This is a genomic window from Archangium minus, from assembly GCF_044360475.1.
GTDB lineage: Bacteria > Myxococcota > Myxococcia > Myxococcales > Myxococcaceae > Archangium > Archangium minus.
This window is the reverse complement of the sequence record NZ_CP043494.1, coordinates 6,085,594-6,200,936: the sequence shown is the minus strand read 5'-3', so window position 1 is coordinate 6,200,936 and position 115,343 is coordinate 6,085,594. Positions and strand designations below refer to the sequence as shown.

The following is a 115,343-nucleotide window of genomic DNA, read 5'->3' as shown; positions in this document are numbered from 1 at the left end:
CTGCCCCTCGGTATAGGCCTGCTCATCCAGCAGCACGCCCGTCTCGCTCCACATGCGGAAGGTGCCGTGCCGCTGGCCCTCACGGTACTCCCCTCTCGCCAGCAGTCGGCCCTCTGGCCCTCGCGCCCACTCCGCTCCGTGCCGCGCCCCCGAGGGCCGCACGCACGCGCTCACCCACTCGCCCCAGGAGCCCTGGGTGTGGCGAGCCGACGTCCCTGACTCGCAAGCCAGTTCCTCGTTCCGGAAGAACCACACGCCCAGCACCGCAACGGCCGTGGCCGCCAGCAACCCCACCCAGACAGGCTTCGGAGCGCGGGAGCCCCCCCCTCGCGCCGCCGAGCCCCACCCGCGCGCCCTTCCTCCCGGCACCCCCACGGAGTTCGTCAGCACCCAGAGCGCTCGCCCCATGCCGGACAGCACCGCCACGAAGGCCGCCGTCGACAAGAGCCGCACCGCCAGCGCCGCCATGCGCGAGAGCTCCCCGGGATGGAGGACTGCGACGCTCTCGAGCGCCACCGATCCGGCCAGCAGCCCCACGGCCGCGATGGCCCTCTTGTGCAGCCCCAAGCGGAGCCCCGCCTTCCGGGACTCGGCGGCCATGCCCAGCTCTCTCAACACGTACGGCCCGCCCACCAGGTTGAGCCCTGGCACGAGCACGAGCGCCACCGACTCCAGCTCGCCCATGTCGAGCGGCGAGCCGGCACGTCGGGCCAGCCGATGTCCCAGGCCCATGGCCAGTCCGAGCAGTCCCCAGGACAGCAGCGCCAGTACCCACGCGGACAGCGGGAAGAAGTCGGACGACGCTCCGGTGAGCACCGGCAGCAGCACCGTCATCTCCAACAGCGACGGGAAGCTCCTCGGCAGGGCCCCCTGGAGGAGCAGCACCACGCCTGCTACCGCCAGCGCCCCGAGTGCAATCGGCCCCCAAGCCCGCGCCGCCGGCGTGTTCAGATTCACGTCCGGCGTCTCAGGCGGAAGCTCCCGAGCCACCGAGGGCACCGCGCCTGATGGCCGAGCCACCGAGGGCACTGCACCGGACGGGCGCTCCCTCGCCACCACGGGCTCCTTCGGAGGCGGCGCGGCTGGCGCGGCCTGCGCGGGAGGCAGCTCTGCCCAGTCCAGCGACGCGTCCTCCTCGGACAGCGGCAGGACCTCCCCTACCTCGGGCAGATCAATCGAGAACGGATCCACCTCGGGCGGAGCCGCGGGCGCGGGCGCAGGAGCGGGCGTCGCGGCCGGACGCCGGGCGGCGAGGGAGGGCGCGGCATCCCAGTCCAGATCCAGGCCGGATCCTTCGTCCGGGCTCGTGGTGGACACGGGAGAACCGCAGTGAGCACAAAGGCCCCCCACACTCCGGGTGAGGGGCCGGTGACAGACAGCGCAGGAAGACGGAGGCGTGGCGCTCATGGCATTGTACGCGGCGGGTGGCCGCGCTGGCCGGCAAGCCTGCCGTGCCTGACCTTCCTTTTCCAGTCACCCCGGCTTCATGAGCCTCACACCCCCCGCGTTCGTCCTCCGCGCCACTCGGTTGCTCCTGCTGCTGCTGGCTCCCGCCGCGTTCGCCGCGCCCTTCGAGGTGGAGACCTTCCGGCCCTCGCCGCAGCATCCGCTGCTCCTGCTCGCCCCTCGCGAGGCGAACCGCTCCACGCTCACCATTGTCTTCGACGCGGGCGCCATCGAGGAGAACTTCGAGAACGGGCTGACGCGCATGTCGCAGCACGCCCTGCTGCACGCCAACGCTCGCGCTACCTACGAAAAGCTGGCGCTCGCCTTCTACAAGTCCGCCGCCACGCTCGAGCTGCGCACCGGCCTGCACGAGAGCCGCTTCACCCTCACCGCGCCCCCGTCCCAATTCGATGCGCTCGCTCGCACGCTGCTCACCTCCGTTCTCTCGCCCAAGCTCGACCTCAAGCGCTTCAAGGCCACGGTGGAGCGGACCCAGAGGGATCCGCAGCCTGTCGACCAGGACAACTGGGTGGAGATGCTGCTGGCGCGTGCGCTCCTGGAGGACCAGCGCTACCGGGATGAGAACCTCGGCTCGGTGGAGAAGCTCGAGGAGCTGGAGCCCCAGAAGTTGCGCCAGTACGTGACCACGTGGTTGGCGCCGAGCAACGCCACCATCATCGCCACCGGGCACTTCGATGCCAAGGCGCTGCGCACGCTGGTGGCGGGCTTCAAGGGCGGAACCCCCCACAAGCTGGAGCAAGCCAAGCTCAGCCTCCCCTTCAAGCGTGACGTGCCCTCCGATCGTGAGGTGCAGGTGTTCGCCTATCCGGTGCGCATCGAGACGGCGCGCCACGCGGCTGCGGCACGCGTCCTCGCCTCGCTGATGGAGGAGCGCCTCTACAACCGTTTCCGCAATGCGGGCGTGGGCTACGGCTTCGCCTCTGAGATCGTGTTGACGCCCGCCATTGATGTGTTCGCGCTCATCCTCCCGGCCTCGGAGCGCTCGGGCCTGGACCTGGCTCGCTTCCTGCGCGAGGAGGTGCAGGCGGTGCGCGAGGGCAAGCTCGAGCCCGGCTCCTTCGAGCGCCACCGACAGGGCATGCTCCGACGGCTGCAGCTGGCCGATACGGACCCGGCGCTGGTGGCCGAGCAGCTCCGGCTCACGCGTCACCGCCCGGCCTGGTACGGGGCGGATCTGCCGGCCGCCCTGGAGGCGCTCACCCCGGAGTCGCTCGGTGAGCTGGCCTCGAGCTGGCTGCGCAACGAGTCCTCCATCCAAATCCACTTCACCATTCCCCGCCCGCCCCCTCGCGAAACCATCGAGCTGGATCCCGTGCCGGAGAACCGATGAGTCCCCTTGCCTGCTTGCCTCATGCTCGCCGGGCCGTGCTGGCCCTGGTGCTCATCTCCACCGCTGCCCTGGCGGAAGACTCGCGGAGCGTGCCACCGCCCACCGTGGAGGCCCTGCCCGATGGCAGCGAGTTGATCCTCGCCCCGCGTGCCGGCGCCCCCTCCGCCTCGCTGCACTACGTGGTGCGCACGGGCGCTCAGAAGGACCCGACCCTCAAAGAGGGGCTGGCGCACCTGCTCGAGCACCTCATCTTCTCTGGTAGCCATGACGTCCGGGGCTCGGACTTCCGCGCCGCGGTGAAGGCCGCGGGCGGCGAGTTCAACGGCTACACCACGCCCTTCTCCACCTCGTATGTCCTGCGCGCCCCGACGGCGGCCTTCCTGCCCCTGGCTGAGCAACTGCTGCGCATCGTCTCCAGCCCCACGCTCGATCCGAGGACGATGCAGCGCGAGGTGGAGATCATCCGCACCGAAGGCACCTACTTCAGCAAGCCGCCGGGCTTCCGCGAGCACCTGGAGGATGCGCTCTTCGAGGGCCCGGGCACGCGCTCCATCCTCGGCGACAAGGGGACGCTCAGCTCCATCACCCATGAGGACGTGGTGCGCTTCTATACCCAGCACTACGTACCGGCGAACACCAGCATCGTCCTCACCGGAGGCGTGAAGCGCGAGGAGGTGCTCAAGATGCTGGATGAGGCGGTGCGGCTGCCGCCGTCGCTTCCCGGCGAGTACGAGCCCACCAAGCTGGTGGAGCCACTGCTGCCCATCGAGCAGGCCACGCGCGCGCCCGAGAGCCTCATCGCCTACGGCTATCTGGTGGCGCCCGAGGACCGGCGAGCGTGTCCGCGGGTGGCGGCCGTGCTGGAGATGCGGCTGGTGCGCGAGCTGCACATCGACGAGCCCATCACCACCGGCCTGGAGGTGCAGTGCCTGTCGCTGCGTGGCAACACCTTCCTGATGGTGCTGGCCCACAGCGGCTCGATGGACGCGAGCAACCTGCCGGACCGGCTGCAGGAGGCCTTCGAGCTGCTGTCCCGCAAGCCCATGAAGCCCGCGGAGGAGAAGCTGGTGAACCAGCACTTCCAGCTCAGACTCGCGCAGCAGGCGGATGATGATGAGTGGCGCGCGTCGGAGCTGGCCCGGCTGGTGTCCCAGCCCCGGAAGGAGTCGCTGACACCGGTGGAGCTGATGTCACCGGCTGCCCCCCTGCCCCGCAAGGATGTTCAGGATTTTGCACGCCGCACCTTCGTCCCCGAGGGCCAGGTGGTGGTGAACTTCTCTCCCTTCGCCGGGTAGGACCGGGGTCCGCGATGCTCAGCGCGGGGCCCTGTGGCCCCCGCGCTCCGGGACGACCCACAGGTAGAGGGTGCTTCCGTTCGTCTCGAGCTGCTTCACCGGCTTCCAATCCCCCATGTCGAAGTCGTGCGAGACGATGCGCGTGCCCGGCTTCAGCTCGGCGAGCAGCTTGGGCTTGAGGCGCTCGTTGACGGAGGGCAGCAGGTAGAGCGTCACCACCGAGGCCTCGCCGATGTCGGCATCGAACAAGTCTCCCTGGCGGAACTCCACGCGATCCTCCACACCCGCGCGGCGCGCGTTCTCGTTCGCCTCGGCGATGCGCTCGGGATCGATGTCCACCCCCACCCCGCGGGCCCCGTACTTCCGCACGGCGGTGATGACGATGCGCCCATCTCCGCTGCCGAGATCGTAGACGACATCCCCCGGCCGAACCCTGGCCAACTCCAGCATGCGCTCCACGTCGTCTTGATGCGTGGGGACGAAGGGCACCTCAGGGGCCTGGGCCTCCTCCTCGTGTTGTCCTGGCAGCTGACGGGCCGAGGTGTCCTGGGCGGATGCCGCGAACCCTACGACGAGTGACAACACGACCATGAGCCGCTTCATGTGACCTCCTTGGGTTGTTGCATGCGGGGAGCGTGAGGTGCGTGGCGCTGCTGGCGGGGGGACGTGCGGACGCGGCGCACGTGCTCCACCGTGAGCAGCACGGCACCGGAGCCCAGGACAACCAGGCTCGCCAGCGCGCCCAGCCCCGCGTACGCCAGGCTGGAGTAGAGGACGTACCCACACGTTCCAATGAAGAGCAGCGGCGTCAGCGGGTACAGCGGCACCCGGAACGGACGAGGTGCATGGGGCTCGCGCACGCGCAGCACCAGCAGCGACACGCCCGTCAGCAGGAAGAAGAGCCAGAAGACGGGCGCGGTGTACTCCACCATGGTCTGGAAGCCCTGGCGCGTCAGCGTGCCCAGTCCCACCAAGACCAGGGAGATGGCCCCCTGCACGAGGAGCGCGCGCGTGGGCGTGTTGGCGCGTGCGTGCCAGTGGCCCAGCCCCTTGAAGATCACGCTGTCGCAACCGAAGGCGTAATGGGTGCGCGCACCGGTGAGCACCGTGGCGTTCGCGGAGGTGAGCGCGGACACGGCGACGACGATGCAGATGAGCTGTGCGCCCCAGTTGCCCAGAGCCCGCTTCATCAGATCCGCGGCCACCGCCTCCGAGCTCCCCACCCCCGCGAGGCCCAGGCCCCGCAGGTAGGCCCAGTTGACCAGCAGGTACAGCGCCGTCACCACGCCGATGCTCACCAGCAGGGCCCGTCCGAGGTTGCGCCGTGAGCCCTTCACCTCCGCGGAGAGGCAGGCCACCTCGTTCCACCCGCCATAGGTGAGCAGGACGAAGATCATGGCCATGCCCCAGGCCGAGCCCATGGAGGACGAGGAGGCCGCAGGCGGGGGCTGGGCGGGGGTGGGGGCGAGCAGCAGCCCCGCCACGATGAGGACTCCCACGCCGAGCACCTCCAGCACGGTGAGCAGGTTCTGGGTGCGTGTGCCCTGCCGGAGCCCGGCCACGTTCATGGCCGTCAGCCCCACCACCACCGCCGTCGCATACACCGAGGACGAATACGATCCGAGCGGCACGAGCTGGGAGGCGTAGTCACCGAACACGAAGGCCAGCAACGCAATGGAGCCGGTGGGGATGACCGTCAACCGGGCCCACGCGAAGAGGAACGCCGGCCCCTGGCCGAGCGCACGGTGCAGGAAGTGGTAGTCACCACCGGGATGCGGCCAGGCACTCGCCAGCTCCGCGTAACACAGCGCGCCCACCAGCGAGGCCACACCTCCGAGCAGCCACGCGAGCAGCACGGCGCCCTCACTGCCCAGCTGGGCCGCCACCAGTGAAGGCGCCTTGAAGATGCCGGCTCCCAGGACAACGCCCACCGTCAGCGCTACCGCGTCCATGATGCGCAAAGAGGGCAAGGGGCGCGCGAGGTCCACTGGCGTTGAAGCCACCTGCCCTCGCTGCCTGCCCACTCCTCTCGCCCGCTTCCGCATGTGTCTTGCTCCGCGCATCGGAACTGTCCGATGCACGCCACAAACTGCACCCACGAGAGAGCCGAGGCGACTCCTCGGCTCGGGGCCCCCCGTTCTTCATTCATGCACCGGGGGGCTCCTTCGTACCGCTGCGGGGAGTACACCACGAGCGAGGGAGCAGGCTTTACCTCCCTCGCTCGTGGTAGGGATTGTTTTACGGGAGGATCTCGTACTGCACAGGGATGACGCCAAGGTCAGGGTTGGCGATCTGAATGAACGCCCCGTAGGTGAGATCCAGGCAGGTCGCGCCGCCAAAGCCTCCGCGGTCATTGATGGTCACCGTGACGGACCGGCCCTGGTAGGTCACCTTGACCCGAGTGCCAAATGGCAGGGAGTTGTGCGCGGCCTTGAGCGCCCAACGGCTGAAGGGCTCGCCGCTGGCGGTGGGCCACCCCTCGGGGATCTCCCCCTCCGCGCCGTACCAGGTCGCGTTGCAGGTGGCCAGGGTGCCCATCTGGGAAGCCTGAGCGGAGGGGGCCACCAGGGTTCCCGTCAGACCCACAAGGCCCATGAGGGTAAAGACAATCGCGGCACGACGAATGATCTTCTTGCTCATTCTCTTGCTCCAATTGGGATGAGAGGGATTAGGGGGTGCTGCGCCCCTTATGAGCAGTCCGCGTATTTTTTCGGGTTTAATCGCGCGACGACACGGTCCCGACACAGTCCCAGCCGGGAGCTTCTTCGAGGAGACGGGGTGTTACCCTGTTCGCGACTTGATAATGCCTGTCGTATGGTGGATTCCCCCAACGACAGTCTTCTCAGGCGACAAGGGATTGGTTCCCGCGCTCCGAGACACGCGACTCAGCGTCCCGCTTCGCCGAGCAGCTTGTAGTAGACAACCGTGCCCTGCAGGGTGCCATCGGCGACCCGGGCGTACTGGGGAATGACCCCCGTCCGAAGCCAGCCCAGGGACTGGTAGAGCCGCTCGGAGGGAGCGCCTTCCAGGGTGTCCAACACCAGGGTGGTCCTCCCCCGCTCCCGGGCCCGCTCCTCCAGGGCCTGCATGAGCGCGGCCCCAATCCCCCGGCGGCGGAAGGCCGAATGGACCAGCACCTTGGACACTTCCGCCCGGTGGCGGGCGTTGGCCTTGCTCGCCTCCACCAACTGGGCCGTGCCGGCCACCCGGCCGTCCACCCAGGCCAGAGCCAGGCTGTGCCCGGGCGAGGCCAGCTCGGCCACCACGCCTTCCCAGTAGGCTCGAGCCTCGGCCACATCCAGCGGCGGGAGGAAGCCTACGGAGGCTCCGCCGTCCACGGAGTCCCTGAGCAGTTCCACCAGATCATCCAGGTAGGACGCTGCTTCGGTGGCCTCCAGGAAGCGGATCTCCACGTCAGGCCTCCTTCTTGCCACGACGCACGACGCGCTGAACCATGGTCACCACGCCGAGCACCACCGCGCCGGCCACGATGCCAATCAGCGCGTCGGCCAACGACGGAATGATTGCCGCCAGCGGACCGGTGTGGTGGGCGAACTCCTCGATCGCGTGGTGCAGCGGGGGGATACCGTGCGTGAGGATGCCTCCGCCCACCAGGAACATGGCCGCGGTGCCGGCGACCGACAGGCCCTTCATGAGCCAGGGCGCCGCCTTCAGGATGACCGCCCCCAGGCTCTGCTGGAATCCACTGGAGCTCCGGCTGAGGGCGAGCCCCAGGTCGTCGATCTTCACGATGCCCGCCACCAGGCCGTAGACGCCCACGGTCATCAGCACGGCCACGCCGATCAGCACCGACACCTGGGTCATGAAGGGCGCGCTGGCCACGACACCCAGGGAGATCGCGATGATCTCCGCCGAGAGGATGAAGTCGGTGCGCACCGCGCCCTTGATCTTCTCCTTCTCGAGCGCCACCAGGTCGACGTTCGGGTCGGCCAGGGCCTGGGTGAGCTCGGCGTGGTGGGCCTCGTCCTCGGCCTCGCTGTGCAGGAACTTGTGCGCCAGCTTCTCGACGCCCTCGAAGCACAGGAAGAGGCCACCCACCATCAGCAGCGGCGTCACCGCCCAGGGCGCCAGGGCGCTGATCGCCAGCGCCAGGGGCACCAGGATGGCCTTGTTCACCGCCGAGCCCTTGGCCACCGCCCACACCACGGGCAGCTCGCGGTCGGCGTTGACGCCAGTGACCTGCTGGGCATTGAGCGCCAGGTCATCTCCCAGCACGCCAGCGGTCTTCTTGGCGGCCAGCTTGGTCATCACCGCCACATCGTCAAGGATGGTGGCGATGTCGTCGATCAGGGCAAGCAGGCTGGATCCGGCCAAGAGAGGGCTCCTTATCTTACGAGTGGGTGGCGGCGGCAAACGACGCCGGCGCGCATCCTACCCTGGAATTCACACCCGTCACCCTCCGCGGCGCGTTTCCTTGAGGGGGAGCTCAAGGGTAGCGATGGCTCCCAGACCCGGCCCGTCGCTCTCCAGCGTCAGCCGACCCCCCAGCAGCCGGGCCGCCAGCGCACTGGTGTGCAGGCCGATGCCGTAGCCATCCTTGCGCGTGCTGAAGCCTTGTGTGAAGAGCCGCTCGCGGACCTCCGGTGTCAGGCCCTCGCCGTTGTCCTCCACCTGGATTCGAGCCCACCCGTCCTCCGCGGTCAGCCGCACCCGCAGGCGCCGCTCCGCCTCGGGCACGGGCGTCAGGGCCCCCCGAGCGTTGCTGAGCAGGCTCGTGAGGATCTGCAACACGCGGTGCCTGTCCACCCGCACCAGCGGTAGCTCGGAGAGCTCCTTCGTCACCGACATGGGGAAGTGCCGTGACGCCATCTGGTGCAGGTGCAGGGCTTCCTCCACCAGCCCGCCCAGGTCGTACTCGTCCGTCAGCAGCGTGGACGTTGCGTAGGTCCGCTGCGTCTGGACGATGGTCCCCACCCGGCTCACATGTCCTTCCAAGGCCTCCAGGCCCTTCTTCAGCACCGCCTGCTCGCGCAGCAGCTCGCTCGCGAGGCTGGACAGGTAGCCCGCCAAGAGGCTGCCGCGCGAATCCTGGGTGAGGAAGTCCGCCAGGTCATCCTGGTGCTCCTCCAGCAGCTCCGCGACCTGTTGCACCCGGCCGACACGCGAGGCCTCCACCGCCTTGCGGAGCAGGTCAGTGTCCACCACCACGCTGGTGAGGGCATTGCCCGCCTCGTGGAGGATGTTGGAGGCGATCTCCGCCATGCCTGCCACGCGCGCCGTCTCCACCAGGTGCGCCTGGGCCTGCTTCAGCTCGCGCGTGCGCTCCTCCACCCGCCGCTCCAGCTCATCATTGGACTGGCGCATGGCCGCCTCGGCCCGCCGCACCTCCGCGTACAGGCGCGCGTTCTCAATGGAGATGGCCGCCTGGGAGACGATGTGTCTGAGCAGCGCGACGCGCCTCTGGGAGAAGGCCTCCGAGGCCAGATCGTTCTCCAGGTACAACAGCCCGCCGAGCTCCTCCTGGCGCCCGAGCGGCAGGCACAGCACGCAGCGAGCCGGACTGTCGGAGAAGTACGCATCGCTGGAGAAGGCGTGGGGCTGGGCGGTGTCGTTGATGAGGACGTGCTCGCCCGAGCGCCGCACGTAGGTCAGCAGCGTCCACGGCAAGGGCCGCTCGGCCTCCGCTGAGATCGAGGACAGGCCCGAGAAGGTGTCCACGAGGGCCGCCACCTCCAGAGTGTCATTGCGCAGCAACAGCAGCGCGCCGCGCTGGGCGCCAACGTTCTCCAGCGCCACCCGCATGAGGGTATTCACCAGGCGATCCAGGACGATCTCACTGGAGATGGCCTGCTGGGCCTTGACGATCGTGATCGCATCCAGGTGACTGGAGTCCGTGTCGTAGCTGGTGCTGGACTCCGGGCCTTTCACGAGCGGAGAGGCCAGGACCGGCCACAGCTCGTCCATCTGCCGCACCTTGCCCTCGGCCCCCCACTGCCACCAGGCCTCCCGCGCATCCCGAGCGAAGGCCTGGGCTGTGGTGGGCATCCCCCGCGCTTTCCAGAAGCGCGCGGCCAACTCACAGGCCAGGGCCACGTTCAGCAGAGAGCCCTGAGCGCGCGCGGATTGGATGGCCTCCTCGTAGGCCCGGAGGGCATTGTCGGGTTGGTCCTTCAGGCGCGCCCTCTCCGCGGCCACCAGTCGCTCGGCGGCGCGGAAGTTCTCCGGGCAGTGCTCTGCCCACTCCGCCAACTGCAGGCGATGTTGCTCGATGGCCTCCAGGTACTCGCTCCGCAGCGGCGGCGGGGCATCCCGGCAGCACGCCGCCAACGTCAGCGCCCGATACAGGTGGTAGAGGTAAAGGAAGGTCTGGCCGTGCGAGGACCAGAGCAGCTCCTTGGCGGAAGCAGCCGCCTGGCGCGCCTCGTCATAGGCGCCACACATGAAGCGGGACTGCAGCTTCATGATGGCATAGCTGCAGCGCATCGAGCTCAGGCCCCGCGAGGCCAACTGGCTCTCGAACGCCGCCTCGTCGAAGCCATCACCGTTCAGGGTACCGAACGACACGGTGCGCCCGCGGAGTTGTTGCACGTAACGCTGGCAGACGAGCATCGTCTGGGCGGAATCCCAGAAGCCCGCCTTGGAGGAGAAGTCATGGCCAGCGACAGCATCCTGGTGGATGTCGCCCAGCTCGCGTCCTAGGGCGAGATGGCTTGCGACGAGGTTGTTGTAGCAATAGCTGGCGTTCTGGAAATCACCTGCCAGGACGGTCCGGTGCAAGGCATCGCGGAAGCGCTCCTGAGCCTGGGGAAACGGGTGCACCCACTGCTCGAGCAAGCCCCGAAGCAGGAACACCTCGCCCCGCTGGTTGGAGAGCCCCTGGCGCTCGGCGAGCTCGCTGGCGAGCTTGCTGAAGATATGCCCCTCCCGGTACCGCCGGAAGGCCGTGCTGCTCACGAAGCCGTACCAGGCATACGCGTGCGCAGAGGCCTCCGAGCTGCCATGACGGATGGAGAGGGCCACCATCCGGCAGATGTGGAGGACGAACAGGGAGTTGTTGCCAGCGTAGAAGGCCGGAAGAGACAGGGCCGCGAGGACGCTCATGACCGCCTTCAGGTCAGGGTCCGACAGGGACGGCAGCTCGATGAGGCTCTCGATGGGGCGCTCTCCCAGCAGGCGCCACACCTCTTCGTTGGCGGCCATCACCTCCTCCCACGCGGGGTTGGGTGACAGGGGTACGCCAAACGCCTCCAGGCATTCCAACAGGCAGCTGACAGCACCCGGGGCATCGCTGGAGGCGATGAGGATCTCGCGCTTGAGGGAGTAGGCCGCGGCCTGGTCCGCGCGCGTGCGCGCCCGAGGCAGCAGCTCGTCCACGAGCCGGCGTGCCTCGGCGGCGTTGCCGCTGATGAGCTCACAGCCCGCCTGGTCCAGGCGCAGCTTGAAGGCCAGCGCGCCCTCCCCTTCCCAGGGGTTGGCGGGAAGCAGGGAGAAGGCCGTGGAGAAACAGGCCACGGCCGAGCGATAGGCATTGGAGGCCTTGGCTCTCCAACCCGCCTCGGCATTCAGGTGCGCCAGGCGGGAGCGCTCTGCCTGCTCCGTCATCAACTCCACACCCGCGTTGAGGTGCCCCACCACATCGAAGAGGCGCTCGCGCAGCTCCTCCGGCGAGAGGCGCTCCAGCAGCAGGCGGCCCATGCGCAGGTGGACGGCGTTGCGCTCCTTCTCGGGGATGAGGGTGTAGACCGCCTGTTGAATCCGATCGTGCAGGAAGCGGTACCCCCAGGTGTCCACCCGCATCAGCAGATCTTCCTGGAGCGCGGGCTCCAGGCTCTGCTCCACCTGGGCTGCGTCCTGATGGGACAGGAGGGCCAGGTCCTGCGCGGGGCAGGTATTGCCCACGCACGCCGCCAGACAGAGCAGTTGCCGCGTCTGCTCCGGCAACTGCCGCAGGCGGCCCACCATGAAGTCGATGACGTTGTCCGAGTACCCCTTGGCGCGTACCCCCTCGGCGTCCCAGCGCCAGCCCCCCTCCGGGGCCCGCCCCACCAACCCGTCCTGGTGGAGCGTCTGCAACAACTGGAGGAGGAAGAAGGGGTTGCCGCCCGTCTTCTCCTGGACGAGGGCCGTCAGGGGCACCACCAGCTCCTCACTGGCCCCGGGCAGTGCATCCGCCACCAGCCGCCGCGTCTGCTCCAACGCCAGGGGACCCAGGTGGAGCTCTCCCAACGTCGCCCCAGCCTTGCGCGCCTCCGCCAGGGTCCACTCCAACGGGTGGGAGGGGCTCACCTCCTTGTCCCGGTAGGCGCCGATCAACAGCAGGGGCGGCGTATCCGGGTGCGTGGTGAGGTAGCGGAGCAGCTCGAGGCTGGCGAAGTCCGCCCACTGCAGATCATCCAAGAAGAGGACGAGGGGGCGCTCCGGGGTCGCGAAGACACCGAGGAAGCGCTGGAAGACGCGGTTGAAACGGTTGCGCGCCTCGCTGGGGGGGAGCTCGGAGAGCGCAGGCTGCGCGCCGGCGACCCGCTCGAGCTGAGGCACCAGCGTCACCAGCACCTGGCCATTGCCCTCCCACGCCTCCAGCAACCGCCGGCGCCAGGACGCCATCTCCTCGTCGCTGCCGGCCAGAAGCTGCTGCACCAGCTCCCGGATGGCCTGCGCCAGGGTGGCGTAGGGAACGTCACGCTGGAATTGATCGAACTTGCCGCTGAGGAAGAAGCCGCGCCGCCGAAGCACCGGACGGTGCAGCTCGCGGACGACGGCGGACTTGCCGATGCCGGGGTAGCCGCGGACGAGCATCCACTCGGCCCGCTTCGTCTGAGCCACCCGCTCGAAGGACTTCAGCAGCGTGTCCACTTCCGCCTCGCGGCCATACAGCCGCTGAGGGAGCAGGAAGCGGGCGGGAAGATCCTTGCTGCCCAAGGGGAAAGGCTCCGGCGTCCCGCTCCGCAGCGCCTCCTGGCACCGCTCCAGGTCCGCCCGCAGCCCCTCGGCGCTCTGGTAGCGCTCCTCCGCCACCTTGGCCAACAGCTTCATCACCACCGCGGAAAGCACGGGGGGAATGGACGACGTCACCCGGTGCGGAGGAATGGGCGCCTGGGCCAGATGGGCGTGGAACCACTCCAGGACGTCCTGCCCCCGGAAGGGCAGCTTCCCCGTCAGGAGCTCGTAGAACGACACCCCCAGCGAGTAGAAGTCCGTGCGGTAGTCCACCGCGCGATTCATCCGCCCCGACTGCTCCGGAGACATGTAGGCCGGAGTGCCTTCGACGAACTGGTGCTGGAGGACGGCCTCCACGTGCTCCACCCGCTGCAGGGTGGCGATGCCGAAGTCGATGAGCCAGGCGCCCCCCGCCGGCGACACGAGGATGTTGGAGGGTTTGATGTCCTTGTGAATGACGCCGCGCCGGTGGACCTCCGCCAGGGTGGCCGCCAGGGAGAGGGCCAGCTCGAAGAAACGGGGAGGCTCGAGTGTGCGCCCCACTTGCTCCGAAAGGGCCACACCCCCCACGTCCTCCAGCAGGAGGACGGGCCGCTCCTGGAGCACCTCATGCCCGTGGGCGACAAGCACCCCAGGGGCGCCACGCAGGCGCTGCAGGATGTTGTACTCGCGCTGGTAGCGGGCGCGCTCGCGCGGACCGGGATGTTGGGAGCGAGGCGTCTTCACAATGACCGGGAGCCCGTCGGCCTCACGCACCGCACGGTAGAGGACGTTCGTTCCCGTCTCTTGGAAGGGCGCCTGGAGCGTGTATCCGGGGATGAGGAGGGAAATCACGCGATTGGGGGAGTCGCTGACGCTCATTGGTGGGGCACCGGCCCTTTCCCGAAGCGAAGGGCGGGGATGGGTACCATATCGCACCGAAGAGGGGGCTCCCTACACGGTCAGTCACACTTGAAAGCCCGATATGCAGTCTCCGGGCCTACGTTCACCGGAGCATGAACCCGAGCTCCTTTTTGGGCGTCCGCCTCCCCTCCGTGTGCCGGGCTACGGTGCTCACGGTGCTCGCCCTAGGCACTCCGAGTGCATTGGCCATACAGGCGCCCACCCCGCCCCCGGCCAGCGAGCCCTCCGCTCCAGCGCCCGAGGATGAGGATGTGCAGGAGACTGCCGCACCCGAGCCCACCCTCACCAACGAGGCCTTCACCGCGGCCCTGAAGTCCCCGCCGGAGGACGTGGTGAAGCGCTGCGGTGCCCCCATCGCGGGCATGGACGAGGTGCTAACACCGGGTGGGATATTGCTGCTCGGGGAGCTGCACGGCACGCGAGAGATTCCAGCCTTCGTGGGGACGCTGAGCTGCCACGTGGCGAGCGCCGGTGTGCCGGTGGTGGTGGGGCTGGAGCTGCCACGAGAGGAACAGCGGGCCCTGCGCCGCTACCTGAAGAGCCGGGGGGACAAGCAGGCGCGCGCGTCGCTCACCGAGGGTGGCTTCTGGCGCCGGCCCTATCAGGACGGGCGCAGCAGCGAGGCCCTCGTCGCGCTGGTGGAGAGGCTGCGCGTGCTGCGCGCGCAGGGACTGAGCATGTCCGTGTTCACCTTCGATGCACCGGGCCAGGGCAGCCAGCGCGCGGCCGCCATGGCGCACCGCGTGCTCGAGGTGCGCAAGACAGCACCCAGGAGCACCTTCCTGCTGCTGGGCGGCAACGTCAACACGCGCACCGCGCGTGGCACTGAGTGGGACGAAACGTTCACCCCCATGGGCTGGCACCTCGTCCGAGCGAAACAACCGGTGCGCGCGCTGGACGTGCGCTACAGCCGGGGCACCGCGTGGACGTGCAACCTCGTCACCGGTGAGAACCAGAAGCTCGACTGTGGTGCCACTCCCGCCACCCCGCCCGCGGCCCGCAGCAGGGACAAGAGCATCTTCCGGGGACCCCGCGCCTTCGTGGAGCTCACCCCCGAGTACACCCACGAAGGCTACGACGGTGTCTTCTACGTGGGCCCCCTCACCGCCTCGCCGCCCGCGGTGGCCATCACCGGTCAGCCCCACTGAGCCGGGGCCTCGCCCCATCGGCCGCGCGGCGTTCAGTGCTTCTGCTGCGCCACCTGCTCCTCGATTCGCCGGGCCTCCGCCGCGTCCAGCCGCTGGAGCAGCTTCCACTCCAGATCCACGGCCCGAGCGAAGCCACGGTCCTTGCTCTTGTTGCCCTGGTTGATGCCCATCGCGGACCCGTCCTTCATCTTGTGCGAGTGGTGGATGGGATCCTCGCCCAACGGGCTGACCTCGTCCGCGGCCAGGAACATCAGGACGGAGCCATCCGTCATGTCCGTGGGCGTGAGCTGCAATTTGCTCCCCGTCATCCGGGACTCGCGGTAGATGCGAATCTCGCTGTTGGCCCGGTTGAGCGGCAGGCCTCGCACGAAGATGCGATCGACGCTGCTGATCACCCGGCTCTCGTTGAACGAGGTCACCCAGTCGGAGATCATCACGTACTGGCGGGGGCTCTCCATGGGCGGGTAGCCCTGCTCGGAGACGAACTTCCGCACCTCGGGCCAGAGCTCATCCAACGGGCGCGGATAGGTGTACTCGTACATCTGCTCGTAATGAGCCTGGTGCTGGAGGGCCGCACAACCCGACAGCACCCCCTGCACGCCCAACGACGCAATCACGGCGAAGACTCGCAGGTTCACGAACGCAGTCCCTTCGTCGGAGATGACGAAGCGGGAAACGCTCGTCCGCCCGCAGCCATATCGGCCCCCCCCAGACGGCGCGAGTCACGCCGCGCGACTACTCGACCCAGTGGACCTTGCCCAGACCGGCGGGGAGCAGGTCGCACACGTAGAAGATGTCATCGTACGGGTAGTTGTCATAGACGCCCCGGGCAGGGATGCAGCGCGCCGACTCGGGATATGGAGCGTTGAAGTCCGCGGCGAGCTGCTGGCAGGACGCGTTGTCGTCAGGACCCCCGCACTCCTCGGTGCAGCTATCGGCGCTGATCCAATACGGGTTGTAGAGAGGGTACGAGTCCGCCACCGTCCAGCACAGCCCGGTCGAGCACTGCGCGTCGGAGGAACAGCCAGAACCCACGGCATTCAGGGCCTGCGTCTGCTCCGAGAGAACCTGGGACGGCTCGGCAACCGTGCCGCCACAGGCCACAGGGCCGAGCAAGGTGAGCGAGAAGAGGGCGACAGACGCCGCGAGGATGTTCCGCATGGATGAGCACCTTTCCAGGTGAGGGGGGGCGCCGAGGCAAGCATTTCTCGCGGGCCACGCCAAGCCTCTTTGTTGTGACTTCAAACAATCCCCGGTACCGCTCCCAACGCATTGAACGTAGCCCCGGCCTCCCCACCGGACGATGCGCGCTCGGCTCCGCGTGTCCAGGGTGCGTCCGGCCCCATCGCCAGAAGCATGAGGCGCACGGGGAAGACGAGACGTTGAACCGGCATACGCGGAGGTGGGGCAATGAGGCGACTGGTCATGTCGTGGATGGCGGCGCTGGCGCTGTGGCTGTCGGGATGTGCCAACTGCGAGCAACTCCAGGAGGGCGCCACGGAGCTGGTCTCCCGTTACGCCCGGTGCCGCGCTGGCGACACCTGCCAGGAGGTCGATCTGCTCGCCCTGGCTGGCGGGCAGAACTGCCTGGGAGCCTTCCAATGCTTCGGTGCGGTCAACTCGAGGGCGAACCTCGCCGAGTTCCAGCGGCGAGCGCGAATCCTGGCCCAACAGGCGTCCTATGCGTGCCAGCCAGGAGAGTGCGTCACCGCCGCCTGCCTGGACCCAAGTGAGCTCGAGCCCGTGTGTGACACGGAGCTCGGCCAGTGCGTCCTGGTGCCGCGCCAGCCGTGAGCTGAGTCGACCTTCATCGAGCGTCACGGCTTGCGCGTGGCGCGCAGGATCTTGACCGGCGGCGTGAGCTTCTGCCCGTCCGCGGGCGCCTGCTGGATGGCGCGCACCACGTCCATGCCCTTCACCACCCGGCCGAAGGCCCCAAAGCCATGCCCGTCCGGGTTGCGCTTGCCTCCGTGATCCAGCTCGGGCTGGTCACCCACGCAGATGAAGAAGTCCGACACCGCGCTGTCCGGCGTGTCGCGCGCCATCGAGATGGAGCCATCCTTGTGCTTGAGCCCCGTCTCGTTCGTGCGCTCGAGCGGAATTGGCGGGAGCTGCTCGGACTCGCGAGCGGGGTTGATGCCTCCCTGGATGACCTCGATCTTCACCTGATTGTTCGGCTGGTTGTCAGGCTTCACCGTGCGGTGGAACACCCCGCCCTCGAAGAAGCCACCGTCCACGTAGTGGAGGAAGTTCCGCACTGTCTTGGGCGCGTGGGTCTCGTCGAGCTCCAGCTCGATCTCTCCCTTCTCCGTCTGAAGCACGACCCGCACCGTCTTGACCGGCTCCGGTTTCGCCGCCTTCTTCGGCGCGGCGGCAAAGGCGGTGGGGGCGAGGGCGAGCAGCACGGCGAGGCAGGCGGATGAGAGCAGGTTCATGGACGGCATTTCGCAACAGTCCATCCCGCTTGCCAACACGAACCCGTCCCACGGGGCGAATGGGCTCAGGGAAGCTGCTGCTCCAGCGTGCCCCAACGCAGCTGCACCCACCACCGGAGGTACTCCACTTCCTCGTCGAAGGTGGTGAAGTCCGTGCGGGTCTTCCACCGGAAGAAGCTCAGGTAGTCCTCCCTCCACCGGACCTCGTCACGACGGGCCGCGGCAGCCACCTCCCGCGCGTACTCGTCGATGAGCCCGAGCACCACCTCCGCTCGCAGCTCTCCCTGGAGCAGCACCCGGTAGCGCTCGCGCAGGGACGCCGCGATGGAGGGGTCCTCCAGCATCCGGGCGAAGAGGTGATTCCGGGTCGTGAAGTGGGGGTGCTCCCGTGGATCATTGCGCCGCGTGTCCCAGTTCTGGCCGAAGCTGGTATCGAGATCCCACGGGATGTAGCGCCACCGGCCTCCGGGACCCGGAGCCCGGTAGTGGTAGGCGTTCTTCGACACCGAGTCGTTGGCAACGATGAGCGTAGAGAAGATCCACCAGTCCTCGTATTCGTGCGTCATCCACGCGTGGCGCTCCACCTGGAAGCGCTCCGGGCTCGAATCGATCACAAAGGCCGTGAACGCGCGGATGCTGTCGTAGGCTTCGGAGCCAGACTCGGGGCGTCCCGCCCTCTTCTCGAAGCCCTGCTTCAAATCGCGCTTGGGCCGGCCCTCGACGTCCAGGTGGGAGAAGTTGGCGTCATCACCCGAGGCCTTGAACAGCTCCCCTTCCCCATCCAGCCCCTGCGCCGCCATCAGGTGTTTGTCGAGGTGATCGGCCACCGTGTACAGGCCCACGTAGCTCCCGTTCACGTAGACGACGGCGCTGTACGTCTTCACGGGGATGTGGCCCGGCGACATCCGGTTCCACAGCGTGAAGGCGAGCCGATGCCGCATGTACGAGTTGTCGTTGAACGGACTGATGAGTACCACCTTGCGCCGGCCGGTGAAGCCGCCGCCGAGCAGGGGCTCGTCGAAGGGCGCGTCCTTCGGGAAGTCGAGGGTGTAGCTGCGCTTGGGAAAGAAGTGCGAGGTGTTCCCGCGGAGCCTCACCCACAGCCGCTGGCACCGCCCGCGATAGACGAGCCGCGCCACGAAGTAGCCCTCTTCATCCGGAAGGGATTCCGAGATGAACAGGTTGAACACCGGCAACCCATCCTCCTCGACATGGGTCGCTGGACCGGACTCCGCCTGCGCGAACTCCTGACACTCGGCGGGCAGCGGCCCGATCCATTCGGTCGAGGAGGAACAGGACAGCAGCAGCCCTCCCGCCGCCAGACATAACAAGCCCCGCGCGACCCGTGACATGCAGCCTCCATCAGGAGCGCACGCTAGTGGGTGGTGCCACACGCCACAGGCTGCCCTCCAGGGCATTGTCGCGGCACGAACGGGCTAATCGTCGTACAGAGTCCACTGAGGCAACAGCGAGAAGGAGAGCTCGCCCTCGGAGGGGACCTCCAGCTCTTCCCGGTGGACCGCTGTGACGTCCTCGTCCCTCCGCATGGCGAAGAGCGTGTAGTGCCCCGCGGGCACCCGGGAAAACCGCCGGACCCCCTCCCGAACCGGCCTGCCCATGAAGCCACTTTCCAGCTTGGAGTACAGACCGTTCTTCGGACCCATGGACGGCAGGCTCCCCGGGAGGAGATGGACCTCGATGTTCCGATCCGGCACGAAGACATCCACCGCCGCGCCCGGAACCTGCTCGGTGAAGTCCAGCGTCACCCTGTCGCCCGAGGAGAGCTCCACCCGCCGCAGCGGGAACAGTGGCGCCGGGCCCTCGTCGGGCTGCGCCACCACCTGGACCACATAGCGGCCCGCCGGGATGGACCGCAGGGAATAACGTCCATTCCAGAAGCCCGTGGTGGTCATGAGCGTGCCCTGTTCCGAGCGAAGCTTGACCAGGCCCGACGCAACCGGGACACCCGCCGAGGAGATCCGCCCGTCCAGATCGGCTCCGGGCTCGGGCGGGGGCTTCTCGGGCCTCGGCTGCTCCGCCTTCAGGACCACCTCGCCCAGCTCTGCGACCTCTTCCTCCGGCAGATTGAAACGTTCCTGGGAGAACCCTGGAGCGAAGATGTGAACCAGGCTCCCCCTGGAGCGCGGCACGGAGAACCTCCCGTCAGGGTGATTCACGCGTGTCTGATCGACCCAGAACGACGTGAGCGGACTGCCATCCTCGCGCACCACACGTCCGCGGACTTCACACCGCACGTTCCGCATCACGATCCGGACGTCACGGCTCCCGGGAGAAACACGCCCCACCATGGAACCACCTTCATCCCAGTCGAGCCCACTCGAGGCCTCTTGATCGAGCGTATACCCGGGCAAGAACGCATACACCCCCCAGGCTCCCTCCGTCAGGTGCGCCAGCGTGAACCTTCCGTCGGGCCCGGACTGAACCCGCGTGGAGAGATTCGGCTGCCCGGACTTGCCACGCTGGGACCCGGAGATGAACACGCCCTCAATGGGATGGCCTTGCTGATCCACGACCTGGCCCGAGAAGCTCCAGCCCTCCTCGAGCTGGATGCGCACCTTCCGAGCCTCCACGCCATGCACCACCTCCTCCTGCTCCGCGTAGAGGATCCATCCCGAAGGAGGCCTGGCCCGCAGGGTGTAGCGCCCGGGTAGCAGACCTCGAAACACGGCCCTGCCCTCCGCGTCGGTGGTGAGCGCCCGCGAGAAGCTGCCCTTGCTGGCATGGGCCTGAAGCTCCGCACGGCGGACCGGGCGTCCCGCCTCATCCACCAGCTCGATCTCGAGGGAGGCGCCGCCACGCATCACCACACGCGCGTCACGGGAAGGGGCGGAGAGCTGCAGTTCCTCCGTGAGGAAGTCCGGATGGTGGGCCAGGACGCGCCAGGGACCGTGCACGGGAGCCTCCAGTGCGAAGGTGCCATCCGCCCCCGAGAGTGCGACGGCGACAGACGGCCCTGGCGGCCCGGACTCGGCGGGCACGAGCCGCAAGGAGACCCCCTCCACGGGTGCGCCCCTCTCGTCCACGGTGCGGCCCTCCACGAGCCACGCCTCCTTCAACACGACCTGTATCTCCTCCGAGGCCTCGAGCAGACGCTCCGGGAGCTCCTTGCGGACGTGGCGCATCGCCTGCACGCTCATCCCATACGTTCCCGGAACGAGCGGCTCGATCAAAAACCTGCCCCGCGAGTCCGTCCGAACCGTCCATCTGTTCTCCGTCCCAATTCCGGACAGGGTCACCTCCGCTCCCTCGATGGACCGGCCGGAGGTGTGGGTGACGCGTCCGCTCAGTTGGAGATTGGCGCCGAGGACGAGCTCCACCTCGGACCCATTCACATCCACCCGCTGTTGGGCATGGAGCCCTTTTCCGCTGGCCAACAGCACCTGCCCTGGACACAGCCCCTCCAGAACGAAATGCCCGCGCTCATCCGTGAGCGTGGGCGCGATGCGCACGTCATCCTTGACGTGGACGGTGCTCCCCGGAACCGGACCCCGCTCATCCACGACACGGCCCGAGATCCGCAGCGGGGTGAACAGGGTCACATCGAGCGGCCTGGCTCCCCAGGTGGGCGTGCTCGAGCTCGAACGCCTCGGCAAGAAGCCCTCCATCGAGACGAGGACCTCGTGCTCACCCCAGGGGAGTGGACCGACCAGGAACCGGCCTTGCGCATCCGTGGTCGTCTCGACGAAGCGTCCCTCGTTCCGCAGGAGCGTTGTGACGAGCGCTCCCGCGAGCGCCCTCTGCTGCTCGTCGTGCACCTCGCCGGAGATCCATACCCCGAGGGAGACCCGCACCTCGACGTCCTCGCTCCCCGCCGCCACCTCCCACTGAACGCCCAGGTCGTCTCCGCGCTCGGCCCAGAGCATGAAGGAGCCCTCTTCCAGGCCCTCGATACGGAAGTTCCCGTGGGCGTCCGTGGTGGCATGCGCGGATGGCAGTGCCTCCCGCACTCGCTGCTCCGCCGCCAGCTCCAGGAACGTCTTCGCGTACAGACCACCGCCACAGAGAATCCACGAGTCGTCGGATCGGGAAGGAATCCTGGAGAGCCACTCCGCGGACGCGGGCTCGAAGGCCACGACGAGCGCTCCGGGCACCGGCCCCTCTGGACCCACGACCTGGCCCTGGATGGACAACGCTCCCCGAGCCTCGGGCTGGGCTGCCGAGGGCCCCGTCAGCCACGAGGAGCGCGCCCGCGCCGCGGCTTGCTCGCGGGACTCCGCCGGACGACTCGAGGCACTGGGCGCAGGCCCCGCGAACCGCCAGCTGAGCCACGACCCCAACAGGACCAGGAGGACCACCCCAGCCCCAATGCCCCAACGTCGCCGCATGCACGGACCTCTCGGCTCCTGCCTCTCTCGTCAGCCTAACACGAGAGGGGCGCGGACCGAGGTGTCCGCTACCCGGCGAGCAAGGCCGTCTGCGGCTGGAGCGCCTCGCACGCCGGAGGCAGCGTGATGGTGATCAGCGTGCCCCGTCCCTGGCGGCTCTCCGCCCGCAGCGTGCCACCCAGGCCCGTCACGATGGCGTGACTCACCGACAGCCCCAAGCCCGAGCTGCCAGGCCGCGAGGCAACGAAGGGCTCAAAGATGCGCGAGAGCGCCTCGGGCTGCAGGCCCCTGCCCGAGTCCTGCACCTCGACCACCACCTCGCCCTCCTCCCCGGTGTAAGCGGCCACGCGCAGCACGTTGTCCTCGGCCTCCGCTGGATCCATCGACTGCACCGCATTGAGCAGCAGGTTGAGGAAGAGCTGGCTCAGCCGAGCCTCGTCCGCGTCCACCGCCGGTATCTCATGGAAGTCCCGCTCCAGCCGCGCCCGGTGGTGCAGCTCGCCGCGGATCAGCTTCAGCGCGTTCTCCAGCACCGGCTGCACCTCCACTCGCGCCTGGTGCTCCGGCGGCTTGCGAGAGAGCGTCCGCAGATCCTGCACGATGTGCTTGAGCCGCAGCGCTCCCTCCGCCGTCTCCCGCAGGGCCTCCAGCACATCGTCCAGCTCCTGCGTCACGGACTCGCCCTTCTCCTTCAGCGACTCACCCACCCGCTCCAACTCCTCGCGCGCGAAGGAGAGATTGGCCAGCATGAAGGCCAGCGGGTTGTTCATCTCGTGCCCCACGGCCGCCGCCAGCGAGCCCAGCGCCGACAACCGGTCCGCCTGGATGAGCCGCGCCTCCATCTGCTTGCGCAGCGTCACGTCCCGGGCGAACACCCGCAGCCCCGGGGGATCCCACAGCTGCGCCACCGTCAGCTCCCAGTACCGGCCGTCCAGGTGCACCGTGGGCGAGGGCTCACCCGCGGGAGCCCCACGCCAGGCCCACTGCAACGCCGCCCGCACCATCGGGTGCTGCGCCCCCTGGGTGATCAGCTCCGGGAAGGCCTTGTGCGTGGCCGGGTTGGCGAAGCGCAGCTCTCCGTCCATGCCCAGCTCCAGCAGCGGCTCGGGATGCAGCAGCGGGAAGGAGGCCAGCCGATACAGCGGCTCCTCCAGGGAGCGCATCCCTGACACATCGCGCACCAGCAGGCCCAGGCGCGGCTGCGTCTCTCCCTCCACGGGAGCGCACGGGGTGATCTCCGCCGCGTACCAGCGCGTCTCGCCCTCCACCTCCAGCCGGTACTCCATCCGGCCGCCCGCGACGCCTCGGCGGACCGCGCGCACCAGCGTCTGCAGCGGCTCTCCCGCCTCCTCTCCCAGCACCTCCACCAGCGTCCGCCCCTCGGCGTTGCTCACGTCCCGGCCAAAGGCCCTGCCCATGGGCGAGCACAACCGCAGGCACCGCGCCTCCCCATCCAGCTCCGCCACCACGTATTCGGCGCTGCGTACCTTGCGTGGCGCCTCGGACTCCTCCCGAGATGCCGACGACATGAAGAAGCCCTCCACCCGGAAGGGCCCCATCAAAATCTCCAGGCCACCCCCGTCGATGTTCATCCGCATGAGCACGGACACCACCGCGGCGGCATCCACCTCGGACAGGCGTCGGGTGATGACGATGCCATCGGCCAGGGTGGGCTCGGTGAAGGCGAAGGTGACGAGCTTGGACTCCTCGGCCCCGACGTACGAGGCCAGGGTGGCGCGCATGGCGAGCTCGTCCGGGTGGTTGGAGAAGACGGAGGTCACGTCCGCCTCTCCGGAGAGCACGGCCTCGAGCGCCTTGCGGTAGGTGCCCAGGAAGCGCTGCTCGGCGAAGAGCTCGCCTGGGCGCAGCCCCCGCTGTTGCAGGAAGCGCATGGCCAGCAGATGCCCGCCCGTGGAGCGCGGGGCCACCCAGGCGGCGCGCTTGCCCTTCATCGTCTCCAGGGTGAGCGGCTCGTCCGCACGGCACACCAGGGCCGCGTGGTAGTGCCAGCTCCCCGAGCGCACCGCGCGCAGCACCGCCCGCGCCTGCGGCTCGAAGGCATTGCACTGCTCGGCCGTGGCCCACGCCATGTCCACCCGGCCCGCGGCCAGCTCCGTCTCCAGCACCTCGTACGTGGGCGCGATCTCCATCACCACCGGCCGGCCCAGCCGCTCGGACAGCACTCGCCCGAAGAGCTCGACTCGCACGTGCTCCCGCACCTCCCCTAGCGACGGGTAGAGCAGGAAGCGGATGGGAGTGGTGGACGGGGTCACGCGCATTCCTCCTTCGATGCCCCTCGGTGGACCCACACCGGCCCCGCCCCGAGTTGCATGCGTTTCCTACTATGCACAACTATACCGTCCAACGCACACTATTCCTGTTTCACTGGAAAAAACGAGCTGTCAGACCCAGCTCGTTTCACTCCAGGCGATGTTTTTACTTTAAGTAAACCCAGGAATACGCCGCGTCAAACCCCGCGGGGAGCTGTGCCATGCGTTGGACAATCCTCGCGGGAAGATGTCCGGACGTGCATTGGCCCCAGGGGCTGCTCGGTGTTCAGAACTGGCTGGAAAGAGGGACGGCCTGGCCAGGACCCGACAGGGACCTCCTCCGGGCACGTTTCTCGCGAACTTGTCCGACTGTCGGACAGGTTGCGATGAAACGCGCCCGGGAGGTCGACCCGCCTGTTGCGCTCGCTCAGAACGCTTTGAAGGTGGTGATGGTGTAGGTGTCCTTGACGCCGGGCAGCGTCTGGATGCGCTCGGTGACAAAGCGACCGATGTCCTGGTCCTTGTCGAGGTGGAACTTGGCCAGCAGATCGTACCCGCCCGAGGTGGAATGGACCTCGGCGGCCTCGTCGACCTGGTCGGCGATCATCGCCGCGGTCTTGTAGGTCTGCCCCAGCTCACACTTGATCATGACGAAGATGGTGTGCACGGGAGCGCACCCTATCACGCCACATCGGGGAGCGAACCGGGAGCAGCGGCCGCCTCACGGCGACCGATCCGCCGCATGGAACTCTTGCCCACGATGATGTCCACCATCTTCCGCGCACGCGTCCAGACGCTCTCCTGCACGTAGGGGATGCCGTACTTCTCGCACAGGGCGCGCAGCTTGGGCTGCACCCGCTGGTACTGGAGCATCGACAGATCAGGGAAGACGTGGTGCTCAATCTGGTAGTTGAGCCACAGGTGGAGGTAGTCGTTGAGATCCCCACCGGTGCGGTAGTTGGCGCTGCCGATCACCTGCTGGAGGTAGCGCTCGCCCTTGCCCTCGGGGGCCGAGTCGAAGCGGTACAGGTCCTCGCCGGTGTGGTTGGGCCCCACGACGAGGAAGGTGTGCACGTTGGTGATGACCTCGGCCATGAGCGAGTTGCACAGGGTGCTGAACGAGGCCCACGGCCCCAGCGGCAGGAAGAGCGCGGGCAGCACGGCGAAGTTCCAGGCGACGTAGGGGGCGTAGCCGGTCAGCAGCACCTCGCGCCACTCCTCGCCGGTCAGGGGCCCATCCGGGCGGTGCTTGCGCCGCAGCGAGGCCAGTGTCTCCGGGGAGTAGTAGCTGGCGCGCCAGGTGATCGCGAGCAGCGCGAGCTGGAGGTAGCGCAACGCGAGCGGGCGCTCGGGGTTGCGCAGGGAGCCCTCGGCATTGCGCTCGAGCAGATCCGGATCCGCATCCTCGCCGGTGTACGAGTGGTGGAGGACGTTGTGCTCGAACACCCAGGCCTCGGGGATGATCCAGTCGAGCCAGTCAACGAAGCGGCGCTTGCCCTTGGCGAAGCCCTTGCTGGTGCGCTCCACGGGGGCGCCGGGGACGCGGTCGTAGCCCCGGTGACCCACGTGGTGCATCAGCAGCCAGCGCGTGGAGCGGCCGAGCCCCATCGCCGCCGCGCTCAGCGGGTTGGGCATCAGCCAACAGGTGGCCAGACCGAGCGCCGTGGCCGCGCGACCCCAGTTCTCGATCTTCCGCAGGTGCTCGAGGTCCGCCTCGCTGACGGAGGCATCGATCTCAGCGCGCAGCGCGCGGATGTCGGCCAGGAAGCCCTCCACGTCCACGGACGCGGGATCGAAGTCAGGGGTGGCGCGGGACATGCGGGGGACCTCGGAAGCTCGGGCGGAACGAATGGGGGCGAGCGGGCCCGCCAGTGCGCGCTCGGCGACGCACGGTAACCGGGAGCCACGGCTCCGGGAAGGGATTCCCGCGGGGGGATTCGCCTCCCCGACTCGGGGTCCTCTATACCCTCACCCCGACCCTCTCCCAGAGGGAGAGGGAGAGGGAGGGAGTTCAGCGCTGCATGGCTTGGAGGAGTTCTAGCGCCTCCGTGACGGCCTGCCAGACCTGCATCGCCTTGAGGTTCTCCTCTCCGCCCTGCAGCGTCCTCTTGGCCAGCCGCTCCAGCGGCGCCAGCGCGCTCTCCACCAGCATGATCTGCCGGCCTACGTCCGCCGGCAGCGGCGTCGCGGCCGCTCGCTGCAGTGACTGTGCCGGGGAACGCTCAGCCATCGTCTTCACCGCCTGGGACATCTGCTCCATGTACCGCCCCAGGTCCGCAGGTGGCGCCGAGGCGGGTGCGGACACAGGCTGGCGCTCCGCCATCGTCCTCACCGCCTGCGTGAGCTGCTCCATCACCGGGCCCAGATCCGCCGTCTGCGCCGGTGCCGCCACCGAGCGCTCGGCCAGCACCTTCAGCACCTTCGCCAGGTGTTGCAGGTACGGCGTCAGGTCTGTACCCGGCGACACCTGCACCACCGGCACCGGCGTCTCCCTGCGCGCCAGCTCCAACAGCGCCTCGCGCAGCGCCTCCAGCCGCGGCGTCACCTCGGCCACCGGGCTCGGCCCCGACGGCTTGCGCGTCACCTCCGCCGCCTGCACCACCGCGCCTGCCACCGCCCCGAGCTGCTCCTCGATGGCGCTCAGCTGACCCGTCACCCGAGCCACCGGATCGTCCTCCTTCCCGCCCATCCGCTTCACCCGCGCGAAGCCCTGCTTGATCTCCTCCCAGCGCTTCGCCTTCTCCGGCGTCAGCCGCCCACGCAGCTCCTGCAGCTTGAGCAGGTTCTGCTCGGCCGCCGTGGTGAGCGTCTGCGATTCGCCCTGGTAGTGATCGTCGATGAGACGCTCCAGCTCGTCGTCCGTCATCGCCGCCACGACCTTCTCGGCAACCTTGCTCATGTTGCGGTAGCTGCCCTGCAGCTTGAACGCGGGCTCCGTCCGGAAGCGCTCGTCCTGCGCCGCCGAGGCGATGTACTCCAGGTTCACCTTCAGCAGCACCTCCTGCACCCGGAAGAGCCGCTGGAACACCGCGACAATCTCTTGCAGCTCCGCCGCCGCGTAGCCGTATGACAGCTCGCCGGTGGGCACCTCCTCGCCCTTCGCCATGCGAATGAGCTTGTAGATGTCACCCGGCTCGCGCGTGGCGAGTGGCGCCAGCGCCCCGTTCGACGTGAGCGCGTTCTCGATGTAGCTGAGCGCGAACAGCTCTTCCTTCCCGTCGAGGATGTCACCCAGGTTGTAGGTGTCAGCACGGTTGGCGAGCATGTCCGGGATGCGGAAGCGATCGCCCGTCTCGGTGTACGGGTTGCCCGCCATCACCACGCAGAACTTCTTGCCGCGCAGATCATAGGTGCGCGTCTTGCCGTTCCACACGCCCTCGACCCGGCGCTGGCCGTCGCACAACGAGATGAACTTCTGGAGCAGCTCGGGATCCGTGTGCTGGATGTCGTCGAGGTAGAGCATCACGTTGTTGCCCATCTCGAAGGACAGGTTGATGCGCTCCACCTCCTGGCGGGCCGTGGCGTTCGGCGCCTCAGCCGGATCCAGTGACTTCACCGAGTGGCCCAGCGCAGGGCCGTTCACCTTCACGAAGGTGAGCCCGAGCCGGCTGGCCACGTACTCCATCAACGTCGTCTTGCCGTAGCCCGGAGGCGACATGAGCAGCAGCATGCCCATCCGGTCCGTGCGCTTGTTCTCGCCCGCCGCGCCGAGCTGCTTGGCCAGGTTCGCGCCAATGAGCGGCAGGTACACCTCGTCGATGAGCTTGTTGCGCACGAAGGACGACAGCACCTTCGGCGTGAACTCCTCGAGGCGCAGCCGGCGACGCTCGCGGTCCAGGATGTCCCGCAGCAGCGCACGGTAGGCGTGGTAGGCCGGCACGCGCACCTGCCGGAAGTCGCTCAGGCGGGCGAGGAACTCATCCAGGCGCAGCGGCAGCTTCCGGTCCTGGATGCGCGGGTGCTGGCCCAGCATCCCCGAGACCTCGGCGGAGGTGAGGGCACCGGCCACTTCGCGGTCCAGCTTGCGATCCGTGAGCAGCAGCACCGCTGCCTCCACCGCCACGTGGGCCGCCGAGCCCGGGCCTCCCTCGCGCCGCGCCAGGTAGGCCTCCACCCACGCGCGCACCACACGCAGGCGCTCAGGCAGGTTCTTCTCCAGGCCCCGCAGATCCTCCTCGAAGGCCGAGCGCGTCCCCGCCCTGTCCAGCTGCGACAGCAGCGCGTCCTTGAGCGCCACCGCCTCCCCGCTGGTGGTGAAGCGAGGCCTGTCTACGCCCAGCTCCTCGATCAGGTAGCGCCCGGCGAGCCGGGCCTCGGCGGGGCCACACTGCACGCCCATCGCCTTCAGGAAGACCCCGATGCGCTCGCCCGCCTCGTTGCCGAGGGCCCCCAACTCCGCCGACTCACCGAAGGCCGCACGGAGCCGGTGCAGGCTGCGCGCGCGGCGGTGGAAGAGCGACTTCTCGTCCCCCTCTCCCCCGAAGGCCCAGAACAGGGCCGCCCAGGCACGCGGCGTGGGTGCGAAGCGCAGCAGCCCCGCCCCCGTGTGCATCGCCAGCAACTTCTCGAGGATGGCCGCCGCGTCCGCGTCGTGGATGCCGCGCTCGTAGCCCTCGTCGTACCGGTCCGCCGAGTACGCGCGCACCTTCTCCAGCAACCCGCCCTGCTCCAGCATCGCCTGGTGCAACGCCGCGAGCGTGACGCTCCCCTTCCCCTCCTCCGCGTCCAGCAGCACCTGCGCGGCGAGGTACTCGGCGCGGTACACCTGGGGCGTCTCGGAGACGAGGTGCTGATCCCAGAGCTCGCGGTACTTCTCCAGCTCCGGCTCCTCCAGCTTCTGGGCGTAGTCCGTGCCGGTGAGCTGCAGGTACAGCGCGCCGTCGCGCGGTACCATCGTCAAATCCAACGGCTGCGTGTTGACGTTGAAGCGGTACTTGCCGAACTTGATGACCGGCGCGCCCGAGCCCTCCTCGTAGAGGTCGTTCCGGTCGCGCAGCGCACGCAGGGCATCCTGCCGCGCCGTCTTCACCCGGCTGAGCACCTCGTCCGAGCGCACGCTGTCCTGGAGCTCGAGAAGCTGCTGGGCGAGCTGCCGCAGCTTCTGCACCATCGAGTCGGACGCGAAGTACGAGTTGAGCTCGTCCTCGTCCTTGAAGGACTTCGCCCGGCGGTTGACGCCGGTGAGGATCCGCTCGGCGGCGCCAAAGAGGTTCTGCGCGCGGCGCTGGCGCTCGTCCACCAGCGCCTGCTTCTTCTGTCCGAAGGCCTCGAGCAGCTCCTCGCGCTTCTGGGTGAGCTGTCCGAGGAACTCATCGAACTCGCCGAAGCGCCCCTCCATCTCCTCCAGCTGCACGGTGAGGCGCGAGAGGCCCTCGTCGCACTTCTCCGGCGAGTCCGCCACGGACAGCGCGCTCTCCACCGCCTGGCCGAGCAGCTTGAACTGGGCACCGAACTCGGCCCGTTTCTCGCGGCCCACCAGCTCCTTGCGCTTGACGTTGAGGCCCGCGCGCACGCGGTTGAGGCGGGAGAACAGCTCGGAGATGCCCTCGAGGATCCGAGCACGCGCCAGCGGATCGCCCACCTGCAGGCCGCCCACCGTCTCGCTCAGCACCTCGAGGCCCTTGCCCACCTGCTCGACGTCCTCACCGAGCGGGGCCAGCTCACTCGTGGTCTGGATGGGCTCCAGCTTCTGCAGCAGCACGTCCAGGCGCTCGGCCAGGGGCTGGAGCGCCTCGCCTCGCTGGAGGAACTGCACGGCATCCGCGCTGACGCGATCCGTCTCCTCGATGACCTGCTTCTCGAGGCCCTCGAGCCGCGCCACGTCGATGTAGCGGATCTCCTTGAGGGTGATGAGCTGGCCGCGCTGCTTGCGCAGCTCCGAGAGGGCATTCATGAAGCCCTCGGCGCTCTGGAGCTCCTCGGGACGCACGCGCAGGAGGACCTGCTCCTGGGCCGTCTGGGCCGTGGCGATGGCGTCCGTGGCGCGCTTGCGCAGGGCGAGCACCTTCTCGAACTCGTCGATGATGAGCTCGGAGGTGCGCCGCAGGGTCTCGATTCCCTCCTGAAGCGCCGTCTCCTCGTGCCCGAGCCAGTAGAAGGCATCGAGCATGCGGGTGGCGGCGGCGGCCAGGTCCTCGTAGGTGCGGCGCGAGGGCTTGTCCGTGCGGGCCATGCGCACGAGCGTCAGCGCGTCGGAGATGCCGCGCACGAGCTCGGCGTTGCCCACCTTGCCGAGGTAGCCGGGCGCGGGCGGCATCTTCGCGGCGTGCTCGGCGGAGACGAAGGGCGTCTGCCACACCTGCATGGGGTGCACGCGGGTGGGCTCGTTGGAGGTGGAGCGGAACACCACCATGCGCCCGTCCCCGAAGAGGCTGAAGCCGTGCCCCTGCAGCGGGTTCTGCACCTCCTTGCGCACGAGGTTGTATGGGAAGAGGACGTAGGCGCCCTCGTCGCGGCGGAAGAAGACATAGAGGACGTCCTCGCCGTTGGGCGAGCGGATGGCCCGTTTGAACTGGAGGCCCTCTCCAATGCCCTCGAAGACCTTGTAGTCGCCCGTCTGCAGGTAGTAGCCGCCGGGGAAGACGATGCCCTGATCCTCGGGGAGCCGGACGCAGGAGTTGCCGATGGCGTCGATGCGCACCACGTGCTGGGTACGGGTGTTGAAGACGATGTAGCGGTGCGTCTGCTCGCGGAACGGCAGGACGCGCAGGAGGATCAGGCCTCCCACCTGGGCGTAGGCGAACTCGGCGTCATCGAGTGACTGATCCGGATCGTCCACCGGCTCGCGGTAGATGCCCAGGCCGTCCGTGGTGTTGTTCTCCACCTTGATGGTGAGGTCGCCCTTCACCGTCTCCACGAACACCTGATCCAACACGTTGACGTGCGGGTGCTGGCCGAGCACGTAGTTCTCGCGCGTGGCCACCTTCCACTCGAAGTCGTGGGACGCGGGGAAGACGTGATCCCTCTCGCCCTGGTTGTCGATGTAGGTGGCATTGCCCTCCACATCGAGCGCGAAGCGGAAGACCTTGATGTCGCGCTGCGACTGGCCCGTCTGGAAGATGGCCAGGAGCTTCGTCTCGTTGCGGCGGAGCTGAAGGAGCCTCGCGTCCTTGTAGTACTTGTAGAGCTCGCCGAAGTCCTTGACGAAGCGCGGATCCTGCAGGAACCCACCGGCCTCGGAGGGCGGCACCAGGGAGAAGTCGAAGCCCTCGGCGGTCTTCTCGAACTTGTGCAGCGAGAAGACGTCCGCGACGGACATCTCCTTCTTCAGGCCGATGAAGACGTTGTAGCCGAAGAGCAGGTACTTCCCGACGCCGACGATGTCGCACGGGACGCAGTTGTGCTCGGTGCGGACGCGCTCGTTGCCAATGACGGTGAGCTCCGTGCCACCGAAGAGCTTCTTGCGCCGCTCGTTGAGGTCCGTGGCCTTGTTGCCGAGCGCCTCGGCCTGGGCGAGCAGGCGCGCGCGGATGACCTCGTAGCTACCGCCCTCCAGCGTGGCCTCGCCCGACGCGGGAGTGGGGCTTTCAGTTGCCATCGTCAGTTCACCGAGAGATGAGGAACCAGGGGTGCACGTACCCTCACCCCGACCCTCTCCCGAGGGGAGAGGGAGTGGGTACTGCGTTGCCCCCTCTCCCCTCGGGAGAGGGCGGGGGTGAGGGTATGGGGAATCCGTACTCCAATCCGCGCGGACACCGTGTCACCGTGTCCGCGCGGCTCATGACCACGCTCGCCCGCTCAGCCCTGGGTCTTCTCGGGAGCCGACGTCCGGACGGGCTCGGCCTCCACGAGCGACTTGAGGTTGGAGGCCGCCGTGGCCGTGGGGTTGGGTGCCATGCGGTGCAGCAGCGCGGCCATGGCCAGGTTCTGCGCGTCGCTGGTGAGACCCGGCTTGGAGAGGATCTCCTTGAGGTCCGCGGGCAGATCCTTCTCGCCGTTCAGGTAGCCACCGAAGGCCTTGCGCAGCACCTCGCTCTGGTCGAGCGCGCCGTCGAAGGACTGGCCCACGGAGATGGCCTTGATGAAGCGCTCGAAGAACTGGCCGTCGCCGCCGACGATGTTGACCTTGGCGTTGCCCATGGTCTCGGCGAGCACCTTGGACTGGGCCTCGGCGATGTCCTTGCGCACCTGGATGGTGGCGAGCTCCACATCGCGCTCCTTCTGCAGGCGCAAGCGGAACTCCTCGTGCTCGCGAGTGGCGCCCTGGAGCAGCTTCATGGACTCGGCCTTCTCGGCAAGGCCCCGGGCCTCGGCGAGCAGCTTCTCCTCGATGGCCTTGGCCTCGGCGAGCAGCTTCTCGCGGGTGGCGATGGCCTCGGCCTCGCCGCGCTTCTGGATGGCCATGGCCTCGGCCTCGCCGATGCTCGCACGGGCCAGCCCCTTCTCCTTCTCACCGGCGGCCTCGGCGAGCAGCTTCTCGCGGGCAGCAGCGGCCTCGGCGAGCCCGCGCTCCTTGGCGGCGAGCGCCTCGGCCAGGCCGCGCTCCTTGAGGACGGTGGCCTGGGCCATGCCCTGCTTCTCGATGACGGCGGCCTCGGCCTCCTTCACGCGCACCGTGGCCATCCCCTGCTTCTCGACGGCGAGCGCGTCCGCCTCCTTCACGCGGACCTCGGCCAGACCGTGAGCGGCCTCCTCGGCCTGAATGCCCTCGGACAGGCGCATCTTCGCCTTGGCCGTCATGTCGGCGGCCTGCAGCTCGGCCTCGGCCAGGGTGAGCTTCTCCTTGGCGGAGAACTTGGACACCTCGTTGCTGGCCTCGGCGGCCTTGATGTCCTTGACGAGCTTCTCCTGCGCCTGGGCCTCGGCCGTGATGAGCAGTGCGTCCTTGCGGCGCGTGGCCTCGGCCTTCACGCGCAGATCCTTGATGCGCTCCTCCTCCTCGGCCACGCCCTTCTCCACGGCAATGCGGGCGCGCACCACGTCGGCGATGGCCTTCTTCTCGGCCTCGAGCTGCTTCTCCTTGCCGATGCGCGACAGCTCCACCTCGCGCTCGCGGTTGATGGCCTCCAGGGCGCGATCCTTCTCCACGCGCTCGGACTCCACGCCCACCACGCGCTCGCGGTTCTTCTGCGCCACCTCCACCTGGCGGTGCTTGTTCTGCTCGTTGATCTGGATTTCTTCCTCGGCCTTGATGCGCGCCAGCTGCTGCTTGGCGAACTCCTCGGCCTTCACGCGCTCGGCCTCGGCGGTCTCACGGGCCTGGATGGAGTCGATCTCGCGCTTCTGCTTGGCGGCGGCCTCGGCGCGCTGACGCTCGAGGGCGAAGATGGCCTCGTCCGCCTCGACGTTGCGCTTGGTGATGGCCATGCGCTCGCTCTGGCGGAACTCGTTGGTGTGGATGTTCTGGACGGAGGTGAGCTCGGTGATCTTCCGGATGCCCTGCGCGTCGAGGATGTTGTCCTTGTCCAGCATCTCGACGGGGGTCTGCTCCAGGAAGTCGATGGCGCAGTCCTCCAGCATGTAGCCGTTGAGATCCTTGCCGATCACCTGGACGACCTGGTCCTTGATGGCATCCCGCTTGGTGTAGAGCTCCTCGAAGTCGAAGCTCTTGCCCACCGTCTTGAGGGCCTCGGAGAACTTGGCCTCGAAGAGGTGCTCCAGGGTCTCCTGATCACTGGCGCGAGCGCAGCCGATGGACTGGGCCACCTTGAGCACGTCCTCGCGCGTCTTGTTCACCCGGACGAAGAAGGTGACCTTGATGTCCGCGCGGATGTTGTCCTGGCAGATCAGGCCTTCCTTGCCGCGGCGATCGATCTCGATCGTCTTCAGGGCAATGTCCATCACCTCGGCGCGGTTGATGATGGGCCACACGATGGCGCCGGTGAAGGTGACGATCGGCTCTCCCTTGAAGGGATTGACGATCAAGGCGCGTCCTTGATCCACCTGCCGGTAGAACCTGGAGACGATGAACGCGGAACAAAAGAGGAAGAAGAGGCCTCCTCCGATTCCGGATACGACGATTGGCAGATCCATTCGGTGCTTTTCCCGAGCGAGTAGACCGGGGGACCTTCTATCACGCGACCGGAGCCCCCCGCGAACAGCCCCCGGCGCGGCACTAAGGAAGTCTGCAAGAGTCGCTACCGAGCGCGAACCCTATCGCGGGCGAGCGCAGCGGCAGTGAGCGGATCCTTCAAATGTTCCATCTCCTCGGGGAGGAGCCAGTCCACCGGCTCCACCTCGTAGGCATCGCGAGCGGCATCATAGCCAAGAATGAGCGCCTTCTCTCCACGCTTGAGCTCATTGGCCTTGTCGCACACCACGTTGAGGATGAGGCCGGCGCCACCGTCCTCGAAGGTGGCGTGGCCGAACCTGCCATCCACACGGCCGCTGGCGATGACACAGACGCGGCCCATCAATTCGGAGCGGCGAGGCGCCTGGTGGACGGCGAACATGGGCCGCAGGGGCCGCACTGCCAGTCCGGCGAGCACCAGACCCACCGCGAGACAGAGCGCGGCGAGGCCACCACTCACAAGAGCGCCAGGCAGCGCGCCGAGCGCCTCCTTGGCTGGATGTGCAAAGGCCAGAGACAGCAGCCAGGAGAGGAACACCACGAAGCTGACGGACACCGTCACCGGGACGCCGCCGAAGCCGAGCACCTCCAGGAAGGAGCCGCCATGCTCGGAGCTGCCCTCCATCGCAGCCTTGGCGCCCCCTTCCATCGCGGCCTTGGCCCCTCCCTCGAGGGCGGCCTTGGCGCCACCTTCCATCGCGCCCTTCACGCCACCTTCGAGTGCTTCCGTGGCCCCCGCCTTCGCACCCAGCGCGAAGTCCCCGATGTCTCCGTCGAGCAGATCGATCCCCACCGCGCCCACCATGACGGTGAGCCAGTAGCCAACCACCACTCCCAGAGGGATGGTGAAGATGACGGTCGGGAAGGCGAGGATGGCGTCGAGGAACTCGGTCATCGGCCCAGCAAGCAAAGAGGTGGCTGGGAGTCTATTCCAGGCTTGCAGACCCAGGACAGCCCCTCCAGCCGATTTGCGGCTTGCCTGGCCTCCAGGCCGGCGGGGCGGGGCTGCGTTGACGGGATGCGCCAGGCTGCACAGGCATTCCTGAGGGGCGCATGGAGCGCACGCGGGGGCCAGAGCCGGGCATGACGCACATCGAGAGACTGCGACAGGATGGAATCCGTCGGCTCGGGAGCCCCAAGCGTGGCTTCCAATACAAGCAATCCAATGGGAAGCCGGTAGCGGCACAGGAACGCGAGCGCATCGACGCGCTGAAGATTCCACCGGCGTGGACGGACGTGCTGATCAGTCCGTCACCCACGTCGAAGCTACAGGCCATGGGGAAGGACGGCGCGGGGCGGTGGCAGTACCGCTACCACGAGTCCTTCACCAAGCGGCGCGAGGTGGAGAAGTACAAGCGGATCGTCGACTTCGCGAGGGCGCTGCCCAAGCTGCGGCGGCGCGTGGCGGCAGATCTGCGTAAGCCGGGGTTGGGACGCGACAAGGTGATGGCATGCCTGCTGCGGATCCTCGGGACGTGTTTCATCCGGGCGGGGAGTCAGCAGTACGCGGACGAGAACCAGAGCTTCGGGCTGGCCACGCTGCGGGCCAAGCACGTGAAGGTGAAAGGCGACACGGTCATCTTCGACTTCCCGGGCAAGAGCGGGAAGCAGCAGTACCGGGAGCTGAAGGATCGGCAGGTGGCTCGCATCGTGCGCGAGTGCCTGAAGCTGCCGGGGCGGGACGTCTTCAAGTTCCAGTTGGACGACGGGTTCGTGGTGGACGTGCGACGGCGCCACATCAACGAGTACATCCAGGAAGTGATGGGGGCTCGCTACAGCGCGAAGGACTTCCGCACGTGGGGCGGGACGCTCATCTGCGCGTGCGCGCTGGCTCGAGCAAAGGAGCGGGTGCGCCGGGAGGCCGCGAAGGACGGAAAGAAGGTCACGAAGAAGACGATGGTGGCGGCGGTGAAGGAGGTCGCCGAGCACCTGGGGAACACGCCCGCGGTGGCGAGGGACTCGTACATCTACCCGTCGGTGCTGGCGATGTTCGAGAAGGGTCGCGTGGTGGAGCGCTACTTCGATTCCGTGGAGGAGTTGGCGCAGCACGAGAAGCCCGCGCTGCACTGCTCGGAGAAGGCCCTGCTGGAGATGCTCGAGGACGGCAAGCGACCCGCGGCGGTGTAGTCCCCTTCCCCGCCGGGGCAAGTGGCAGACCCTCACCCTGACCCTCTCCCAGGGAGAGAGGGGACTTTCACGGGCTCTCGGACCAGGTCCGAGAACTTCGTGGACACTCCACATACACTGCAGCGCATGAGCGAGTACGTCACCCACCGCGACGCCATGAAGGGAGCAAGGTTGGAGGCCCTTCGGGAGGCCCTGCTCTCGTCGCGCTTCGTGGCGCGCAGCCCCTTGATGGGGACGTTCCAGAGCAGCCGGGGCTTCGCGTTCATCTTCACGGAGGCGGGACAGCTGAAGCTGGAGGAGCGCTTCCCCTTTCTCCGGGACTACCTGGCGATGGTGATGGATCCGGCGAGCTCGCGGGGACTACTGCCCTGGCGTGAGCGGCTCTTCGGCACGAGCAGGGAGCGACGAAAGCCGAACGCCTTCTATTTGAACCTGCTGCTGTTGGAGCCCGGGCGGAGTGTGGGCCGGCACATCGACGCGACGCTGCAGGAGCCGAGCGGCGTCCCAGGCGCAACGCCCCAGCATGTGAGCGTGCTCTACCTGAACGTGCCCGAGGGCGCGAAGGGAGGCGCGCTGGTGTTCTCGCGAGGAAGCCAGATCCTGGGCGAGGTGCGTCCGAGACCGGGAATGCTGGTGCACTTCAGGGGCGAGCTGACGCACGAGGTACAGCCCTTCACGGGAGGTCCGGAACAGGCGCTGCGGGCGAGCCTCGTCTGCGAGCAGTACGCGTTCGAGCCCCAGGCCCTCGCGCGATTGCCCGAGCTCCGCATCCAGTCCAAGGCAGGCTTCGCGGCGTATCTGGAGGCACACCGCGAGCGCGGCACCTAACCCCATCCCCGCAGCTGCCTACCGCAGCCGAGCCGCCAGCAGGCCCAGCTCACGCGCCTTGTGGCTATCCCTTCGTGTCACCTGGAGGGCGAGCGCCTCGGCCGCGGTCGCCACCTCGCCGCGCACGTCCGCCGCCAGCTCTGCATCTACCAGCACCTCGGGCACGTCTGCGAAGCGGCCATGCTCGTCCGCCACATAGGCCGAGAGCAGCTCCTCCGCGACCACGCGCGCCGCTCCGGCTACCCTCGACGCGAGCCCCAGCGTCACCCGCGTCAGCTGTGAGCAGAAGAGCGCCAGCTCGTCCTCGTCCGCGATGCAGTCGAATACCCGCGGCACGGCCTTCACGTAGTAGCAGAGCACCGACACGCCCTCCGCCGGATAGCCCTCAGCAAAGGAGCGAATGTCCCCGAGCAACCGCTCCAATCGCCCGATGTAGCCAGGCACCTCGCGCCAATCGACGTACCGCACCCGTACGGCCTCGGCGATCGCCCTCCGCAAATGCCGGGACAGGGCCGCCTCCGCCCCATCGTGGGAAGCCTCTGGCTGCTTGAACTCCTGACGCAGCTCCGGGTCCGCCAGGAAGCGCTCCACGGCGAACTCGAGCAGTTGCTCCTGGGGCCAGGATTCCAGCCGGGCGCGGATCTCCGCTCTCAGCGTCGGCTCGCCTCCCTCTTGACCTGCATGCTTCCGGCTCATCGGGGCAGCTCTAAGCACCCCAACCGGAAAAGTCACCTCCGGGAGGTGACTCCAGAAGTGGGACAGTCCGCGCGCTCACTGGAGCCCAGAAACGACAAAGCCCCGCTGACTCAGCGTCAGCGGGGCTTCATCATCAAGTTGCGGGGGCAGGATTTGAACCTGCGACCTTCGGGTTATGAGCCCGACGAGCTACCAGGCTGCTCCACCCCGCGATACCGTTTGCGACCAACAACACACATATACAGCTTGCAACGACAAAGCCCCGCTGGTTCAGCACCAGCGGGGCTTCATCCACAGAGTTGCGGGGGCAGGATTTGAACCTGCGACCTTCGGGTTATGAGCCCGACGAGCTACCAGGCTGCTCCACCCCGCGATATCGGTTGCTGCTCTATGTCAAACACCAGAGACCCTGTCTATCATTTCCAACAGGGTCTCTAGCCTGTTGAGTTGCGGGGGCAGGATTTGAACCTGCGACCTTCGGGTTATGAGCCCGACGAGCTACCAGGCTGCTCCACCCCGCGGCGAAGTGGGAGGCTAAGTACCGCCCTCCCCCAGGAGCGTCAACTGTTTTTATCGAACGGCTGGAGGCGCGGTCTTCATTCCCCGCGCCTCCGACTGCGAGCGATTCGATGCTGCTACTTGCCCATCTTCTGCTTGAACAGATCGGCGAAGGTGCCCAGTCCCTTCTTGCCACCACCGACGGGCTGCTGGCTCTTCGTCCACGCCTCGACCTCCGCGCGCTCCTCGGCCCGCTCGGCGGCGGTGATGGAGAGGCGGATCTTCCCGGAGGCGTCGATGTCCACGAGGGCCACCTTCAGCTCCTGGCCGAGCGAGAACTTCTTGCGCAGATCCGTGCCGCGCTCGGTGCCCGTTTCAGAGGCGGGAATGAGACCCTTGCCGCCCGGGAACACGAGGAACACGCCGTAGGGCTCGATGCGATCCACCTTGCCCACCACCACCTGGCCCACCTTCGGGCGAGGCGCCGCGGGCTCGGCGGGCTTCTTCTCCTCGGCGGGGGCGGCAGCCGGACGCTCCTCGGCGGGGCGCTGGGCCTCCTCCTCGGTGATGCGGCGCAGGCCGATGCGCTTGTCGTTGGCGTCGATCTTCTCCACCTGCACCCAGATGGTCTCGCCCACCTGCACCACGTCGCGCGGGTGCGCGATGCGGCGCTCGGACAGCGCGGAGATGTGCACCAGGCCGTCCACGCCCGGACGCAGCTCTACGAAGGCGCCGAAGGGCTGCAACCGCACCACCTTGCCCTGCAGACGGTCGCCCTCCTTGATCTCCGCGAGCGCCGTCTTGAAGGGATCCTCCTGACGAGCGCGCATGGAGAGGGTGATGCGCTCCTTATGCTTGGACTTGTCCGGCGAGTTGGGCTGCGCGGGCTCCATGCGGAGGATCTCCACCTCCACCTCGTCGCCCTGCTTCACCACGTCGCTCGGGTGAGCCACGCGCATGTAGGACATCTCGGAGACGGGGATCATGCCCTCGACCCCGCCCAGGTCCACGAAGGCGCCGAAGTCACGCACGCCGGTGACCTTGCCCTTGACCACCTTGCCCTCGGCGAGCGTCTCGCGCGTCTTGGCGGCAAGCTGGCGCTGCTCCTCCTCGAGCAGGGAGCGGCGCGAGAGCACCACGTTGCGATCCCGCACCTCGGTGACGCGGAACGTGAGCTTCTCGCCCACGAACTGATCCGGCTTCTCCACGAAGCGGATGTCGAGCTGGCTGATGGGGCAGAAGGCGCGCACGTCGCCAATCGCCACCTCCACGCCGCCCTTGTTCACGGAGAGGACCATGCCCTCCACCGGCATGCCGGAGGCGCGGGCCTCGGCCAGCATCGCCATGTTGGCGCTGCCCTTGGCCAGCGCGCGGCTGAGCAGGATGCCCCGGGCGCCCGCCTCGATGACGTGCGCCTCGATGGTGTCACCCACGCCGTAGCGCAGGACGCCCTCGTCGTCCTTGAGCTCGCGCAGCTCGATCATCGCCTCGCTCTTGGCGTTGGACAGCGACACGAAGGCCGTGTCCGCGCCGAGCTGGAAGATGGTGCCCGTCACCTTCTCGCCGACACGCACCGAGCGCCGCGCCGGCACGCCGCCCTCCTTCTGCTGCGCCTCGAACATCTCCGCGAAGGACTGGGACTCGGGGACCTCCTCGTAAAGCGCGCTGCTGGGCGCCGGCGCGGGAGGCGCCTTGGGAGCCGGAGTCGCCGAAGCCACCGGAGCGGCCGTCTCGGTGGAGGCCTCGGGGCTCGCCGCGGTCTCGGCCGGAGCGGTCGACGCCGGAGCCGGAGTCACCGGGCCACGCGTCTCCACCGCGCCCGAGGCGCGCTTCACCACCACCATGGGGCCCTGGGGACGACGCTCGCCGCCCCTGCCGCCACCGCCACCGCGGTCACCACCCCCACGGCCACCCCGATCGCCACCGCGCGGACGGCGATCCTCACGGGGCGCACCCTGCCCCTGCTGGGCACCCGCCTCACCCTCCGGCTTCGCCGGACGGGCCTCGCGCTCGCCTCCTCGCTCGCTCCGCTCACCGCGCGGGCGATCCGAACCGCGGTCCCGGTCACGGCCACCGCGCTCCTCGCGCTCGCCGCCACGGCCCGCCGGGATGCCGAGCATCACGTCGCCAAAGGTGGCCTTGGGCTTCTTGGGACCGAAGCCCCCCGCACCACCGCCACCAGAACCCACGGAACCGTTCTTCTCGTCGCTCACTGCCGGGACCTTCCTGAACGAATCAACGAAATCCAGCGCTGGAGGACCGTGCCCCCTGCTGGGGAAAAAGGCGGCGCACTCTATACACGCACAGTGCTTGGACGGAAGACGCATGTGGTCATCTTCCGCAAGTCCCGCCCGGAACCCCTCCATAACGCGACACGTTGGAGGCGCCATCCCCCACGCATGGAGGCAGGCATGCTCGCCTGCTCCTAGAGGGATAGGGGTCAACCTGGCAACGCTGGGGTGTAGGGGAAAACCCTCACCCCCGTGGTTTTTCTCCTGGAGTGGCCAGGCCCGCCCTGGAGTCAACCTGGGGGGCTACCTACCCTCACCCCGACCCTCTCCCAGAGGGAGAGGGAGGGGATGCCCGGCTAGCGGGACTTACGGCGGAGGACTCGATTGAGGACGGACTTGGCCTCGGGGATGCCCAGGGCTCCCGTGATTCCGAAGTAGACTGCTCCGAAGGGCAGCACGACCGCCAGGAACAAGAGGACGGGGTGGAGGTTCGGCGGGGGAAGGAAGCTCCCTCCCCACTCCGTCACCCCGGGCATGGGTCCCAGCACCTTCGTCAGCGCCACCTTGATGCCCAGCCCCGTCAGCCCCGCCGCGATGGCCGCCCCCCACAGCTTCGGCATGCTCTCCGGCATCCGGACGTGTCCGATCTGCGCGGTGAGCGTCCGGCGCAGCATCTGCGCCTCGAACCAGGCCATCAGCCCACCCGCCAGGGGAAGGAAGGCCGTCCCCAGGTACTCCGGCAGCCCCACCAGCCCCGGCAGCCGCAACGCCAGGAACCAGGCCAGCGCCGCGCCCACCACCACTCGAATCACCGCGAAGCGCAGCGGCGTGCGCGTGTCCTTCAGTGCGTAGAACGTCGAGGCATACAGGCGTCCGAGCGCGGAGGCCACCAGGCCCACCGACGAGCCCATCAGCACGTACCAGAGGTAGCGCGTGTCCGAAGCCGTGAACCGGCCCGTCTGCAGGAGAGCGCCCGCCACCACGTCCCCGATGAGGAGCAGCGCCGCTGACGAGGGCACCACGAAGAAGGCAATCCGACGCGCCCCCGCCTCGAGCCGCGAGCGCAGCTTGCCGGCCACCTCCTCCCCTGCCCCGGCCGCTCGCGACATCTCCGGCAGCTCGGCCGCGGAGATCGCCATGCCAAAGAGGCTCACTGGGATGAGGTAGATGGTCTGCGCGTACGTCAGTGTGGACAACGCCCGGTCCGCGATCAGCGACGCGTACGACGTGTCCACGTAGGCGCTGATCTGCACCACGCCGCGCCCAAGCACCACCGTGCTGAAGCTGCGCAGGACCTGACGCACGGACGCGCTGGCCGTAGACAGCGTAGGCCGGAAGTGCCCGAGCACCTTCATCACCGAGGGCACCTGCACCAGGAACTGCAACAGGCAGCCCGCCACCACGCCATAGGCGAGCACCACCGCCAGCCGCTCCTCGGTCAGCCCGCGCATCCCCGCCACCACCAGCGTGGCGATGATGGCCGCGTTCCACACCACCGGCGCCAGGTAGGACAGGAGGAACTTCCGGTGGCTGTTGAGGACTCCCAGACACCAGGCGGACATCACCAGCATGCCCGTACCCGGGAAGAGGATGCGCACCAGCTGGATGGCCATGCTCCGCGCCTCGCCCTCGAAGCCCGGGGCGATGGTGTCCACGAAGAGCGGCGTGGCCAGCATGCCCACCGCCACCATCACACTGGTGGCCAGCGCGAGCAGCCCGAATACCGCGCCTGCGACTCGGTCCGCCTCCTTCGGGTCCCCCTTCCCCAGCAGCCCCGCGTACACCGGGATGAACGAGCCGGAGAGCACGCCCTCGCCAAAGAGGTTCTGCAGGAAGTTGGGGATGCGCAGTGCCGCCTTGAACACAGCGGCGGCGATGCCGTTGCCCAGGTAATGAGCGAAGACGCGCTCTCGCACCAGGCCCACCAACTTCGAGGCGAGGATGCCTGCCGCCACGAACAGCGCGCCACTGCCTCTCGCGGCGGGGCGTGCAGACACGGGACGGGCTTCAGGAGCGGAGGGGGCGTCGGAACGTGGGGCGGGGACGGTCAAGCGTCCCGGACTCTACGCGGAGCGTTCACCCGCTAGAAGCATGAACTCGGACCCCCATGGTTTCCCTTGACGGTTCCCCCTGCAGGCCGCAATGGTCAGCCCTCCCATGGCTGGTCCCCCTACCAACGACCTCTCGACCGATGTCGCGCTCGTGCGCCGCGTACTGGCACGCGAGTTGGAGACCATCAACGAGTACGAGGCCCACGCCCGTGCCTCCTCCAGCCCCGAGGTGCGGGATTTCTTCCTGCACCTGGCCGCCGAGGAGAAGGAGCACGTCGCCGAGGCCGTCCACATGCTGCGCCTGTTGGATGCCGGTCAGGAGGCGCACTTCAATAAGCCTGTCGTCACGGGTCACTTCCAAGGCGCCATCGAGGGCCAGCCGTCTCCCGCCCCTGCTGCCCCCCCCACCCCGTCGACTCCGGCCGAGCCGGCCCAGCCTGCGCCCAATGGTCAGGCCGAATCGCCGACCCTGCTTCCTCCTCAACGCATCGTGTACGGAGTACCCGCGCCGCCACCCAGCCCGGGCACCCATCCCTTGACCGTCGGCTCGCTGCGGCGCAGCCGCTGAACGCGTACCTCCCTGGAGCATCCTCATGCCTGACTTCCTTGGACATGCCGAGAACCCGTTGCGCGAGGACGAGTGGGCTCGCCTCAACGAGACCGTGATCCAGGTCGCCCGCCGCGCGCTCGTCGGCCGTCGCATCCTGGACATCTACGGCCCGCTGGGCGCGGGTGTGCAGAGCGTCCCCCATGACGAGTACACCGGCGTCAGCCCGGGCGCGGTGGACATCGTCGGCGAGCAGGAGACGGCCTCCGTCTTCACGGACGCGCGCAAGTTCAAGACGATCCCCATCATCTACAAGGACTTCCTGCTGCACTGGCGCGACATCGAGGCGGCCCGTCTGCACAACATGCCGCTCGACGTGTCCGCCGCCGCTGGCGCCGCGGCCCTCTGCGCCCAGCAGGAAGACGAGCTCATCTTCTACGGTGACCCCAAGCTCGGCCACGAGGGCTTGATGAACGCCACGGGCCGTCTCACCGTGCCGCTCGGGGACTGGACCACGCCCGGCGCCGGCTACATGGCCATCGTCGAGGCCACCCGCCGACTCAATGAGTCCGGTCACTACGGCCCCTATGCCGTCGTCCTCTCTCCTCGCCTCTTCTCGCTGCTGCACCGCATCTTCGAGAAGACGGGCGTGCTGGAGATCGAGACCATCCGCCAGCTCGCGGCGGACGGCGTCTTCCAGTCCAACCGGCTGCGCGGTGACTCGGGCGTGGTCGTCTCCACCGGCCGCGAGAACATGGACCTCACGATCGGCATGGACATGGTCACTGCCTACCTGGGGGCCTCTCGGATGAACCACCCCTTCCGGGTGCTCGAGTCGCTCATCCTGCGCATCAAGCACCCTGACTCCATCTGCACCCTGGAAAGCGAGCCGAACCGCGGTTAGCTCCTCCTGGAGCCGCCCACCGCCAGCCCCCCATGGCGAAGATCCTGGTCATCGACGACGAGGCGAACCTCCGCAAGGTGCTCGCCGCCATCCTGCGCCGTGACGGCTATGACGTCACCGTCGCGGTCGATGGCGAGCAGGGTCTCGCCGAGTTCAACAAGAACGGCGCGGACATCGTGGTCACCGACCTCGTCATGCCCAAGGCTGGGGGCATGGAGGTGCTGCGCTCCGTCAACGCCGCCAACCCCGACGTGCCGGTCATCATCATCACCGCGCACGGCACGGTGGACTCCGCTGTCGAAGCCATCAAGGCCGGGGCCTTCGACTACGTCACCAAGCCCTTCGATCAGGCGGAGCTCTCGGCTGTCATCGCCAAGGCCGCCAAGGCGCACGACGTCGCCCAGCGCTCGGTGCGCGCCGACGCCAAGGCCCGCTCCGCCATCATCGGCGAGTCGCCCCAGCTCCACGAGGTCTTCAAGATCATCGACAAGGTGGCCGACACCCCGTCCACCGTGCTGATCACCGGCGAGAGCGGCACCGGTAAGGAGCTCGTCGCCTCGGCGCTGCACGGCGCCTCCAGCCGCCGCGACAAGCCCTTCATCAAGATCAACTGCGCCGCCATCCCCCACAACCTCCTCGAGTCCGAGCTCTTCGGCTACGAGCGCGGGGCCTTCACCGGTGCTGTCACCTCCAAGCCCGGTCGCTTCGAGCTGGCCGACGGCGGCACCCTCTTCCTGGACGAGATTGGTGAGATTCCCGTCGAGATGCAGGTGAAGCTGCTGCGCGCCCTCCAGGAGGGTGAGTTCGAGCGCGTGGGCGGCATCAAGACGACCCGGGTGGACGTGCGCCTCGTCGCCGCCACCAACCGGGATCTGCAGGCGGAGATCGAGACCGGGCGCTTCCGCAAGGATCTGTACTACCGGCTGGCGGTGGTGCCCATCGTCCTCCCGCCGCTGCGTGAGCGCCGCGGGGACATCCCCATGCTCGCGGGGCACTTCGTGGAGAAGTACAACCGCAAGCTCAACAAGAAGATCGAAGGCATCACCGACGAAGCGATGGCGCTGCTGCAGGGCTACAACTGGCCCGGCAACATCCGTGAGCTGGAGAACCTCATCGAGCGCGTGCTGCTCTTCGCGGACGGGCCCTCCATTACCGCGAAGGATCTGCCGGATCCGATACGCCAGGGCTCCACACCAGCGCCTGTCCTCTCGGCTGCTCCTCTCGAGGCCTCGACTGGCGAGGGCGGTCTCAAGGACATCGTCCGCATGAAGGCGGCCGAGCTAGAGAAGGACCTCATCACCAAGGCCCTGGAGGAGACGGGCGGCAACGTCACGCGAGCAGCCAGGCTGCTGCAGATCAGCCGCAAGTCGCTCCAGACGAAGATGAAGGAGTTTGGCCTGCGTGACACGACCGCCCAAGATGGGCGGGACGAAGGCATCGACGACTGAAACCGGACGGCGAAATATCGCCGCGAAACCATCGGTTCGGTCCCGGCGCACAACCCCTTTCAACTCTGGGAGCCTGAATGCGGCCGCCTCTTCCCACCCTCGGACCTCAACCGAAAAAGAGCCCTGTCGGGCCGGTGATGGTCGTTTCCTTGCTTCTCGGCCTGAGCGCCGGAGGCGTGTGGTGGTGGAAGCAACGACTTGCCTCTGAGACGCCCGCCACCGTCGCGGCCGAGCCACAGGCCACCGCGCCCGTGGCCCAGGGCCCCGTGGACACTGGCGCTGCCGCCGCGCTCCCCTCTGCCCCGACGGCGGCCGCTGCCCCCTCCAACGATCCGCTGAAAGCCGCCGGACTGTCCCGCGCTGTCATCCGCATCGAGGGACCGCTGGAGACAGCCGTTACCGCGGCTGCTGGCCCCGAGGTGGGCCCCGCGCTCGCCCAGGTGGTGACGCGTACGCTGGTGTGGTGGGTGGACGTGCCGGGCGACATCCGCCGCGGTGACACCCTGGACGTCCTCTACGAGGTGCGCCCCAACGAGGAGCCTCTCGTGTACGCGGTGCGCTTCACCAGCAACAAGACGGGCCAGACGCACAAGACCTACCGCTTCCAGGCCGAGGGCGACAGGAACCCCCGCTACTACCTGCCCAGTGGCGAGGAGCTGGAGCTGCGCCTGGAGAACTCGCCGCTGGACGACTACGAGCAGGTGACGTCGCTGCTGCGTGATGGCCGCCGGCACAAGGGCGTGGACTTCAAGACGCCCGTGGGCACCCCTGTGAAGGCCCCCTTTACGGGCATCGTCCGCCGCAAGAACTGGAGCTTCCGCTTCAACGGCAACTGCATCGAGCTGGAGGAGGTGGGTGGCAAGCACCGCCGTGCCCTCTTCCTGCACATGGACGAGCTGCCGCGCACGCTGAAGGTGGGTGACCGTATCGCCGCGGGCGCCGTGCTGGGCCGCAGCGGCAACAGTGGCCGCTCCTTCGCGCCCCACCTGCACTACCAGCTCGAGGCTGGCGACGAGCGCGTCCTGGACCCCTACGAGAGCCACCGCACCTACCGGCGCTCTCTGGCGGCCACCCAGCGCGCGGCCTTCGAGGCCGAGATGCGCCGGCAGGACGCGCTGCTCGGCACCACGGTGGCGGGCGGCTGAGGCCATCCGTTTCTTGACACCCCTTCCTGTGGCGGCTAGCGTCCCCGGACAATTTTTCTCAACATTTCTCGGGGGTTAGGCGGTATCGGCCGGGCGCCCGAGGATGTGGTTCCGGAGGTCGGATGTCCAGGCTTCGCGCCGTTGTCGCCGCGCTGACGCTGGGTGCGCCGTTCGTCGCTACTGCGGCGGATGTGACCCGCGTCGCTTCGTCCTTCGAGGACAATGATCCGTTCGGGATGTTCATCGACGTGGGCTTCGAGCACACGCAGCGGCGCACGAAGATCCTCCGCGAGGTGCTGTCATCGGATGGTGGGTCGCGTCAGCTCACCCCCGAGCTCTGGTACAAGGGTCACGACACCCGGCTGAACCTGGACCTGGCCTTCGGCCTCTACCAGGACGTGGAGTTCTCGTTCGGGCTCCCCATCGTCCTCGCGTGGAATGAGGACTGGAGCTTCGTCTCGGGACGGAACGCGGGCAACTCCTCCATCACCAACAACTGCCTGCGGGCCAATGGCTCGTTGACGGATCCGTCCTGCGATCCGGCCACGGGGGCAGGCACGCAGCCGCTCTTCAACGTGCCCTTGGAGTCATTCCGCGGCGGCCTGGGCAACATGCGCTTCGGGCTGGCGTGGGCCGTCTTCAACCAGCGCAAGGACGACACCAAGCCCACCTGGGTGGTGGGGCTCGACTACGAGGCGCCCACGGCGAAGCAGCTCAACCCGAGCATGGTGACGGCTTCGGACGAGCGGGGCTCCGTCGGGGACCGGGTGCACAAGTACACGCTGTACACGGCGCTCTCTCGGAAGATCGGTCTGGCGGATCCGTACTTCAAGATGCACTACACCATCCCGGTGCGGGGCCCGGGCTTCTACTCCAACTGCGACAGCCGCGACGCGGGGAACCTCGCCTACCCGGAGAACTGCAGCACGCCGGGGTGGGATCGCAAGACGACGGGCATCCAGCCGGCACACGTGGCGGGGGTGACGTTCGGCTCCGAGTTCCAGGTCTATGACCAGCCTCGGCGCCAGTTCAAGTTGGACCTGCGAGCCATCACCAACTACGTGTCTGAGGGCCGCTACTACAACGAGCTGAGCGGCGCGCTGCGCAAGCTGCTCTACACCGGGGACTACATGCAGGTGGGTGGCCAGGTCGCCCTGACGGCGCGGCTCTCCGACGTGGTGTCCGTCCGGGGCTCGGGCATGCTCCTGTACAACACGGACCACGTCCTCACCGACGAGAAGATCGGCAAGGACATCGACGCGAGCGGTACGGTGGACATCACGGAAAACCCGGCGGAGCTCAATCCCAACTTCGACTACCGCACGGACTTCGTCTCGCGGCGCTTCTACGCCTCCGAGAGCAAGGACTTCCGCGTAGACATCACCGCCACCTTCCAGTTCTAAGGTGCCGGCCTCCCCTCCCTCTCCCACTGGGAGAGGGTCGGGGTGAGGGTCTTCACTGCTTCTTGAGCCCCAGCCCCAGCCGGTACACGTCCTGACCGGACCAGCCGGCGCGGCGGGCCAGCTCGGTGCTCAGCGGCTTGAGCTTCTCCCCTCGCCCGAGCCCCGCCTCCAGCGCACGCCGCAGCTCCTCCTCGGACCAGCGGCGCTCGCCGGTCCTCCCCTCCACCAGCACCACCACTTCGCCCCGGGGCTCCTCGGTGGCGTAGCGCTCGGCCAGCGTGGCCAGCGAGCCGCGCACGAACTCCTCGTGCACCTTGGTCAGCTCGCGGGCCACCACCGCGCGCCGGTCCCCCAGGGCGTCCTTCAAGTCCACCAGCGTCTCCGCCAACCTGCGCGGTGACTCGTAGAGAGCAATGGTGGCCGACAGCGGGGCCACCTCCTCGAGCATGGCCTGACGCTCGGGGCCCTTGCGCGGCAGGAAGCCGAGGAAGTGGAAACGCCCTGTGGGCAGCCCCGAAGCGCTCAGCGCCGCCACCAGCGCTGTGGGCCCCGGCACTGGCACCACCTTCACCCCTCGCTCGAGCGCCTCGGCCACCAGCTTCTCTCCGGGGTCACTGATGCCCGGGCTGCCCGCATCCGTCACCAGTGCGCAGTCCTCCCCGGCCTCGAGCCGATCCAGGATGCGGCCAGCGCGCTGGCCCTCGGCGAAGGCCGGAAGGCTCACCGTGTCCGCGGAGATGCCAAAATGGTCCAACAGGACGCGCGAGTGCCGAGTGTCCTCACAAGCCACAAAGGCCACCTGCCGCAGCGTCTCCAGGGCGCGCGTGGAGATGTCCCCCAGGTTCCCGATGGGAGTAGCCACCAGATAAAGCGTTCCGGGCATCCGTGCCTCACATGCCAGCGTCGAAGGCGCCTGGCAGATGCTCTACCGTCGCGCGCTCGCCGCGGCCCACCACCGAGATGACGTCGAAGCGGAGCATCCTATCCCGCAGCCGATGGGCCACGAGGTAATGCAACGCGGCCTTCACCACCTTGCGCTGCTTGCTGAAGGACACCGTGTGGGAAGGATCCCCCCACACCGCTGTGGAGCGCATCCGCACCTCCACGAAGCAGAGGAGCTCCCCGTGCTCGGCCACCACGTCCAGCTCCCCGTGGCGGCAGGAGTAGTTGCGCGCGCGCACCCGGTAGCCCTGCTGCTCCAGGAAGCGCACCGCCGCCTCTTCACCCTCGTCCCCATACTCCTTGCGATCCACCGCCGCCCCTCCCCATCCCATCGCACCCATCCCCGGGCCTCCAACACGGAGGCCCTCGAGCCATCGACCTATAGCGTGACAGTCCCGTCCGACATCTGCGTGAAGCCGGCGTGCGAGGTGACGTGCAGCACCTGCGTCAACGAGCCCAGGTGCTTGAGCATCCGCCCCAGCAGCGGCAGCCGGGTCTCGTCCACCCCCACCAGCGCGTCCTCCACGAGCAGTGGCAGCTTCACCCGGGCGCTCACCTTCTCCACCACCGTCAGCCGGAGGCTCAGGAAGAAGAGATCCACCTCGCGCGGAGCCAGCTCGCCCACGGGCATGCGCCGGCCCGAGGCAGCCACCACCATCGTCCGCCCGTCCCTGTCCCACTCCACGCCAACATAGCGGCGCTCGGTGAGGGCGCTGAAGTACTGCACGCACCGCTCCCGCATCATGCCCACCACCGCGTGAACATCCGTGGCGAGCAGATCCCCCGCCAGGCTGAGCAGCACGGGCGACGGATCCTCCAGGGGCTCCATGCCCGTGCCCATCTCGGCGCCAGGCATCATTCCCGCCCCGGCCAGCTGCGGGTTGCGCGCGAGCGCGATGGACTCCTTGAGCCGGAGCAGCTCCCGCTCTACCTCGCGCACGTCGCGCACGAAGGAGCCCTTCTCCGCGATCTTCGCATTGAGCAGCTCAATCTGCTGACGAATCACCGGCAGCTGGTCGGCGGCCTCGACGAGCTCCGGATGCCTCTCCATGGAGACGAGCTCGGCGCGCAACTGAGCCACCTCGGCACCGAGTTGCTCACGCCGCTGGAGGCGGGGGGCGATATCCTTGGGCGTGTCCACGTCGAACACTTCCAGCGCCTTGCGCACCGGCCCCGCCTCGGCCTCGAACTCCTCGAGGATCTTCTTCTCGCGCACGACGAACATCTCACCGCGGCGGAGGATCTTGTCCTTGTACTGCAGCTCGTCCACGTAGCGCAGGGCCAACACGGCCGCGAAGCCGAAGGCGGGGATGTCCAGCAGCGCGATGTACCGGCCCGCGTTGGTGAAGAAGAAGCCGGCGATGAAGCACGCCACGCCCGCGGCCATGGCGATCAAGAAGTTGCGGTTGCGCACGAGCGGCTCCACGTCCGGCAGACGCGCCGCCTCCTCCTCGGCCACCTCGCGCTCGGAGTTGAGCCGCGCGAGCGCCTCGTCGCGCCGGGCGAGGGTCCTCGAGTAGCGCTCCGCCCGAGCCACAATGTCCTGGGGCAGGCCAAACGACTCGGGCGTGGGCTCGGCGGACCAGGCCGCCTCCGCCTCACGCAGCTTCTCCTTCAAGCTGTCGGTGCTTCGCAGCTTCGACTCCAAATCGAAGACCTGCGAGTTGAGCCCGTCCACCTCGAACTGGAGGTTGTCGACCTCCTTGCAGAACACGAGCTCCTTCTCGAGCTCGCGCACCTTCGCCTCGGCGGCGGGGATGTCCGACGCGGGCATCACCGTCTGCAGGCCTCCGAGCCCCGAAGCGGAGATCGCCATGCCCGGGGACGACGGCGAGCGCAGAGCCGGCATGCCAGCAGACGACGGCGAATGCAGGGCGGGCATGCCCGGAGACGACCCCGCCGAGCGAAGCCCCAGGCCCGAGGTCGAGGCCGGACGACCAGCCCCCCGAGGCCGACGCGAGGGCAGTTGCGCCGACTGGAGACAGAAGAGCTGCTCGAAGGTGGTGCGCGGCGGCAGCCCCACCTGGCCCCGGAGGAACTGATTGGCCTCGGTGGTGTCCTGCGTCACCAACTCCGGCTGCTTCGTGCTGGGATTGAGCCGATGCAGCGAACCACCACCGCCCAGCTCACGCAGCACGCGGTAGGTGACAGAGTCCTGCCCCACCAGGGTGAGAGCGGCCTTGCCCGGCTTCTGCGCGGAGGCTGCAAAGGAGGCATCACCCCCGCGCCCGTCCGCGTAGAGCAGCGCGAGCGCCAAACCGGCCAGCGGGCTCATGTCCGCGGGCGGCTTGAGCACCAGATATCCGGGCTTCAGGGCGAAACGGCCCGCTGGGGCGAACCCGCGGACGTTCTGGACGGCGACTTCAACGAAGTGCATGCGCCCCCCATTCTATCGCGCATGGGCATGAAAAAAGGGAGCGCCCTTGGAAAAGGAACGCTCCCCAGGAAGGAACCGGCCGACGAGGGCCGGAGCTGAATCAGGCCCTTGCCTGCTCGGCAGCCTTACCGGCCGAGGTGGCGCGGCGCATCTCAGCGTCCTCCTGGCTCTCCACGCGGGAGGCCTTGCCCTTGAGGGCGCGGAGGTAGAAGAGGCGGTTGCGGTTCACGTTGCCGCGGGTGAGGACCTCGATCTTCTCGTAGCGCGGGCTGTGCACGGGGAAGATGCGCTCCACGCCCACGCCGAAGGAGACCTTGCGGACGGTGAAGGTGGCGCGGTTGTGGCCCTTCGTCTTGCGGATGACGACTCCCTCGAAGGCCTGCACGCGCTCCTTGTCGCCCTCCTTGATCTTCCAGTGGACGCGAACGGAGTCACCGGTGCGGAACTCGGTAACGTCCTTGCGGAGGTGCTTGGCCTCCACGTACTCGATGGCGCTGCGACGCATGACTTGACTCCAGTAATCCCGTGATGCTCGGACTCGGGGTATACGAAACTTGAGAGCGGGCCGTACTACCAGAGAGCGGGGGGTCGGACAAGCCCGCAGAACACCGACCATTGCCCGGGAACCATTGGAGGGGCTACAGCTCCTCCTCTTTCTTCTGCAGCAGCTTCGTGTCCGCCTTGCCGAGTTCCAGGCGGGCGAACAGATCCGGACGCCGCTCCCGGGTGAGCTGGAGGGCCTTCCAGCGGCGCCAGCGGGCAATGCGCGCGTGGTCGCCGGACTGGAGGACGGCGGGCACCTCGGCGCCGCGGAAGACGGGCGGCCGGGTGTAATGGGGATGCTCCAGGAGCCCTTCCTCGAAGCTCTCGGTGACACTGGAAGACTCGTTGCCCAGCACCCCGGGTAGCAGCCGGGCCACGGCGTCCACCACGGCCAGGGCAGCGACCTCGCCCCCGGTGAGGATGAAGTCACCCAGGGACAGCTCCCCGTCCAGGTAGGGCATGACGCGCTCATCCACGCCCTCGTAGCGGCCGCAGACGAGGATCAGACCGGGCTCCTTGGCCAGCTCGCGCGCCTTTGCCTGGGTGAAGGCGGGGCCGCGAGGGCTCATCAGCAGCACCTTTGCCCCAGCGGGCGCACGGGCCCGAGCGGCCTCAATGGCGGCCACCAGGGGCTCGGGCTTCATCACCATGCCGGCGCCGCCCCCGTAGGGCGTGTCGTCGGTGACGCGGTGCTTGCCCTCGGCGAAGTCACGCACGTAGGTGATCGTGACGCCAAGCAGCCCCTTCTCCCGAGCCTTCCCGAGGATGCTCGCGCTCAGGTAGCCCGAGACGCTGTCCGGGAAGAGGGTCAGCACCTCCACGGGGTACATCAGTCCTCGCCCCCTTCCCGCTCCTCCCCACCAACCTCCAGGTACTCCGGGGGCTTCACCACGAGCCGACCGCCCGCGATGTCCACGGTGGAGACGAAGTCGTCGGCAAAGGGCACCACCAGCTCTTCCTTGCCCTCGGCGCGGATGACGAGGTTGGGCACCTCACCGGTGCTCCAGAGCTCCTCCACGCGGCCGAGCACGTTGCCGGACTCGTCCACAGCGGTGAGCCCCACCAGGTCGCCCTGGAAGTACTCGTCCTCAGCGGGAGGCTCGAGGTCCTCACGGAAGGCGAGCACCGTGGCCCCGACCAGCGCCTCGGCGTCGTTGCGCCCCTCCACCTCCTCGAAAACAACAAGGACTTCCTTGGGGGTGGGACGAACGGACTCGATGCGCAGGACGCGCTCCACGCCGGCACGCGTGCGGACGAGCACGCGCTCGACATAGTCGAGCGTCTCGGACTCCGGATCGAAGGGGCGAACGGCCACTTCTCCCCGGAGACCGTGGGCGCGGGCCACATAGCCCAGCTCGAGATGGGGTTTGAGCGTCACTGGCCTTGAGGGGCGGTGGCGGGCGCGGGGGTCGCGGCCTGGGGCTGCTGGCGCCGGTCGTCCTGGATCTCCAGGCGAACCTTCTGACCCTGCTTCTGGGCCGCGGCACCGAGCAACGTCCGGAGGGCACCCACAGTGCGCCCATCGCGGCCGATGACCTTACCCACGTCCTCGGGGGCGACCTTCAGCTCATAGAGCCGGGCCCCCTCCACGTCGGACGCGCGCAGGCTCACCTGATCGGGTTGATCGACCAGGGCCCGCGCGAGATAGATGATGAGTTGCTCCACGCTGTCCGCTCAGCCCTGCGAGGGACTAGGCCGTGGGCTTGGCGGCGGCGGCGGCGCGCTTGTGGCGCTTGATGAGCTCGCCCACCGTCTCGGAGGGGGTCGCGCCGGCCTTCAGCCAGTGCTCCAGGCGATCCGCGTCGAACTCCACCTTGGCCGGGTTGTGGTTGGGGTCGTAGGCGCCCACGGCCTCGATGAACTTGCCATCCCGGGGGTTACGGGAGTCGGTAGCCACCACGTGGTAGTACGGCTTCTTCTTGGCGCCCGCGCGGGCAAGACGGAGAACAACGGCCATTTCTGATGCTCCAGGTGAAAACTAAAGGTGAAACGAAGGTGATCAGCTTGGAGGGGGGCGCTCTTAACGCCGCCCCAACCGGATTGTCAAGGAAGCTCGGGGTTTTGCGCCGTTTCTGACGCATTTTCTCCACCCCGGTTGGCCAGCTGCCCACAGGCCCCGGCAATATCCCGGCCCCGGTTCTGCCGGATGAAGGCGGCGACGTGCCCCTCGCAGAGCAGCTCCCGGAAGCGCTCGGCCCGCTCGTCCATGGTGGTCTTGAAGCCGAGCCCGGGGTTCTCGTTGTAGGGGATGAGGTTGACCTTGGCGGGGATGTCCTTGAGCAGCTCGATGAGCCGGTAGGCGTCCTCGTCGCTGTCGTTGAAGTCCCGCAGAAGGACGTACTCGAAGGTGATGCGGCGGCCCTGACGCAGTGGGAACTTGCGGCAGGCATCGAGCAGCGCCGCGATGTTCCACTTGCGGTTGACGGGCATCGTCTTGGACCGCTGCTCGTCGGTGCTCGCGTTGAGCGAGATGGCGAGCTTCACGTCCGTCTCCTGGCCGAAGCGCTCGATCATCGGCACCAGGCCCACGGTGGAGACAGTGATGTGGCGGTGGCTGAAGTTGGGCCCGTCCACGGACTGGAGGATGGAGAGCGCCGTCTTCAGGTTCTCGAAGTTGTGCAGGGGCTCGCCCATGCCCATGAAGACCAGGTTGGAGAGCGGGCGCAGGGTCTCCAGCTTCTCGAGCTTGCGCACCTCTCGGTTGACCGCGTGCACCTGGGCGACGATCTCCCCCGGGGTGAGGTTGCGCTTGAGACCGAGGGTGCCCGTCATGCAGAAGGTGCACGCCATGGCGCAGCCCACCTGGGTGGACACGCAGAGCGTCTTGCGGTCCTCCGAGGGCATGTAGACGGACTCAATGAAGCGTCCGTCGCGGGTCTTCCACCGGTACTTGATGGTGCCGTCCACCGAGCGCTGCTCGGCGTCCTTCACGAGGGGGACGATCTCCGCGCGCGCCTTGAGCTTCTCGCGCAGGGCCTTGGAGAGGTCCGTCATCTCGTCAAACGAGGTGGCACCGCGCTGGTGGATCCACCGGTACACCTGGCCGGCGCGGAACGAGCGCTCGCCCAGTTCCTCGGTGAGGAAGCGGGTGAGACCCTCCAGCGTGAGGCTGGAGACCTCCACGAGCTTCGCGGGCGCGGGGGCATGCGCGGGCACGGGGGTGGCCGTGATGTCGGCGTTGGGGGTGGACTCGGGCTGCATCATCATGGTTCCAACGAGGGGAGTGTGGGTGTCACTTCCCACAAGATAGGACGCGGAGTCAAAGGAGCGCCCGTCCCCTCCCCTGCTTTTCGTGGGCTGCCGGAAAAGACGACCGGCCCGGCCACCCGCGGAGGAGCGCGGGAGCCGGGCCGGGGTCCTGGGCACGAGGCCCTCCTGCTTACTTCTTGGCCGTCCAGTCGTAGCCGTGGATCTCGGTCTCGCGGAAGAAGTACGCGATCTCGATCTTGGCGTTCTCGAGGCTGTCCGAGCCGTGCACCGTGTTCTGGTCGATGCTGGTGGCGAAGTCGCGGCGGATGGTGCCCGGGGCGGCGTTGGCCGGGTTGGTGGCGCCCATGATGTCGCGGTTGGCCAGGACGGCGTTCTCACCCTCCAGCACCATCAGCACCACGGGGCCGGAGATCATGAAGTTCACCAGGTCCTTGAAGAAGGGGCGCGCCTTGTGGACGGCGTAGAACCCCTCGGCCTGCGCCTGGGACAGCTGCTGCAGGCGGATGGCGACCGGCTTGAGACCCTTCTCCTCGAAGCGGGAGATGATCTTGCCGATGACGCCCTTCTGAAGCCCGTCGGGCTTGATGATGGACAGCGTACGCTCGATGGCCATGGTCGTGGTCCTCGTGTGTCGTGTGAAAGGTGGAACTAGCGCTTCTTCTTGGGAGCGCCGCGCTTGACGGCCTCCTGCAGCGTGGTGCCGAGCTCGGCGGGGCTGGCGGACATGAGGATGCCCGCGGACTCCATGGCCTTGATCTTCTCCGAGGCCGTGCCCTTACCACCGGAGATGATGGCGCCGGCGTGGCCCATGCGCTTGCCCGGAGGAGCCGACTGGCCAGCGATGAAGCCGGCGATGGGCTTGGTGAACTCGCGCGCCACGTACTCGGCGCCGCGCTCCTCGGCGTCGCCGCCGATCTCGCCGATCATGATGACGGCGTCCGTCTCCGGATCGTCGTTGAACAGCTTCAGCACGTCCACGAAGTCCGTGCCGTTGACCGGGTCACCGCCGATGCCCACCGCGGTGGACTGGCCCAGGCCCAGCTGGGTGAGCTGGAACACGGCCTCGTAGGTGAGCGTACCGGAGCGGGACACCACGCCGATGCGGCCCGGCTTGTGGATGTGGCCCGGCATGATGCCGATCTTGCACTGGGCGCCCGGGGTGATGACACCGGGGCAGTTGGGGCCGATCAGGCGCACGCCCGGCTTACCCTGCAGGTAGCGCTTGGCCCTGATCATGTCGTTGACGGGGATGCCCTCGGTGATGGTGATGATGAGAGAGATGCCCGCGTCGGCGGCCTCCATGATGGAGTCGGCGGCGAAGGGAGGCGGAACGAAGACGACCGAGGTGTTGGCGCCGGTCTGCTTCACCGCGTCGGCCACCGTGTTGAACACGGGGACCTTGCCCTCGAAGTCGGTGCCACCCTTGCCCGGCGTGACGCCAGCAACCAGCTTCGTGCCGTACTCCAGCATCTGCTTGGAGTGGAACGAGCCCGCCGAGCCGGTGATGCCCTGGCAGAGGACCTTCGTGTTCTCGTTGACGAGGATGCTCATGGCTTGAACCTTTCTCTGCCCTACTTCAGCGCGGCGACGGCCTTCTCGGCGGCCTGGCGGAGGTTGTCGGCGGGGGTAATGGCGAGGCCGGAGTTGCGCAGCAGCTCCTTGCCCTTCTCCACGTTGGTGCCCTCGAGCCGCACCACGAGCGGAACCTTCAACTGCACTTCCTTCGCCGCGGCGATGATGCCCTCGGCGATGACGTCGCACTTCATGATGCCGCCGAAGATGTTGACGAGCACCGCCTTCACGGCCGGGTCAGCGAGGATCAGCTTGAAGGCCGCCGTCACCTTCTCCTTGCTCGCGCCGCCACCCACGTCGAGGAAGTTGGCCGGAGCGCCACCCACCAGCTTGATGGTGTCCATGGTGGCCATGGCCAGACCGGCGCCGTTCACCATGCAGCCGATGTTGCCCTCCAGCGCGATGTAGGCCAGGTCCCACTCCTTGGCCTGGGTCTCGCGCGGCTCCTCCTCGGCGATGTCGCGGTACTCGAGCAGATCCTTGTGCCGGTAGAGCGCGTTCTCGTCGAAGTTCACCTTCGCGTCGAGCGCCACCACGCCGCCGTCCTTGAGGATGACCAGCGGGTTGATCTCCACCAGGGAGGAGTCCGTCTCCACGTACATCTTGTAGAGCGCGGCGCAGAACTGGACGAACTTGTTCACCGTGGGACCGGTGAGGCCCAGGCCGAAGGCCAGCTTGCGGCCCTGGAAGTCCTGGAAGCCCACCGCCGGGTCCACCGCCTCGCGGAGGATCTTCTCCGGGCTGTGGGCGGCCACTTCCTCGATCTCCACGCCACCCTCACGGGAGGCCATGAAGGTGATGCGCGAGGTGGCGCGATCCAGCGTCACGCCGAGGTACAGCTCCTGACCGATGGCCAGGCCCTCCTCGATGTAGACCTTGTGGACCGTCTGGCCCTCGGGCCCGGTCTGGATCGTCTTGAGCTTCATGCCAAGCATCTGCTTGGCGAGGTCCTTCGCCTCAGCGGGGCTCTTGGCGAGCTTCACGCCGCCGCCCTTGCCGCGACCGCCCGCGTGGATCTGCGCCTTCACGACGACGACCGGGGTCGCCAGCTCCTTGGCGGCCGCCTCGGCCTCCTTGGGCGAAAGCGCGAGGATTCCCCTCGGCGTGGGGACGCCATACTTCCGGAAGAGTTCCTTGCCCTGGTACTCGTGGATCTTCATCGAGGCTCCGGGTGACGCGAGTGACGCGAGACTGGCACCCGGGATTGAGCCCCGGGGCGGGACGATGCGGGTGCCTCTCTCGCGCAGAATGGCCCGCTTGGCAAGGCCCTATTGTCAAGAGCCAAACCCACGGACCGAAAAGAACTGAGGCCCCTGCCCGGCGAGGAACAGCCGGACGCGGGGCCTCGTGAAACGACCATGTAACTGACATCTACTGCACTGCTGCTAGCCCGGCCCGCCCGTGGACTTCTTCTCGTCGCCCTGGTCGAAGAAGATGTCCTTGACGATCTGCTTGGTCACCTCGCGGTTCATCACCGCGATGGAGGTGGTGAGCGGGATCTCCTTCGGGCACACCTTCACGCAGTTCTGCGCCTTGCCGCAGTCCTGGATGCCGCCCGGCCCCATGAGTCCCCGGACGCGCTCCTCGGCGTTCATCTTGCCGGTGGGGTTCATGTTGAAGAGCCGAGCCTGGCTGATGGCGGCGGCGCCGATGAAGCCGTTGTCGATCGTCACCTGCGGGCACGCCTCGAGGCAGCTGCCGCACGTGATGCACGTGGACAGCTTGTACATCACCGAGTGATCGCCCTGAGACTGGCGCGGACCCGGGCCCAGGTTGTGCGTGCCGTCGATGTTGATCCACGCCTTCACGCGCTTGAGCGCATCGAACATGCGGTCGCGGTTGACGGCCAGGTCGCGCGTGACCGGGAACTTCTTCATCGGCTCCAGGGTGATGATGGGCTCCCCGTCACCGATGATGCGGTCGATCAGCGCCGAGCAGGCCATGCGGACCCGCCCGTTGATGTTCATGGCGCAGCTGCCGCACACCTCCTCGAGGCAAGCGGCGTCCCAGATCACCGGAGCCACCTTCTGGCCGCTCGTGGTGACCGGGTTGCGCTGGATCTCCATCAGACAGGAGACGACGTTCGCGCCCTTGCCATAGGCGACGCGGAACTCGTCGAAGTGCCCGGCCCCATCCGGACCGTTCTGCCGCCAGATGCGGAAGGTGACGTGCTTCGTGGTGGTGCTGACAGGTGCCTGCGCGGTCGCGCTATCCATGTCGTTCCCTCCTTAACTCAGGCGTACCAGCGCGGCTCGGGGTCGAGCACGGGCGTGGGAAGGTCTTCGTAGCTGATCTGCGGGCCCTCGGCCGAGTACCTGGCCATGGTCGTCTTGGCCCACTTCTCGTGGCGCTTCTTCCACAGAGCCATCCAGTTGGGATCCTTCGTCGGATCCTTCGTCTCCGGCTCGGGCAGCGAGAACTCCGGCTTGTAGTGGGCGCCGCGGCTCTCGTCGCGCAGCAGCGCGCTCTTGGCGATCACCTCGGCCAGCTCGAACATGTTCCAGAGCTGGTTGGCGTAGGAGATGCTCCGGTTGCCCACGTTGCCCGTGTCGAGCGCGTTGAGGTTCTTCCAGCGATCCTTGAACTCGCGGATCTTCTCCACGGTCTTCTTCAGGCGGTCGTTGTAGCGGACGACGGTGCAGTTCTCCGTCATCAGATCGCCCAGCTCGCGGGACAGCCCGTACGCGTTCTCCTTGCCGTCCATCTTCTTGATGGTGGCGAAGCGATCCTCCCAGAACTTCTTCGACTCGGCGAAGTACTTCTGGTTGTCCGCGTCGGTGGCGCTCTTGGCGTTGTTCTTGGAGAAGGCCACCATGGCCGGGCCGCCGATCATGCCGCTGTAGATGCAGGAGAGCAGCGAGTTGGCGCCCAGGCGGTTCGCGCCGTGGTAGGCGTAGTCCGCCTCGCCCGCGGCGTAGAGGCCGGGGATGTTGGTGGACTGGTTGACGGGGCTGCCGACCAGCGGCGTCTGCGTCTGCGGATCCGCCTCGAAGCGCACATACAGGCCGCCCATCGAGTAGTGCATGCCCGGGAAGATCTTCATGGGCACGTGGCGCGGATCATCACCCACGAACTTCTCGTAGATCTCCATCACGCCGCCCAGCTTCGCGGTGAGCACGTGAGCCGGGATGTGCGTGACGTCCAGGTACACGGCGTCCTGGCCGCCCAGCCCCATGCCCAGCTCGCGGCACACGCTGAAGATCTCGCGGGTGGCCACGTCGCGCGGCACGAGGTTCTTGTACTTGGGGTATTTCTCCTCGAGGAAGTACCAGCGCTCGCTCTCGGGGATGCTCTTCGGATCGCGGGTGTCACCCTTCTTCTTGGGCACCCAGACGCGACCACCCTCACCACGCACCGACTCGCTCATCAGGCGCAGCTTGTCCTCACCCGGGATGGAGGTGGGGTGCACCTGGATGAACTCGCCGTTGGAGTAGATGGCGCCCTCCATGAAGGCGCGGCCCGCGGCGGTTCCGGTGTTGATGATGGAGTTGGTGGAGCGCCCGAACACGATACCCGGGCCACCGGTGGCCAGGCAGACGGCCTCGGCCGGGAAGGTGCGGATCTCATTCGTCCGCAGATCCATGGCCACGCTGCCGATGCACCGGCCCGAGCCGTCCTTCACCGTGCCAAGCCACTCCCAGTACTCGTACTTGGTGACGCGCCCCTCGGCCTCCCAGCGGCGCACCTGCTCGTCCAGCGCGTACAGCAGCTGCTGGCCGGTGGTGGCACCCGCGAAGGCCGTGCGGTGGTGCAACGTGCCGCCGAAGCGGCGGAAGTCCAGGAGACCCTCGGACGTGCGGTTGAAGGTCACGCCCATGCGGTCGAGCAGATAGATGATGCCCGGGGCCGCGTAGCACATGCCCTTCACGGAGACCTGCTCGGCGAGGAAGTCTCCGCCGCGCAGCGTGTCCTTCACGTGGATGTCCGGGGAGTCACCTTCTCCCTTGGTATTCACCGCGCCGTTGATGCCGCCCTGGGCGCAGACCGAGTGGGAACGCTTCACCGGCACAAGCGACAGGATATCGACCTGATAGCCGGCCTCGGCGAGCTTGATGGTGGTCATCAGTCCGGCGAGTCCGCCGCCCACCACCGTGAACCGCGCTGCTGCTGCCATGCTGCGTCTCCTTGGTGACCGGAGGGCCGGACGCCCTCGGGCATGGACGGCGCCGCAACCCGACTCCGCGAGCGAGCGCGCCGCCCAGACCTCCGGTGCAATACACTTTCTAGTTAACTGGTGAATTCAGCGAGCCGCAAAGATTACCGGATCGAAGGGATAAGAGCGCTCCATCTCCGGCATCAGCCCCGCTCAGCCTGGCCCGCGCGGCGGCTTGCACCGCGCGGGACCGGGCCTGCTCGCAGCGGGAGGGACTACAGCTTCACGCCCTCGACGGTCTTCTTCACCGAGTCGAAGGACTTGTTGAGCTCGGCCTTCTCGGCCTCGTTGAGCTCCACCTCAACGATCTTCTCCACGCCGCCGGCGCCGATCTGCACCGGGACGCCGAAGAAGTAGCCGTTGATGCCGTACTGGCCCTCGAGCAGGGCGGCGGCCGGCAGGACGCGCTTGCGGTCGAGCAGGTAGCTCTCGGCCATGGCGATGGAGCTGGCGGCGGGCGCGAAGTAGGCGCTGCCCGTCTTGTAGAGGGCCACCAGCTCGGCGCCGCCCTTGCGGGTGCGGTCGATGATGGCGTCCAGCTTGTCCTTGGCGATGAGCTGGGTGAGGGGCACGCCGCCCACGGTGCTGTGACGCACGAGCGGAACCATGTCGTCACCGTGGCCGCCGAGCACCAGGGCCTCCACGTCGCGGATGGAGCTGCCGAGCGCCTCGGCGACGAAGCACTTGAAGCGGCTGGTGTCGAGCACGCCCGCCATGCCGACGACCATGTTCTTGGGCAGCCCGGAGATCTTCTGGAGCGCGAACACCATGGCGTCCAGCGGGTTGGCCACGTTGATGACGAAGGCGTTGGGGCAGTGCTGCTTGATGTTGGCCGCCACGTCCCGCATGATCTTCAGGTTGACGTCGAGCAGGTCCTCGCGGCTCATGCCCGGCTTGCGGGGCACGCCAGCGGTGATGATCACCACGTCCGAGCCGGCCACGTCCTTCCAGTCGGTGGTGCCGGTGACGCGGCAGTCGTAGCCGTCCACGGCGGAGAGCTGGTTGATGTCCAGCGCCTTGCCCTTGACCATGCCCTCGGCCGCCGGGATGTCGTAGAGGACGACGTCGCCGAGCTGCTTCTGCACCGCGAGCAGGGCCAGGTTGCCGCCAATCTGACCGCCGCCGATGAGGCCAATCTTCTTCTTGGTGTGAGCCATGTGGATTGTCTCTCCGTGACGACTACATGTTCTTGATGATGGCCTGGCCGAACTCCGAGCACTTCACCTCGGTCACGCCGCTCTGCTTCTCCTGGTTCATCAGGCGGGCGAAGTCGTAGGTGACGGTCTTGTTGGTGATGGCCTTGTCCATGCCCTTGATGATGAGGTCGGCCGCCTCGTTCCAACCCATGTGGCGCAGCATCATCTCGCCAGAGAGGATGACCGAGCCCGGGTTCACCTTGTCCAGGTCCGCATACTTGGGCGCGGTGCCGTGGGTGGCCTCGAAGACGGCGTGGCCGGTGACGTAGTTGATGTTGCCGCCCGGCGCGATGCCGATGCCGCCCACCTGCGCGGCCAGCGCGTCCGACAGGTAGTCACCGTTGAGGTTGAGCGTGGCGATGACGTCGAACTCGTCCGGACGCGTCAGCACCTGCTGCAGCGTGATGTCCGCGATGGAGTCCTTGATGAGGATCTTCCCACCGGCCAGCGCGGCCTTCTGCTCGGCGTTGGCGGCGTCCTCACCCTTGGCGGCCTTGGTGGCCTCCCACTGATCCCAGGTGTAGACCTTGTCGCCGAACTCGCGGGCGGCCAGCTCGTAGCCCCACTTGCGGAAGGCGCCCTCCGTGAACTTCATGATGTTGCCCTTGTGCACGAAGGTCACGCTCTTGCGCTTCTCGCGGATGGCGTACTCGATGGAGGCGCGGATGAGGCGGTCGCTGCCCTCCTTCGACACGGGCTTCACGCCCAGGCCCACGTTCTCCGGGAAGCGGATCTTCCCGAACTCCTTCGGGAACTCCTTCTTCAGCAGCTCGAGCATCTTCGCCGCGTTCGGCGTACCCGCCTCGAACTCGATACCGGCGTAGATGTCCTCGGTGTTCTCCCGGAAGATCACCATGTCGACCTTCTCAGGGGTCTTCACCGGGCTGGGCACGCCCTTGAAGTAGCGCACAGGCCGCAGGCAGACGTACAGGTCCAGCAGCTGGCGCAGCGCCACGTTCAGCGAGCGAATGCCACCGCCCACGGGCGTGGTCAGCGGGCCCTTGATGCCCACCAGGTACTCGCGGAACGCGGTGACCGTCTCGTCAGGCAGCCAGTTGTTGACCGTCTTGAACGCCTTCTCGCCGGCCAGCACCTCGAACCAGGAGATCTTCTTCTTGCCCTTGTAGGCCTTCTCCACGGCCGCATCGAACACGGCCTGCGAAGCGCGCCAGATGTCGCGACCAGTGCCGTCACCCTCGATGAAGGGGACAATGGGATGATCCGGCACAAACAGCTTGCCGTTCTGCAGGGTGATCTTCTCGCCGCTCGGAGGGGCCATGAAGGAAGCTCCTGACTAGGGATGGGGGTGACCTATTGGGCCGCGGATGCTTTGCAACACTGGCCCCCCGCGTCAAGGATGTTCGGCTGCCCTGCGTGCGGCCTGACTTATCGGATCCAATCCCCATAGGGCCCTCCGCCTGGAGGCCCGTCGCGGTCCCGCCTCGCTTCGACCCTACCTCTCAGAACAGGTGGCGCCCTCCCCCTCGGTCAGCGCCGCTCCACGTCCCACCAGCCGAAGTGCATCGTCCGTTGCCCGGTGAGCTGTACCCAGCCGGGCGCATGGGTGTAGGCACGGGGGAGGAGCTTCGCGGCCTCCAGGGCCCGGGCCGTCTCCTCGAAGGACGTGAAGTACAGCGTTACCTCTGTGTCCGCGGTTTGGACCTGCTGCCAGGCGTCCTCGTGCCCCTCCAGCCCCGGGCGGCGCTCGAGCACCGTGAAGAGCAGGCGCCCTCCGGGCTTCAGCGCCTCGGAGATGTGGCGCAGCGTTCGCGTCAGGTCGTCGCAAAAGTCGAGGCACCCCACCGCTAGCGCCACGTCGAAATGGCCGAGCTCCTTCCGGAGGGGGTCGCGGTAGCTGTGCACCCGGTACTCGCCCGCGGGCCGACCCCGCCTTGCCAGGGCGATCATTTCGGGTGAGAGATCCAGGCCCACGACCTGTACGGTTGGATCGAGCCCCCTCGTCAGGTGCCCCGGACCACACCCCACGTCCAGCACCCGACAGCCGGACACCACTGCCTCCCCTAGAAACCGCTCTACCCTCCCCTCGTACCGGTGCAGTGAGGGGAAGAAGGCCTCGTAGGCCTCGGCTATCTCTCCGTAGGCCTGACGGACGCTCTGCTCCTGTGTGTCGGTCGACATGTCCGCGGAAGCGTAGACCCGTCCCCCGGACAAAATCCGTTTTTCCTCTCCGTGAAGATGGAACAGGCTCGCTCATGAACCGACGAACCTTTGGCAAGACCGTCCTGGTCGGCGCACTCGCCCTTCCCTCTCGCGCGGTGGCACTGGGACCTTCGGTGTCGGGCGGAGGCCGCGGAATCCCTCTGTCCCGCCTTCGTGAGCAGATGAAGGCCCAGGGCGGTAGGGAGGTCCGCGTTCCCCTCCTGCCCGAAGCGGCCGAGGCGCTGAAGGGCGTGGAGTCCCTGGAGGCCGAGGGCAGCGGGCGGGTCCCTCACTACCTGCGCGCGTTCGGGGCCGTTCCGGCCGCGGCCAGGCCCTTCGCTCAGCTCATCAAGACCGTCTACACGCGCGGCTCGGTCGCGCCCGCCGTGAAGCTGGCCATGGGGTTGACGCTCGCGCAGTTGGACGGCAGCCCGTACGCCGCCGCTCACCTGGAGCGGTTGCTGCGGGCCTGTGGCGAGAAGGGGCGCTCCCTTCTGCGCGCATTGGAGGTCGGTTCCTACTCCGGGCTGGAGGCGCCAGAACGGGCCTCGCTGGAGTACGCGCGGGCACTGGGGCGCGGCCCGACAGGATTGGATGACGCGACGTTCGACGGCCTGCGCGCTCACTATCATGACGCGCAGCTCGTTGAATTGGCCGTCACGGTCTGCTTCAGCAGCTACTTCACTCGGTTGTGTGAAGGGGCGGGGCTACCCATCGAGCCTTGGGCAGGGGATACGCTTCCCGCTGCCATCCCCTCCGCCGCTGAATCGTCCGCGCCCCGTGTGGCGCTCATGAGCGATGCCGAGTTCGATGCCTATCGCGAGCTCGTCGAGCGGGCGAAGTCCGGACAGGGTGCCGCGAAGAGTCTGGGACTGGGCATCGCCCACTCGCAGCGAGCCATGGTGCGCGCCCCGGAGCAGATGCGGGCGTGGTTTGGATATTGGGCAACCGTCCGTGAAGCACAGGCCGTGGACACCGCTACCAAGTTGCAGGTCTCGTTCGCGGTCTCCATGCAGAATGGGTGTCGCTACTGCACCGTCCACCAGGTCGTGGGGCTGCGGCGCGCAGGCGTGGACGTGGCCAAGCTGATTGCCATGAAGAAGGATGATGCCGCACTGACCCCGCGCGAGAAGGTCGCGGTCGTCTTCGCTCGCCAGTTGACTCGCCAGCCCATCGTTTCGTCTCCCGCGGATTACAAAGCCTTGGAGGCGGAATTTGGCACACAGGGCGCGTTCGAGCTGCTGCTGCAGACCTGCGCGTTCAACTTCATGAACCGGTTCACGGATGGTCTTCGTCTTCCCTCGGAGGACGAGGCGATCAAGGTGTATCAGGAGGTCTACGGCCCTGGGTCCTACGAGGGTTATCGCAAGCGCCAGTGAGCAACTCAGGGCGGGATATACCCTCACCCTCGCCCTCTCCCAGAGGGAGAGGGGACTTCCACGGAGCCTCGGGCCTTCGACAGTCTCCTCCTCGTGACGGATACTCTCGACCCTCACATGCGTCTTCTCAGCCTCGTCGGATCCCTCTTCCTCTTCGTCCTCGGCACCGCGTGGCTCGTCCCCGCTGTCCTCCTCACCGGCGGCGGTCCCCAGGGCATCTCCTGGTGGCGGTATGCTGTATGCCTGGTCCTCGCCCTGACCGTGGGGCTCTCCTGGCTCCTCCAGTCCCGCGGCGTCGCGCTGGGCGTGCTCGCCTCGCTCTGCGCCGCCGTGTTCGTCTGGACGCGCACCGTCCAGCCCTCTCTCTCCCGCGACTGGGCGCCGGATCTCGTTCGCGCCTCCCGCGCCGAGATTCAGGGCTCCCGCGTCACCCTCCACGACGTCCGCGACTTCCGCTACCGCTCCACCACCGACTGGGACGCGGCCTGGTACTCCGCCACCTACGACACCCACGACCTCGTCCGCGCCTGGTTCATCGTCGAGCCCTTCTCCGGCTTCGAGGGCGCCGCCCACACCATGGTCAGCTTCGAGTTCTCCGGAGAGCGTTTCGTCTCCTTCTCCGTGGAGATCCGCCGCGAGCGCGGAGAGACCTACTCTGCCCTCGGCGGCCTGTTCCGCCAGTACGAGCTCATCTACGTCGTCGGTGACGAGCGCGACCTCGTCCAGCTCCGCAGCAATCACCGCCGCGATGATGTCTACCTCTACCCCGTCCGCGCCTCCCAGGAGCGAACCGCCGCCTTCTTCCTCGACATGGTGCAGCGCATGAACGCGCTCCACGAGCGGCCCGAGTTCTACAACTCACTCACCAACAACTGCACCACCAACCTCGTGCGGCATCTCGAGAAGGTCAGCGCCACCAACGTCCCCTACGACCACCGCACCCTCCTCCCCGCCTACTCCGACGAGCTCGCCTTCGCGCTCGGGCTGCTCGACACCAACGTGGGCCTCGCCGAGACGCGCGAGCGTCACCGCATCAACACTCTCGCCCTCGCCGCCCAGGATCGCGATGACTTCTCGCTCCGCATCCGCGGACGGGTCGCCCCCGCTCCCAGCTCCACCGCCGAAGCCTCGGAGCCCTGAGTCATTCCGCCGGGGGCACCCTGCTCGCCGTGGTCGCCCCGGAAGCCGACGCGATGCCTCCGAGCTTCAGCAGCTCGGATACCGTCACGAAGCGGTACCCCTGCTCGCGCAGCTTCCCGATCACGATGTCCACGGCCTGAATCGTCCCGGGTTTGTCCTCCCCTCCATCGTGGAACAGGATGATGGAGCCCGGTCTCACTGTCTCCATCACCCGCGACGTCAACAACCCTACGTCCTGCTCCGCGTCGTCCCTCGGCACCACGTCGAAGGTGATGTGCTTGCGCCCGCTCCGTGACAGCAGCCACGGCAGCACCACCAGCTTCTTCCCGTTCGGCGCCCGGAAGAGGATTTCGCCTTCCACTCCCAGCCCCCGCAGCAGCGCGTCCGTCTTGTCGATTTCCTCCTGGACATAGGACGGCGTCTTGAAGATCAGCCGGTGGTGTGAATACGAGTGGTTGCCCACCTGGTGCCCCTCGGCCAGCACCCTCGCCGCGAGCTCCCGGTGGCGCTCGATGTTCTTCCCCACCATGAAGAAGCTGGCCTTCACCCCGTGCCGCTTCAGGATGTCGAGGATCGCCTCCGTCTGGCCCGGCTTCGGCCCGTCATCGAACGTCAGCGCCACCACCTTCTCGGGTGTCTCCACCCGCACGTAGAGCTCGCCTAAAAGCTGGAAACTCCACGACTTCGAGAGCTGCCACAGCCCCACCAGCAGCCCCAACACCACGAGCGGCGTCCCGACCGCCCATCGCATCCATCGCTTCCGGTTCATGCCGGCCCTACCTTGCATGTGCCGCGCCGGCCCTCCTCAAGGCTCAACCCCCGATGGACGTGGCGCGCCGGACACACCTCCCGCGGACACCGGGACACACCCCGACTCGAACCGCGGGGGCCGCCCGCTCACTCGAACTCGAGCGCGCGCTGGAAGTCCGCCGGGTTGGTCGCCGCGCTCTGCGCCGTCTCCAAGGTGATGATGCCCTGGCGATAGAGCTGGCTCAGGTGCTGATCAAAGGACTGCATGCCGAACATGTCTCGGCCCTTCTCGATCACGTCCTTGAGCTCACTGGTCCGATCCTCGCGGATGTACTGCTCCACCGACTTCGTCTGGACCATGATCTCCAGCGCCACCGTGCGTCCCTTGCCGTCCGCCTTCGGCAGCAGTCGCTGCGAGATGGTCGCCTTGAGGCTGTCGGCCAGGCGCATGCGCACCATCGCCTGCTCCTCGGATGGGAACACCGACACGAGTCGGTTGATGGTGCGCGAGGCGTCCGTTGTGTGCACCGTCGAGAGCACCAGGTGGCCCGTCTCCGAGGCCTTGAGCGCGATGTCGATCGTCTCCGTATCGCGCATCTCGCCCACCAGGATGACGTCCGGATCCTGGCGCAGCGCAGCTCGCAGCGCGATGGCGAAGTTCTCCGTGTCCGGGCCAATCTCTCGCTGCGAGATGGAGGACTTGTGGTTCTTGTAGATGAACTCGACCGGGTCCTCGATGGTGAGGATGTGCAGGTTCTCCGTGCGGTTGATGTGATCGATCATCGCCGCGAGCGTCGAGCTTTTGCCCGAGCCCGTCGCCCCCGTCACCAGCACCAGTCCGCGCTCATTGCCGGCGATCGTCTTGAGCACCTGCGGCAGCCCCAACCCGTCAATGGTGGGGATCTCGTCCGGGATGATGCGCAGGATGCACGCCAGCGTGCCCCGCTGCCGGTAGATGTTCACTCGGAACCGCGCCACCCCCGGCAAGCCGTAGGAGGTGTCGTACTCCTGCAGGTTGTCCACCTGGGTCTTCGTCAGCGGATCCTGGATGATGTGAAGCGCCACCTGTTTGGTGTGATCCGGATGCAGCTTCTCCATCTTCAGCGGCCGCAGCACACCATTGACCCGGTAGATAGGCGGATCGCCTGGCCTGAAGTGGATGTCCGAAGCGCCGTTCTGAACGCCGACCGTCAGCAGCTTGTTGAGCGTTGCCTGATCCAGGGGAGTACCTCTCTCGTCGGCGGTGGATTCTAGGCGAAAGCCCCCCAGGCCAGCCAAGAACCTGACCGGATTCCCCCCTCCCGTCCCCTCTCGGGTTTCACCACGCCGTCACACTCGGGGCCTCTGGCATGAGGCATGAATTCCAGGTAGAAAACTCCGTTGTCCCTCGCCCCGCTCCGCAGAGGTTCCCCTGTTCCAGGTCAAGGTCGATCCGTCGAACGCCATCGTGGAAGTCACCCTGGAAGGCACCGTTCGCGCCGATGAGATGCAGCAGTTCGTCGAGCAGTCTTTGAACGCAGTGCGCTCGCTCGCTCAACAGGGGCGCGTCGTCGTCGCCCTGGCGGATCTGCGCCACCTCCGCACCACCTCGCCCGAGGCGGCGGAGCTCCTCCGCCAGGGCCAGATGACCGCGATGCAGGCGGGCATGAAGCGCATCGCCGAGCTCGTCAGCAGCGAGCTCACCACGCTCCAGCTCAACCGCATCGCGCGCGCCAGCGGCATGGACCAGATCCTCCGCCGCTTCCAGGACGACGAGGAGGCCCGGCGCTGGCTCCTCGAGGCCAGCAACGAGCTCAACGCGGCCTGACTCAGGCTGCTTGCGCCCGCTGGCGCAGCACCGTGCGCTCCACCTTGCCCATGGCATTGCGCGGCAGCGCCTCGATGCTCAGGAAGCGCGCGGGGACCTTGAAGCCTGCCAGGGACTCGCGACACCATGTCCCCAGGTCCTCCGGGAGCGGGACTCCGTTGCGCGTCGCCACGAAGGCTACCGGCACCTCGCCCCAGCGCCCGTCCGGCACTCCCACCACCGCCGCCTCCTGCACCGCCGGGTGCGCGGCCAGCACCGCCTCCAGCTCGGCCGGGTAGATGTTCTCCCCTCCCCGGACGATCAGGTCTGTCCGCCTGGAGAGCACCGTGAGCCGCCCTCGCTCGTCCAGCACCCCCAGGTCCTTGGTCCGCAGCCAGCCGTCCCGCAGGGCCTCGCTCGTGGCCTCCGGTCGGTTCCAGTAGCCGGCCATCACCGTGGGGCCTCGCACCTCAATGTCCCCTTCCCTCCCCGGGCCCACCGCCTCGCCCCCGGGGCCCACAATGCGAAGCTCCAGGCCCGGCAGCGGGCGGCCCGCCGTCCGTCCGTCTGCCTCGTCCGGGCGCTCCGTGGTCACCTGCGAGCAGGCCTCCGTCAGCCCGTAGGTCTGCAGCGACAGGATGCCCGCCGCCCTCGCCCGCTCCAGCAGCGGCGCGGGCACCGGCCCTCCGCCGATCAGCGCCAGCCGGAACGTGGATGGCACGGGGCGGTCCTTCCGCGCGTCCAGAACCCGCTCCAGCGTCGTGGCCACGAAGCTCGCGTGGGTGATGCCCTCCTCGTCGATGGCCCGGTTGGTGTCGTCCGCCTCGAAGCGCTCCCTTAGGACGAGGCAGCCTCCGTCGTACGCGGTGCGCGTGAGCATCGCCAGGCCCCCCACGTGAAAGAGCGGGAGCGTTCCCAGCCAGCGCGGCGCAGGGTGTGGGCCCAGGTTCGCCTCGGAGCAGCGCGCCGACGCCCGGAAGTTTCCCTCCGTCAGCACCGCTCCCTTCGGCCGACCCGTCGTCCCCGAGGTGAAGAGGATCACCCGCGGCGTCTTCGTCTCCAGGGGAACACAGTGGGAATCGGGTGCGCCCAGCGCGTCCGCGAAGGACTCCAGTGGCTCGGCGTCTGGGAGGCGCTCGGCGAGGTTCGTGAGCGCCAGGGTGAGCCGTGGGGAGATGTCCTCAGTCAGGGGTTGAAGCTCCGCCCTGGTGAGCCGCGCGTTGAGCGGGACCAGCACCGCTCCCAGCCTCCCGAGCGCCAGGAAGAGGAACACCCCCACTGCGTGGTTCGTCGCCAGCAGCGCTACCCGGTCTCCCGCCGTGACACCTCGGGCTCGGAGCGCCCCCACCCACCGGCCTACCTCGAGGTCCAGCTCCCGGTATGTCCACCCCTGCCCCGCGAAGGTCAGCGCCGGTGCGTCCGGTCGCGTCTCCGCGCCGGTCCGGATGGGGCATGTCCACTGCATCAGTTCACTCCCTGGCCCGGCTTCCGCGGCAGCTCGATGCGGCCCCGCACCGGGCGGAATGGGTGGTTCCCGGGCTCGTTCTTGAAGAGGTGTCCCACCCCCAGCCCCGATGCGTACCTCCCCGACGGCAACGCCGCCGCCAGGTGCGCCGCTCCCGCTCGCGCGATCACCCCATCCAGCGAGCTCGTCACGTACGCGTCCAGCCCCTTCTTCGCCGCCTCGCGCGCCAGTGACAGCGCCGGCAGCAGGCCTCCCAGCACCATCGGTTTGAGGACCAGGATGCCCACCGTGCGCGGGTGGTTCAGGAGCGCTCGTACGACCTCCGGCAGCGCTAGAGATTCGTCCGCCGCCAGCGGGCAGGGGGCGTGCTCGCTCAGGCGCGCCAGGGCTTCGTGCTCCTCGGCCGCTACGGGCTGCTCGCACAGCTCAAGGTGGTATTCGCCTAGCTCCGCCAGCGCCGGTCCCGCCTCTGACTCCTTCCACCCTCCGTTCGCGTCCACTCGCAGGTGGATGGTCTGGCCTACTGCCTTCCTCACCGCCGAGAGTCTCGCAACGTCCTCCGCCAACGGCCGGCCTGCGACCTTGAGCTTCAGGGTCTCGTAGCCCTCCGCTACCGCTCGCTGTGACTCCTCCGCGAGCGCCTCCGGTGATGCGGCTCCCAGTAGCGCGTTGACCCGTATTTCTTCTCGGGCTTCGGCCGAGAGGAGTCGGCACAGTGGGAGTCCCTGGCGCTGGGCAAGGAGATCCAGGAGCGCTTGTTCCACCGCGTGTCTCGCCGCCGGGGTCCTCATCGACAGGCCACCCAGGGGTAGACACATACCCTCACCCCGACCCTCTCCCAGAGGGAGAGGGAGTTGATTGGGGTGAATCGATTTCAGGGCTTGTTCGCAGTCGCTCGGGGATTCCGTTCCGAACTCCTGCAATGGCATCGCCTCGCCCTGTCCTACTCGCCCTTCCTCGTCCCTCAGGCGCACCACGTAGCCCTCTCGTGCCGCGTACGTGCCCCTCGCCGTCTTCAGAGGGTTCACCAGCTCCAGGCGCAACGGCTGGAGGGTCACCTCCGTGATGCGCATCGGCTCACCTCAGCAACAGCCCCGCCGAGAACAACACCCCGAACACCAGTTGCAGTCGCGCCGTCCCGCCCAGCGCTGGGTTCAGCGCCGCTCCCTCCGCCCCCAACACCAGCTTCAGCGGCGGCACCGCCACCGGCACGCTCAGCAGCGCCAGCAGCACCCACGGGCTCGCCAGCCCCAGGCCCCACATCACCAATGGCGTCGAGAAGGCCGCCATCAACAGCAGCACGTACTCGGCCTTGCCCATCGTCGTGCCGAAGCGCACCACCAGCGTCCTCTTGCCCGCCTTCACGTCCGTCGATGCGTCACGCAGGTTGTTCACCACCAGCAGCGCCGTGCCGATCGCTCCCACTGGGATCGCCGCCCACCACGCCGCCGGGCCCACCGTCAGCGCCTGCACGTAGAACGTCCCCGGCACCGCCACCAGCCCGAAGAAGATGAAGACGAACACGTCGCCCAGTCCGTTGTACCCCAGCGGAAACGGGCCTCCCGTGTACGCGTAGCCCGCCAGCACCGACGCCAGCCCGATCGCCACGATCGGCCACCCTCCCACCACCACCAGGTAGATGCCCGTCACCACCGCCAGCCCGAAGCACAGCAGCGCGCTCGCCAGCACCGTCCCCGGTGCGATCAGCCCACTCTGCGTCACCCGTTTCGGCCCCAGCCGCTCCGCCGTGTCCGCGCCCTTCTTGAAGTCGTAGTAGTCGTTCGTCAGGTTCGTGCCGATCTGGATGAGCATCGCGCCCACCAGCGCCGCCAGCGCCGGCAGCCACCGGCCCACGCCCAGCCCGTAGGCGAGCGCCGTCCCCACCATCACCGGCACCAGCGCCGCCGTCAGCGTCTTCGGCCTCGCGGCCATCAACCACGTCTTCAAGGTGGGGCGAGGTGCCTCCACCGCAGGAGCTATCGCGTTCATGGGATGAATCACTCTCGGCTTCTAGCCGTGGCCCCCGGCTGCGCTCTTGTCGGGCGTGGAGCTCTCGAATTCGGGCGCTTCGTACCAGGGCGTCTGCAGGAAGGAGAGCACCTCGCGGGCGTACTCCTCCGGTACTTCCAGATGCGGGGCATGGGTGCAGTCCTCGAACGTGCGCCGCCACACCACCGGCAGATCCTCCGCCATCCGACGGGCAATCTGCGTGAACTTCTCGTCCAGCGCCCCTGTCAGCAGCAGCGTGGGCAGCCGCTGGCGCTGTAGCTCCGGCCAGTAGTCCGGCTGCGCCGCCAGGCCCAGGCACTCCAGAGCCCCCACCAAACCGTCCACCGTGCACTCGAGGCGCCGGACCCGGACGGATTCCTGCTGCTCGGCGGGCAGCTTGCGCACGCCCGCGAAGAGCGGCAGCGACTCCCAATACGCCACGAAGGCCGGCACGCCCTTCTGTCGGATCATCGCTGCGAGCTGCGCGTCACTCACGCGCCGCTCCGTGCGGTGCTGGCGACGGTGCAGCCCCGGCGAGCCGCTCTCCATGATGAGCCGCCCGAAGCGCTCGGGCCGAGTCAGCGCCGCGGCCAGCGCGAAACGCGCGCCCTGCGAGTAGCCCAACAGGTTCGTCTTGGCCACGCCCACCTCATCCATCACCCCGAACAGCGCCTCAATTGTCTCGAGGAAGCCATCGCGGCCGGTGCGCGTGGGCAGCGGCGTCTGGCCGTGGCCTGGCAGGTCCACCGAGATGACCCGCACCTTGTCTTTCAGCAGCGGGCGCAGGTGATCGAACGAAGAGCGATTGCCCGTGAATCCATGCAGAAGGAGGAGCGGGTGCGAACCCTCTCCCCACGTCTCGTACGCCATCTTCAGAGCCATGGGCCTTCTCCCAATGCGGTAGCCATCCTCGCGAAGAGTTGCCGGTGCAGATCCACGTTCCTCGCGCGCTCCGCCACCTGGACCTCGACAACGTGGAGGCCGCCTTTGAGCCCCTCGGCCACAGCCGAGCGCAGCGACGCGGGCGAGTCCGGGCGCCGGAAGCGAGCCTGGTAGAGCGCGGCGGCGTGCGACAGGTCCACGCCATGCGGCGTGCCCCACAGGTTCTCGTATTGAGAGCGCGCTTCCTCGGCCTGCGCGATGGGAAGGAAGGAGAAGATGCCGCCCCCATCGTTGTTCACCACCACCACCGTCAGGGGCACTCCGCTGCGGCGAGCCGTGAGCAGCCCTCCCACGTCATGCAGGAAGGCCAGGTCTCCCGTCAGCAGCACGGTGGGACGTCCCGAAGCCGCCGCCACGCCGAGCGCGCTCGACACGATGCCGTCAATGCCGTTGGCGCCCCGGTTGGCCAGCACCCGCAGTCTCCGGCCCGTCGAGGGCGCGAAGGCATCCACGTCGCGGATGGGCATGCTGCTGGACACGAACAGGTTCGCCCCGTCCGGCAGCGCCGTCACCACCTCGTGGGCCACCCGCATCTCCGTGAGCGACGGGTCCTCCGAAAAAGCCGACTCCAGCGCCGCCCGGGTCCACTGCTCGGCCCAGAGGAAGCTCCGCGCCCACGGACCCAGGCCGCGGGAGAGCCCCTGGGACAGTGCCTCGCAGGCCGCCACCGCCGAGCCCTCCACCACCCGCGCCGCAGAGTGCGCCGGATCGAAGAGCGCGCCCTCGTCACTGAAGAGCACCACCTCCGCGCCCGAGCTGTCGATCCACGCCTGCGGCCCCTTGGGCGTCAGGCATCCACCAAAGCGCAGCACCAGTTCCGGCCGGTGTGCTCGAGCGAAGGGCTCGTGCCGCAGCATCGCGTCGTACAGCGACACAGTGGCCGGACCGCCACCGTAGCGCGCCTGGGAGGCGGCCTCTGCCAGCACCGGATAGCCAGTGGCCTCGGCGAGCGAGGCGATGGCCTCCGCGAATCCATCGTTCTCGTCCCGAGGGCCACAGACGATGACACCGCGCTCGGTGGCGGCCACCCGCGCACGCACCGCCTCCAAGGCCTGAGCCTCCGGCAGACGCGAGGGCGGATGGATGCGCGTGAGCGGCACACCGGGCCGGCCTTCCCGAGCCCGCGAGGAGAGATGCTTCGCGTCGAAGCTCCCCAGCGTGGGCGCGAGCGGCTCCCGGAACGGCACGTTGAGGTGCACCGCGCCCCTGGGCGCACGCCAGGCAATGGCCACGGCCCGGGCCACGGTGGCGCGCAGGTGCACCAGCGCCGCGTCATCCGCCTCCGGCAGGCCCACGTCCGCGAACAGCCGCGCGAAATCCCCGTAGAACCGCGCCTGGGGCACCGTCTGCGGCGCGCCCCACCCCTGCAACTCCAGGGGCCGGTCCGCGGTGAGGACCACCAGCGGCACCTGCGACATGGCCGCCTCGATGACCGCCGGGTAGAAGTGCGCCCCCGCGGTCCCACTCGTGGCCACCAGCACCACCGGCGCGCGCGACTGCTTCGCCAATCCCAACGCGAAGAAGCCGGCGCTGCGCTCGTCAATGATGGACCAGGTGCGCACCCCGTCGGTGCGAGCACACGCCAACGCCAGTGGAGAGGAGCGCGAGCCCGGACACACCACCGCGTGCCGCACGCCGCCTCGAACCAGCTCCTCCAACAATGCCCGCGCCCAGAGCTGATTCAGGTTGGCGTCAGACATGTCCTCCTCCGAGGGCCCGCAGCATGGCCAGACTCTTCATCTCCGTCTCGCGCCACTCCGCTTCGGCGCTGGAGCCCGCCACGATACCAGCACCCACGAAGAGTCGGGCCTGGGATCCTTTTATGCGTGCCGAACGCAGCGCCACCATCTGATGCGCCCGCCCGGGTCCTATCCAGCCAACCGGTCCCGCGTACCAGCCTCGATCCAAGTCCTCGTGCTCGACGAGGAACTCCAGTGCGCGCTCCCGAGGCGTGCCTCCCACTGCCGGTGTGGGGTGCAGCGCCGCCACCAGCTCTGCCACGCCCACTCCCTCGCGCAGCTCGGCGCGAATGCCAGTTCGTAGGTGCACCACGTTTTTCAGGGTGAGCAGCGCCGGCTCGGCGTCCGACTCGAGGTGCTCGGCCAGCGGCTTGAGTGCCTTGAGGATGTAGCGCACCACCGCCTCGTGCTCGCGGAGATCCTTTTCGCTCCCGCCCAGCTCTCCGGCCTGTGTGGGCGACGCGGACCCGGCGAGTGCCTCGGTCTCCAGGCGGCGCCCCTCCAACCGGCACAGCGTCTCCGGCGTGGCGCCCAGGAAGGCCGCTCCGTCCGGTGCACGGAAGAGGAAGGTGGCACAGCGCGGGTTCTGCTCGCGCAACCGGGCCAGCACCTCCACCCGATCAAAAGCGCGCTCGCCCTCCACCTCTACTGCCCGCGCCAACACCACTTTCTGGAGTCCTCCACTGCTGATCGTCTCCACCGCACGCGTCACACGCCCCTCGAACTCCGGCCGGGACGAGGACAGCTTCAATGCCTGGGTCCCATTCCCGGGGTGGCGGTAGCCCGTCGGAAAGGCCGCGCCCACCCGAGCCAGCAACGAGCGCACCACGTCCTCGGCGCCCGGGCCCTCGGGCGCAAAGGCCGCTGCCGCCACGCCCGTGCCCTCGCGCCACACCACCACCTCCGGCAGCGTCCACCGCCCGAAGCCGAACGGCCCCCAGCCTCCATCTCCGCCCACCTGGGAGAAGCGCATGCCTCCGAACCAGGGACCCGGCAGCGCAGTGGGAGACGCACCCAACCACCGCACCGAGTCCGGCGCCGACAACGCCTTGAGCACCGTCAGCACCTGCGCGGCGCTCTCGGCCTCCACCGATGCCGCCTCGCCCCACCCTGCCATCGCCTCACGCGCGAGCGGTCGCTCCCAATATACGGATGGCTCGCCCAACACCTCCGCCCCCGCGAGCGGATCCACCGCGGCCAGGGAGATCATCCCCGCCACCCAGTGGCCTCCGTCAGCGGGCACGAGCGTCGTCATCAGCGGTCCTCACGAGGCTCCACCACCAACCAGGGCGGCAACCTCTTGTTGTTCTGTACGCCGGTTTGGCTATACAAGCATCACGGGGTTCAAAACAACGTGAACTCCACATGGGACGGGAGGCGCCCGTGAGTGGCAAACCAGGTGAGGTGGGCGGAGGGACGCCCCGAGAAGGACCTCCCCGGGTGAACCGGACCTGGAGGCCCGAAGGGACGCGGGTGCGAGTGGGTCGGGTGGTATTCAAGGCCCGCACCAGTCCTTACGCCTTCCAAGAAAAGGGCGAGCTCGGGCTGCGCGTGCTGGCTGAGGCCGCGCGCAAGGTGGGGCTGCCCATCGTCAGGTTGATGATCGAAGTGCAACCCCGGCCTGAGCAGGCCTTATGCGATGGGCAGCAAGCCCTCACGCCGGAGCGCTTCCAACAGTTGATGCGGCGGCTGCCGGGTGTGCTAGACGCCGTGGACCGTCATCTATGGAGGCCGGAGGTCCCGGCCCATGTCGCGGAGGCTCGATGAGCACCGAAGTTCGTCAGATGTTCTCCTCCATCGCCACGCGGTACGACGTGACGAACGAGGTTTTGTCATTCGGTGTCCATCGTCTGTGGCGGCGCGCGGCTGTGCGCCTGAGCGGCGCCCGGGAGGGTAGCGCCGTCCTCGACTGCGCCACCGGCACCGGTGACCTGGCGCTGGCCTTCAAGCGCAAGGTCGGCACTTCGGGCCGAGTGGTGGGCACCGACTTCTGCAAGGAGATGTTGGACAGCGCTCCGGCCAAGGCCGCCCGCGAGGGACTCCAGGTGGAGTTCCAGGTGGCTGATGCCATGGATCTACCCTTCGCGGACAACTCCTTCGACGTGGCCTCCATCGCCTTCGGCATCCGCAACGTGGATGACCCGGTGAAGTGCCTGAAGGAGATGGCGCGCGTGGTTCGCCCCGGTGGGCGCGTGGTGGTGCTCGAGTTCGGCCAGCCCACGGGCCTCTTCGGCGCCCTGTTCCGCGTCTACAGCAAGGTCGTCATGCCCACCATCGGTGGCCTGCTCACCGGCAACCGGGCGGCCTACGAGTACCTGCCCCGCACCTCGGCCGCCTTCCCTGCCGGGGACAAGTTCCTCTCCCTGATGGAGCAAGCCGGCGCCTACCAGGAAAGGGTGGCCCACCCGATGATGTTCGGGACATCGTACGTCTATGTCGGGACCGTCCGCTGACCAGAGGCGTCAGCTCATCGAGAGAATCCTTACGGCCGTGGATCCACGGCTCGCGTCCGCGCTGCGGCAGGAGATCGCCCAGCCTGGACCTCTCCCCCTGCCCGCCGAGGGGCAGACCGTCGTCATCGCCGGGCACCGCGCCGCGGGCAAGACGCGGCTGCTGCCCCTGGTGAGTGCGGTGCTCGGTAGACCGGGGGTGGACCTGGATGCCGAGCTCTCGCGCCGCTCGGGGCGTTCCCTCCGAGACTGGGTCGTCGAGGACACGGACGGCTTCCGCTCGGCCGAGCGCAGCCTCCTGCTGGAGCTGCCTCGCGGCTCCGTCGTCTCGGTGGGCGGCGGGTTCCTTTCGAACCACCCGGACGCCCTCCATCCTTATTACACCCTGCTCGTGCCCGTCTCCTTCGAGACCTACCGCGAGCGACTCCTCGCCGACACCACCCGCCCTCGGCTGCGCCCCGGTATGTCGCTGGAGGAGGAGATCAGCACCATCTACGAGCAGCGCCAGGTACTCCACGCCCGCGTGCCCACCGTGAGCCTCGCCGACTTCCTGCGCGCCCTTTCTTCCTTAGGGAGCCAGCCATGATGTCGGCCCGCCGCGTCGTTACCCTCCCCCCGACCCTGCGAGGCCCCGAGGCGCTGCGCTTCGCCACCGACGTGCGGAGCCGGGGAGCTGATGTGCTGGAGGTCCGGACGGATCTGCACCCCGCGGAGGCGGTGGACGCGGCGGCGCTCGCAGGCATCCTGGATCTGCTTGTCTCCGAGCGAGGCACGCCCCTGCCCCCGGCCTGGGTGGCTGCCGCCCGGTGGGTGGATCGGGATGTCGTCCACGCGGGAGCGTTGGATGCGCCCGCTGGGAAGCTGCTGGCCTCCCACCATGCCGAGCGGCCCCTGTCCACCGAGGAGGCCCTGCGCCTGTGGGACGTGGCGATCCCTGCCGGGGCGCTGGTGAAGCACGTGGAGCCGGTCGGGGAGTTGTCTCAGGCTCGGGTTGCGGTGCTGCTGGAGACTCAGGCGCGGCTACGGGCTCGGTTTGGAGAAGGACGGGTGACCCTGCTCGCCATGGGGCCCGTGGCGCTTCCCATTCGCGCCGTGCTCGCTCAGCGCAATGTGCTCGACTACGTCGCACTGGGCGGAGATTGGAAGGCAGCTCCGGGACAGCGGTTGCTCGCGGATGCAGTCCGGGAGGTGAAATACCCTCACCCTGTCCCTCTCCCTGAGGGAGAGGGGGTGGTGACGCGGCTGGGGATTCTGGGGACCTCGATCGCTCATTCGCGCTCGCCTCGCATCCACCGCCAGCCCTTCGACCGCATCGACATCCCCGAGGACGCCCCCGTTGAGGCCCTCGTTGATGCCCTCCTGCCTCACTACCGCGGCTTCGCTGTTACCAGCCCCTTCAAGATTCGCCTCGCCCGGCACACCGGCTCGCCGCTCGACGCCATCAACACCCTCGTCCGCCGCCGCGACCGCTGGGAGTCCTTCAACACCGACACCGAGGGCGCTCGCACCGTCCTTGAGCGGCTCGGTGCCCGTGACGTCTTCGTCCTCGGAGACGGCGGTGCCAGCGCCGCCATCCGCTCCGTGACCCCCGAAGTCGGGTGCCAGCTGCGCTTCCTGAAGCGTGCGGAAATCTCCTCACCCCTGGCCGGTTGCGGTATCTGGACCTGGCCCGATCGCATCACCCCACCTGACGCCCTCCGCTTCGAGGGAGCCCGCGTCGCCGTCATCGCCTACGGAGCCCCGGCACGCCGCATCGCCGCCGAAATCACCCGCCGCGGGGGCTCCCCGCTGATGCTCGGCGCGGCGTGGTTCATTGCCCAGGCCCGCCGGCAGCGCGCCCTCTGGGAGAACGCCTCATGAATACCCTCGGTACCCTCTTCCGACTCACCACCTTCGGCGAGAGCCACGGCCCCGCCCTCGGCTCCATCATTGATGGGTGCCCCGCCGGTGTCCCCCTCGAGCGCGAGCACATCCAGGTCGCACTCGACCGTCGTCGGCCCGGCCAGTCCTCCCTCACCACCGCGCGCGCAGAGCCCGACCAGGTGGAGATCCTCTCCGGTGTCTTCGAGGGCAAGACGCTCGGCACGCCCATCGCGGCCATCGTCCGCAACACCAACCAGCGCTCCGGGGACTACGAAAAGCTCAAGAGCGAGGATCGTCCCGGTCACGCCGACGCCGTCTGGCGTGAGCGCTTCAAGCACCGGGACCACCGGGGTGGAGGGCGCACCAGTGGCCGCGAGACGCTCTGCCGCGTCATCGGCGGTGCTGTCGCCGAGGCCTACCTCGCCCAGGCCTTCCCCCAGGTGCGCACCGTCGCCTGGGTGTCGCAGGTGGGTAACCTCGTGTCCGCCGTGCCCGAGGCCGGTCTCACCCGTGCCATGGTGGATGCCCACCCGACCCGCTGCCCGGATCCCGTCGCCCGCGAGGAGATGTCCAAGCGGATCCTCACCGCCAAGGAGGCCGGCGATAGCCTGGGCGGCTCCATTGATGTCCGCGTGGACGGCCTGCCCGTGGGCCTCGGCGAGCCCATCTTCGGCAAGATGAAGGCGCTGCTCGCGCACGCGCTTGGCAGCGTGGGCGCCGTGACCGGAGTCGTCTGGGGTCCGCCGGATCTGCTCTCACGCATCGAACAGCCCGGCAGCGTCTTCCACGCCCAGAAGGACACCTACGGCGGCATCCAGGGCGGCCTGGCCAATGGCGAGCCCGTGTCCCTGCGCGTCTACTTCAAGCCCCCCGCCACGCTCGCGGACCACGCGAAGTCCGGGCGACATGATCCCTGCATCATGCCCCGCGCGGTCCCCGTGCTCGAGGCCATGGTCTCGCTCGTCCTGGCAGACCTCATCCTGCAACTGAACGCCCGGCCCCACTCCGTATGATCCAATTCCCTCCTGGCACCTACCGTCACGCCACCGATCGGTGGGGCTCCTTCAAGCGTCAGTGTGCAACCCTCCCCGAGGGCGCTCTCGCCGTCGTGGATCGCACCGTGGCTCGCCTGCATCCCCAGGTGATCAAGTCCCTCGAGGCGCGCAAGCCACGCGCCATCATCCAGCTCACCGGCGGCGAGAGCGCCAAGAGCTTCAAGGCCCTGGAGCAGGTGCTCGTCGCGGGCCTCTCGATGCCACGCTCGGGCACGCTGATCGCCATCGGTGGAGGCACCATCGGTGACGTGTCCACGGTGGCGGCGCACCTGCTCAAGCGGGGCGTGCGGCTCGTGCAGGTGCCCACCACGCTGCTGGCCGCGGTGGACAGCAGCCTGGGTGGCAAGGGCGCGGTGGACATCACCGTGCGCGGCCGCGTGGTGAAGAACCCGGTGGGCGTCTTCCACTACGCCGAGGAGGCGTGGCTCTGCCCCGAGTTCTTCGCCAGCCTGTCGGACACACAGCTCCGTGAGGGATCGCTCGAGGCCTGGAAGATGGTGGCCAGCCTCGACGAGGAGCTCTTCCTCTCCTACTCGCGCCGAGCGCCCGCGCTGGAGCGGATGGTGAAGGACGCGCGTCGCCTCAAGGAGTCGGTCTGCGCGCAGGATCCCTACGAGCTGCAGGGCCTGCGGCGGGTGCTCAACTTCGGCCACACCTTCGGCCACGTGCTGGAGAGCGTCTCGCGCTTTCAGCTGTCGCACGGGGACGCGGTGGGCCTCGGAATGCTGTGCGCGCTCGACGTGGGCCGCGCCATGGGCATCACCCCCGACGAGGTGGCCTGGCAGGTGGAGGACGCGCTCCACCAGGGACCCGGAGTGCTCGGCCGTGAACGGACGGCGGACCTGCTCGCGCGCGCAAAGTTGAAAGATGTGTCGGCCCTGCTCTCCGCGGACAAGAAGGCTGGCAGCGCCGGGGAGCTGCGCATGATATTGATCACCGATGTGGGCAAGGCGGTGGTGCGCGACGTCTCCGAGGACGTGTGGCGCGCGCTTTGGCCGGCCTGGACCCAGGGAGTGCGCCCGTGACCCAGCTTCATGTCGATCCGAGCCACCTCGTTCCCGAGGTCCTCACGCCCCCCATCTCCAAGTCGGACGCACAGCGGGCGCTGGTGCTGGCGCACCTGACGGGGTCGTGGCCCCTGCCTGTCCTCCAGGAGGAGCCCGAGCACTACCTCCCCGCGGATGTGCGCGTGCTGCGCCGGGGCATTGAGGCCCTGCGCCTGCCTCCGGGCACGGTACGCGACGTGGACTGCGCGGATGGCGGAGCCCCCTTCCGCATCCTCGTCACCCAGTCCGCGGTCACGCCCGGCGCGCATGTGCGCCTCACGGGCACGCCCCGGCTCGGCGAGCGCCCCCATGGCCCCCTCTTCGAGTCCCTGCGCGAGGCACTCGGCCCCTCCGGCCTGGTGCTCACCGAGGGCCACCCTTGGCCCGTGGAGATCCGCGCGCCGACGGCCACTGGCAAGCCCGTCTTCCGGGTTCCTGGGGCTCAGAGCAGCCAGTACGCCTCCAGCCTGCTCCTGGGCTGCGCGGCCCTGTACCTGCGCGAGCGCCGCCCCTGGAGCGTGGAGATCATCGGCGAGCTGACGAGCGCGGGCTACCTGGAGCTCACCGTCTCCTGGCTGCGCCGCTTCGGCTTCACCGTCCTGGAGCGCGACGGCCGCTTCGAGGTGACGGACTACCGTGCCCCCGAGCGCCCCCCGGCGATGCCGGGCGACTGGTCTTCCCTGGGTTACCTGCTGCTCATCTCCTGGCGCACCGGGGGAAGCGTGGAGCGGGCGGACCTCTCCAGCGCCCACCCGGACCAGGCCCTGGTGCAGCTGGTGGAGCGCGCGGGCCTCAAGGCGATTCCCGGCCCCCAGAACACCCTGCGCATGACGGGGACGGCTCAGGACGGGCTGGTGGCCTCGGGCAAGGAGTGTCCGGACCTGCTCCCCACGCTGGCCGCGCTCGCGTGCGTGCTTCCTCGCCCCTCCACCCTCTCCGATGTGGGCATCCTGCGCCTCAAGGAGAGCGATCGACTGGAGGGCATTCGCACACTGGTGGACGCATTCGGTGGAAAGACCGTCCTGGACGGCGAGACACTCACAATCCACCCTCCTACCTCCCATCCGCCGCGCTTCTCCATGGACAGTAAAGGAGATCACCGTCAAGCGATGGTCGCGGCTACTCTCTCTGTTGTGTCAGGTGTTCCCCTGACCCTCACCGGACCTGAATGCGTAGAGAAGAGCTTCCCTGGCTTCTGGCGACAATTGGAACGCACTGGGGTCCGACTCACGTCGTGAAACGGGTGTTGCCCAGGGGGAAACGCGGCCTCCCTGGGTGTCGTTCTTTTTTGTTGAAAGCACTCTGCCGCCTGTGAAAAGTCCCGCCCATGCCCAAGGACACGCTGACCATTACGGACAACCGTACCGGGAAGACGTACGAGGTCCCGATCGAGAACGGTTGTATTCGGACCAACGCTCTCAGGCAGATCAAGGTCTCAGAGGAAGACTTCGGTCTGATGGGTTACGACCCCGCGTTCCTCAACACGGCCAACTGCAAGAGCGCCATCACCTTTATCGACGGTGACAAGGGCATCCTCGAGTACCGGGGCTACCCCATCGAGCAGCTCGCGGAGCGCTCGTCGTTCCTGGAGGTGGCCTACCTGCTGCTCAACGGGGAGCTCCCGACGCAGAAGCAGCAGGATGAGTTCACCTACCTCGTGACGCACCACACGTACGTGCACGAGAACATCAAGACGTTCATGGACGGGTTCCGCTACGACGCGCACCCCATGTCCATGCTGTCCTCGACGGTGGCGGCGCTCTCGGGCTTCTACCCGGACGCCAGGAACACCAAGGACGAGCGCAGCCGCCGCATCCAGATGACGCGGCTCATCGCGAAGATGCCGACCATCGCGGCGTTCTCGTACCGCCACAGCATGGGCCTGCCCTACGTCTACCCGGACAACGATCTGTCCTATGTGGGCAACTTCCTGGCGATGATCAGGAAAATCGGCACCAGCACGTACAAACCGCACCCCACGCTGGAGAAGGCACTGGACGTGCTCTTCATCCTGCACGCGGACCACGAGCAGAACTGCTCGACGACGTCGGTGCGCACGGTGGGCTCCTCCGAGGTGGATCCGTACTCGGCGGTGGCGGCGGGTGTGGCGGCGCTCTACGGCCCGCTGCACGGCGGCGCCAACGAGGCCGTGCTGCGCATGCTGCGCGAGATCGGCCACGTGTCGAAGGTGCCGGACTTCATCAAGGCGGTGAAGGGCGGCGAGGGTGAGAAGAAGCTGATGGGCTTCGGTCACCGCGTGTACAAGTCCTACGATCCGCGCGCGAAGGTCATCAAGCGCGTGGCGGACGAGGTCTTCGAGGTCACCGGCAAGAACCCGTTGCTGGAGATCGCGGTGGAGCTGGAGCGCATCGCCCTCCAGGACGAGTACTTCGTGAAGCGCAAGCTGTACCCGAACGTGGACTTCTACTCGGGCCTCATCTACGAGGCGATGGGCTTCCCGGTGGAGATGTTCCCGGTCCTCTTCGCCATTCCGCGCACGGTGGGTTGGGTGACGCAGTGGGAGGAGATGGTGAAGGATCCGGAGCAGAAGATCGCCCGTCCGCGCCAGGTGTACACGGGTCCGAAGCGGCGCGACTTCGTGCCGATGAACGACCGCAAGTAGTCCCACCCGCAGGACGAGGGGGTGCTCAGGTTCCGAGCACCCTCTCCCTCTGGGAGAGGGCCGGGGTGAGGGTCTACGGATCCACACCTTGGCCCTTTCGACGTTTCAGGACGCCCGAGCCTCAGACGCCTCCTCGGCATACAAGGACTCGATGAGCGCCTGATGGCGCGCCTCGATGACCTGGCGGCGCATCTTCATGCTGGGGGTGAGCTCTCCGCCGGCGATGGTGAAGTCCTCGGGGAGGATGGCGAAGCGCTTGATCGTCTCGAAGCGAGCGAGGCGCGGATTCACCTCGCGCTCGATGGCCTCGTGCAGGTGCTGACGCAGGCGGGGATCCGCGGCGAGCGTGGGGAGGTCCTCGGGCCAGCCATACTGACGCGCAAGCGCGCGGGCGCGCTCAGGATCCAGGGTCAGCAGCGCCACCAGGAACCGACGACGCTCGCCGATGACGACCGCATGACCCACGGGCGACACGGCCTTGAGGAGCATCTCGATGTGGGCGGGGGCGGTCTTCTTCCCGCCGGAGGTGACGATGAGCTCCTTCTTGCGACCCGTGATGTGGAGGTAGCCCTCGGAGTCGAGCTCGCCCACGTCGCCTGAGTGCAGCCAGCCCCCCTCGAGCAGCTCTTCGGTGGCGGCGGCGTCCTTGAAGTAGCCCTGGCAGACGCCGCCCCCGCGCACGAGGATCTCCCCGTCCTCGGCGATGCGGACCTCCACGCCCAGCATGGGACGGCCGAGCGAGCCCAGGCGCGTGGCCCCGTGGACGTTGAAGGTGGTGGGCCCGGTGACCTCGGACTGGCCGTAGACCTCGCGGATGATGATGTCGAGCGAGGCGAAGAACTCGAGCACATCCCGACCGATGGGGGCCGCGCCACTGGAGAAGAAGTGGGTGCGATCAAAGCCCAGCTTCGCCAGCAACGCTGGGAAGAGGGTGCGCCGGGCGAGCTGGTACTGCCCCTCCAGGTGCAGGGGCACTCGCTCCTGGCGCAGCACGCGGGCGTGGCGCTCGGAGGCGACCCGGCGCGCCCAGGCCACCACCTTCTGGCGGGCCGCGGGCTGTTCGCGGAGGGCCTCCTCGAGGCGACCCTTGAACTTCTCCCAGACGCGCGGCACGCCGAAGAAGAGCGTCGGCCGGGCCGCACGCAGATCCTGGGGCAACGACTCCAGTGACTGAGCGAAGTAGACCTCGGCGCCGACGAGCAGCGGCCCGTAGAGGCTGATCATCTGCTCGGCGATGTGCGCCAACGGCAGGTACGAGAGCAGCGCCTCATCCTCCTCCGACATCCCCGTGATGCGCATCAATCGTTCAGCCGTCCACACGAGGTTGTGGTGGCTGAGCATGACGCCCTTGGGGTTGCCGGTGGTGCCGGAGGTGTAGATGAGGCAGGCGAGCCCATCCGGCTGGAGTGCGTTGACGGCGTCCCAGTAGGGCCCCTCGTCGGCGCCGGTGCCGAGTGTCAGCACCTCCGCGTAGCGCAGCACCCCCTCGGGCAGCGGGGCCGAGGGCGCATCCAGGACGATGATGTGCCGCAACCGAGGCACCCGCTCGCGCACGGCGAGCGCGATGGCCAGGTGCTTCTCGCTCTCCACCACGAGGTGCCGCGCCTCACAGTGGTCCACGATGTACTGAACCTGCTCGGGGCTGCTGGTGGTGTAGATGCCCACCGGCATGCCACCCAGGGCCATGGCGGACAGGTCCGCCACGAGCCACTCCTCTCGGTTGAAAGAGAGGATGGGCAACGCACTCCCCCGCTGGAAGCCCAGCGCGTGCAGTCCGAGGGCGAAGCGCTTCACCCTGACGGCATAGTCGTGCCACGAGGTGGGCACATAAGTATGACCCTTGCGCGTCCAGAGCGCCGGACGGTGTTGCCGCCGGCTGGCCTGATCCTGAAGCGCGTGCACCATCGTCCGGGGAGTGTCCATAGGGATTTCGAGGCTACTGAAACCGGGAGCTCACTCGCCACGGGCGTTGACAGGCTACGGGAGCCCTATGTATTCCGCGCGACTCACATGACGATCGATCTCACCTGCCAGAAGTGCGAGGGCACCTTCGAGCTGGACGCTCAGGACATCATCGAGGGGACGGAGAAACTCGTCTGCCCTCATTGCGGTCAGAAGGCCCCCACCAACATTCAAGAGGACTTCGTCTCGGCGCTCACCGAGATGAGGGCCCAGGTGGCCGCACTGGGCAAGCGTTTCGCTGTCTCCATGTCCCTGGAGACGGAGGAGCTCGAGGACGAGCTCGACGAGGATGAGGAGACTGACGAGGACGAGGAGTCCGACGACGAGGAGCTCGACTTCGACGAAGACGAGGACGTCGAGGACGAAGAGGACTACGACGAGGACGAGGACGAGCGCTGAGGCGCGCCTGTCTACTCTCGTCTTTTGTCTCATGCAGGACGCAAGCAGTGGGCGGCTGAGGAGCAGGCGAGCACATTCGAGTGCCCTCCCGCCCCCGGGGTACATGCACACGTTTGCAGGGTGAAAACGCACATCCCTGCCGGCTTCGTCCTCGCTCCGCTGTCCGCCGCGCTGCTCGCCCTGGGGGCGCTTTTGCTCCCGGGTTTCGGCGCCCCACCCGCTCCTCGGGTCGCCGCTGCCGCCGATGACAGCAAGGCGTGCGTGCCCAAGCAGGGTGGAAACCCCTCTGCATGCAAGGAGTTGGTGGAGCTCGAGGTGCGGGATGTCATCCCACTCGCCGAGGCGCAGACGCACGCCGTGGTGCTCACCACGTCCGATGGAGCCATGGTGCTCCCCATCTTCGTGGACGAGTCGGCCGCGGTGGCGATTGCCTTCCGGCTCGCGCACCTGCGCCCGCCCCAGCCGCTCTCGCAGGATCTGCTCGGCTCGATGGTGACGGAGCTGGGCGCCAAGGTCACCGAGGTGCGCATCGACGACTTGCGGGACGACATCTACACGGGCCGCATCTTCCTCGAGCAGGGCAAGCGCAAGGTGACCCTGGATGCCCGGCCCTCGGACTCCATCGCCATGGCGCTGGATGGGCAGGCGCGCATCATGGTGACGCGCAAGGTGCTGGACGAGGCCGGCATCAGCCGCGACGAGATTGACTCGCTGAAAGAGGGCGGCCCCGGCGTGGGCGGCAGTGGCCCACCGGACATGATGGATCCAATGGATCCGCACCAGGGCATGCCGCCTCCGGGCCTCGCCCCGAAGCTGGCGCCCGACAAGACGGACGAGATCAGCCTCTAGCGACAGCACAACCCGCGCATGGAAAAGGCGAAAGCCCGGCCCCCCCTCCCAGGGAAGCCGGGCTTTCTCGCAACGTAGGGACAAAAAACCCGTGGTGAAGAAAACCGCCGCGCCGACGCCGTCGCATTCGCCCGCGCACGGCGCCAAGTATTCCCGAGTACGTAAAGCTGTCAAGGTGCAGCCAGACGCCTAGGATGCACGCCCATGCGCAAGGCGAAGATTATCTGCACGCTGGGGCCGTCCTCGGACTCCGCCGAGGTCATCGAGGGACTCATCCGCGCCGGTATGAATGTGGCCCGGCTCAACTTCTCGCACGGGACGCACGACCAGCACCGCCAGCGGGTGAAGCTGATCCGCCGCGCCGCGAAGAAGCTGGGGGTGCCCGTGGCCATCCTCCAGGACATTCAAGGGCCGAAGATCCGTCTGGGGCGGTTCGAGGGTGGGTGCTTGGAGGTGAAGACGGGCCAGACGGTGGTGGTGACCACGCGGGAGCTGATGGGCCACGGGAACATCATCCCCACGCCTATCCGCTCGCTGCCGAAGGACGTGGAGCCGGGTCACCCCATCCTGCTGGACGACGGGCGGGTGAGGCTGCTCGTGGAGAAGGTGGAGGGCCGAGACGTCACCTGCCGCGTAGAGCTGGGGGGCCTGTTGAAGGATCACAAGGGGCTCAACCTGCCAGGGGCTCATGTGTCGGTGCCCACCATCACCGAGAAGGACGCGGAGGACCTGGCGTTCGGACAGGAGGTGGGCGTGGACTACGTGGCGCTCTCCTTCGTGCGCAAGGCGGAGGACATCCGGCAGGCGCGCAAGCTGGTGGCCCAGCGAGGCACGCCCCTCATCGCGAAGATTGAGAAGCCGCAGGCGGTGGATGACCTGGAGGCGATCGCCCGTGAGGCGGACGGCATCATGGTGGCGCGCGGGGACCTGGGCGTGGAGATGCCCCTGGAGAAGCTGCCCGCCATCCAGAAGCACATGGTGCGCACGGTGAACCGGATGGGAGGCCTGGTCATCGTGGCCACGGAGATGCTGGAGAGCATGGTGAACAACGCGAGGCCCACGCGCGCCGAGGTGTCGGACGTGGCCAACGCCATCCTGGATGGGGCGGACGCGGTGATGCTCTCGGGCGAGACGGCTGCGGGCAAGCACCCGATACAGGCGGCGGCCACCATGGCGCGGATCGTCGAGGAGACGGAGTCAGGAGGGGTGAGGGAGCTGAAGCACTCGCCCTTCCCGGAAGCCAAGGACGACATCTCCACCGGCGTGGCGGCGGCGGCGGTGGCGGCAGCCGAGCAGATGGGCATCAACACCATCGTGGCGTACACGGAGCGCGGCCTGACGGCACGGCTCATCTCCGAGTTCCGCCCGAGGGCGCAGATCATCGCCCTGACGCCGAACCCGGACACGGTGAACCGCATGGCGCTCTACTGGGGCGTGAAGGCCCTGCAGGTGGGCCGTTGCCAGTCGACGGACGCGATGCTGCGCCAGGTGCGGCGGCTGTGCCACGAGCAGGGGGTCTGCACGAAAGGCTCGCCCGTGGTCATCGTGGCGGGCGTGCCGCTCAATGAGCCGGGCCGCACCAACATGATGTCCGTGCACCGCATCTGAGCGGACTTGCCGGAACGGACCCCGGTGCTTCACGCTGTCACGAGCAGGAGCACCGGAGGAGCGATGGCAACAATGGCGGGGTGGGTGCTGCTCGCGGTGACGGCCGCGTCCGGAGCACAGCCAACGGACGTCACGCACGAGGCGGTGTGCGGGCTGAAGGCGCTGTTCACCATGGAGCGCTCGTACCTGCAGGAGAACGATCGGTACGAGCTGTCGACCGAGACGCTCGGCTTCCTGCCCCTCCCCTGTCCGGATGCGACGCGCCCGCCCACCTCTGGAAACAACTCGATCGGGGGCTGCCAGTTCGTCTTCACGATCCTCTCGGCGACCCAGGACCTCGAGCAACTCAAGGCCCCCGAGGCGCTCCGGGCCGAGGCCCTCGGTGTGGGCCCCAGGGTGGAAGGCCTGCGCTTCGTGTTGGACAGCAAGGGCTCCATCACCCGGGAGGACACGGGGGCACCCGTTCCGTATCCTGACTGCGAGGCCTGGCGCCGCGAGGCCGACCCGCTCTGGCGCTACCACGACGCCGTCTCCGAGCACGACTGTACGAGTGGGCCCTATCACCCCAATCACCCATGCATGCAGGGGTTCGCGGACCTGGCGGAGCTGGCCCGCGCGGGCGTCGGTGTGGCGCAGAAGGAGTACGCCGAAAATCCCACCGCGCGCGAGCTGGCTCCGCCCGAGCACCCTACCCCAACCATGCGCCTCTGCCGGTTGCTGGCCTCACCCGCTCGGGGGGCCGAAACCATCGACACCTTGGAGCGCAACGGGCAACTCCTGTCCACGGTGCTCTCCCCCCATTGCAACACCGAGGGCCTGCGCGTGGCCCTCCCCCGAATCTTCCGCCGCTTCGACGCGGTGTGTCCCGGGGAGCACTGCCTGGAGTTGCTGGCCCTGGCCCGCGACGTTCAGCTTCCCGGACTGGAGGAGCTCCTCCGAACCCACGCCTCCCGGGTGGCGGACGCCGTCCTCCTGCAGCCGCCGAACGCCCGCCTGAAATACCTCCACCAGGTAACGGGAGTGTCGTACCTGGACCTGTCGCCGCTCGTTCAGACCCTGGAGGGGAAGTGGGAGGGGCTGCGGCACGTGGGACGGGTCAGACCCGAGCCCCTGCTGCTCGCGCTGCTCGATCGGGCGCGGCGGGCGCACCCGGAGCTCGCCCCGCGGGTGGCGCTGCTGCACGAGCTGTGGGGCCTCGAGACCGCGAGCGACGCGACGTTCCGCGCCTGGACCGTCTCCACCCTCCCCTGTACGGAACTGGACGACGCCCTCGCGCTGAAGGTCACGCTCCCCCGGCTGCACTTCATCGCGGAGGCTCAGGCGCGCTGCCAGAAGGGCTCGCTGGGCATCCTCGAACGGTACACCGCGACGCTGCCGCCCCGAGACGTGATGAAGGTGCTGGAGCCACTGACGGCCGAGCATCTCAACTGGATGCGCAACCACCTGGGACTGAACGAGCCGGAGCGAGCCGAGGCGCTGGTGGACTGGGTGGTGGACCGGCAGCCGAAGCTGCTCGAGGCCCTCCGCATCACGGTCCCCGTCGCGCAGCGGTTGCTCTCCCGTCGCAACGTGAAGCGGCTGGGCGGCCGTGCCAGGGTGCTCAACTCCCTGCTCCGAAGCTCCAACGGCAGGCATGGGACGATTGAGGCGGACGCCTGGCGTCTCCTCTACAAGGAAGCGATCCAGAGCACACATTCTTCTTACCTCGTGCGCGAGCTGGCCTCGCGACTGCTGCCGCCGGAAGAGAAGAAGATGTTGCTGGCGGGTCTGCTGCGCTCGCCAGATGCGAGCATTCGTGCCGCAGCGGCGGCCGGTCTGGCGGACACGAAGGTGGACGGCATCCCACGCGAGGCAGCGCGAGCCTGTCTCGAGGAGCTCCGCCCACAGCTCCTCTGCCTCCAGCGCCTCGTGGAGCGATTGGGGCCGCCTCCTCCCGGCAAGCGGTTCTTTCCGTATGTCGGCTACGGTGTCGATCCGGCGCCGTCCCTGAAGTCGCCCAAGCCCCTGTCTCCACCCCAGCTGCTGGAGCACTACTGTGTCCGCCTGGAGGAGGAGTCGAGGGACTGCCCGAGCGCGTGCAGCGGAGCCGTCCTGGATGCGGAAGCTCACTCCCGGCTCGAGGCCGCGGCCGGAGAGTCGGTGCCCTACCCCGAGGCGCTCCGGGCCTGCGTCTACAGCGGGCTCTGAGCTAGCTCGCGGAGGCGAGCCAGGGCGTCGTCTGCGAGAAGTCGTAGATGCGCTCGATGGCGATCTGCTTGTAGCGCTCGACCTTCACGGCGCGCCGGGCGCACTCCCAGACGAGCTCCACGGGCGGACGATCCGGCTCCTTCTTCTTGCGGCGCTTCACCTCGGCCTTGATGGACTTCAGGGCGATGCGAGGGTGGAAGCAGAAGGCGGAGGAGAACAGCAGGTGACCGGCGAAGGGGATCAGCCGGGCCTCCAGCACGTCCCCCGTCTCGAGCCCCACCATGTGGCGGCGCTCGGTGACGTCGAAGTCCTTGCCCGAGAAGAGCTCGCGCAGGCGTACCAGCCCCTTGCCCAGCTTGCGCACTTCGAAGAGGCCATGGACCGTCTCCGTGAAGCAACGGAAGGCGTTGGCCTCCTCGGGCGGGGCACTCTGCAGCCGCAACTGGTACAGCTCCGCCGCGGGCGTCAGCTTGGAGATGGGCGAGACGCGGTCATACAGGTAGTAGTCCAGAAAGGACGCCATCCGGAGCTCGAAGAGCTTGTCGTCCTCGAAGACCTCGCCGGTGAGGCGGAAGTACTCGGCCTTGGCGTCGAGCAGGTCCGGCTTGCGCGACTCCTGGCTCCCGAAGGCGATGAGCTGATCGAGATAGGGCTGGTACGACAGCGGAGAAAGAGGGGATTCCATGGGGCTGCGAGATCCTACTCTCCGGCCATCAGCTTCGCGAAACGTGAGAAGAGGTACCGGGCGTCATGCGGACCGGGCGAGGCTTCCGGGTGGTACTGCACGCTGAAGGCGCGGGCGTCAGGGACGACCAGGCCCTCCACGGTGCCGTCGTTGAGGTTGATATGGCTCACCACCGCCTTGCCCTTCACGCTCGCATCGTCCACCGCGAAGCCGTGGTTCTGCGAGGTGATTTCGACCTTACCGGTGGTCAGGTCCTTGACCGGCTGGTTGGCGCCCCGGTGGCCGAACTTCATCTTGTACGTCCGGCCGCCCAGCGCGAGGGCGAGGATCTGGTGACCCAGGCAGATGCCGAAGACGGGCACCTTGCCGAGCAGCGAGGCCACCACCTTGTCCGCGCCCTTCACCGCCGCGGGGTCTCCCGGGCCGTTGGCGAGGAAGATGCCGTGGGGCTTCTCGGCGAGCACGGCCTCGGCGGAGGTACCCGCGGGCACCACCTTCACGCGGCAGCCCACGTCCACCAGGAAGTGGAGCATGGAGCGCTTGAGGCCATAGTCATAGGCCACCACGTCGAAGCGCAGCTCCGGAGCCGGGCGCTCGGGCTCGCCGAGCAGGTTCGGGGTTGGCGTGGTGAAGAGGTAGGGCTCGTGGGTGGACACGCCGGTGGCGAGATCCTGCCCCTCCATGCCTCGAGCCGACCGAGCGCGCTCGACCAGGGCGTTCGGCGAGTGGCCCTCGGTGGAGATGACGCCCATCTGCGCGCCGTGCGTGCGCACGTGCCGCACCAGGCGCCGGGTGTCGATGCCCTCGATGCCGACGATGCCGTGGCGCTTGAGGTAGGCGTCGAGCGTCTCCTGGGCGCGCCAGTTGGAGTGCTGCTCCGAGGAGTTGCGCACCACCATGCCCACGGCGTGGGGCTTCTGGGACTCCTGGTCACCGGGGTTGGCGCCCACGTTGCCCATCTCGGGGTACGCCATGGTGACGATCTGCCCGACGTAGGAGGGATCCGTGAGGATCTCCTGGTAGCCGGTCATGGACGTGTTGAACACCACCTCACCCACCGTCTCGCCAGAGGCGCCAATCGCGCGCCCCTCGAAGGTGGTGCCATCCGCCAATGCCAGCACTGCCCTCTTCATCACCTGGACTCCTTGATGTGACCGTCCTCGAAGACGAGCCGTCCGTCGACCCAGGTCTGGGCGACTCGGCCCGGCAAGCGCCGGCCATGGAAGGGGGTATTCCGGCTGCGGGAGAAGAACCGCGCCGAATCCACCGTCCACTCCACGTCCGGCTCCACGACCGTGATGTCCGCTGGTGCACCGGGGGCCAGGTGGCCGCCCGGCAGCCCGAATGCTTTCGCCGGCCCATCCGTCAGCAGGGCCACCGCCCGCTGTAGGCTCAGGGCGCCCTCGCGCACCGTGGCGAGCGTGAGGCCCAGGGCCGTCTCCAGGCCCACCACGCCATTCCAGGCCTTGTCGAACTCCACCTGCTTCTCCAGCACCCCATGGGGCGCATGGTCCGTGGCGATGGCGTCGATGGTGCCGTCGGCGAGGCCCTCGCGCACGGCCTCGATATCGCGGCGGGTGCGCAGGGGCGGATTCATACGAGCGTGGGTGTCGTAGGCGCCCACGGCCTCGTCATCCAGGGTGAAGTGGTGCGGAGTAGCCTCGGCGGTGACGCGCAGACCCCGGCGCTTCGCCTCGCGGATGAGGCGCACGCTGCCCTCGCAGGAGACGTGGGCGACGTGCAGCCGCCCCTTCGTCTCCTCCAGCAGCACCATGTCGCGCGCCACCATGGCCACCTCGGCGGACGGAGGGATGCCGGTGAGGCCCAGGCGCGTGGAGGTGCGGCCCTCGTTCATCACGCCCTTGCCCGAGAGCGTCAGGTCCTCCTCGTGCACCATGACGGGCAGGTCGAAGAGCTGGGCGTACTGGAGTGCGCGGCGCATGAGGCCCGCGTTCATCACCGGGCGGCCGTCGTCGGTGATACAGACGCAGCCGGCCGAGACGAGCGCGCCCATCTCCGCCATCTCCTCGCCCTGCAGCCCCTTGGTGATGGCACCCGCCAGGTACACGTGGCACAGCCGCGCCTCGCGGGCCTTGGCCTTCACGTACTCGGAGACGAGCACGCTGTCGTTGACGGGCTTGGTGTTGGGCATGGCCACCACCCCGGTGAAGCCACCCGCCACCGCCGCCATGCACCCGGTGAGGATCGTCTCCTTGCCCTCCTCGCCCGGCTCGCGCAGGTGCACGTGCAGGTCGATGAAGCCCGGCAGCACCAGCTTGCCCGAGGCCTCCACCACCTGCGCGTCCTGCACCTGCAGGGGCGCCTCGGACACCTCGGCGACGCGGCCGTCGCGCACCAGCACATCCCTCACACCGTCCACGCCGTTGCGCGGATCGATGACCCGCCCGCGGCGGAAGAGGATCGTCGAGCTCACCGGCACACCTCCTCCAGAATGGCGCGGCGGACGGCCACCCCGTGCGCCACCTGCTCCAGGATGACACTGCGGGGTCCGTCGGCCACGGCGGGGGCAATCTCCACACCCCGATTCATGGGGCCGGGGTGCAGCACGAGCGCCTCCGGCTTGAGCCGCTCGGCACGGGCGGCGTTGAGACCAAACATGCGGGAGAACTCACGTGCCGAGGGGAAGAAGTTCTCGCTCTGCCGCTCCGTCTGCACGCGCAGGCACATGACGGCATCCGCGCGGGTGAGGACGGAGTCCAGGTTGGAGGTGACCTCGGCGCCCAGCGACTCCAGACCGGGGGGCAGCAGCGTGGGAGGGCCGCACAGCACCACCTTCGCGCCCAGCGCGGTGAGGCAGTGCAGATTGGAGCGGGCCACGCGGCTGTGGAGGATGTCGCCAATGATGAGCACCGTGCGTCCGTCCAAGCTGCCCCAGCGGCGGCGCAGGGTGAAGGCGTCCAGCAGGGCCTGTGACGGGTGCTCGTGCGTGCCGTCGCCGGCGTTGATGACGGCGCAGCGCACGTGCCTGGCCGCCAGGTGCGGAGCCCCCGAGGAGCGGTGCCGGATGACGAGCGCCACCGGGCCCGTGGCCTCGATGTTGCGGACGGTGTCCAGGAGCGTCTCGCCCTTGGATACGGAGGAGCCCGCCGTCGTCCAGTTGAGCACCTCGGCCCCGAGAGCGTGTGCCGCCATCTCGAAGGAGGTGCGGGTTCGGGTGGAGTCCTCGAAGAAGAGGTTCGCCACCACCTTGCCTCGCAGCACATGCGAGGCGTCCGGCCCACCGTGCAGGTGTGCCTCCGCCCGGTCGAGCAGCGCCTCGATGTCAGCGCGCCGCAGGCCCTCGATTCCCAACAAGTGTCTCATACGTGCCCTGGCCCCTACTGCCCGGGAATGCCGTCCTTCACAACGTGGAAGCGCAGCGTGTGAACGTGATCCGTCGGCTTGAGGCGCACCTGCCGCTCGTAGTTCACCTCGATGCGAACGCTGCCGGTGACTCCGCTGCGCTCGATGAGGATCTGCTCATCCGTCAGACCCAGCCCGGGTTTGAGGACGTCGTTGTCGAACTGGTCGACTTCCCAGTGACTGCCCATCTGGCTGGTGCGCTCGATGATGGTGTTGCGCAGCGTGGAGTCCGGGGCGCCCTGCGCAGCCCGGTTGTGGGCCGCGGCGACGGCTTCCTTCACGTCCATGTTGTCGACGTAGAAGGGGATGAAAGTCACCCCGAGGTACACGCCCCCCACGAGGAGGGCCAGTAACAGCAGGCCACCAAAGCTGACCTTCCCGGAAGGATGACGCATGAGACCCCCGCGTAGCAGCGGCATACGCGGGGCGTCAAGCTTCCGGAATGTTTTCAACGCACCGGCTCGAAGAGGCGGTCGGTGCGCAGCCCGGTCCCCTCGAAGAGGTTGCTGAACCAGCCCCCGTACCCGAGCGCCATCCAGATCACCATGGCCTTGCCCTTGATATGGCCATAGGGCACGAACGCCACGCCCCTGCCCGCTCCCAGGCCGTAGCGGCTGTCGAGGCTGTTTTCCCGGTTATCCCCCATGACGAAGACATGCCCCGGGGGAACGACGAAGGGCCCTTCGTGCTGCACGCGGGCCCGCGGGCTCTCCTGCAGGATGGCGTGCACCTTGCCGTCCACGTTCTCCTGGTACAGCCGCATGCGCTCGGGGAACCAGGGCATGTTCTCATGCCTGTTGTAGACGACCTGGTCCTCCTTCACGAGCGTGCGCGACTGGGGCACCCCGTTGATGTGGACCTCGCCGTCGATCAGCTCCACCGAGTCCCCGGGGATGCCGATCACGCGCTTGATGAAGTCCAGCTCCGGCTGCACCGGGTTGTTGAAGACGATGACGTCCCCGCGCTCCGGAGGCCGGACGATCACGAACGGCACGTAGTTCGTGTAGGGCAGCCGCACCCCGTAGATGAACTTGTTGATGAAGACCTGATCGCCGATCTCCAGCGTCGGCAGCATGGAGCCGGAGGGGATGCGGTACGGCTCGATGATGAAGACGCGGATGATGACCGCGATGGCCAGCGCCTTGGCGAAGCCGGAGACGAAGTCCCAGGCGCCCTGCTTGCGGAAGACACCCAGGAGCTGGGTGGCCAGCGTGTCGAGCGTCTTCGTCTCCTGCTCCAGCCGCGCGGCGTCACCGGCCAGCGAGGCGGTCTCCACCTGCAGCGCCTGCTCGGCGAGCCGCGTGGACACCTCGGCGGAGATCTTCCCCGGCACGCGCTTGTGGATGCGCTCGATCTCCGAGATGAGCTCGCGCGCCTCGTGCCGCAGGTGGCGCAGCCGCTGCTGCTTGGGGAGCACGGTGCGCCAGACGAGCAGCCCCACGAAGTAGATGAGCATCGCCAGCGCCAGGTACTGCATGAGCGGCTGGGCCCACGCGGCTGCGGGCGGGACGAACTCGATCAGGACGATGTAGGGAATGAAGGCCAGCCCGAGGATGACCAGGGGCGCCCACAGGCTGGTGAGCAGCTCACGCCACAGCAGCGCGCGGCTGGCCTTGAGCTGCTCCGGCGTGCGGCGTGCGGCCATGCTGGCCTCGAGGCCCGCGGACGGAGGAGGCGTCGGGTTCGTCGCCGTGGAGGTGGACATGCCCTATTCCTCCGTCTTCAGCACTGCGAGGAAGGCCTCCTGCGGGATCTCCACCGAGCCCACCTGCTTCATCCGCTTCTTGCCCTCCTTCTGCTTCTCCAAGAGCTTGCGCTTGCGGCTGATGTCGCCGCCGTAGCACTTGGCGAGCACGTTCTTGCGGATGGCGGAGATCGTCTCACGCGAGATGATCTTCGCGCCGATGGCGCCCTGGATGGCCACCTCGTACATCTGCTTCGGGATGACCTCCTTGAGCTTCTGGCACACCTCGCGGCCGCGCTGGTAGGCGCGCTCCTTGTGGACGATGACGCTGAGCGCGTCCACCGGGTCCCCGTTGATGAGGATGTCCAGGCGCACCAGGTCCGCCTCCACGTAGCCGGCCAGCTCGTAGTCGAGGCTGGCGTAGCCGCGCGTGACGCTCTTGAGCTTGTCGAAGAAGTCGAAGACGACCTCGGCCAGCGGCATCTCGTACGTCACCTGCACGCGCGTGCCGCTGGTGCCCAGGTACTTCATGTCCTTCTGCACGCCGCGCCGGTCCTGGCACAGCTTGAGCACCGCGCCCAGGTAGTCGTTGGGCACGTGGATGTGACAGGTGAGGACGGGCTCCTCGAACTTGGCGATCTTCTGCACCGGCGGCAGCTTGGCCGGGTTGTCCACGTGCAGCACCTCGCCCTGCGAGTCGGTGATGCGGTAGACCACCGAGGGCGCCGTGGTGATGAGCGACAGGTTGTACTCGCGCTCCAGGCGCTCCTGGACGATCTCCATGTGCAACAGGCCCAGGTAGCCGCAGCGGAAGCCGAAGCCGAGCGCCGTGGAGGACTCGGGCTCGTAGGTGAAGGCCGCGTCGTTGAGCTTGAGCTTGGCGAGCGCGTCGCGCAGGCCCTCGTACTGCTCGGAGTCCACCGGGAAGATGCCGGAGAACACCATGGGCTTCACTTCCTTGAAGCCCGGGAAGGGCGCGTCCGTGGGACGCAGCTCCTCCGTCACGGTGTCACCCACCTTGGCGTCCTGGAGCTCCTTCACGTTGGCCACCAGCACGCCCACCTCGCCGGCGATCAGCTGCTGCACCGGGCGGGAGAACGGGCTGAACACGCCCAGCTCCTGCACCTCGAAGGACTTGTTGTTGCTCCACAGCTTGATCTTCTGCTTGAGCTTGAGCGTGCCCTCGAGCACGCGCACCAGCGTCACGACGCCGCGGTAGTTGTCGTACCAGCTGTCGAAGATGAGCGCCCGGAGCGGGGCCGACGGATCTCCCGAGGGCGGCGGCACGTTCTTCACCACCGCCTCCAGGATGTCCTTGATGCCGATGCCCTCCTTGGCGGAGGCCGGCACGGCGCCGGAGCCGTCAATGCCGATCACGTCCTCGATCTCCTGGCGCGTGCGCTCCACGTCGGCGCTCGGCAGGTCGATTTTGTTGATGACCGGGATGATCTCCAGGTTGTGATCCAGCGCCATGTAGACGTTGGCGAGCGTCTGGGCCTCGACGCCCTGCGAGGCGTCCACCACCAGGAGGGCACCCTCGCACGCGGCGAGCGAGCGGCTCACCTCGTAGGCGAAGTCCACGTGTCCCGGAGTGTCGATGAGGTTGAGCACGTACTTCTGGCCGTCGTTGGCGGTGTAGTTCATCCGCACGGACTGGGCCTTGATGGTGATGCCGCGCTCGCGCTCCAGCTCCATGTTGTCGAGGAACTGGTCCTGCGCCTCGCGCTTCGTCACCGTTCCGGTGGCGTCGAGCAGGCGATCGGCCAGGGTCGACTTCCCATGGTCGATATGCGCGATGATCGAGAAGTTACGGATGTGAGCGTTTTCGGCCGGCATGGTAGGGGGGCCTCGGGTGCGTCGAAGCCGGCTTGACTAACACCGAAGCCCACCAAAATCCATGCATCCGCGCACCCGGTGTGCAACCGGTCGGCCGACGAAACGCGTCACCCACCTCGGAGGGTGGGCGGACGACTAACGGCCGGCGTGCTCCCTGAAGAACGACACCGTGCGGCGAAGGCCCTCAGAGAGCTCCACGGTGGGCTGCCAGCCAAGCACCTGGCGCGCCAGGGCGTTGTCCACGCAGGAGCGCATCTGCTCGCCCGGCCTGCCCGGGGCACGCACAGCAGGCTTGTCCACCCCGGCCGACTGGGCCAGCAGGCTGTAGAGCCGGTTGATGTCCGTCTCCGTGCCCGTCCCGATGTTGATGGCGCCCGAGTAGTCCTTCTCCACGGCGAGCAGGTTGGCGCGGGCCACGTCCTCCACGTAGACGAAATCGCGCGTCTGCTTGCCCTCGCCGTAGATGGTGCACTCGCGGCCGGCCAGCAGGCGCTGGCAGAAGATGGACACCACGCCAGCCTCGCCGTGTGGGTTCTGCCGAGGCCCGTACACATTGGCGTACCGCAGGGCCACGTACTTCAGGCCGTACTGGGCCTTGTAGTAGCCGAGGTACAGCTCACCCGAGGCCTTGGAGACGCCATAGGGCGACACCGGGCGCGTTGCGTGGGACTCGGGCGCCGGGAAGACGTCCTGCTCGCCGTAGATGGCCCCGCCGGTCGAGCTGAACACCACCTTCTGGACACCCGAGACGCGCGCGGCCTCCAGCAGGTTGAGGAAGCCGAGGATGTTGGCCTCTGCGTCGAAGCGCGGGTCCTCCACGCTGCGGCGCACGTCCATCTGGGCGGCCAGGTGGCACATCACCTGGGGACGCTCGGCGCGGATGAGCTGCGCCGCCTCCGGCGAGCGAATGTCCGTCACCTCCAGACGCACCCTCGGGTCCAGGTTCTCCTTCCGCCCACTCGACAGATTGTCGAGGGCGATGACCTCGTGCCCTGCTCGCACGAACACATCGCACACGTGCGAGCCGATGAATCCCGCTCCACCCGTCACCAGGACTTTCAACGTGAAGCTCCTGCCACCCCAGGGTGGCCACTATGAAGAAGCGTTGAAACGTGCGGCGAAATTAGGGGGTGGAACCCCGAGCGGCAACCGATCGGAACCACTCGATTGTCTCCCGCAAGCCTTCCTCCAGAGGTACTCGCGGCTCCCACCCGAGCAGCTCCCGCGCCCGGCTGATGTCCGGCTGACGCTGCTTGGGGTCGTCCTTCGGCAGGGGCTTGTGGACGATCTTCCCACCTCCACCCGCCGCGGCCCGCACCGCCTCGGCGAACTCGAGCATGGTCATCTCGCGGGGGTTCCCAATGTTGACGGGCTCGGTGACGTCCGACAGCGCCAGCCGCACCAGGCCGTCGATCAGGTCGCGCGCGAAGCAGAAGGAGCGCGTCTGCTTGCCGTCACCGAAGACGGTGAAGTCCTCGCCACGCAGGGCCTGGCCCACGAAGGCGGGCACCACGCGCCCGTCGTTGAGCCGCATGCGCGGCCCGTAGGTGTTGAAGATGCGGACGATGCGCGTCTTCACCCCGTACGAGCGCGCGTACACCATGGTGAGCGCTTCGGAGTAGCGCTTGGCCTCGTCGTAGCAGGCGCGCGGACCAATGGGGTTCACGTTGCCCCAGTAGTCCTCGCGCTGCGGGTGCACGAGCGGATCGCCATATACCTCTGACGTGGAGGCCTGGAGGAACACCGCGCCCTTGGCCTGGGCCAGCTTGAGCCCGTTCTCCGTGCCCACCGAGCCCACCCGCATCGTCTCCAGCGGCAGCTTCGCGTAGTCGATGGGCGAGGCCGGCGAGGCCATGTTGAAGACGTAGTGCACCGGCCCGTCCACCGTGAAGGGCTCGGTGATGTCCTGGCGCACCACCTCGAAGCCCGGACGGCTCCGCAGGTGGGCCACGTTCTGCTCGTTGCCCGTGACGTAGTTGTCCACCGACACGACGCCGGCGGCTCCGTCGTTCAGCAACCGCTCGCACAGGTGCGAGCCCAGGAAGCCCGAGCCCCCGAGCACCACCACCCTCTGCCCCTTCATGCTCTTCTGAATCGTCATAACCTACCTGGAGCTCAGCTCGTCGAAGGACGCCTGGCCCGGCAATTGCGCCTTGTACTTCTCCAGCACGAGATCGATCCCCTGCCGGATGTACTCGGCCACAGGAACCTTCGTCTTCTGGTTCAACGCCTTGAGCAATTCGTTCTGCTCGGGCGTGATGTAGATGGTCGTGCTGATCTTCTTTCGGGCCATGGCGATATGTGAAAATATATGGAGTTACATGGCCCTTGAAGCCCTGTTTTCGAGACCCGTGATTCGGTCGTCAGGAACAGAGCCAGGAGTGGTGATGCCCTCGATGAGCAAGTGGGTGGTGGGGCTCGCGCTGGTGGGCCTCTGTGGGTGTGCATCCGACAAAGTAGCACAAAAATCGGAGGAGGCTCAGGAGCGGGAGCAGGCGGCGCCCGAGTCCATCCAGCCCCCACAGGCCTCTAACGAGAAGGTGACGAAGAAGGACACCAACACCGATCAGAAGCCGGACGTGTGGGTGTACACGGTGGAGGAGCAGCGAGCGGACGGCCAGGGCCGCGACCGGATGGTCCGCAAGGAGATGGACATCAACTGGGATGGCCGAGTGGACATCACCACGTACTACGACGCCCGCGAGGAGCGCGAGCGCGAGGCGATGGACCTCGACTACGACGGGAAGGTGGACTCCGTCTTCTTCTACGAGAAGAACGTCAACGTCCGGCGCGAGCGGGACTTGAACGGAGACGGCCGCGTGGACTCGTGGTCGTACTACGAGAAGGGCAAGCTGGCGCGCACGGAGCGGGACTCCAACGGCGACGGCCGCGTGGACTACTGGGAGTACTGGGAGAACGACCAGGTGGATCGCATCGGCGAGGACCTGGACGGCGACGGCAACGTCGACAAGTGGAGCCGCAACACCCCGGCCGAGTGAGGACCGGGGTTGCGCCTCACAAGCCGGAGGTCGCGCGGAACACGACCCCGTCGCCCTCGAGCGAGTAGGCCCCATCCGCCGCGCTCACGAACACCGAGGCACCCCGAGGCAGCGCGATCGTCTCACCGCCCACCGACAGCCGCGCGGCGCCGCTCGTGCACAGGAGGATCTCCGGCCCCCGACGCTCGGGCCGAGGAGAGACTCCGGGACGTAGCTGGAAGCGGGACAGGCGGAACTCCTCCGTCGGCGTCGAGTACACGTGCTCCACCCCATCCGTGGACGTTGGCTGCACCAGGCCGATGGGGCCGCAGCGGAAGTCCAGCACACGGAGCAGCTCTGGCACATCCACGTGCTTGGGCGTGCACCCGCCCCGCAGCACGTTGTCCGAGTTCGCCATGATCTCCACGCCGACCCCCCGCAAGTACGCATGGAGGTTGCCCGCGGACAGGTAGATGGCCTCGCCCGGCTGCAGCCGCACGAGGTTGAGCAGCAGCGCGCCGATGACACCCGGATCGCCCGGGTAGAGCTCCCCGAGCCGCACGGCCCAGCGCAGCTCCTCGGCGAAGCGACCGCCCTGCCCTGCCCGCGCCGCGCAGGCCGAGACCACCGCGTCCACCAGGGGCCCACGCTGCTCGCGAGGGCACGTCATCAGCGCCTCGAACAGACGCGCGACTCCCCGGGCGTCGGGTGACGCACGCAGCGGGGCGAGCAACGACTCCAAGGCGCTCAAGCCGAGTTCGTCGAAGAGCGCGAGCGTCTCGTCCGCCCGGCGGAAGCCACACAGCGCATCGAACGGCGTCAGCGCGCAGATGAGCTCGGGCTTGTGGTTCGCGTCCTTGTAGTTGCGATTCGAGGCGGTGAGGGGCACACCGAGCGCGTTCTCCCGCTCATAGCCCTCGCGCGCCTGGGCGAGACTCGGGTGGGTCTGCAGCGACAGCGGAGTCTCCGCCGCGAGCACCTTGAGCAGGAACGGCAGCTCCGTCCCAAACCGGCGCGTCACCTGCTCACCCAGCTCCCGCTCCGGCGCGGAGCGGATGGCCTCCAGCAGCGTCTGCACCCCCGTCCCCCGACGCACCCGGGACGGGCCTCCAGGGTGGGCCCCCAACCACAGCTCCGCCTGGTTGGAGGAGGAGGGCGAAGGCTGCCCGAGCAACTCGGCGATGGCGGTCCGAGAGCCCCAGGCGTACGGCTGAATGACGTTGTCGAGGAGGTCCATGCTGCGGCGCCCCATACCACTCCGGGCGCCGTCCGACCATCCACGAGCTGTCTCACACCGAGCAGAGGAGCGTCCCCTTCCTCCTCCGGCCGGTTTGCCTCCAACCTAGTTCGCGGCGACGAAGGCCTGGAGCTGGGTCTCGCGTTTGAAGTCGGACAGATACCGGGAGGCGGCATCCTTGGAGGGGAAGCTCCCCATCCGAACCCGGTACCAGGTTCCCTTCTGGGGGACCTCGGCGGAGATGATGTACGGCGCGTAGCCCCGATCACGCAGCTTCGCCGCGAAACGCTCGGCCTCCGGACGGTTCTGGAAGGCGGAGATCTGTAGGGTGAAGGCGCCGCCGGGCACCGCCTCGGTGGGTCGCTGGGTGGCCCGGGCAATCGCCTCCTTCATGCCGCCGCTCTGCGGAGTGGTGGTGCGGGTCGGCACGGGAGCGGGCTCCACCTTACCTGGGGAGGGAGCAGGCTTGCTCTCGGCGACCTTCGTCTCCGTGGGCTTGGGCTCGGCCTTGGGCGCGGTCGGCTTGGGATCGGCGGCCTTCGGCGCGGGGGCGTAGTCGTCATCCGTGGGCGAGGCGATGACCTCGTGCGACTCGGGCGCATCCGCGGGCGCCTCGGCGTTCTGAGTCTCCGTGGGCGCGGGCGGCTCGGCCGGCTTCGGCTTGGGCGCCGGCGGAGGGATGGCAACCGTGACGGTGCCGGGCTTGGAGGGCGCGGTCTCCGGGACGGTCTTCTTCGTGAGCTCGTCCTGGAAGGTGAGCGGCTGCTCGGCCTCTCGGGCCTGCTGGAGCGCCTGGGCGTTGGCGTCGAGCGCGGACAGGAGATCCGGCGCGGCGGCGGCCTGGGCGTTGCCGGCGAGCTTCTTGCCCACCACCACACCGAGCACGAACACGGCTCCCATCACGACGATCCCCGCGATCAGCAGGCTGACGATCTGCCTGTTGTCGAGCGAAACATCGAACTTCTCTTTCATCCGGTGGGCATCGCGCATGACGTGGCGTTCCTCGTGAGTACGGCACCCCGGCGCGGCCACACGAGTGTCGCGGCCTGTAGCGTCGAGGTGCGTCGGAAGGTACGCCCCGCCTACAGGCCGGTCAAATTCGGGGCGCGCGCAGCGTCACACCCTGGGGGTTGCCACAAGGCTCAAACAATCCACCCACCACCCAGCACACGATCCCCGTCATAAACGACCGCGGCCTGGCCCGGCGTCACGGCCCGGGCTGGGGCCTCGAGCCGGATGGAGACGAGCCCATGAGGAGACACCTCCACACGGCCGGGGGCACCGGGGTGGCGGTGGCGGATGCGCACCAACACGGACTTGTCGGAGGGGGGCGGCCCATCCACCCAGTGAGGCTGGAGAAGCCCAAAGGAGTCACGCGCGCTCTCGTCCGCGGGGCCCACGACAACACGGCGGGACTCGGGCTCGATGCGCTGGACGTAGCGGGCCTCCCCTCCCCCGAGGTTGAGCCCGCGGCGCTGACCCACGGTGAAGCGATGCACCCCGGCATGGGTGCCAAGCACATGGCCCTCGGTGTCGACGATCTCCCCGGCCGGCTGAGGGCCGGCGACCTTCTCCACGAAGCCGGCGTAATCCCCATCGGGCACGAAGCAAATCTCCATGCTCTCCGGCTTCTGACTGGTGGGGAGGGCGTGACGCTCGGCGATGGCACGGACCTCGGGCTTGGTCATACCGCCCACGGGGAAGAGGATGTCGGCGAGCTCCGACTGCCCGAGGGTGAAGAGGAAGTAGCTCTGGTCCTTGGCGGAGTCGACGGCGCGACGCAGGACGTACTTGCCGTCCTGCTGCTCGACCTGGGCGTAGTGGCCGGTGGCGAGCCGGGCCCCGAGCGCCCGAGCGCGCTTGAGGAGGAAGTTGAACTTCACGTCGCGGTTGCAGGCCACACAGGGGATGGGCGTGCGACCCCCGAGGTACGACTGGACAAAGGGGCTGACGACCCGGTCCTTGAAGAGCTCCTCGGCGTTGGCGACGTAGAACGGGATGCCGAGCTTCTGGGCGACGGCGCGGGCATCGTCGATGTCATCAGGACTGCAACAGCTGCCGCACTGGGCCTTGCCCTCGTAGGACCAGACGCGGAGGGTGATACCGATGACCTCGTGACCCTGCTCCTTGAGCAGGGCGGCGGCGGCGGAGGAGTCCACCCCACCACTCATGGCAACGACGACTCGCATGACGCCCCTTCTACACGCCGGCCGGTCCGGGTGCGACACAACCGACGCAAGAGGACAACACACCCGGACACTTCCGAGCTCCTGAGCCAGCTCCCTCTCCCTCTGGGAGAGGGTTGGGGTGAGGGTCTACCCCCCTCCCCGCTCGGCTCAAGAACCCCGAGCCTGTTGCCAGCGCCGCAACAACTCCTTCAGCGTCTCCGGCTCATTACGCGAGGGCTCATCGAGCACCTGGTCAAGAAGGAACCGGGTAGCCTCTCCCACGATGGGCGAAGGACCCACCCCGAGCGTGGCCATGATGGCGCCGCCATTCAGCGCGAGGTCCTTACCGCTCAGCGGAGGTTTTGAGGCGGCCAGGGCCTGAAGCCGGCCGAACAGGAGCTCCAGCTCGGGAAGCCGAGCCGGCTCCCGCGCCTGGATTCGAGCCCGGGCCACCGAGGTGAGCGCCTCGACATTGGCGAGCCCCACCTTGGCGAGCAGCCGACGGAGCGCAGGCTCCGAGTCTCCAACATGCCGCTCGAGTGAGGCGTGAGAGATCAGCAGTCGCACACGCTCAATCGTCTTGGTCGGGAACTTGAGACGGACGCCAATCTCCTCGGCACGCTGGGAATCGACGAGATCGGCCAACAAGGCGGCGAGACGGATCTCCACATCGACGGGCTCGGCGGCGGCGGCAGCGCGGGCCAACCGGGCGGCCTCGGCATCCGCGAGGGCGAGCTCGGGCAGAAACACCTCGAGCAATCCGGTCTCGGCGAGCAGCTCAAGCCCGAACTCAGCGCGCTTGGAGAGGAGCAGCTTGACGAACTCCTCGCGGACGCGCTCGTGGGCCACCTTGCGGAAGATGGGGAGCGTGGCCGGGATGGCGGCCTGGGTGCCAGGATCAAGCCTGAAGTCGAGCACCGCGGCGAAGCGCACGGCGCGCAGCGGGCGCAGCCCGTCCTCGGAGAAGCGCTCGATGGCCGAGCCCACACAGCGGACGACCCGGGCCTTCAGGTCCTCCTGACCGCCAAAGGGATCGACGAGCTCATGGCTGAGGGGATTCCAGGCCATGGCGTTGATGGTGAAGTCGCGGCGCGAGAGATCCTTGACGATGTCCTGCTCGAAGGTGACGGCGCTGGGGCGGCGACCATCGTGGTACTCGCTCTCGCTGCGGAAGGTGGTGACCTCGACGTGGGTCCCTCCCACGACCACCGTGACAGTTCCATGCTGAATGCCGGTGGGGATGACCTTGCGGAAGGCGCGCTGGACCTCCTCGGGGAGCGCGCTGGTGGCGACATCGAAGTCCTTGGGGTGGACGCCCCGGAGGGTGTCGCGGACACAGCCGCCGACGAGGAAGACGGCGTGGCCCAGCTCACGAAGGCGGGCGATAACGTCCAGGACGGGGCGAGGAACGTCGGCGTCGAGCAGAGGGGCGGGCGTCGTCATCGGAGGCGAGGCTAACCCAACACCGCTTTCGGATCAGCGGGACGCGCGAGCGCATCCACGTACAACGCCCGGACCTGGTCCGCGAGCGCCGCGGGCTCCCGAGCGAACGACTCGGGGGGCAGCGGCGGCAGCACGCGCACGCGGATGGAGGCACGCGGGCTCATCCAGGGACCGTCCCCCTCCACGAGCTGAGTGGTGCCCTCGATGACCACCGGCACCACCGGCACATGCTCCTCGAGTGCGAGCTGGAAGGCCCCGCGCTTGAAGCGCAGCAGCTCCCCCTGCGAGTAGGTGCCCTCGGGGAAGATGAGCACCGGCATGCCCCGACGCAGCCAATAGCGGCACGGCTCGAGCATCTGAAGCATGGAGGAGAACTTGCCGCGCGTGACGCGCACATAGCCCAGCAGGCTCATCATCCACCCCACGATGGGGATGGAGAACAGGGACGACTTGGCCACGAACTTGTAGGGTCGGAACAGGCCCATGACGGCCAGGATGTCCGCGGCGGACTGGTGGTTGGCCACCAGCACGCAGGGGCCCTGAGGCAACAGCTCCCGCCCCTCGATACGGGTGCGCCAGCCCGGGGACAGGTGCAGCCACAGCCCGTGACACCAACGGCACACCAGCGCGTGCAGCCACCGCCGATCAGGGTCCACCGGGTAGGCCACGAGAAACAACACCAGCCCCAGGGCGAAGAGCACCGGAGCGGTGACGAGGAAGACGAGCCAGAACCAGAGGGTGACGGCGTATTTCACGAGGAGGAAATCGCACGCGCGCAGACCCCGCGTCCACCCTTCAGACGCCTCGACAGCTCCGCTGCTTGCTTGTTACGCTCTGAACATAAGACGGAAGAAGTCCGAGGGGGATAAGCAACGTGCACCATCTCGGCCGCCCACGCTCTTCTCACGGATTTGGGAGGAAGAGTGCCATGTGGCGTCTGCTAGCCAGGGTCGCCGTGCTCACCACCGTGGTGTCCTCCGGTGCGGCGAGCGCTTCGATTGCAACACTCATCGAGAAGAATCACAGCGCGAGCTACGCGGGCCCGGAGCAGGTGCCGGATGTACCCGAGATGGCACCCGCCGTCCCTGAGAAACCCACCGTCGTCGACCTGCTCAAAGCCTGGTACGCGGACGAAATCCGCAAGGACAGCAAGGCGCTTGCCAGCAACCTGCGGAAGCTCGATACCAGCGCCTACAACTCCTTCTTCGCGAAGTGCAAAGCCAAGGCGCTCGCCTGTGCCGACAAGCTGCCCGAAGAACTGAAACCCCAGGTGGAGGCGTATCTCCAGGCGTCGGAGACGGCGCAGCAGGATTCCGCCCTCCGCAAGCTGCAGAAGGCCGCCGAGGGGCAGCCCAAGGAAGTCCTCGACTGCTTGAACGCGGCCCTGGTGAAGCTGGACGCATGGGGCGTACTCGTGGGCGGGCTGCTCTGGGGGAAGACGACCGATGGCGCCGAGCGACTCAAGCCGACCCGCCACAACCCGGGGCGGGTGTACATCCTCCGGCCTCAGGTGCTCACCGCTTGGCCCGGCCGGGCCGACTCCGCCCTGAAGGTGCTGGACCCACGCCAGGGCCCATGGAAGGTGCGGCTGGCGCATACCTACGAACAGAAGGTCGGGACCCACAACCAGGAATGGAAGCAGCTCGTGCTCCTCAAGGTCCGGGATTACGACAGGCTGACGAACAACGGGCACTTCCTACTCGTCGACGACAAGGACGTTCCCCTGGGCTGGCTCGATATGGACCAGGCGGCCTTCTTCGAAAAGAAATGGGCCGAATACGCTGACGAATCAAAATTCGTCTACACGAGCGGAGCGGCGGCTTTCGTGCACGGCGTCTGGTGGAATCCAGAGGGACGCACTGGCGACGACGCTTCCAGCGCGCCAGACAAGCGCTACCAGGAGCCCATCCACATCGTCGATTTCCTTCGTCTGAGCCAAGCGGAGACGGACGCGACCGAGCTGCCCGCAAACGCCCCCTATCCTGAAATCCTGCACGTCAGCCAACTCAGAGCACTGTACCGAGGCAAGGACGACCCTGAATTCCTTGCATCCAGAATCAAGCTACTGACGGAGCGCCGATACGCCCCGAACGACGCATGGGGCCTCGGCGAGCAGGCTGGAACCATTGAAGCGTACAAAGGACGCCTCCAATACAGAATAGGTTCGGCGACCACCAAGACGACGCTCGACAAGATCTACCGGTTGCCCTGACCGGGGGAGCAGCCCAAGCCCGGCGCCAAGAAGCCCCCTCAACAGCCGAAGCCCGTACAGGTCCTCAAGCCCAGGGAGTTCCTCGTTCTTTCCCGGCCCACGCTCGAGGCCTTCTCGCTCTCACTCGAACCCACGAACGAGGACACCCCTCCCCGGATCGCGACCCGGGGAGCTCTCAGGGGCCTCGACGGCACCTCCAACGTCTCGGTCGACGTCAGCCTCTGGCGTAGGAGGGACGACTCCAGAGCCCGCGCTGTTCGCGACGATGTGCTTCAACGCCAGGCACCTGGCCAACCCGAGCCTGCCGGCCTTCGCGTCCCTCAATTTCAACGCCGAGGTGTTCGATGCCTTCACGGAGAGTCAGGGCAACCTGAGCAGCCCCCTAAAGGGAGGCAGCATCTGCTCCGCCGAGTCACGAAACGGTCCCGCCCTGGTGGAGCGCATCAGGGCCACGCTCAAGCGCTCCTTCTGAAGCCGGGCTGGTGGGCAACCTTCCTGCCCCATGAAAGGCGTACATTCCGCCACCCCGGAGGGGCGCCGCGTACTGTATGCTGTGCGACACTTTCGCCGGTGACGGGGCGTCCACCTCCCGTGGGCACCCGCCGGCCCCCTCGCGGAAGGCGCATGACCCTGTTCCGGCATCCTGAAGATCGCATCCCCGTCCTGCTGTTCACGTGCATGTTCGCGCTCGACCTGACGGTCTTCTTCACGGCGAACAACTGGTGGCTGCCCATCCTGTGGCTCGCCCTGGGGATCATTCCCAAGGGGTGGATCAGCGCGTGGAACCACCACCACCAGCACGTCACCATGTTCCGCCATGCGCTGCCCAATCGCCTGCTGGAGATCATGTTCGGGTTCCAGACGGGGATTACCTCCCACGCGTGGTTCCTGCATCACGTGCTCGGCCACCACCGCAACTACCTGGACCAGGAAAAGGACGAGTCGCGCTGGATGCGCCCCGACGGCACCGCCATGGGCGAGCTGGAGTACTCGCTGTCGACTGCGCTCACGGCCTACCCGCGGGCCTTCAAGGTGGGGCTCAAGCACCCCAAGGCACTGCGCATCTTCCTGGGCATGGGCGCGCTGCAGGTAGCGCTGCTCGGCCTGCTCTTCTGGCACAACTGGTACAACGCCCTCTTCGTCTTCCTGCTGCCCATGTGCGTGTCGCTCTATGTGACGGCCTGGGCCACCTACTTCCATCACTCGGGGCTCGTCACGAAGGAGCACGCCGAGGCCTCCTACAACATCCTGCACCGCGGCTATAACCTGATGACCGGCAACCTCGGCTACCACACCGCGCACCACACCAAGCACGGGCTGCACTGGTCGAAGCTGCCGGAGCTGCACGCGCAGATGGCGCGAGACATCCCCCCCACGCTCTACCGCCAGCCGGGCATTCCGTTCGTGTGGTCCGGTTCGGAAGACAAGGTGGTGCTGAGCACCGAGCAGGTGGAGTCGCTCGCCCAACCGGCCTCCGCGCGAGCGTCCAGCAGCCACACCCCGACCGAGTCCCAGTTGAACGATGCCACCGCGTGAGTGAGCGGAAGCGCTCGAGTGCTCAGCGGAGCTGGGCGTAGTCGAGCGAGGCTCCGTCAGCACCGGGCAGGAGTGTGAGGCCTCGCTCCCGCATGTGCTCGGACAGCGAGGGGAACAGCTCGAGCAGCGTGTCCGAGCGCACCGTCGCGGGCAGGCTGCGCTCCTCGGTGAGGAGCGCGCTCACACTGCCCTTCCCGTGCATGGCGCCGTGACTGGCGGCGGAGGCCAGGTCTGACCCACCCACGAGGGGGACGCGGAAGCCCTCTGACATGTACGGGTCGCGTAGGGACACCAGCGCGTCCGCCGGGAACTCCACGCTGATGGGCTCCAGCGACGTGCGTGCGCGGAAGAAGAAGTCAGGGTAGGTCCGCTCGGCGGTCGCGGCGAAGAGCGTCTCGTCACTGAAGACGCCGGACTCCGCCCCGGGCTCGAAGGTGACGGGGAGATCAAGCGCGGCCCAGTTCATGTTCGCGGGCAGCCAGTAGGTGTCCGTGGAGCGCTGGTAGCCAAAGCGAGCCGCGAGCGCACCTTCCCGCCAGGCGTCCACCCACTCGAGGTCCTCGGGATAGCCGCTTCCCGGTGATACACCGCGCGCGATCACCAGGTCGGCCGCGGGGGCCGTGGAGGCCCGGCGCGCCACCTCCATCGCCCACTGCGGCCGGGCATGGAGGGCCACATAGGTCACACGGGTGTGGAGCACGGCCACCGCCGCGGGGCCGCCCACCGCATCCGCCTGCCCGAACGTGTCCACGGGCGTGATACCGACGGTGCGCAGCTGGTTGCGGAGGTCCATCACGTAGGGCGGCGGCTTGCGCACGCTGTCCATGCCGTGATCACCGAAGAGCGTGAAGACGAACGTGCGCTCGGGGTGCCTGCGCTTGAACTCCTGGATGCGCTCACTCAGGGCCACGAGCACGTCGACGAAGTCTTCTTCGGAGAGCATGTGCCCGATGACGTCGCCCTCCAGCACATAGGCGCTGAAGGTGTGCTGCTTCTCGCTTCTCCCGGCGAGTGCCACGAAGAGGTGATCCAACGAGCGGTACCAGCCGAAGACGGGCCGCTCGTAGCTCCAGACGGAGCTGAGGTAGTCGCTCGCGTGGTGATCGAAGGCTTCGTAGTAGACAGGCGCCCTCACCTTCTCCGGCAGCAGGTGGGCGAGCGAGTCCAGCGGTGGAATGGCATGAACGAGGAGCCCCTCCACCGCGGTGTTGTAGAGCGCGTCGTGCCTGGGATCGTAGTGGCCGTACTCGTAGCCCGCGAAGCGCCCGGTGTGCAGGATGCGCGTCCAGCTGGCGTCACTGGTGGCCGGGAACATGGGGATGAAGCGGGACAGGTTCCACCCCGAGAAGGCACCCCTCTCACGGGCCTTGGTCACCGCGCTGTGAGACAGCCCGTCGAACCCCAGGAACACGTGCACCGTGGGATTGACGGACGGCTTGCCCTTGATGGGGATGCTGTTCATCAGCGCGGCGTGCTCCCAGTCGCAGGCGGGGCCGGCGAGCATCAACAGCGCGAGCGCAAGTGCGAGGCGTCTCACAGGTAGGCTCCCAGACTGAGCAGCGGGCTGCTCTGTCCTCCATCCGGCATGAAGCGGTAGAAGTAACCAAGCTGCGCCTCGAACCACCGAATCCGGAAGCGGTAGGACGCACCGATCAGGGTGAAGTCGTGGTTCCAGAAGCCCATCTCGCCCACGTGCGTGGAGAACGCATGGTGCTCGCGGACGAGCAGCTGGGCCACCAGGCTGGCCCCCACCGTCGCACGTCCCACGTACACCTCGTTGCCGAACGTCCCCATCACCGTCGCGGTGCCGTGCAGTTGGAACCAGGGAACGGGCGTAAAGCTCGCCGTGGCGCCAACAGGCAGCACGGTGAGCGTGACGTCCCGGGTGTCCAACCGGGAGACATAGTTGCTGGAGGTGAAGGCCTCGCTCGATCCCGGGAGGAAGACGAGGGCCTCGGCGTGCGCGGCGATCGACAGCCGCTCGTTCCGCAGGAGGCTGACCTTGGCGTGGACGTTGGGCGTCCGGAAGACAAAGGAGAAGGGGCGTCCCCCCAGCTGCACCCTGTCGAGGAGCCCAATCTCCACCGACTGGGTGCCGACATACAGGCGCCCATGGCCGAGCACGTGTCCGGTGTTCTCCCAGAGCGGATAGAGCCCGAGCGGGGTCAGCTTCGGGCTCATGCCGGCACTCGCGCCTTCGTCTGTGGACTGGTGCGGGACCTCGGCCTCCGACGCCTGGGCCTGGGCGCCCGACAGGGCCAGCATGCTGATGAGAAAACAGAGCGGAACGGGTCGGACCCCCTTCCCCACTCGCCACTGAGACGCGTTGCTCGACATGATTGAGCCCTCCGCCGGCCTTCCACCTCTTGAGCCGCGCTCCACACGAAGAAGCTCACGCCCTCTGGAATCGAACCAGCGGCCTGCGGTTTAGGAAACCGCCGCCCCCGAAGCAACTGCCGTGTAGACATCGTCATTGAAGCCGGCAGTGCCGCAGGGTTGACATCGTCCTGGCTCACTCGGATCACCCAGCCCGGCTGGCAGGACGGCTTGCGTCCCACCGCCAGGATACCGCTCCAGCGAGGGCGGGTCAGGCGAGGCCACCCGCGTTTCCGAACGGGTTCACGTAGGCAGCCTCCGCGAGCTGCGCCCAGGTGTCGTGGCGCCCGTCCAGGTACTTCACCGGGACTCCGGAGAGCTCCACGTCATCGAGGCACCGGATGTTCACGGCGTAGAACTCACCTCCCAGCTCCGGGATATCGCCGTGCCCAAATGGCTGGAGGCCGCACTCCTTGCAGCGGTGAGCCTTGCCCAGGAGGACGAGGTTGTCCTGACCCATCAGGAGCCGGAAGGTGGCAGGTCTCGCGAGGAACCCCCACCACCCGCTCTTGCTGCAGATGGTGCAGTTGCACCGAGTCGTTCCGGTGCTGAGGTCGAGGTCGGCTTCGAAGCGAATCGCGCCGCAGTGGCAGCTGCCCCGGTAGGTGCGGAGACCCGAGAAGTTGCTCATGGATGATTCTCCTGGAGAAGAAGACGGCCCCTGATGGGCTCGTCCTGATGACCGGGAGAAGGTAGGTGGGATTGCGGACAGCTTCGGTCCGCGATGAGAGGAGACCAGGGCCCGGGGAAACCCCATAATGCAATCGAGTTGCAGGAATTCGGAACCGGAGCTACAAGCAGCGGACTCGGGTCTCAGCGCATGCGCCAGAACCGAGCGGACGTGGCGGTCATGCCCTGGAGGAAACGCGAATGATGGCGATGGTGCTGCTGCTAGCAGCCCTTGCGACGGCGACCCCCCCGTCGCCGGAAGAGGGCGCACTGGCCTGGGGCAGCGCGGTGGCGATGCCCGGGCAGCGGGTGCACGGTTACCTCCCGGTGCCGGACGGCCCCGGAGGCCCGGCGTCCATCCCTGTCACGGTGGTGCGAGGCAGCCGACCCGGCCCGGTGGTCGCGGTGATGGCGGGCATCCACGGCTCGGAGTACGTGCCCATCCTCGCGGTCCAGCGGCTCGCGGCGAGGCTGAATCCGGCGGAACTGAGTGGCACGGTGGTGCTCGTCCACATCGCCAACGTGCCGGCATTCCTGCACCGCACCGTCTATTACGGACCCACGGACTGGAAGAACCTCAACCGCGTCTTTCCCGGCTCGGCCACGGGCACCCTGTCCGAGCGCATGGCCCACGTCCTGACGCAGGAAATCTTCGGCCGGGTGGATGCCTCGGTGGACGTGCACTGTGGAGACGCGAACGAGGCCCTGCTGCCCTACACCGCCTACATCGCCAACGCCCTGGACCTGAAGGTCTCCGAGCGCTCGCGCGCCATGGCACTCGCCTTCGGGGTGGAGACGGTGAAGGCGCGCTGGGCCGACTTCACCGGCCCCACGCGGTACACGACGGACACGGCGGTCTCCCGAGGTATTCCGGCCATCGGTGTCGAGCTGGGCGGCGAGGGCCGCACCCCCAAGGCGGACATCTCCCGCGTGGAGGAGGGGCTCGTGAGAGTCCTCCGGGCGCTCGGGCTCGTACCTGGAGGCCCACCGCCCCCGGTCCGCTCGCGGTTCGTCACCTACTCGGAGACGGTGTCCAGCCCGGTCCATGGCCTCTTCACGCTCGGCGTCCGCGTGGGTCAACGGGTGGCAGCGGGCGCGCCCCTCGGCGTCATCCGCGATGCCTTCGGCCGCACCCTCGCCGTCCCCGGAGCGCCCTTCGCGGGCGAGGTGCTCTACGCGGTGACCACTCCGCCCATCAGTCCGGGCGAACCCCTCGTCTCCCTCGGTATCACCTCGTCCCGGGCTCCGGAGTCACCACCTCCCCCGCCCGCGGCGGCCCCCAGGGTGTTGCTCAACCATGTCTATGTCGTCCTGGACGCCGAGCACTTCGAGGCGCTGCGAGGCTCGGAGTTCTTCCTGCGCGAATTCGCCGAGGTAGACGCGGGCCTGCCTGCGTTCCGACCCATCCAGGCCACGGATCAGCGGCTCTACGTCCGGGGCCAGGACACCTACCTGGAGCTGCTTGGCCCGGAGAACCCGTTCAAGGAGCCGGTGGGCAAGGTCGGCGTGGGGCTCAGCGTCGAGCAGGAGGGAGAGCTGAAGCGTCTCGTCCCGCACCTGAAGCGCACGCTGGGCGAGCGCATTGGCGAGTCGAAGGCGCAGTGGACGTTCGAGGGGCGCGGCCAGGTGCCCTGGTACGACGCCATCCACGGAGAGACGTCCGAGCGGGACGCCTCGCTGGCGCTGTGGGTCAGCGAGTACCACGCGGGCTTCTTCCAGGCCCTCTATCCCGAGCGCCCGTGGGACGCGCACGACGTGAGCCGCCGGGCCTTCATGGGACCCCGCTTCAAGC

At 67.9% G+C, this 115,343-nt stretch carries 96 protein-coding genes and 3 tRNA genes (2 of these 99 only partly in view); 31 read left to right on the top strand and 68 right to left on the bottom strand.

All coding sequences use genetic code 11. The features are described 5' to 3' along the window. On the bottom strand, positions 1-1,317 hold the 5' portion of the coding sequence (locus tag F0U60_RS25190) for a hypothetical protein (RefSeq protein WP_395824185.1). The gene continues 531 nt to the left of window position 1, outside the view; only the first 1,317 of its 1,848 coding nucleotides appear in the window; its start codon is at positions 1,315-1,317; its stop codon lies beyond the left edge, outside the window. Between the two features lie 169 nt (positions 1,318-1,486). Here F0U60_RS25190 and F0U60_RS25185 point away from each other — a divergent pair, with 169 nt between their 5' ends. Further along, positions 1,487-2,797: a M16 family metallopeptidase gene (locus F0U60_RS25185; RefSeq protein ID WP_395824182.1), complete on the top strand. Its 1,311-nt coding sequence runs from the start codon at positions 1,487-1,489 to the stop codon at positions 2,795-2,797. After that, positions 2,794-4,092 (top strand): M16 family metallopeptidase, encoded by a 1,299-nt coding sequence (locus F0U60_RS25180; RefSeq protein WP_395824179.1) that lies wholly within the window; start codon positions 2,794-2,796, stop codon positions 4,090-4,092. Before F0U60_RS25185 ends, F0U60_RS25180 begins: the two co-directional genes overlap by 4 nt. 18 nt (positions 4,093-4,110) lie before the next feature. Here F0U60_RS25180 and F0U60_RS25175 read toward each other — a convergent pair whose 3' ends face one another. The 6 genes from F0U60_RS25175 to F0U60_RS25150 form a co-directional block, all read right to left on the bottom strand. After that, positions 4,111-4,695 carry an SAM-dependent methyltransferase gene (locus F0U60_RS25175; protein WP_395824176.1) on the bottom strand — a complete coding sequence of 195 codons (585 nt, stop codon included), beginning with the start codon at positions 4,693-4,695 and terminating at the stop codon, positions 4,111-4,113. Continuing rightward, complete coding sequence (locus F0U60_RS25170) at positions 4,692-6,137, bottom strand: APC family permease (protein ID WP_395824173.1); 1,446 nt, start codon at positions 6,135-6,137, stop codon at positions 4,692-4,694. The genes F0U60_RS25175 and F0U60_RS25170 overlap by 4 nt, the downstream gene beginning before the upstream one ends. Before the next feature lie 193 nt (positions 6,138-6,330). After that, the gene (locus tag F0U60_RS25165) at positions 6,331-6,732 is read right to left on the bottom strand and encodes a septal ring lytic transglycosylase RlpA family protein (protein ID WP_395824170.1); all 402 of its coding nucleotides are present in this window, start codon (positions 6,730-6,732) and stop codon (positions 6,331-6,333) included. Positions 6,733-6,977: 245 nt separating this feature from the next. Then, positions 6,978-7,505: a GNAT family N-acetyltransferase gene (locus F0U60_RS25160; protein ID WP_395824167.1), complete on the bottom strand. Its 528-nt coding sequence runs from the start codon at positions 7,503-7,505 to the stop codon at positions 6,978-6,980. Position 7,506: 1 nt separating this feature from the next. Continuing rightward, entirely contained in the window at positions 7,507-8,427 is a 921-nt protein-coding gene (locus F0U60_RS25155; RefSeq protein WP_395824165.1) for a DUF808 domain-containing protein, read from the bottom strand. A gap of 78 nt (positions 8,428-8,505) precedes the next feature. After that, on the bottom strand, positions 8,506-13,851 hold the full coding sequence (locus F0U60_RS25150) for an AAA family ATPase (RefSeq protein ID WP_395824162.1): 5,346 nt from the start codon (positions 13,849-13,851) through the stop codon (positions 8,506-8,508). A gap of 293 nt (positions 13,852-14,144) precedes the next feature. Between F0U60_RS25150 and F0U60_RS25145 the strand changes: the two genes are divergently transcribed. Then, the gene (locus F0U60_RS25145; protein WP_395824159.1) at positions 14,145-15,041 is read left to right on the top strand and encodes a hypothetical protein; all 897 of its coding nucleotides are present in this window, start codon (positions 14,145-14,147) and stop codon (positions 15,039-15,041) included. Between the two features lie 32 nt (positions 15,042-15,073). Here the strand turns inward: F0U60_RS25145 and F0U60_RS25140 are convergent, their stop codons facing one another. Both F0U60_RS25140 and F0U60_RS25135 read right to left on the bottom strand, forming a co-directional pair. Continuing rightward, the gene (locus F0U60_RS25140) at positions 15,074-15,679 is read right to left on the bottom strand and encodes a hypothetical protein (RefSeq protein WP_395824156.1); all 606 of its coding nucleotides are present in this window, start codon (positions 15,677-15,679) and stop codon (positions 15,074-15,076) included. A 97-nt stretch (positions 15,680-15,776) separates the two neighbouring features. After that, positions 15,777-16,202 (bottom strand): hypothetical protein, encoded by a 426-nt coding sequence (locus F0U60_RS25135; RefSeq protein ID WP_395824153.1) that lies wholly within the window; start codon positions 16,200-16,202, stop codon positions 15,777-15,779. A gap of 249 nt (positions 16,203-16,451) precedes the next feature. Between F0U60_RS25135 and F0U60_RS25130 the strand changes: the two genes are divergently transcribed. After that, positions 16,452-16,835, top strand: coding sequence for a hypothetical protein (locus F0U60_RS25130; protein WP_395824150.1), 384 nt, complete (start codon positions 16,452-16,454; stop codon positions 16,833-16,835). Between the two features lie 23 nt (positions 16,836-16,858). Here F0U60_RS25130 and F0U60_RS25125 read toward each other — a convergent pair whose 3' ends face one another. The 9 genes from F0U60_RS25125 to F0U60_RS25085 all read right to left on the bottom strand — a co-directional run bounded on the left by F0U60_RS25125 (position 16,859) and on the right by F0U60_RS25085 (position 34,996). Further along, on the bottom strand, positions 16,859-17,476 hold the full coding sequence (locus F0U60_RS25125) for a peptidylprolyl isomerase (RefSeq protein WP_395824147.1): 618 nt from the start codon (positions 17,474-17,476) through the stop codon (positions 16,859-16,861). A gap of 65 nt (positions 17,477-17,541) precedes the next feature. Beyond that, positions 17,542-18,828: a CotH kinase family protein gene (locus F0U60_RS25120; protein ID WP_395824144.1), complete on the bottom strand. Its 1,287-nt coding sequence runs from the start codon at positions 18,826-18,828 to the stop codon at positions 17,542-17,544. Positions 18,829-18,912: 84 nt separating this feature from the next. Further along, complete coding sequence (locus F0U60_RS25115) at positions 18,913-21,822, bottom strand: carboxypeptidase regulatory-like domain-containing protein (RefSeq protein WP_395824141.1); 2,910 nt, start codon at positions 21,820-21,822, stop codon at positions 18,913-18,915. A gap of 68 nt (positions 21,823-21,890) precedes the next feature. Then, positions 21,891-24,101, bottom strand: coding sequence for a PhnD/SsuA/transferrin family substrate-binding protein (locus F0U60_RS25110; RefSeq protein WP_395824138.1), 2,211 nt, complete (start codon positions 24,099-24,101; stop codon positions 21,891-21,893). Between the two features lie 418 nt (positions 24,102-24,519). Continuing rightward, positions 24,520-24,759 carry an Lrp/AsnC ligand binding domain-containing protein gene (locus F0U60_RS25105; protein WP_203404586.1) on the bottom strand — a complete coding sequence of 80 codons (240 nt, stop codon included), beginning with the start codon at positions 24,757-24,759 and terminating at the stop codon, positions 24,520-24,522. Between the two features lie 14 nt (positions 24,760-24,773). Beyond that, a complete protein-coding gene (locus F0U60_RS25100; protein ID WP_395824135.1) occupies positions 24,774-25,910 on the bottom strand; it encodes a fatty acid desaturase family protein in 1,137 nt (378 codons plus the stop codon). 193 nt (positions 25,911-26,103) lie between these two features. Next, positions 26,104-31,629: a DNA repair ATPase gene (locus F0U60_RS25095; RefSeq protein WP_395824133.1), complete on the bottom strand. Its 5,526-nt coding sequence runs from the start codon at positions 31,627-31,629 to the stop codon at positions 26,104-26,106. A 200-nt stretch (positions 31,630-31,829) separates the two neighbouring features. Further along, positions 31,830-34,064 carry a hypothetical protein gene (locus tag F0U60_RS25090; RefSeq protein WP_395824130.1) on the bottom strand — a complete coding sequence of 745 codons (2,235 nt, stop codon included), beginning with the start codon at positions 34,062-34,064 and terminating at the stop codon, positions 31,830-31,832. Positions 34,065-34,168: 104 nt separating this feature from the next. After that, the gene (locus F0U60_RS25085) at positions 34,169-34,996 is read right to left on the bottom strand and encodes a hypothetical protein (RefSeq protein ID WP_395824127.1); all 828 of its coding nucleotides are present in this window, start codon (positions 34,994-34,996) and stop codon (positions 34,169-34,171) included. 158 nt (positions 34,997-35,154) lie between these two features. Between F0U60_RS25085 and F0U60_RS25080 the strand changes: the two genes are divergently transcribed. Further along, positions 35,155-36,228 (top strand): DNA topoisomerase IB, encoded by a 1,074-nt coding sequence (locus tag F0U60_RS25080; RefSeq protein ID WP_395824124.1) that lies wholly within the window; start codon positions 35,155-35,157, stop codon positions 36,226-36,228. Between the two features lie 126 nt (positions 36,229-36,354). Beyond that, positions 36,355-37,056 carry a 2OG-Fe(II) oxygenase gene (locus tag F0U60_RS25075; RefSeq protein WP_395825433.1) on the top strand — a complete coding sequence of 234 codons (702 nt, stop codon included), beginning with the start codon at positions 36,355-36,357 and terminating at the stop codon, positions 37,054-37,056. Between the two features lie 18 nt (positions 37,057-37,074). Here the strand turns inward: F0U60_RS25075 and F0U60_RS25070 are convergent, their stop codons facing one another. The 6 genes from F0U60_RS25070 to murJ form a co-directional block, all read right to left on the bottom strand. Beyond that, the gene (locus F0U60_RS25070) at positions 37,075-37,752 is read right to left on the bottom strand and encodes a hypothetical protein (RefSeq protein WP_395824122.1); all 678 of its coding nucleotides are present in this window, start codon (positions 37,750-37,752) and stop codon (positions 37,075-37,077) included. Positions 37,753-37,890: 138 nt separating this feature from the next. Then, positions 37,891-37,964: transfer RNA gene (locus F0U60_RS25065), tRNA-Met, on the bottom strand. An 87-nt stretch (positions 37,965-38,051) separates the two neighbouring features. Next, positions 38,052-38,125: transfer RNA gene (locus F0U60_RS25060), tRNA-Met, on the bottom strand. 74 nt (positions 38,126-38,199) lie between these two features. Next, positions 38,200-38,273, bottom strand: a tRNA-Met gene (locus F0U60_RS25055). A 114-nt stretch (positions 38,274-38,387) separates the two neighbouring features. After that, complete coding sequence (locus tag F0U60_RS25050; RefSeq protein WP_395824119.1) at positions 38,388-40,463, bottom strand: S1 RNA-binding domain-containing protein; 2,076 nt, start codon at positions 40,461-40,463, stop codon at positions 38,388-38,390. A gap of 374 nt (positions 40,464-40,837) precedes the next feature. After that, positions 40,838-42,478 (bottom strand): murein biosynthesis integral membrane protein MurJ, encoded by a 1,641-nt coding sequence (gene murJ / locus F0U60_RS25045; protein WP_395824116.1) that lies wholly within the window; start codon positions 42,476-42,478, stop codon positions 40,838-40,840. Positions 42,479-42,638: 160 nt separating this feature from the next. On the opposite strand from murJ, the gene F0U60_RS25040 reads away from it, so the two are divergent. From F0U60_RS25040 to F0U60_RS25020, 5 genes are all read left to right on the top strand, one after another. Next, a complete protein-coding gene (locus tag F0U60_RS25040; protein ID WP_395824113.1) occupies positions 42,639-43,100 on the top strand; it encodes a ferritin in 462 nt (153 codons plus the stop codon). A 25-nt stretch (positions 43,101-43,125) separates the two neighbouring features. Further along, positions 43,126-43,983: a family 1 encapsulin nanocompartment shell protein gene (locus F0U60_RS25035; protein ID WP_203404577.1), complete on the top strand. Its 858-nt coding sequence runs from the start codon at positions 43,126-43,128 to the stop codon at positions 43,981-43,983. A gap of 32 nt (positions 43,984-44,015) precedes the next feature. After that, positions 44,016-45,431, top strand: a complete 1,416-nt coding sequence (locus F0U60_RS25030; protein WP_395824110.1) for a sigma-54-dependent transcriptional regulator — start codon at positions 44,016-44,018, stop codon at positions 45,429-45,431. A 137-nt stretch (positions 45,432-45,568) separates the two neighbouring features. Then, positions 45,569-46,576 (top strand): M23 family metallopeptidase, encoded by a 1,008-nt coding sequence (locus F0U60_RS25025; protein WP_395825430.1) that lies wholly within the window; start codon positions 45,569-45,571, stop codon positions 46,574-46,576. 122 nt (positions 46,577-46,698) lie between these two features. Further along, complete coding sequence (locus F0U60_RS25020) at positions 46,699-47,979, top strand: hypothetical protein (protein ID WP_395824107.1); 1,281 nt, start codon at positions 46,699-46,701, stop codon at positions 47,977-47,979. 52 nt (positions 47,980-48,031) lie between these two features. Here F0U60_RS25020 and rsmI read toward each other — a convergent pair whose 3' ends face one another. From rsmI to F0U60_RS24935, 17 genes are all read right to left on the bottom strand, one after another. Further along, positions 48,032-48,862 carry a 16S rRNA (cytidine(1402)-2'-O)-methyltransferase gene (gene rsmI, locus F0U60_RS25015; protein WP_395824104.1) on the bottom strand — a complete coding sequence of 277 codons (831 nt, stop codon included), beginning with the start codon at positions 48,860-48,862 and terminating at the stop codon, positions 48,032-48,034. Between the two features lie 7 nt (positions 48,863-48,869). Next, positions 48,870-49,253 (bottom strand): YraN family protein, encoded by a 384-nt coding sequence (locus F0U60_RS25010; RefSeq protein WP_395825427.1) that lies wholly within the window; start codon positions 49,251-49,253, stop codon positions 48,870-48,872. 47 nt (positions 49,254-49,300) lie between these two features. After that, positions 49,301-51,298 (bottom strand): ATP-binding protein, encoded by a 1,998-nt coding sequence (locus tag F0U60_RS25005; protein ID WP_395824102.1) that lies wholly within the window; start codon positions 51,296-51,298, stop codon positions 49,301-49,303. 100 nt (positions 51,299-51,398) lie between these two features. Continuing rightward, positions 51,399-51,803, bottom strand: a complete 405-nt coding sequence (rplS, locus tag F0U60_RS25000; RefSeq protein WP_395824099.1) for a 50S ribosomal protein L19 — start codon at positions 51,801-51,803, stop codon at positions 51,399-51,401. Positions 51,804-51,936: 133 nt separating this feature from the next. Next, entirely contained in the window at positions 51,937-52,671 is a 735-nt protein-coding gene (gene trmD, locus F0U60_RS24995) for a tRNA (guanosine(37)-N1)-methyltransferase TrmD (RefSeq protein ID WP_395824095.1), read from the bottom strand. Beyond that, entirely contained in the window at positions 52,671-53,219 is a 549-nt protein-coding gene (gene rimM / locus F0U60_RS24990; protein ID WP_203404568.1) for a ribosome maturation factor RimM, read from the bottom strand. The genes trmD and rimM overlap by 1 nt, the downstream gene beginning before the upstream one ends. After that, a complete protein-coding gene (locus F0U60_RS24985) occupies positions 53,216-53,506 on the bottom strand; it encodes a KH domain-containing protein (protein ID WP_395824092.1) in 291 nt (96 codons plus the stop codon). Before F0U60_RS24985 ends, rimM begins: the two co-directional genes overlap by 4 nt. Positions 53,507-53,531: 25 nt before the next feature. After that, positions 53,532-53,798 (bottom strand): 30S ribosomal protein S16, encoded by a 267-nt coding sequence (gene rpsP, locus F0U60_RS24980; RefSeq protein WP_395824089.1) that lies wholly within the window; start codon positions 53,796-53,798, stop codon positions 53,532-53,534. An 86-nt stretch (positions 53,799-53,884) separates the two neighbouring features. Then, positions 53,885-55,042: a 23S rRNA (adenine(2503)-C(2))-methyltransferase RlmN gene (gene rlmN, locus F0U60_RS24975; protein WP_395825424.1), complete on the bottom strand. Its 1,158-nt coding sequence runs from the start codon at positions 55,040-55,042 to the stop codon at positions 53,885-53,887. Positions 55,043-55,220: 178 nt separating this feature from the next. After that, positions 55,221-55,664 carry a nucleoside-diphosphate kinase gene (ndk, locus tag F0U60_RS24970; protein ID WP_257458804.1) on the bottom strand — a complete coding sequence of 148 codons (444 nt, stop codon included), beginning with the start codon at positions 55,662-55,664 and terminating at the stop codon, positions 55,221-55,223. Between the two features lie 35 nt (positions 55,665-55,699). Next, positions 55,700-56,602, bottom strand: coding sequence for a succinate--CoA ligase subunit alpha (gene sucD, locus F0U60_RS24965; protein ID WP_395824085.1), 903 nt, complete (start codon positions 56,600-56,602; stop codon positions 55,700-55,702). Positions 56,603-56,622: 20 nt separating this feature from the next. Further along, positions 56,623-57,783 carry an ADP-forming succinate--CoA ligase subunit beta gene (gene sucC / locus F0U60_RS24960; RefSeq protein ID WP_395824082.1) on the bottom strand — a complete coding sequence of 387 codons (1,161 nt, stop codon included), beginning with the start codon at positions 57,781-57,783 and terminating at the stop codon, positions 56,623-56,625. Between the two features lie 225 nt (positions 57,784-58,008). After that, a complete protein-coding gene (gene sdhB, locus F0U60_RS24955; protein ID WP_395824079.1) occupies positions 58,009-58,839 on the bottom strand; it encodes a succinate dehydrogenase iron-sulfur subunit in 831 nt (276 codons plus the stop codon). Between the two features lie 17 nt (positions 58,840-58,856). Beyond that, positions 58,857-60,737, bottom strand: coding sequence for a succinate dehydrogenase flavoprotein subunit (gene sdhA / locus F0U60_RS24950; RefSeq protein ID WP_395824076.1), 1,881 nt, complete (start codon positions 60,735-60,737; stop codon positions 58,857-58,859). A 254-nt stretch (positions 60,738-60,991) separates the two neighbouring features. Continuing rightward, positions 60,992-61,933, bottom strand: coding sequence for a malate dehydrogenase (gene mdh, locus F0U60_RS24945; RefSeq protein WP_395824073.1), 942 nt, complete (start codon positions 61,931-61,933; stop codon positions 60,992-60,994). Positions 61,934-61,955: 22 nt separating this feature from the next. Beyond that, a complete protein-coding gene (gene icd / locus F0U60_RS24940) occupies positions 61,956-63,251 on the bottom strand; it encodes an NADP-dependent isocitrate dehydrogenase (RefSeq protein WP_395824070.1) in 1,296 nt (431 codons plus the stop codon). A gap of 209 nt (positions 63,252-63,460) precedes the next feature. After that, positions 63,461-64,111, bottom strand: coding sequence for a class I SAM-dependent methyltransferase (locus F0U60_RS24935; protein WP_395824067.1), 651 nt, complete (start codon positions 64,109-64,111; stop codon positions 63,461-63,463). Positions 64,112-64,185: 74 nt separating this feature from the next. On the opposite strand from F0U60_RS24935, the gene F0U60_RS24930 reads away from it, so the two are divergent. Together F0U60_RS24930 and F0U60_RS24925 are read left to right on the top strand one after the other, a co-directional pair. Further along, positions 64,186-65,511, top strand: a complete 1,326-nt coding sequence (locus F0U60_RS24930; RefSeq protein ID WP_395824064.1) for a carboxymuconolactone decarboxylase family protein — start codon at positions 64,186-64,188, stop codon at positions 65,509-65,511. 117 nt (positions 65,512-65,628) lie between these two features. Beyond that, positions 65,629-66,651 (top strand): DUF4105 domain-containing protein, encoded by a 1,023-nt coding sequence (locus F0U60_RS24925; RefSeq protein ID WP_395824061.1) that lies wholly within the window; start codon positions 65,629-65,631, stop codon positions 66,649-66,651. Between the two features lies 1 nt (position 66,652). On the opposite strand, the gene F0U60_RS24920 is transcribed toward F0U60_RS24925, so the two are convergent. Together F0U60_RS24920 and F0U60_RS24915 are read right to left on the bottom strand one after the other, a co-directional pair. Then, on the bottom strand, positions 66,653-67,420 hold the full coding sequence (locus F0U60_RS24920) for a polysaccharide deacetylase family protein (RefSeq protein ID WP_395824057.1): 768 nt from the start codon (positions 67,418-67,420) through the stop codon (positions 66,653-66,655). A 128-nt stretch (positions 67,421-67,548) separates the two neighbouring features. Next, the gene (locus tag F0U60_RS24915) at positions 67,549-68,679 is read right to left on the bottom strand and encodes a type IV pilus twitching motility protein PilT (RefSeq protein WP_395824054.1); all 1,131 of its coding nucleotides are present in this window, start codon (positions 68,677-68,679) and stop codon (positions 67,549-67,551) included. Between the two features lie 169 nt (positions 68,680-68,848). Between F0U60_RS24915 and F0U60_RS24910 the strand changes: the two genes are divergently transcribed. Then, positions 68,849-69,208 (top strand): STAS/SEC14 domain-containing protein, encoded by a 360-nt coding sequence (locus tag F0U60_RS24910; RefSeq protein WP_395824052.1) that lies wholly within the window; start codon positions 68,849-68,851, stop codon positions 69,206-69,208. Position 69,209: 1 nt separating this feature from the next. Here F0U60_RS24910 and menE read toward each other — a convergent pair whose 3' ends face one another. From menE to F0U60_RS24880, 6 genes are read right to left on the bottom strand one after another with little or no spacing between them, the layout of a single operon-like run. After that, a complete protein-coding gene (gene menE, locus F0U60_RS24905) occupies positions 69,210-70,652 on the bottom strand; it encodes an o-succinylbenzoate--CoA ligase (protein ID WP_395824048.1) in 1,443 nt (480 codons plus the stop codon). Continuing rightward, positions 70,652-71,725, bottom strand: coding sequence for an o-succinylbenzoate synthase (gene menC / locus F0U60_RS24900; RefSeq protein WP_395824045.1), 1,074 nt, complete (start codon positions 71,723-71,725; stop codon positions 70,652-70,654). Before menC ends, menE begins: the two co-directional genes overlap by 1 nt. Positions 71,726-71,729: 4 nt before the next feature. Beyond that, positions 71,730-72,641, bottom strand: coding sequence for a 1,4-dihydroxy-2-naphthoate polyprenyltransferase (locus F0U60_RS24895; protein ID WP_395825421.1), 912 nt, complete (start codon positions 72,639-72,641; stop codon positions 71,730-71,732). Between the two features lie 21 nt (positions 72,642-72,662). Next, positions 72,663-73,523, bottom strand: a complete 861-nt coding sequence (menH, locus tag F0U60_RS24890) for a 2-succinyl-6-hydroxy-2,4-cyclohexadiene-1-carboxylate synthase (protein ID WP_395824042.1) — start codon at positions 73,521-73,523, stop codon at positions 72,663-72,665. Then, positions 73,514-75,283 carry a 2-succinyl-5-enolpyruvyl-6-hydroxy-3-cyclohexene-1-carboxylic-acid synthase gene (gene menD / locus F0U60_RS24885; protein ID WP_395824039.1) on the bottom strand — a complete coding sequence of 590 codons (1,770 nt, stop codon included), beginning with the start codon at positions 75,281-75,283 and terminating at the stop codon, positions 73,514-73,516. The genes menH and menD overlap by 10 nt, the downstream gene beginning before the upstream one ends. Then, positions 75,276-76,577: an isochorismate synthase MenF gene (locus F0U60_RS24880; protein WP_395824036.1), complete on the bottom strand. Its 1,302-nt coding sequence runs from the start codon at positions 76,575-76,577 to the stop codon at positions 75,276-75,278. Before F0U60_RS24880 ends, menD begins: the two co-directional genes overlap by 8 nt. Positions 76,578-76,705: 128 nt before the next feature. Here F0U60_RS24880 and F0U60_RS24875 point away from each other — a divergent pair, with 128 nt between their 5' ends. The 8 genes from F0U60_RS24875 to F0U60_RS24840 all read left to right on the top strand — a co-directional run bounded on the left by F0U60_RS24875 (position 76,706) and on the right by F0U60_RS24840 (position 84,359). Next, complete coding sequence (locus tag F0U60_RS24875) at positions 76,706-77,089, top strand: hypothetical protein (RefSeq protein ID WP_395824033.1); 384 nt, start codon at positions 76,706-76,708, stop codon at positions 77,087-77,089. After that, positions 77,086-77,775: a bifunctional demethylmenaquinone methyltransferase/2-methoxy-6-polyprenyl-1,4-benzoquinol methylase UbiE gene (gene ubiE / locus F0U60_RS24870; RefSeq protein ID WP_395824029.1), complete on the top strand. Its 690-nt coding sequence runs from the start codon at positions 77,086-77,088 to the stop codon at positions 77,773-77,775. The genes F0U60_RS24875 and ubiE overlap by 4 nt, the downstream gene beginning before the upstream one ends. Before the next feature lie 37 nt (positions 77,776-77,812). Next, positions 77,813-78,358: a shikimate kinase gene (locus F0U60_RS24865; RefSeq protein WP_395824026.1), complete on the top strand. Its 546-nt coding sequence runs from the start codon at positions 77,813-77,815 to the stop codon at positions 78,356-78,358. Then, on the top strand, positions 78,355-79,632 hold the full coding sequence (locus F0U60_RS24860) for a shikimate dehydrogenase (RefSeq protein ID WP_395824022.1): 1,278 nt from the start codon (positions 78,355-78,357) through the stop codon (positions 79,630-79,632). The genes F0U60_RS24865 and F0U60_RS24860 overlap by 4 nt, the downstream gene beginning before the upstream one ends. After that, on the top strand, positions 79,629-80,648 hold the full coding sequence (gene aroC / locus F0U60_RS24855) for a chorismate synthase (protein ID WP_395824019.1): 1,020 nt from the start codon (positions 79,629-79,631) through the stop codon (positions 80,646-80,648). Before F0U60_RS24860 ends, aroC begins: the two co-directional genes overlap by 4 nt. Next, positions 80,645-81,715 carry a 3-dehydroquinate synthase family protein gene (locus tag F0U60_RS24850; protein ID WP_395824017.1) on the top strand — a complete coding sequence of 357 codons (1,071 nt, stop codon included), beginning with the start codon at positions 80,645-80,647 and terminating at the stop codon, positions 81,713-81,715. Before aroC ends, F0U60_RS24850 begins: the two co-directional genes overlap by 4 nt. Further along, positions 81,712-82,974 carry a 3-phosphoshikimate 1-carboxyvinyltransferase gene (locus F0U60_RS24845; protein ID WP_395824014.1) on the top strand — a complete coding sequence of 421 codons (1,263 nt, stop codon included), beginning with the start codon at positions 81,712-81,714 and terminating at the stop codon, positions 82,972-82,974. The genes F0U60_RS24850 and F0U60_RS24845 overlap by 4 nt, the downstream gene beginning before the upstream one ends. 89 nt (positions 82,975-83,063) lie before the next feature. Further along, positions 83,064-84,359, top strand: a complete 1,296-nt coding sequence (locus F0U60_RS24840) for a citrate synthase (RefSeq protein WP_395824011.1) — start codon at positions 83,064-83,066, stop codon at positions 84,357-84,359. A 105-nt stretch (positions 84,360-84,464) separates the two neighbouring features. Here F0U60_RS24840 and F0U60_RS24835 read toward each other — a convergent pair whose 3' ends face one another. Then, positions 84,465-86,282, bottom strand: a complete 1,818-nt coding sequence (locus F0U60_RS24835) for an AMP-dependent synthetase/ligase (protein ID WP_395824008.1) — start codon at positions 86,280-86,282, stop codon at positions 84,465-84,467. Between the two features lie 87 nt (positions 86,283-86,369). On the opposite strand from F0U60_RS24835, the gene F0U60_RS24830 reads away from it, so the two are divergent. The 4 genes from F0U60_RS24830 to F0U60_RS24815 all read left to right on the top strand — a co-directional run bounded on the left by F0U60_RS24830 (position 86,370) and on the right by F0U60_RS24815 (position 91,364). Further along, complete coding sequence (locus tag F0U60_RS24830) at positions 86,370-86,720, top strand: hypothetical protein (protein WP_395824005.1); 351 nt, start codon at positions 86,370-86,372, stop codon at positions 86,718-86,720. A 120-nt stretch (positions 86,721-86,840) separates the two neighbouring features. Then, positions 86,841-87,569, top strand: coding sequence for a bifunctional nuclease family protein (locus tag F0U60_RS24825; protein ID WP_395824002.1), 729 nt, complete (start codon positions 86,841-86,843; stop codon positions 87,567-87,569). A 204-nt stretch (positions 87,570-87,773) separates the two neighbouring features. After that, the gene (pyk, locus tag F0U60_RS24820; protein WP_395823999.1) at positions 87,774-89,177 is read left to right on the top strand and encodes a pyruvate kinase; all 1,404 of its coding nucleotides are present in this window, start codon (positions 87,774-87,776) and stop codon (positions 89,175-89,177) included. A 63-nt stretch (positions 89,178-89,240) separates the two neighbouring features. After that, entirely contained in the window at positions 89,241-91,364 is a 2,124-nt protein-coding gene (locus tag F0U60_RS24815; RefSeq protein WP_395823996.1) for a hypothetical protein, read from the top strand. 1 nt (position 91,365) lies between these two features. On the opposite strand, the gene F0U60_RS24810 is transcribed toward F0U60_RS24815, so the two are convergent. From F0U60_RS24810 to F0U60_RS24765, 10 genes are all read right to left on the bottom strand, one after another. Next, on the bottom strand, positions 91,366-92,049 hold the full coding sequence (locus F0U60_RS24810; protein WP_203404539.1) for a hypothetical protein: 684 nt from the start codon (positions 92,047-92,049) through the stop codon (positions 91,366-91,368). A 14-nt stretch (positions 92,050-92,063) separates the two neighbouring features. Further along, positions 92,064-93,182, bottom strand: a complete 1,119-nt coding sequence (gene carA / locus F0U60_RS24805) for a glutamine-hydrolyzing carbamoyl-phosphate synthase small subunit (protein WP_395823992.1) — start codon at positions 93,180-93,182, stop codon at positions 92,064-92,066. Beyond that, positions 93,182-94,483, bottom strand: coding sequence for a dihydroorotase (locus F0U60_RS24800; protein WP_395823989.1), 1,302 nt, complete (start codon positions 94,481-94,483; stop codon positions 93,182-93,184). Before F0U60_RS24800 ends, carA begins: the two co-directional genes overlap by 1 nt. After that, the gene (locus F0U60_RS24795) at positions 94,480-95,373 is read right to left on the bottom strand and encodes an aspartate carbamoyltransferase catalytic subunit (protein ID WP_395823986.1); all 894 of its coding nucleotides are present in this window, start codon (positions 95,371-95,373) and stop codon (positions 94,480-94,482) included. Before F0U60_RS24795 ends, F0U60_RS24800 begins: the two co-directional genes overlap by 4 nt. 14 nt (positions 95,374-95,387) lie before the next feature. Beyond that, the gene (locus F0U60_RS24790; protein WP_395823983.1) at positions 95,388-95,807 is read right to left on the bottom strand and encodes a hypothetical protein; all 420 of its coding nucleotides are present in this window, start codon (positions 95,805-95,807) and stop codon (positions 95,388-95,390) included. A gap of 53 nt (positions 95,808-95,860) precedes the next feature. Beyond that, on the bottom strand, positions 95,861-97,117 hold the full coding sequence (gene lepB / locus F0U60_RS24785) for a signal peptidase I (protein WP_395823980.1): 1,257 nt from the start codon (positions 97,115-97,117) through the stop codon (positions 95,861-95,863). Positions 97,118-97,120: 3 nt separating this feature from the next. Further along, on the bottom strand, positions 97,121-98,932 hold the full coding sequence (lepA, locus tag F0U60_RS24780; protein WP_395823977.1) for a translation elongation factor 4: 1,812 nt from the start codon (positions 98,930-98,932) through the stop codon (positions 97,121-97,123). A 135-nt stretch (positions 98,933-99,067) separates the two neighbouring features. Beyond that, positions 99,068-99,994: an NAD-dependent epimerase/dehydratase family protein gene (locus tag F0U60_RS24775; RefSeq protein WP_395823974.1), complete on the bottom strand. Its 927-nt coding sequence runs from the start codon at positions 99,992-99,994 to the stop codon at positions 99,068-99,070. Positions 99,995-100,055: 61 nt separating this feature from the next. Beyond that, on the bottom strand, positions 100,056-101,015 hold the full coding sequence (locus tag F0U60_RS24770) for a UDP-glucuronic acid decarboxylase family protein (RefSeq protein ID WP_395823970.1): 960 nt from the start codon (positions 101,013-101,015) through the stop codon (positions 100,056-100,058). A 21-nt stretch (positions 101,016-101,036) separates the two neighbouring features. Then, positions 101,037-101,225 carry a ribbon-helix-helix domain-containing protein gene (locus F0U60_RS24765; RefSeq protein ID WP_395823967.1) on the bottom strand — a complete coding sequence of 63 codons (189 nt, stop codon included), beginning with the start codon at positions 101,223-101,225 and terminating at the stop codon, positions 101,037-101,039. Between the two features lie 94 nt (positions 101,226-101,319). On the opposite strand from F0U60_RS24765, the gene F0U60_RS24760 reads away from it, so the two are divergent. Further along, positions 101,320-101,931, top strand: a complete 612-nt coding sequence (locus tag F0U60_RS24760) for a hypothetical protein (RefSeq protein WP_395823963.1) — start codon at positions 101,320-101,322, stop codon at positions 101,929-101,931. A gap of 16 nt (positions 101,932-101,947) precedes the next feature. Here F0U60_RS24760 and manA read toward each other — a convergent pair whose 3' ends face one another. The 5 genes from manA to F0U60_RS24735 form a co-directional block, all read right to left on the bottom strand. Continuing rightward, complete coding sequence (manA, locus tag F0U60_RS24755) at positions 101,948-103,147, bottom strand: mannose-6-phosphate isomerase, class I (protein ID WP_395823960.1); 1,200 nt, start codon at positions 103,145-103,147, stop codon at positions 101,948-101,950. 105 nt (positions 103,148-103,252) lie between these two features. Continuing rightward, positions 103,253-104,137 (bottom strand): SPOR domain-containing protein, encoded by an 885-nt coding sequence (locus F0U60_RS24750; RefSeq protein ID WP_395823956.1) that lies wholly within the window; start codon positions 104,135-104,137, stop codon positions 103,253-103,255. A gap of 152 nt (positions 104,138-104,289) precedes the next feature. Next, positions 104,290-105,336: a tRNA 2-thiouridine(34) synthase MnmA gene (mnmA, locus tag F0U60_RS24745; protein WP_395823953.1), complete on the bottom strand. Its 1,047-nt coding sequence runs from the start codon at positions 105,334-105,336 to the stop codon at positions 104,290-104,292. Positions 105,337-105,483: 147 nt separating this feature from the next. Next, positions 105,484-106,758 (bottom strand): CCA tRNA nucleotidyltransferase, encoded by a 1,275-nt coding sequence (locus F0U60_RS24740; RefSeq protein WP_395823950.1) that lies wholly within the window; start codon positions 106,756-106,758, stop codon positions 105,484-105,486. Positions 106,759-106,769: 11 nt separating this feature from the next. Further along, positions 106,770-107,513, bottom strand: a complete 744-nt coding sequence (locus F0U60_RS24735; protein ID WP_395823947.1) for a lysophospholipid acyltransferase family protein — start codon at positions 107,511-107,513, stop codon at positions 106,770-106,772. A 200-nt stretch (positions 107,514-107,713) separates the two neighbouring features. Between F0U60_RS24735 and F0U60_RS24730 the strand changes: the two genes are divergently transcribed. The 3 genes from F0U60_RS24730 (at position 107,714) to F0U60_RS24720 (ending at position 110,506) form a co-directional block, all read left to right on the top strand. Next, positions 107,714-108,970 (top strand): hypothetical protein, encoded by a 1,257-nt coding sequence (locus F0U60_RS24730; RefSeq protein WP_395823944.1) that lies wholly within the window; start codon positions 107,714-107,716, stop codon positions 108,968-108,970. A gap of 265 nt (positions 108,971-109,235) precedes the next feature. Further along, positions 109,236-109,442: a hypothetical protein gene (locus F0U60_RS24725; protein ID WP_395823941.1), complete on the top strand. Its 207-nt coding sequence runs from the start codon at positions 109,236-109,238 to the stop codon at positions 109,440-109,442. 152 nt (positions 109,443-109,594) lie between these two features. Continuing rightward, positions 109,595-110,506, top strand: coding sequence for a fatty acid desaturase family protein (locus F0U60_RS24720; RefSeq protein ID WP_395823938.1), 912 nt, complete (start codon positions 109,595-109,597; stop codon positions 110,504-110,506). Between the two features lie 22 nt (positions 110,507-110,528). On the opposite strand, the gene F0U60_RS24715 is transcribed toward F0U60_RS24720, so the two are convergent. From F0U60_RS24715 to F0U60_RS24705, 3 genes are all read right to left on the bottom strand, one after another. Continuing rightward, positions 110,529-112,043 carry an alkaline phosphatase family protein gene (locus F0U60_RS24715; protein ID WP_395823934.1) on the bottom strand — a complete coding sequence of 505 codons (1,515 nt, stop codon included), beginning with the start codon at positions 112,041-112,043 and terminating at the stop codon, positions 110,529-110,531. Continuing rightward, positions 112,040-112,843: a hypothetical protein gene (locus F0U60_RS24710; protein ID WP_395823931.1), complete on the bottom strand. Its 804-nt coding sequence runs from the start codon at positions 112,841-112,843 to the stop codon at positions 112,040-112,042. Before F0U60_RS24710 ends, F0U60_RS24715 begins: the two co-directional genes overlap by 4 nt. Positions 112,844-113,093: 250 nt before the next feature. Next, positions 113,094-113,513, bottom strand: a complete 420-nt coding sequence (locus F0U60_RS24705) for a GFA family protein (protein WP_395823928.1) — start codon at positions 113,511-113,513, stop codon at positions 113,094-113,096. Between the two features lie 239 nt (positions 113,514-113,752). Between F0U60_RS24705 and F0U60_RS24700 the strand changes: the two genes are divergently transcribed. Beyond that, positions 113,753-115,343, top strand: the 5' portion of a protein-coding gene (locus F0U60_RS24700) for a DUF5829 family protein (RefSeq protein WP_395823925.1). Its footprint extends 311 nt past the window's final position; 1,591 of the gene's 1,902 nt are visible here — the first part of the coding sequence; its start codon is at positions 113,753-113,755; its stop codon lies beyond the right edge, outside the window.

What these genes read in the sequence shown, in the direction of transcription:
- F0U60_RS24810 (WP_203404539.1), bottom strand. Translation starts at nt 92,049, where the DNA reads ATGGAATCCCCTCTTTCTCCGCTGTCGTACCAGCCCTATCTCGATCAG.
- F0U60_RS24840 (WP_395824011.1), top strand. Translation starts at nt 83,064, where the DNA reads ATGCCCAAGGACACGCTGACCATTACGGACAACCGTACCGGGAAGACG.
- F0U60_RS25005 (WP_395824102.1), bottom strand. Translation starts at nt 51,298, where the DNA reads ATGCACTTCGTTGAAGTCGCCGTCCAGAACGTCCGCGGGTTCGCCCCA.
- manA (WP_395823960.1), bottom strand. Translation starts at nt 103,147, where the DNA reads ATGGACCTCCTCGACAACGTCATTCAGCCGTACGCCTGGGGCTCTCGG.
- sdhA (WP_395824076.1), bottom strand. Translation starts at nt 60,737, where the DNA reads ATGGCAGCAGCAGCGCGGTTCACGGTGGTGGGCGGCGGACTCGCCGGA.
- F0U60_RS25125 (WP_395824147.1), bottom strand. Translation starts at nt 17,476, where the DNA reads ATGAACCTGCTCTCATCCGCCTGCCTCGCCGTGCTGCTCGCCCTCGCC.
- F0U60_RS24710 (WP_395823931.1), bottom strand. Translation starts at nt 112,843, where the DNA reads ATGTCGAGCAACGCGTCTCAGTGGCGAGTGGGGAAGGGGGTCCGACCC.
- F0U60_RS25010 (WP_395825427.1), bottom strand. Translation starts at nt 49,253, where the DNA reads ATGGGATGGGGAGGGGCGGCGGTGGATCGCAAGGAGTATGGGGACGAG.
- menD (WP_395824039.1), bottom strand. Translation starts at nt 75,283, where the DNA reads ATGTCTGACGCCAACCTGAATCAGCTCTGGGCGCGGGCATTGTTGGAG.
- F0U60_RS24860 (WP_395824022.1), top strand. Translation starts at nt 78,355, where the DNA reads ATGATGTCGGCCCGCCGCGTCGTTACCCTCCCCCCGACCCTGCGAGGC.
- F0U60_RS24925 (WP_395824061.1), top strand. Translation starts at nt 65,629, where the DNA reads ATGCGTCTTCTCAGCCTCGTCGGATCCCTCTTCCTCTTCGTCCTCGGC.
- F0U60_RS24740 (WP_395823950.1), bottom strand. Translation starts at nt 106,758, where the DNA reads ATGACGACGCCCGCCCCTCTGCTCGACGCCGACGTTCCTCGCCCCGTC.
- F0U60_RS24795 (WP_395823986.1), bottom strand. Translation starts at nt 95,373, where the DNA reads ATGAGACACTTGTTGGGAATCGAGGGCCTGCGGCGCGCTGACATCGAG.
- menE (WP_395824048.1), bottom strand. Translation starts at nt 70,652, where the DNA reads ATGCAGTGGACATGCCCCATCCGGACCGGCGCGGAGACGCGACCGGAC.
- sucD (WP_395824085.1), bottom strand. Translation starts at nt 56,602, where the DNA reads ATGAGCATCCTCGTCAACGAGAACACGAAGGTCCTCTGCCAGGGCATC.
- lepB (WP_395823980.1), bottom strand. Translation starts at nt 97,117, where the DNA reads ATGTCCACCTCCACGGCGACGAACCCGACGCCTCCTCCGTCCGCGGGC.
- F0U60_RS24835 (WP_395824008.1), bottom strand. Translation starts at nt 86,282, where the DNA reads ATGGACACTCCCCGGACGATGGTGCACGCGCTTCAGGATCAGGCCAGC.
- F0U60_RS25110 (WP_395824138.1), bottom strand. Translation starts at nt 24,101, where the DNA reads ATGCGCGTGACCCCGTCCACCACTCCCATCCGCTTCCTGCTCTACCCG.
- F0U60_RS24830 (WP_395824005.1), top strand. Translation starts at nt 86,370, where the DNA reads ATGACGATCGATCTCACCTGCCAGAAGTGCGAGGGCACCTTCGAGCTG.
- F0U60_RS25165 (WP_395824170.1), bottom strand. Translation starts at nt 6,732, where the DNA reads ATGAGCAAGAAGATCATTCGTCGTGCCGCGATTGTCTTTACCCTCATG.
- lepA (WP_395823977.1), bottom strand. Translation starts at nt 98,932, where the DNA reads ATGCCGGCCGAAAACGCTCACATCCGTAACTTCTCGATCATCGCGCAT.
- F0U60_RS25185 (WP_395824182.1), top strand. Translation starts at nt 1,487, where the DNA reads ATGAGCCTCACACCCCCCGCGTTCGTCCTCCGCGCCACTCGGTTGCTC.
- F0U60_RS25075 (WP_395825433.1), top strand. Translation starts at nt 36,355, where the DNA reads ATGAGCGAGTACGTCACCCACCGCGACGCCATGAAGGGAGCAAGGTTG.
- F0U60_RS25180 (WP_395824179.1), top strand. Translation starts at nt 2,794, where the DNA reads ATGAGTCCCCTTGCCTGCTTGCCTCATGCTCGCCGGGCCGTGCTGGCC.
- ubiE (WP_395824029.1), top strand. Translation starts at nt 77,086, where the DNA reads ATGAGCACCGAAGTTCGTCAGATGTTCTCCTCCATCGCCACGCGGTAC.
- rplS (WP_395824099.1), bottom strand. Translation starts at nt 51,803, where the DNA reads ATGCGTCGCAGCGCCATCGAGTACGTGGAGGCCAAGCACCTCCGCAAG.
- F0U60_RS24815 (WP_395823996.1), top strand. Translation starts at nt 89,241, where the DNA reads ATGGCAACAATGGCGGGGTGGGTGCTGCTCGCGGTGACGGCCGCGTCC.
- F0U60_RS24720 (WP_395823938.1), top strand. Translation starts at nt 109,595, where the DNA reads ATGACCCTGTTCCGGCATCCTGAAGATCGCATCCCCGTCCTGCTGTTC.
- F0U60_RS25170 (WP_395824173.1), bottom strand. Translation starts at nt 6,137, where the DNA reads ATGCGGAAGCGGGCGAGAGGAGTGGGCAGGCAGCGAGGGCAGGTGGCT.
- F0U60_RS25175 (WP_395824176.1), bottom strand. Translation starts at nt 4,695, where the DNA reads ATGAAGCGGCTCATGGTCGTGTTGTCACTCGTCGTAGGGTTCGCGGCA.
- trmD (WP_395824095.1), bottom strand. Translation starts at nt 52,671, where the DNA reads ATGTACCCCGTGGAGGTGCTGACCCTCTTCCCGGACAGCGTCTCGGGC.
- sdhB (WP_395824079.1), bottom strand. Translation starts at nt 58,839, where the DNA reads ATGGATAGCGCGACCGCGCAGGCACCTGTCAGCACCACCACGAAGCAC.
- F0U60_RS24895 (WP_395825421.1), bottom strand. Translation starts at nt 72,641, where the DNA reads ATGAACGCGATAGCTCCTGCGGTGGAGGCACCTCGCCCCACCTTGAAG.
- rpsP (WP_395824089.1), bottom strand. Translation starts at nt 53,798, where the DNA reads ATGGCCGTTGTTCTCCGTCTTGCCCGCGCGGGCGCCAAGAAGAAGCCG.
- F0U60_RS25130 (WP_395824150.1), top strand. Translation starts at nt 16,452, where the DNA reads ATGAGGCGACTGGTCATGTCGTGGATGGCGGCGCTGGCGCTGTGGCTG.
- carA (WP_395823992.1), bottom strand. Translation starts at nt 93,182, where the DNA reads ATGAAGAGGGCAGTGCTGGCATTGGCGGATGGCACCACCTTCGAGGGG.
- mnmA (WP_395823953.1), bottom strand. Translation starts at nt 105,336, where the DNA reads ATGCGAGTCGTCGTTGCCATGAGTGGTGGGGTGGACTCCTCCGCCGCC.
- F0U60_RS25090 (WP_395824130.1), bottom strand. Translation starts at nt 34,064, where the DNA reads ATGGATCTGCCAATCGTCGTATCCGGAATCGGAGGAGGCCTCTTCTTC.
- menC (WP_395824045.1), bottom strand. Translation starts at nt 71,725, where the DNA reads ATGCGCATCACGGAGGTGACCCTCCAGCCGTTGCGCCTGGAGCTGGTG.
- F0U60_RS25100 (WP_395824135.1), bottom strand. Translation starts at nt 25,910, where the DNA reads ATGTCCCGCGCCACCCCTGACTTCGATCCCGCGTCCGTGGACGTGGAG.
- F0U60_RS24920 (WP_395824057.1), bottom strand. Translation starts at nt 67,420, where the DNA reads ATGAACCGGAAGCGATGGATGCGATGGGCGGTCGGGACGCCGCTCGTG.
- aroC (WP_395824019.1), top strand. Translation starts at nt 79,629, where the DNA reads ATGAATACCCTCGGTACCCTCTTCCGACTCACCACCTTCGGCGAGAGC.
- F0U60_RS25095 (WP_395824133.1), bottom strand. Translation starts at nt 31,629, where the DNA reads ATGGCAACTGAAAGCCCCACTCCCGCGTCGGGCGAGGCCACGCTGGAG.
- F0U60_RS25115 (WP_395824141.1), bottom strand. Translation starts at nt 21,822, where the DNA reads ATGCGGCGACGTTGGGGCATTGGGGCTGGGGTGGTCCTCCTGGTCCTG.
- F0U60_RS25080 (WP_395824124.1), top strand. Translation starts at nt 35,155, where the DNA reads ATGGAGCGCACGCGGGGGCCAGAGCCGGGCATGACGCACATCGAGAGA.
- menH (WP_395824042.1), bottom strand. Translation starts at nt 73,523, where the DNA reads ATGGCTCTGAAGATGGCGTACGAGACGTGGGGAGAGGGTTCGCACCCG.
- F0U60_RS24935 (WP_395824067.1), bottom strand. Translation starts at nt 64,111, where the DNA reads ATGTCGACCGACACACAGGAGCAGAGCGTCCGTCAGGCCTACGGAGAG.
- F0U60_RS25020 (WP_395824107.1), top strand. Translation starts at nt 46,699, where the DNA reads ATGTCCAGGCTTCGCGCCGTTGTCGCCGCGCTGACGCTGGGTGCGCCG.
- F0U60_RS24750 (WP_395823956.1), bottom strand. Translation starts at nt 104,137, where the DNA reads ATGCGCGATGCCCACCGGATGAAAGAGAAGTTCGATGTTTCGCTCGAC.
- F0U60_RS25150 (WP_395824162.1), bottom strand. Translation starts at nt 13,851, where the DNA reads ATGAGCGTCAGCGACTCCCCCAATCGCGTGATTTCCCTCCTCATCCCC.
- rlmN (WP_395825424.1), bottom strand. Translation starts at nt 55,042, where the DNA reads ATGCAGCCCGAGTCCACCCCCAACGCCGACATCACGGCCACCCCCGTG.
- sucC (WP_395824082.1), bottom strand. Translation starts at nt 57,783, where the DNA reads ATGAAGATCCACGAGTACCAGGGCAAGGAACTCTTCCGGAAGTATGGC.
- icd (WP_395824070.1), bottom strand. Translation starts at nt 63,251, where the DNA reads ATGGCCCCTCCGAGCGGCGAGAAGATCACCCTGCAGAACGGCAAGCTG.
- F0U60_RS24760 (WP_395823963.1), top strand. Translation starts at nt 101,320, where the DNA reads ATGCCCTCGATGAGCAAGTGGGTGGTGGGGCTCGCGCTGGTGGGCCTC.
- F0U60_RS25085 (WP_395824127.1), bottom strand. Translation starts at nt 34,996, where the DNA reads ATGACCGAGTTCCTCGACGCCATCCTCGCCTTCCCGACCGTCATCTTC.
- F0U60_RS25135 (WP_395824153.1), bottom strand. Translation starts at nt 16,202, where the DNA reads ATGCGGAACATCCTCGCGGCGTCTGTCGCCCTCTTCTCGCTCACCTTG.
- F0U60_RS24770 (WP_395823970.1), bottom strand. Translation starts at nt 101,015, where the DNA reads ATGAAGGGGCAGAGGGTGGTGGTGCTCGGGGGCTCGGGCTTCCTGGGC.
- mdh (WP_395824073.1), bottom strand. Translation starts at nt 61,933, where the DNA reads ATGGCTCACACCAAGAAGAAGATTGGCCTCATCGGCGGCGGTCAGATT.
- ndk (WP_257458804.1), bottom strand. Translation starts at nt 55,664, where the DNA reads ATGGCCATCGAGCGTACGCTGTCCATCATCAAGCCCGACGGGCTTCAG.
- pyk (WP_395823999.1), top strand. Translation starts at nt 87,774, where the DNA reads ATGCGCAAGGCGAAGATTATCTGCACGCTGGGGCCGTCCTCGGACTCC.
- F0U60_RS24790 (WP_395823983.1), bottom strand. Translation starts at nt 95,807, where the DNA reads ATGCGTCATCCTTCCGGGAAGGTCAGCTTTGGTGGCCTGCTGTTACTG.
- F0U60_RS25120 (WP_395824144.1), bottom strand. Translation starts at nt 18,828, where the DNA reads ATGTCACGGGTCGCGCGGGGCTTGTTATGTCTGGCGGCGGGAGGGCTG.
- F0U60_RS25040 (WP_395824113.1), top strand. Translation starts at nt 42,639, where the DNA reads ATGGCTGGTCCCCCTACCAACGACCTCTCGACCGATGTCGCGCTCGTG.
- F0U60_RS25035 (WP_203404577.1), top strand. Translation starts at nt 43,126, where the DNA reads ATGCCTGACTTCCTTGGACATGCCGAGAACCCGTTGCGCGAGGACGAG.
- rsmI (WP_395824104.1), bottom strand. Translation starts at nt 48,862, where the DNA reads ATGCCCGGAACGCTTTATCTGGTGGCTACTCCCATCGGGAACCTGGGG.
- F0U60_RS24880 (WP_395824036.1), bottom strand. Translation starts at nt 76,577, where the DNA reads ATGACGACGCTCGTGCCCGCTGACGGAGGCCACTGGGTGGCGGGGATG.
- F0U60_RS24765 (WP_395823967.1), bottom strand. Translation starts at nt 101,225, where the DNA reads ATGGCCCGAAAGAAGATCAGCACGACCATCTACATCACGCCCGAGCAG.
- F0U60_RS24725 (WP_395823941.1), top strand. Translation starts at nt 109,236, where the DNA reads ATGTGCTTCAACGCCAGGCACCTGGCCAACCCGAGCCTGCCGGCCTTC.
- F0U60_RS24930 (WP_395824064.1), top strand. Translation starts at nt 64,186, where the DNA reads ATGAACCGACGAACCTTTGGCAAGACCGTCCTGGTCGGCGCACTCGCC.
- F0U60_RS24705 (WP_395823928.1), bottom strand. Translation starts at nt 113,513, where the DNA reads ATGAGCAACTTCTCGGGTCTCCGCACCTACCGGGGCAGCTGCCACTGC.
- F0U60_RS25070 (WP_395824122.1), bottom strand. Translation starts at nt 37,752, where the DNA reads ATGAGCCGGAAGCATGCAGGTCAAGAGGGAGGCGAGCCGACGCTGAGA.
- F0U60_RS24850 (WP_395824017.1), top strand. Translation starts at nt 80,645, where the DNA reads ATGATCCAATTCCCTCCTGGCACCTACCGTCACGCCACCGATCGGTGG.
- F0U60_RS25025 (WP_395825430.1), top strand. Translation starts at nt 45,569, where the DNA reads ATGGTCGTTTCCTTGCTTCTCGGCCTGAGCGCCGGAGGCGTGTGGTGG.
- F0U60_RS25030 (WP_395824110.1), top strand. Translation starts at nt 44,016, where the DNA reads ATGGCGAAGATCCTGGTCATCGACGACGAGGCGAACCTCCGCAAGGTG.